General features: G+C 73.7%; 125 protein-coding genes and 1 tRNA gene (1 of these 126 cut by a window edge). 53 read left to right on the top strand and 73 right to left on the bottom strand.

Annotated elements, in window-relative coordinates:
- The 3 genes from WHI96_RS19000 to dapE all read right to left on the bottom strand — a co-directional run.
- A protein-coding gene (locus WHI96_RS19000; protein WP_345640907.1) for an LOG family protein crosses the window boundary here: on the bottom strand, positions 1-270 show its start. Its footprint begins 327 nt before the window's first position; the window shows 270 of its 597 coding nt (coding positions 1-270); it begins with the start codon at positions 268-270; the stop codon falls past the left edge of the window.
- Positions 270-1,052, bottom strand: a complete 783-nt coding sequence (locus WHI96_RS19005) for an LOG family protein (RefSeq protein ID WP_100880847.1) — start codon at positions 1,050-1,052, stop codon at positions 270-272. The genes WHI96_RS19000 and WHI96_RS19005 overlap by 1 nt, the downstream gene beginning before the upstream one ends.
- A gap of 103 nt (positions 1,053-1,155) precedes the next feature.
- Positions 1,156-2,229 (bottom strand): succinyl-diaminopimelate desuccinylase, encoded by a 1,074-nt coding sequence (gene dapE, locus WHI96_RS19010; protein WP_345641011.1) that lies wholly within the window; start codon positions 2,227-2,229, stop codon positions 1,156-1,158.
- Between the two features lie 448 nt (positions 2,230-2,677).
- Between dapE and WHI96_RS19015 the strand changes: the two genes are divergently transcribed.
- The 3 genes from WHI96_RS19015 (at position 2,678) to WHI96_RS19025 (ending at position 5,361) form a co-directional block, all read left to right on the top strand.
- Positions 2,678-3,382, top strand: a complete 705-nt coding sequence (locus WHI96_RS19015) for a helix-turn-helix domain-containing protein (protein ID WP_345640905.1) — start codon at positions 2,678-2,680, stop codon at positions 3,380-3,382.
- Positions 3,383-3,393: 11 nt separating this feature from the next.
- A complete protein-coding gene (gene dapD / locus WHI96_RS19020; protein WP_345640904.1) occupies positions 3,394-4,329 on the top strand; it encodes a 2,3,4,5-tetrahydropyridine-2,6-dicarboxylate N-succinyltransferase in 936 nt (311 codons plus the stop codon).
- A 63-nt stretch (positions 4,330-4,392) separates the two neighbouring features.
- Complete coding sequence (locus tag WHI96_RS19025; RefSeq protein ID WP_345640903.1) at positions 4,393-5,361, top strand: CHAD domain-containing protein; 969 nt, start codon at positions 4,393-4,395, stop codon at positions 5,359-5,361.
- 10 nt (positions 5,362-5,371) lie between these two features.
- Here WHI96_RS19025 and WHI96_RS19030 read toward each other — a convergent pair whose 3' ends face one another.
- The 3 genes from WHI96_RS19030 to fdxA form a co-directional block, all read right to left on the bottom strand.
- On the bottom strand, positions 5,372-6,640 hold the full coding sequence (locus WHI96_RS19030; protein WP_345640901.1) for an MFS transporter: 1,269 nt from the start codon (positions 6,638-6,640) through the stop codon (positions 5,372-5,374).
- A gap of 106 nt (positions 6,641-6,746) precedes the next feature.
- Positions 6,747-7,850, bottom strand: coding sequence for a succinyldiaminopimelate transaminase (gene dapC, locus WHI96_RS19035; protein ID WP_345640899.1), 1,104 nt, complete (start codon positions 7,848-7,850; stop codon positions 6,747-6,749).
- Positions 7,847-8,173 (bottom strand): ferredoxin, encoded by a 327-nt coding sequence (fdxA, locus tag WHI96_RS19040; protein ID WP_020626080.1) that lies wholly within the window; start codon positions 8,171-8,173, stop codon positions 7,847-7,849. The genes dapC and fdxA overlap by 4 nt, the downstream gene beginning before the upstream one ends.
- 116 nt (positions 8,174-8,289) lie before the next feature.
- Between fdxA and WHI96_RS19045 the strand changes: the two genes are divergently transcribed.
- A complete protein-coding gene (locus WHI96_RS19045) occupies positions 8,290-9,288 on the top strand; it encodes a GNAT family N-acetyltransferase (RefSeq protein WP_345640897.1) in 999 nt (332 codons plus the stop codon).
- Positions 9,289-9,303: 15 nt separating this feature from the next.
- On the opposite strand, the gene WHI96_RS19050 is transcribed toward WHI96_RS19045, so the two are convergent.
- From WHI96_RS19050 to typA, 10 genes are all read right to left on the bottom strand, one after another.
- Positions 9,304-10,083 (bottom strand): hypothetical protein, encoded by a 780-nt coding sequence (locus WHI96_RS19050; protein ID WP_345640894.1) that lies wholly within the window; start codon positions 10,081-10,083, stop codon positions 9,304-9,306.
- The gene (locus WHI96_RS19055; protein WP_345640892.1) at positions 10,080-10,469 is read right to left on the bottom strand and encodes a hypothetical protein; all 390 of its coding nucleotides are present in this window, start codon (positions 10,467-10,469) and stop codon (positions 10,080-10,082) included. Before WHI96_RS19055 ends, WHI96_RS19050 begins: the two co-directional genes overlap by 4 nt.
- Positions 10,466-11,353: an N-acetyl-1-D-myo-inositol-2-amino-2-deoxy-alpha-D-glucopyranoside deacetylase gene (mshB, locus tag WHI96_RS19060; RefSeq protein ID WP_345640890.1), complete on the bottom strand. Its 888-nt coding sequence runs from the start codon at positions 11,351-11,353 to the stop codon at positions 10,466-10,468. The genes WHI96_RS19055 and mshB overlap by 4 nt, the downstream gene beginning before the upstream one ends.
- A 9-nt stretch (positions 11,354-11,362) precedes the next feature.
- Positions 11,363-12,478, bottom strand: a complete 1,116-nt coding sequence (tsaD, locus tag WHI96_RS19065; RefSeq protein ID WP_345640888.1) for a tRNA (adenosine(37)-N6)-threonylcarbamoyltransferase complex transferase subunit TsaD — start codon at positions 12,476-12,478, stop codon at positions 11,363-11,365.
- Between the two features lie 67 nt (positions 12,479-12,545).
- Entirely contained in the window at positions 12,546-14,624 is a 2,079-nt protein-coding gene (locus WHI96_RS19070; protein WP_345640886.1) for an ABC transporter ATP-binding protein, read from the bottom strand.
- A 3-nt stretch (positions 14,625-14,627) separates the two neighbouring features.
- Positions 14,628-15,602 (bottom strand): ABC transporter permease, encoded by a 975-nt coding sequence (locus WHI96_RS19075; protein WP_345640883.1) that lies wholly within the window; start codon positions 15,600-15,602, stop codon positions 14,628-14,630.
- A 21-nt stretch (positions 15,603-15,623) separates the two neighbouring features.
- Complete coding sequence (locus WHI96_RS19080; protein ID WP_345640880.1) at positions 15,624-16,556, bottom strand: ABC transporter permease; 933 nt, start codon at positions 16,554-16,556, stop codon at positions 15,624-15,626.
- 86 nt (positions 16,557-16,642) lie between these two features.
- Entirely contained in the window at positions 16,643-18,346 is a 1,704-nt protein-coding gene (locus WHI96_RS19085; RefSeq protein WP_345640877.1) for a peptide ABC transporter substrate-binding protein, read from the bottom strand.
- A gap of 318 nt (positions 18,347-18,664) precedes the next feature.
- Positions 18,665-20,524 (bottom strand): ABC transporter substrate-binding protein, encoded by a 1,860-nt coding sequence (locus WHI96_RS19090; RefSeq protein WP_345640873.1) that lies wholly within the window; start codon positions 20,522-20,524, stop codon positions 18,665-18,667.
- 152 nt (positions 20,525-20,676) lie between these two features.
- The gene (typA, locus tag WHI96_RS19095; protein WP_345641009.1) at positions 20,677-22,572 is read right to left on the bottom strand and encodes a translational GTPase TypA; all 1,896 of its coding nucleotides are present in this window, start codon (positions 22,570-22,572) and stop codon (positions 20,677-20,679) included.
- A 124-nt stretch (positions 22,573-22,696) separates the two neighbouring features.
- Here typA and WHI96_RS19100 point away from each other — a divergent pair, with 124 nt between their 5' ends.
- Positions 22,697-22,846, top strand: coding sequence for a hypothetical protein (locus tag WHI96_RS19100; RefSeq protein WP_020626377.1), 150 nt, complete (start codon positions 22,697-22,699; stop codon positions 22,844-22,846).
- 254 nt (positions 22,847-23,100) lie between these two features.
- On the opposite strand, the gene WHI96_RS19105 is transcribed toward WHI96_RS19100, so the two are convergent.
- Together WHI96_RS19105 and WHI96_RS19110 are read right to left on the bottom strand one after the other, a co-directional pair.
- Positions 23,101-24,093, bottom strand: coding sequence for a type IV toxin-antitoxin system AbiEi family antitoxin (locus tag WHI96_RS19105; RefSeq protein ID WP_345640870.1), 993 nt, complete (start codon positions 24,091-24,093; stop codon positions 23,101-23,103).
- Between the two features lie 78 nt (positions 24,094-24,171).
- The gene (locus tag WHI96_RS19110; RefSeq protein WP_345640867.1) at positions 24,172-24,999 is read right to left on the bottom strand and encodes an NUDIX domain-containing protein; all 828 of its coding nucleotides are present in this window, start codon (positions 24,997-24,999) and stop codon (positions 24,172-24,174) included.
- Between the two features lie 95 nt (positions 25,000-25,094).
- On the opposite strand from WHI96_RS19110, the gene WHI96_RS19115 reads away from it, so the two are divergent.
- The 3 genes from WHI96_RS19115 (at position 25,095) to WHI96_RS19125 (ending at position 27,640) form a co-directional block, all read left to right on the top strand.
- Positions 25,095-26,090 (top strand): ABC transporter ATP-binding protein, encoded by a 996-nt coding sequence (locus tag WHI96_RS19115; protein WP_425571512.1) that lies wholly within the window; start codon positions 25,095-25,097, stop codon positions 26,088-26,090.
- The gene (locus tag WHI96_RS19120; RefSeq protein ID WP_345640864.1) at positions 26,087-27,160 is read left to right on the top strand and encodes an ABC transporter permease; all 1,074 of its coding nucleotides are present in this window, start codon (positions 26,087-26,089) and stop codon (positions 27,158-27,160) included. Before WHI96_RS19115 ends, WHI96_RS19120 begins: the two co-directional genes overlap by 4 nt.
- 180 nt (positions 27,161-27,340) lie before the next feature.
- Positions 27,341-27,640, top strand: coding sequence for a 4a-hydroxytetrahydrobiopterin dehydratase (locus WHI96_RS19125; RefSeq protein WP_345640861.1), 300 nt, complete (start codon positions 27,341-27,343; stop codon positions 27,638-27,640).
- A 114-nt stretch (positions 27,641-27,754) separates the two neighbouring features.
- Here the strand turns inward: WHI96_RS19125 and WHI96_RS19130 are convergent, their stop codons facing one another.
- Positions 27,755-28,552, bottom strand: coding sequence for a carbon-nitrogen hydrolase family protein (locus WHI96_RS19130; protein ID WP_345640858.1), 798 nt, complete (start codon positions 28,550-28,552; stop codon positions 27,755-27,757).
- Between the two features lie 200 nt (positions 28,553-28,752).
- On the opposite strand from WHI96_RS19130, the gene WHI96_RS19135 reads away from it, so the two are divergent.
- Complete coding sequence (locus tag WHI96_RS19135) at positions 28,753-29,823, top strand: 3-deoxy-7-phosphoheptulonate synthase (RefSeq protein WP_226367189.1); 1,071 nt, start codon at positions 28,753-28,755, stop codon at positions 29,821-29,823.
- An 11-nt stretch (positions 29,824-29,834) separates the two neighbouring features.
- On the opposite strand, the gene WHI96_RS19140 is transcribed toward WHI96_RS19135, so the two are convergent.
- The 3 genes from WHI96_RS19140 to WHI96_RS19150 are packed head-to-tail and all read right to left on the bottom strand — an operon-like array spanning position 29,835 to position 31,275.
- Entirely contained in the window at positions 29,835-30,254 is a 420-nt protein-coding gene (locus WHI96_RS19140) for a YunG family protein (protein ID WP_226355285.1), read from the bottom strand.
- A 47-nt stretch (positions 30,255-30,301) separates the two neighbouring features.
- On the bottom strand, positions 30,302-30,790 hold the full coding sequence (locus WHI96_RS19145) for a GNAT family N-acetyltransferase (RefSeq protein ID WP_345640848.1): 489 nt from the start codon (positions 30,788-30,790) through the stop codon (positions 30,302-30,304).
- Positions 30,784-31,275, bottom strand: a complete 492-nt coding sequence (locus tag WHI96_RS19150) for a GNAT family N-acetyltransferase (RefSeq protein WP_226367191.1) — start codon at positions 31,273-31,275, stop codon at positions 30,784-30,786. The genes WHI96_RS19145 and WHI96_RS19150 overlap by 7 nt, the downstream gene beginning before the upstream one ends.
- Before the next feature lie 141 nt (positions 31,276-31,416).
- Here WHI96_RS19150 and WHI96_RS19155 point away from each other — a divergent pair, with 141 nt between their 5' ends.
- The 3 genes from WHI96_RS19155 to WHI96_RS19165 all read left to right on the top strand — a co-directional run bounded on the left by WHI96_RS19155 (position 31,417) and on the right by WHI96_RS19165 (position 32,836).
- On the top strand, positions 31,417-31,569 hold the full coding sequence (locus WHI96_RS19155) for a hypothetical protein (RefSeq protein ID WP_345640839.1): 153 nt from the start codon (positions 31,417-31,419) through the stop codon (positions 31,567-31,569).
- Between the two features lie 48 nt (positions 31,570-31,617).
- On the top strand, positions 31,618-32,217 hold the full coding sequence (locus tag WHI96_RS19160; RefSeq protein WP_345640837.1) for a thermonuclease family protein: 600 nt from the start codon (positions 31,618-31,620) through the stop codon (positions 32,215-32,217).
- Positions 32,218-32,278: 61 nt separating this feature from the next.
- Positions 32,279-32,836, top strand: a complete 558-nt coding sequence (locus WHI96_RS19165; RefSeq protein WP_345640834.1) for a TetR/AcrR family transcriptional regulator — start codon at positions 32,279-32,281, stop codon at positions 32,834-32,836.
- Between the two features lie 88 nt (positions 32,837-32,924).
- On the opposite strand, the gene WHI96_RS19170 is transcribed toward WHI96_RS19165, so the two are convergent.
- A complete protein-coding gene (locus WHI96_RS19170; RefSeq protein WP_345640831.1) occupies positions 32,925-33,554 on the bottom strand; it encodes a hypothetical protein in 630 nt (209 codons plus the stop codon).
- 655 nt (positions 33,555-34,209) lie between these two features.
- Here WHI96_RS19170 and WHI96_RS19175 point away from each other — a divergent pair.
- The 4 genes from WHI96_RS19175 to WHI96_RS19190 all read left to right on the top strand — a co-directional run bounded on the left by WHI96_RS19175 (position 34,210) and on the right by WHI96_RS19190 (position 37,007).
- Positions 34,210-34,668, top strand: coding sequence for a GNAT family N-acetyltransferase (locus tag WHI96_RS19175; protein ID WP_345640828.1), 459 nt, complete (start codon positions 34,210-34,212; stop codon positions 34,666-34,668).
- A gap of 23 nt (positions 34,669-34,691) precedes the next feature.
- The gene (locus tag WHI96_RS19180; protein WP_345640826.1) at positions 34,692-35,621 is read left to right on the top strand and encodes an RCC1 domain-containing protein; all 930 of its coding nucleotides are present in this window, start codon (positions 34,692-34,694) and stop codon (positions 35,619-35,621) included.
- A 145-nt stretch (positions 35,622-35,766) separates the two neighbouring features.
- Positions 35,767-36,600, top strand: a complete 834-nt coding sequence (locus tag WHI96_RS19185; protein ID WP_345640824.1) for an SCO6745 family protein — start codon at positions 35,767-35,769, stop codon at positions 36,598-36,600.
- Positions 36,597-37,007, top strand: coding sequence for a DUF1348 family protein (locus WHI96_RS19190; RefSeq protein ID WP_345640822.1), 411 nt, complete (start codon positions 36,597-36,599; stop codon positions 37,005-37,007). Before WHI96_RS19185 ends, WHI96_RS19190 begins: the two co-directional genes overlap by 4 nt.
- 6 nt (positions 37,008-37,013) lie before the next feature.
- Here the strand turns inward: WHI96_RS19190 and WHI96_RS19195 are convergent, their stop codons facing one another.
- The 6 genes from WHI96_RS19195 to WHI96_RS19220 form a co-directional block, all read right to left on the bottom strand.
- Positions 37,014-37,451 carry a BLUF domain-containing protein gene (locus WHI96_RS19195; protein ID WP_345640819.1) on the bottom strand — a complete coding sequence of 146 codons (438 nt, stop codon included), beginning with the start codon at positions 37,449-37,451 and terminating at the stop codon, positions 37,014-37,016.
- 155 nt (positions 37,452-37,606) lie between these two features.
- Positions 37,607-37,936 carry a hypothetical protein gene (locus WHI96_RS19200; protein WP_345640816.1) on the bottom strand — a complete coding sequence of 110 codons (330 nt, stop codon included), beginning with the start codon at positions 37,934-37,936 and terminating at the stop codon, positions 37,607-37,609.
- Positions 37,937-37,986: 50 nt separating this feature from the next.
- A complete protein-coding gene (locus tag WHI96_RS19205) occupies positions 37,987-38,448 on the bottom strand; it encodes a hypothetical protein (protein ID WP_345640813.1) in 462 nt (153 codons plus the stop codon).
- Between the two features lie 262 nt (positions 38,449-38,710).
- Entirely contained in the window at positions 38,711-38,962 is a 252-nt protein-coding gene (locus WHI96_RS19210) for a GNAT family N-acetyltransferase (RefSeq protein ID WP_349302427.1), read from the bottom strand.
- Between the two features lie 488 nt (positions 38,963-39,450).
- Entirely contained in the window at positions 39,451-39,897 is a 447-nt protein-coding gene (locus tag WHI96_RS19215) for a PIN-like domain-containing protein (protein ID WP_345640810.1), read from the bottom strand.
- Between the two features lie 4 nt (positions 39,898-39,901).
- Positions 39,902-40,606 carry a DUF433 domain-containing protein gene (locus tag WHI96_RS19220; RefSeq protein ID WP_345640807.1) on the bottom strand — a complete coding sequence of 235 codons (705 nt, stop codon included), beginning with the start codon at positions 40,604-40,606 and terminating at the stop codon, positions 39,902-39,904.
- A 123-nt stretch (positions 40,607-40,729) separates the two neighbouring features.
- Here WHI96_RS19220 and WHI96_RS19225 point away from each other — a divergent pair, with 123 nt between their 5' ends.
- On the top strand, positions 40,730-41,185 hold the full coding sequence (locus WHI96_RS19225) for a hypothetical protein (RefSeq protein WP_345640804.1): 456 nt from the start codon (positions 40,730-40,732) through the stop codon (positions 41,183-41,185).
- Between the two features lie 297 nt (positions 41,186-41,482).
- Here the strand turns inward: WHI96_RS19225 and WHI96_RS19230 are convergent, their stop codons facing one another.
- Positions 41,483-41,860, bottom strand: coding sequence for a hypothetical protein (locus WHI96_RS19230; RefSeq protein WP_349302423.1), 378 nt, complete (start codon positions 41,858-41,860; stop codon positions 41,483-41,485).
- A gap of 43 nt (positions 41,861-41,903) precedes the next feature.
- Here WHI96_RS19230 and WHI96_RS27905 point away from each other — a divergent pair, with 43 nt between their 5' ends.
- Positions 41,904-42,107: a hypothetical protein gene (locus tag WHI96_RS27905; protein WP_432422462.1), complete on the top strand. Its 204-nt coding sequence runs from the start codon at positions 41,904-41,906 to the stop codon at positions 42,105-42,107.
- A gap of 19 nt (positions 42,108-42,126) precedes the next feature.
- Here WHI96_RS27905 and ychF read toward each other — a convergent pair whose 3' ends face one another.
- The 3 genes from ychF to WHI96_RS19245 are packed head-to-tail and all read right to left on the bottom strand — an operon-like array spanning position 42,127 to position 45,378.
- Positions 42,127-43,200, bottom strand: coding sequence for a redox-regulated ATPase YchF (gene ychF / locus WHI96_RS19235; RefSeq protein WP_345640798.1), 1,074 nt, complete (start codon positions 43,198-43,200; stop codon positions 42,127-42,129).
- 25 nt (positions 43,201-43,225) lie between these two features.
- Entirely contained in the window at positions 43,226-43,897 is a 672-nt protein-coding gene (locus WHI96_RS19240) for a response regulator transcription factor (RefSeq protein WP_345640794.1), read from the bottom strand.
- A complete protein-coding gene (locus WHI96_RS19245) occupies positions 43,894-45,378 on the bottom strand; it encodes a sensor histidine kinase (protein ID WP_349302424.1) in 1,485 nt (494 codons plus the stop codon). Before WHI96_RS19245 ends, WHI96_RS19240 begins: the two co-directional genes overlap by 4 nt.
- Before the next feature lie 210 nt (positions 45,379-45,588).
- Here WHI96_RS19245 and WHI96_RS19250 point away from each other — a divergent pair, with 210 nt between their 5' ends.
- The 3 genes from WHI96_RS19250 to WHI96_RS19260 all read left to right on the top strand — a co-directional run bounded on the left by WHI96_RS19250 (position 45,589) and on the right by WHI96_RS19260 (position 48,089).
- Entirely contained in the window at positions 45,589-46,032 is a 444-nt protein-coding gene (locus WHI96_RS19250; protein ID WP_345640789.1) for a hypothetical protein, read from the top strand.
- A 69-nt stretch (positions 46,033-46,101) separates the two neighbouring features.
- Complete coding sequence (locus WHI96_RS19255; RefSeq protein ID WP_345640787.1) at positions 46,102-47,595, top strand: DNA-3-methyladenine glycosylase 2 family protein; 1,494 nt, start codon at positions 46,102-46,104, stop codon at positions 47,593-47,595.
- Positions 47,592-48,089, top strand: a complete 498-nt coding sequence (locus tag WHI96_RS19260; protein ID WP_345640785.1) for a methylated-DNA--[protein]-cysteine S-methyltransferase — start codon at positions 47,592-47,594, stop codon at positions 48,087-48,089. Before WHI96_RS19255 ends, WHI96_RS19260 begins: the two co-directional genes overlap by 4 nt.
- A 71-nt stretch (positions 48,090-48,160) precedes the next feature.
- On the opposite strand, the gene WHI96_RS19265 is transcribed toward WHI96_RS19260, so the two are convergent.
- Entirely contained in the window at positions 48,161-48,697 is a 537-nt protein-coding gene (locus WHI96_RS19265; protein ID WP_345640783.1) for a hypothetical protein, read from the bottom strand.
- Positions 48,698-48,949: 252 nt separating this feature from the next.
- Between WHI96_RS19265 and WHI96_RS19270 the strand changes: the two genes are divergently transcribed.
- The 3 genes from WHI96_RS19270 (at position 48,950) to WHI96_RS19280 (ending at position 52,189) form a co-directional block, all read left to right on the top strand.
- The gene (locus tag WHI96_RS19270) at positions 48,950-50,545 is read left to right on the top strand and encodes a DNA recombination protein RmuC (RefSeq protein WP_345640779.1); all 1,596 of its coding nucleotides are present in this window, start codon (positions 48,950-48,952) and stop codon (positions 50,543-50,545) included.
- A gap of 76 nt (positions 50,546-50,621) precedes the next feature.
- Positions 50,622-51,446 (top strand): DUF6542 domain-containing protein, encoded by an 825-nt coding sequence (locus tag WHI96_RS19275; protein ID WP_345640776.1) that lies wholly within the window; start codon positions 50,622-50,624, stop codon positions 51,444-51,446.
- 194 nt (positions 51,447-51,640) lie between these two features.
- Complete coding sequence (locus tag WHI96_RS19280) at positions 51,641-52,189, top strand: L,D-transpeptidase (protein ID WP_345640773.1); 549 nt, start codon at positions 51,641-51,643, stop codon at positions 52,187-52,189.
- 72 nt (positions 52,190-52,261) lie between these two features.
- Here WHI96_RS19280 and WHI96_RS19285 read toward each other — a convergent pair whose 3' ends face one another.
- Positions 52,262-53,239: a 4-hydroxy-3-methylbut-2-enyl diphosphate reductase gene (locus WHI96_RS19285; protein ID WP_345640770.1), complete on the bottom strand. Its 978-nt coding sequence runs from the start codon at positions 53,237-53,239 to the stop codon at positions 52,262-52,264.
- 113 nt (positions 53,240-53,352) lie between these two features.
- On the opposite strand from WHI96_RS19285, the gene WHI96_RS19290 reads away from it, so the two are divergent.
- Genes WHI96_RS19290 through WHI96_RS19300 form a run of 3 tightly spaced genes read left to right on the top strand, consistent with a single transcriptional unit; the run spans position 53,353 to position 55,426 of the window.
- Positions 53,353-53,967 (top strand): lipid droplet-associated protein, encoded by a 615-nt coding sequence (locus WHI96_RS19290; protein ID WP_345640763.1) that lies wholly within the window; start codon positions 53,353-53,355, stop codon positions 53,965-53,967.
- Complete coding sequence (xseA, locus tag WHI96_RS19295) at positions 53,964-55,202, top strand: exodeoxyribonuclease VII large subunit (protein WP_345640761.1); 1,239 nt, start codon at positions 53,964-53,966, stop codon at positions 55,200-55,202. Before WHI96_RS19290 ends, xseA begins: the two co-directional genes overlap by 4 nt.
- Positions 55,202-55,426: an exodeoxyribonuclease VII small subunit gene (locus WHI96_RS19300; RefSeq protein ID WP_345640759.1), complete on the top strand. Its 225-nt coding sequence runs from the start codon at positions 55,202-55,204 to the stop codon at positions 55,424-55,426. The genes xseA and WHI96_RS19300 overlap by 1 nt, the downstream gene beginning before the upstream one ends.
- A gap of 72 nt (positions 55,427-55,498) precedes the next feature.
- Here the strand turns inward: WHI96_RS19300 and WHI96_RS19305 are convergent, their stop codons facing one another.
- Positions 55,499-56,449 carry a type IV toxin-antitoxin system AbiEi family antitoxin domain-containing protein gene (locus WHI96_RS19305; protein WP_345640756.1) on the bottom strand — a complete coding sequence of 317 codons (951 nt, stop codon included), beginning with the start codon at positions 56,447-56,449 and terminating at the stop codon, positions 55,499-55,501.
- A 158-nt stretch (positions 56,450-56,607) separates the two neighbouring features.
- Positions 56,608-57,552 (bottom strand): DUF4245 family protein, encoded by a 945-nt coding sequence (locus WHI96_RS19310; RefSeq protein WP_345640754.1) that lies wholly within the window; start codon positions 57,550-57,552, stop codon positions 56,608-56,610.
- A 217-nt stretch (positions 57,553-57,769) separates the two neighbouring features.
- On the opposite strand from WHI96_RS19310, the gene glpX reads away from it, so the two are divergent.
- From glpX to WHI96_RS19330, 4 genes are all read left to right on the top strand, one after another.
- Entirely contained in the window at positions 57,770-58,756 is a 987-nt protein-coding gene (gene glpX, locus WHI96_RS19315; RefSeq protein WP_345641002.1) for a class II fructose-bisphosphatase, read from the top strand.
- Between the two features lie 54 nt (positions 58,757-58,810).
- Positions 58,811-60,211, top strand: a complete 1,401-nt coding sequence (locus WHI96_RS19320) for a class II fumarate hydratase (protein ID WP_345640751.1) — start codon at positions 58,811-58,813, stop codon at positions 60,209-60,211.
- A 137-nt stretch (positions 60,212-60,348) separates the two neighbouring features.
- On the top strand, positions 60,349-61,578 hold the full coding sequence (locus tag WHI96_RS19325) for an EAL domain-containing protein (RefSeq protein ID WP_345640748.1): 1,230 nt from the start codon (positions 60,349-60,351) through the stop codon (positions 61,576-61,578).
- A 45-nt stretch (positions 61,579-61,623) separates the two neighbouring features.
- Complete coding sequence (locus WHI96_RS19330; RefSeq protein ID WP_345640746.1) at positions 61,624-63,153, top strand: ATP-dependent DNA ligase; 1,530 nt, start codon at positions 61,624-61,626, stop codon at positions 63,151-63,153.
- Here WHI96_RS19330 and WHI96_RS19335 read toward each other — a convergent pair.
- The 5 genes from WHI96_RS19335 to WHI96_RS19355 form a co-directional block, all read right to left on the bottom strand.
- Entirely contained in the window at positions 63,084-63,860 is a 777-nt protein-coding gene (locus WHI96_RS19335; RefSeq protein WP_345640744.1) for a UTRA domain-containing protein, read from the bottom strand. The two genes, WHI96_RS19330 and WHI96_RS19335, sit on opposite strands and share 70 nt — an antisense overlap.
- 63 nt (positions 63,861-63,923) lie before the next feature.
- Entirely contained in the window at positions 63,924-67,067 is a 3,144-nt protein-coding gene (locus WHI96_RS19340) for a helicase HerA domain-containing protein (RefSeq protein WP_345640741.1), read from the bottom strand.
- On the bottom strand, positions 67,064-67,660 hold the full coding sequence (locus WHI96_RS19345) for a hypothetical protein (protein ID WP_345640738.1): 597 nt from the start codon (positions 67,658-67,660) through the stop codon (positions 67,064-67,066). The genes WHI96_RS19340 and WHI96_RS19345 overlap by 4 nt, the downstream gene beginning before the upstream one ends.
- 25 nt (positions 67,661-67,685) lie before the next feature.
- Positions 67,686-68,750, bottom strand: coding sequence for a hypothetical protein (locus WHI96_RS19350; protein WP_345640735.1), 1,065 nt, complete (start codon positions 68,748-68,750; stop codon positions 67,686-67,688).
- Positions 68,747-69,253 carry a DUF4365 domain-containing protein gene (locus WHI96_RS19355; RefSeq protein ID WP_349302425.1) on the bottom strand — a complete coding sequence of 169 codons (507 nt, stop codon included), beginning with the start codon at positions 69,251-69,253 and terminating at the stop codon, positions 68,747-68,749. Before WHI96_RS19355 ends, WHI96_RS19350 begins: the two co-directional genes overlap by 4 nt.
- 112 nt (positions 69,254-69,365) lie before the next feature.
- On the opposite strand from WHI96_RS19355, the gene WHI96_RS19360 reads away from it, so the two are divergent.
- Both WHI96_RS19360 and WHI96_RS19365 read left to right on the top strand, forming a co-directional pair.
- On the top strand, positions 69,366-70,811 hold the full coding sequence (locus WHI96_RS19360) for a GuaB1 family IMP dehydrogenase-related protein (protein WP_345640729.1): 1,446 nt from the start codon (positions 69,366-69,368) through the stop codon (positions 70,809-70,811).
- A gap of 43 nt (positions 70,812-70,854) precedes the next feature.
- Positions 70,855-71,676, top strand: coding sequence for a class II aldolase/adducin family protein (locus WHI96_RS19365; RefSeq protein ID WP_345640726.1), 822 nt, complete (start codon positions 70,855-70,857; stop codon positions 71,674-71,676).
- Between the two features lie 12 nt (positions 71,677-71,688).
- Here the strand turns inward: WHI96_RS19365 and WHI96_RS19370 are convergent, their stop codons facing one another.
- The 3 genes from WHI96_RS19370 to WHI96_RS19380 all read right to left on the bottom strand — a co-directional run bounded on the left by WHI96_RS19370 (position 71,689) and on the right by WHI96_RS19380 (position 75,195).
- Positions 71,689-72,093, bottom strand: a complete 405-nt coding sequence (locus WHI96_RS19370; RefSeq protein WP_345640723.1) for a nuclear transport factor 2 family protein — start codon at positions 72,091-72,093, stop codon at positions 71,689-71,691.
- A gap of 113 nt (positions 72,094-72,206) precedes the next feature.
- A complete protein-coding gene (gene phoH2 / locus WHI96_RS19375) occupies positions 72,207-73,487 on the bottom strand; it encodes an RNA 5'-3' helicase PhoH2 (protein WP_345641000.1) in 1,281 nt (426 codons plus the stop codon).
- Positions 73,488-73,941: 454 nt separating this feature from the next.
- Complete coding sequence (locus tag WHI96_RS19380) at positions 73,942-75,195, bottom strand: amino acid adenylation domain-containing protein (RefSeq protein ID WP_345640721.1); 1,254 nt, start codon at positions 75,193-75,195, stop codon at positions 73,942-73,944.
- Between the two features lie 310 nt (positions 75,196-75,505).
- Between WHI96_RS19380 and WHI96_RS19385 the strand changes: the two genes are divergently transcribed.
- Both WHI96_RS19385 and WHI96_RS19390 read left to right on the top strand, forming a co-directional pair.
- Positions 75,506-75,895 carry a hypothetical protein gene (locus tag WHI96_RS19385; protein WP_208818823.1) on the top strand — a complete coding sequence of 130 codons (390 nt, stop codon included), beginning with the start codon at positions 75,506-75,508 and terminating at the stop codon, positions 75,893-75,895.
- A gap of 1,026 nt (positions 75,896-76,921) precedes the next feature.
- Complete coding sequence (locus WHI96_RS19390) at positions 76,922-77,353, top strand: hypothetical protein (RefSeq protein ID WP_345640716.1); 432 nt, start codon at positions 76,922-76,924, stop codon at positions 77,351-77,353.
- Positions 77,354-77,486: 133 nt separating this feature from the next.
- On the opposite strand, the gene WHI96_RS19395 is transcribed toward WHI96_RS19390, so the two are convergent.
- A complete protein-coding gene (locus WHI96_RS19395) occupies positions 77,487-78,257 on the bottom strand; it encodes an isoprenyl transferase (RefSeq protein ID WP_208818822.1) in 771 nt (256 codons plus the stop codon).
- A gap of 116 nt (positions 78,258-78,373) precedes the next feature.
- On the opposite strand from WHI96_RS19395, the gene trhA reads away from it, so the two are divergent.
- Positions 78,374-79,000: a PAQR family membrane homeostasis protein TrhA gene (trhA, locus tag WHI96_RS19400; RefSeq protein WP_345640997.1), complete on the top strand. Its 627-nt coding sequence runs from the start codon at positions 78,374-78,376 to the stop codon at positions 78,998-79,000.
- Positions 79,001-79,025: 25 nt separating this feature from the next.
- Here the strand turns inward: trhA and WHI96_RS19405 are convergent, their stop codons facing one another.
- Positions 79,026-79,337 (bottom strand): hypothetical protein, encoded by a 312-nt coding sequence (locus tag WHI96_RS19405; RefSeq protein WP_345640712.1) that lies wholly within the window; start codon positions 79,335-79,337, stop codon positions 79,026-79,028.
- A 92-nt stretch (positions 79,338-79,429) separates the two neighbouring features.
- A complete protein-coding gene (gene mca / locus WHI96_RS19410; RefSeq protein WP_425571506.1) occupies positions 79,430-80,380 on the bottom strand; it encodes a mycothiol conjugate amidase Mca in 951 nt (316 codons plus the stop codon).
- Between the two features lie 471 nt (positions 80,381-80,851).
- Between mca and greA the strand changes: the two genes are divergently transcribed.
- Positions 80,852-81,340 (top strand): transcription elongation factor GreA, encoded by a 489-nt coding sequence (gene greA, locus WHI96_RS19415; RefSeq protein WP_174525543.1) that lies wholly within the window; start codon positions 80,852-80,854, stop codon positions 81,338-81,340.
- Positions 81,341-81,451: 111 nt separating this feature from the next.
- Here the strand turns inward: greA and ilvA are convergent, their stop codons facing one another.
- Positions 81,452-82,675 carry a threonine ammonia-lyase gene (gene ilvA / locus WHI96_RS19420; RefSeq protein WP_345640707.1) on the bottom strand — a complete coding sequence of 408 codons (1,224 nt, stop codon included), beginning with the start codon at positions 82,673-82,675 and terminating at the stop codon, positions 81,452-81,454.
- A 91-nt stretch (positions 82,676-82,766) separates the two neighbouring features.
- Here ilvA and WHI96_RS19425 point away from each other — a divergent pair, with 91 nt between their 5' ends.
- Complete coding sequence (locus WHI96_RS19425; RefSeq protein WP_073577681.1) at positions 82,767-82,994, top strand: hypothetical protein; 228 nt, start codon at positions 82,767-82,769, stop codon at positions 82,992-82,994.
- A 15-nt stretch (positions 82,995-83,009) separates the two neighbouring features.
- On the opposite strand, the gene WHI96_RS19430 is transcribed toward WHI96_RS19425, so the two are convergent.
- The 3 genes from WHI96_RS19430 to WHI96_RS19440 are packed head-to-tail and all read right to left on the bottom strand — an operon-like array spanning position 83,010 to position 86,045.
- A complete protein-coding gene (locus WHI96_RS19430) occupies positions 83,010-84,155 on the bottom strand; it encodes a cystathionine gamma-synthase (RefSeq protein WP_345640703.1) in 1,146 nt (381 codons plus the stop codon).
- A 38-nt stretch (positions 84,156-84,193) separates the two neighbouring features.
- On the bottom strand, positions 84,194-85,564 hold the full coding sequence (locus WHI96_RS19435; RefSeq protein WP_345640700.1) for a cystathionine beta-synthase: 1,371 nt from the start codon (positions 85,562-85,564) through the stop codon (positions 84,194-84,196).
- 19 nt (positions 85,565-85,583) lie between these two features.
- Positions 85,584-86,045, bottom strand: a complete 462-nt coding sequence (locus WHI96_RS19440; protein WP_345640697.1) for a pyridoxamine 5'-phosphate oxidase family protein — start codon at positions 86,043-86,045, stop codon at positions 85,584-85,586.
- 112 nt (positions 86,046-86,157) lie between these two features.
- Here WHI96_RS19440 and WHI96_RS19445 point away from each other — a divergent pair, with 112 nt between their 5' ends.
- The gene (locus tag WHI96_RS19445; RefSeq protein ID WP_345640695.1) at positions 86,158-87,378 is read left to right on the top strand and encodes an acetyl-CoA C-acetyltransferase; all 1,221 of its coding nucleotides are present in this window, start codon (positions 86,158-86,160) and stop codon (positions 87,376-87,378) included.
- A gap of 63 nt (positions 87,379-87,441) precedes the next feature.
- Here WHI96_RS19445 and WHI96_RS19450 read toward each other — a convergent pair whose 3' ends face one another.
- From WHI96_RS19450 to WHI96_RS19460, 3 genes are all read right to left on the bottom strand, one after another.
- Entirely contained in the window at positions 87,442-87,885 is a 444-nt protein-coding gene (locus tag WHI96_RS19450; RefSeq protein WP_345640692.1) for a hypothetical protein, read from the bottom strand.
- Positions 87,886-88,031: 146 nt separating this feature from the next.
- Positions 88,032-88,847, bottom strand: a complete 816-nt coding sequence (locus tag WHI96_RS19455) for a Bax inhibitor-1/YccA family protein (RefSeq protein ID WP_345640689.1) — start codon at positions 88,845-88,847, stop codon at positions 88,032-88,034.
- A gap of 156 nt (positions 88,848-89,003) precedes the next feature.
- Positions 89,004-89,306, bottom strand: a complete 303-nt coding sequence (locus WHI96_RS19460; protein WP_345640686.1) for a hypothetical protein — start codon at positions 89,304-89,306, stop codon at positions 89,004-89,006.
- A gap of 191 nt (positions 89,307-89,497) precedes the next feature.
- On the opposite strand from WHI96_RS19460, the gene WHI96_RS19465 reads away from it, so the two are divergent.
- The gene (locus tag WHI96_RS19465) at positions 89,498-89,722 is read left to right on the top strand and encodes a hypothetical protein (RefSeq protein WP_345640683.1); all 225 of its coding nucleotides are present in this window, start codon (positions 89,498-89,500) and stop codon (positions 89,720-89,722) included.
- Positions 89,723-89,743: 21 nt separating this feature from the next.
- Here the strand turns inward: WHI96_RS19465 and WHI96_RS19470 are convergent, their stop codons facing one another.
- Positions 89,744-89,959, bottom strand: coding sequence for a hypothetical protein (locus WHI96_RS19470; protein WP_345640680.1), 216 nt, complete (start codon positions 89,957-89,959; stop codon positions 89,744-89,746).
- Positions 89,960-90,215: 256 nt separating this feature from the next.
- Here WHI96_RS19470 and WHI96_RS19475 point away from each other — a divergent pair, with 256 nt between their 5' ends.
- On the top strand, positions 90,216-90,461 hold the full coding sequence (locus WHI96_RS19475) for a DUF397 domain-containing protein (RefSeq protein WP_345640677.1): 246 nt from the start codon (positions 90,216-90,218) through the stop codon (positions 90,459-90,461).
- Between the two features lie 7 nt (positions 90,462-90,468).
- Here WHI96_RS19475 and WHI96_RS19480 read toward each other — a convergent pair whose 3' ends face one another.
- Positions 90,469-91,518 (bottom strand): NAD(P)H-dependent flavin oxidoreductase, encoded by a 1,050-nt coding sequence (locus tag WHI96_RS19480; protein ID WP_345640674.1) that lies wholly within the window; start codon positions 91,516-91,518, stop codon positions 90,469-90,471.
- A gap of 102 nt (positions 91,519-91,620) precedes the next feature.
- On the opposite strand from WHI96_RS19480, the gene prcB reads away from it, so the two are divergent.
- A complete protein-coding gene (gene prcB, locus WHI96_RS19485; protein ID WP_345640671.1) occupies positions 91,621-92,412 on the top strand; it encodes a proteasome subunit beta in 792 nt (263 codons plus the stop codon).
- A 109-nt stretch (positions 92,413-92,521) separates the two neighbouring features.
- Complete coding sequence (locus tag WHI96_RS19490; protein WP_345640668.1) at positions 92,522-92,875, top strand: bleomycin resistance protein; 354 nt, start codon at positions 92,522-92,524, stop codon at positions 92,873-92,875.
- Positions 92,876-92,880: 5 nt separating this feature from the next.
- Here WHI96_RS19490 and WHI96_RS19495 read toward each other — a convergent pair whose 3' ends face one another.
- Complete coding sequence (locus tag WHI96_RS19495; RefSeq protein ID WP_345640666.1) at positions 92,881-93,087, bottom strand: hypothetical protein; 207 nt, start codon at positions 93,085-93,087, stop codon at positions 92,881-92,883.
- An 85-nt stretch (positions 93,088-93,172) separates the two neighbouring features.
- Here WHI96_RS19495 and WHI96_RS19500 point away from each other — a divergent pair, with 85 nt between their 5' ends.
- Both WHI96_RS19500 and WHI96_RS19505 read left to right on the top strand, forming a co-directional pair.
- Positions 93,173-93,772 carry a TetR/AcrR family transcriptional regulator gene (locus WHI96_RS19500; protein ID WP_345640663.1) on the top strand — a complete coding sequence of 200 codons (600 nt, stop codon included), beginning with the start codon at positions 93,173-93,175 and terminating at the stop codon, positions 93,770-93,772.
- Between the two features lie 8 nt (positions 93,773-93,780).
- The gene (locus WHI96_RS19505) at positions 93,781-94,275 is read left to right on the top strand and encodes a hypothetical protein (protein ID WP_345640660.1); all 495 of its coding nucleotides are present in this window, start codon (positions 93,781-93,783) and stop codon (positions 94,273-94,275) included.
- A gap of 10 nt (positions 94,276-94,285) precedes the next feature.
- On the opposite strand, the gene WHI96_RS19510 is transcribed toward WHI96_RS19505, so the two are convergent.
- Positions 94,286-94,903 (bottom strand): GyrI-like domain-containing protein, encoded by a 618-nt coding sequence (locus tag WHI96_RS19510; protein ID WP_345640657.1) that lies wholly within the window; start codon positions 94,901-94,903, stop codon positions 94,286-94,288.
- Positions 94,904-94,948: 45 nt separating this feature from the next.
- On the opposite strand from WHI96_RS19510, the gene WHI96_RS19515 reads away from it, so the two are divergent.
- Together WHI96_RS19515 and WHI96_RS19520 are read left to right on the top strand one after the other, a co-directional pair.
- The gene (locus WHI96_RS19515) at positions 94,949-95,482 is read left to right on the top strand and encodes a putative immunity protein (RefSeq protein WP_345640654.1); all 534 of its coding nucleotides are present in this window, start codon (positions 94,949-94,951) and stop codon (positions 95,480-95,482) included.
- A gap of 29 nt (positions 95,483-95,511) precedes the next feature.
- The gene (locus WHI96_RS19520) at positions 95,512-95,796 is read left to right on the top strand and encodes a putative quinol monooxygenase (protein ID WP_345640651.1); all 285 of its coding nucleotides are present in this window, start codon (positions 95,512-95,514) and stop codon (positions 95,794-95,796) included.
- Here the strand turns inward: WHI96_RS19520 and WHI96_RS19525 are convergent.
- A complete protein-coding gene (locus tag WHI96_RS19525) occupies positions 95,766-96,035 on the bottom strand; it encodes an alpha/beta fold hydrolase (RefSeq protein WP_345640649.1) in 270 nt (89 codons plus the stop codon). The genes WHI96_RS19520 and WHI96_RS19525 overlap by 31 nt on opposite strands.
- A 147-nt stretch (positions 96,036-96,182) precedes the next feature.
- Here WHI96_RS19525 and WHI96_RS19530 point away from each other — a divergent pair, with 147 nt between their 5' ends.
- The gene (locus tag WHI96_RS19530) at positions 96,183-96,638 is read left to right on the top strand and encodes a GNAT family N-acetyltransferase (protein WP_345640647.1); all 456 of its coding nucleotides are present in this window, start codon (positions 96,183-96,185) and stop codon (positions 96,636-96,638) included.
- 15 nt (positions 96,639-96,653) lie between these two features.
- Here the strand turns inward: WHI96_RS19530 and WHI96_RS19535 are convergent, their stop codons facing one another.
- From WHI96_RS19535 to WHI96_RS19545, 3 genes are all read right to left on the bottom strand, one after another.
- Positions 96,654-97,208: a dihydrofolate reductase family protein gene (locus WHI96_RS19535; RefSeq protein ID WP_345640644.1), complete on the bottom strand. Its 555-nt coding sequence runs from the start codon at positions 97,206-97,208 to the stop codon at positions 96,654-96,656.
- A gap of 5 nt (positions 97,209-97,213) precedes the next feature.
- Entirely contained in the window at positions 97,214-97,852 is a 639-nt protein-coding gene (locus tag WHI96_RS19540) for a dihydrofolate reductase family protein (protein WP_345640642.1), read from the bottom strand.
- Between the two features lie 219 nt (positions 97,853-98,071).
- Positions 98,072-98,449, bottom strand: a complete 378-nt coding sequence (locus tag WHI96_RS19545) for a cupin domain-containing protein (protein ID WP_345640640.1) — start codon at positions 98,447-98,449, stop codon at positions 98,072-98,074.
- A 76-nt stretch (positions 98,450-98,525) separates the two neighbouring features.
- Between WHI96_RS19545 and WHI96_RS19550 the strand changes: the two genes are divergently transcribed.
- A complete protein-coding gene (locus WHI96_RS19550; RefSeq protein WP_345640638.1) occupies positions 98,526-98,981 on the top strand; it encodes a MarR family winged helix-turn-helix transcriptional regulator in 456 nt (151 codons plus the stop codon).
- Between the two features lie 25 nt (positions 98,982-99,006).
- Here the strand turns inward: WHI96_RS19550 and WHI96_RS19555 are convergent, their stop codons facing one another.
- The 8 genes from WHI96_RS19555 to WHI96_RS19590 all read right to left on the bottom strand — a co-directional run bounded on the left by WHI96_RS19555 (position 99,007) and on the right by WHI96_RS19590 (position 104,157).
- Entirely contained in the window at positions 99,007-99,807 is an 801-nt protein-coding gene (locus WHI96_RS19555) for a methylenetetrahydrofolate reductase (protein ID WP_345640636.1), read from the bottom strand.
- A gap of 106 nt (positions 99,808-99,913) precedes the next feature.
- Positions 99,914-100,303 (bottom strand): pyridoxamine 5'-phosphate oxidase family protein, encoded by a 390-nt coding sequence (locus WHI96_RS19560; RefSeq protein ID WP_345640634.1) that lies wholly within the window; start codon positions 100,301-100,303, stop codon positions 99,914-99,916.
- Between the two features lie 62 nt (positions 100,304-100,365).
- The gene (locus tag WHI96_RS19565; RefSeq protein WP_345640632.1) at positions 100,366-100,749 is read right to left on the bottom strand and encodes a DUF1761 domain-containing protein; all 384 of its coding nucleotides are present in this window, start codon (positions 100,747-100,749) and stop codon (positions 100,366-100,368) included.
- A complete protein-coding gene (locus tag WHI96_RS19570; RefSeq protein WP_345640630.1) occupies positions 100,746-101,045 on the bottom strand; it encodes a DUF1905 domain-containing protein in 300 nt (99 codons plus the stop codon). The genes WHI96_RS19565 and WHI96_RS19570 overlap by 4 nt, the downstream gene beginning before the upstream one ends.
- 213 nt (positions 101,046-101,258) lie before the next feature.
- The gene (locus tag WHI96_RS19575) at positions 101,259-101,783 is read right to left on the bottom strand and encodes a hypothetical protein (RefSeq protein WP_345640627.1); all 525 of its coding nucleotides are present in this window, start codon (positions 101,781-101,783) and stop codon (positions 101,259-101,261) included.
- Positions 101,784-102,330: 547 nt separating this feature from the next.
- The gene (locus WHI96_RS19580; protein ID WP_345640624.1) at positions 102,331-102,852 is read right to left on the bottom strand and encodes an OsmC family protein; all 522 of its coding nucleotides are present in this window, start codon (positions 102,850-102,852) and stop codon (positions 102,331-102,333) included.
- A gap of 772 nt (positions 102,853-103,624) precedes the next feature.
- A tRNA-Leu gene (locus WHI96_RS19585) sits at positions 103,625-103,696 on the bottom strand.
- Positions 103,697-103,788: 92 nt separating this feature from the next.
- The gene (locus WHI96_RS19590) at positions 103,789-104,157 is read right to left on the bottom strand and encodes a hypothetical protein (protein WP_130288647.1); all 369 of its coding nucleotides are present in this window, start codon (positions 104,155-104,157) and stop codon (positions 103,789-103,791) included.
- Positions 104,158-104,485: 328 nt separating this feature from the next.
- On the opposite strand from WHI96_RS19590, the gene WHI96_RS19595 reads away from it, so the two are divergent.
- The 4 genes from WHI96_RS19595 to WHI96_RS19610 all read left to right on the top strand — a co-directional run bounded on the left by WHI96_RS19595 (position 104,486) and on the right by WHI96_RS19610 (position 107,149).
- Positions 104,486-104,971 (top strand): VOC family protein, encoded by a 486-nt coding sequence (locus WHI96_RS19595; RefSeq protein ID WP_130288646.1) that lies wholly within the window; start codon positions 104,486-104,488, stop codon positions 104,969-104,971.
- A 50-nt stretch (positions 104,972-105,021) separates the two neighbouring features.
- The gene (locus tag WHI96_RS19600) at positions 105,022-105,327 is read left to right on the top strand and encodes a hypothetical protein (protein WP_130288645.1); all 306 of its coding nucleotides are present in this window, start codon (positions 105,022-105,024) and stop codon (positions 105,325-105,327) included.
- A gap of 275 nt (positions 105,328-105,602) precedes the next feature.
- A complete protein-coding gene (locus WHI96_RS19605; RefSeq protein ID WP_345640620.1) occupies positions 105,603-106,163 on the top strand; it encodes a DUF6932 family protein in 561 nt (186 codons plus the stop codon).
- A 59-nt stretch (positions 106,164-106,222) separates the two neighbouring features.
- Entirely contained in the window at positions 106,223-107,149 is a 927-nt protein-coding gene (locus WHI96_RS19610) for a hypothetical protein (protein WP_130288643.1), read from the top strand.
- Between the two features lie 79 nt (positions 107,150-107,228).
- Here WHI96_RS19610 and cutA read toward each other — a convergent pair whose 3' ends face one another.
- Complete coding sequence (gene cutA, locus WHI96_RS27910) at positions 107,229-107,567, bottom strand: divalent-cation tolerance protein CutA (RefSeq protein WP_130288642.1); 339 nt, start codon at positions 107,565-107,567, stop codon at positions 107,229-107,231.
- A complete protein-coding gene (locus WHI96_RS19615) occupies positions 107,564-108,169 on the bottom strand; it encodes a helix-turn-helix transcriptional regulator (protein WP_161152565.1) in 606 nt (201 codons plus the stop codon). The genes cutA and WHI96_RS19615 overlap by 4 nt, the downstream gene beginning before the upstream one ends.
- Between the last annotated feature and the right edge of the window lie 18 nt (positions 108,170-108,187).

Raw genomic sequence — 108,187 nt, forward strand, 5'->3', positions numbered from 1 at the left:
GACGACGAGCAGCTCGTCGCTGTCGTGGTCGGCCCACTCGCGTTCGACCATGGACCGCGGGATGACCCCGACGGTGCGGCCGCCGGAAGCCCGGGCGCCGGACGCGACCGCACCCATCATCGACTTGCGGCCCCCGCCGGACACGAGCGTCCAGCCGCGGCCGGCGACGGCGCGGCCGACCTCCCGGGCGAGGTCGAGGTAGTGCGGGGCGACGCCGTCGGAGCTGGCGCAGTAGACGCAGACGGCGAACCCGGGCTCCGGACCTGCCATCAGTGCGTCTCCTCCCAGGCGTGGTAGGCCTCGTTGACCACGTCCACGGCGTCGTCGATGTCGTCGGTGACGTGCAGCAGGTCGAGGTCCTTCTCGCCGATCTTGCCGTCGGCGAGGACGGTCTTGGCGATCCAGTCGTAGAGGCCGCCCCAGTAGTCGCTGCCGAGCAGGACGACCGGGAACTTGGTGACCTTCTTGGTCTGCACGAGGACGAGCGCCTCGAACAGCTCGTCGAGCGTGCCGAACCCGCCGGGCAGGCAGACGAACGCCTGCGAGTACTTCACGAACATCGTCTTGCGGGCGAAGAAGTAGCGGAAGTTGATCCCGAGGTCGACCCACGGGTTCAGGCCCTGCTCGAACGGCAGCTCGATGCCGAGCCCGACCGAGAGCCCGCCCGCCTCGGAGGCACCGCGGTTCGCGGCCTCCATCGCGCCCGGGCCGCCCCCGGTGATCACGGCGAACCCGGCTCCGGCGAGCCGCGCCCCGAGCTCGCGGCCCAGCTCGTACTCCGGGGAGCCGGCCTGCGTGCGGGCCGAGCCGAACACCGTCGCCGCGCGCGGGAGCTCGGCGAGCATCCCGAACCCCTCGACGAACTCGGCCTGGATCCGCAGCACCCGCCACGGGTCGGTGTGCACCCAGTCGGCCGGACCCCGCGAGTCGAGCAGCCGCTGGTCGGTGGTGGTCGGCTCGATGCTGCGTTCGCCGCGCAGCACCACCGGGCCACGCTGCTTCTCGGGCTGCTTCTCGTGCAGCGTCCGGGGATCGGCGTTCTCGTCGGCCATGGCGATCACGGTATTCGGGCCGCGGCGACCCGGCCCCGCCGGTGGGGTCGTCAGGGGAGTCGTCGGCGCTGTCGTCGGCGCTGTCCCGGCCGGCCGGATCCGGTCAGGCGGGGCGGCCCGTGAGGTAGCGGCGCAGCACCGCGGTGCAGGCGGTGATCGCGTCCTCGGCGACGTGCTCCTCGCGCGTGTGGGCGAGGTTCGGGTCGCCGGGCCCGTAGTTGACCGCCGGGATGCCCAGCGCGGCGAAGCGGGAGACGTCGGTCCAGCCGTACTTCGCCCGCGGCACGGCCCCGGTCGCGGCGACGAACTCCGCGGCCGCCGGCGCGGACAGGCCCGGCAGCGCACCCGGCGAGAGGTCGGTGACGACGAGCGGGAACCCGTCGAACACCTCCCGGACGTGCTCGACGGCCTGCTCGGCGGACCGGTCCGGGGCGAACCGGAAGTTGACGGTGACGACGCACTCGTCGGGGACGACGTTGCCCGCGACCCCGCCGCCGATCCGCACGGCCTGCAGACCCTCGCGGTACTCGCAGCCGTCGATGTCGACCCACCGCGGCTCGTAGGCCGCGAGCCGCGCGAGGATCTCCCCGGCCCGGTGGATCGCGTTGTCCCCGAGCCAGGAGCGGGCCGAGTGCGAGCGCCGCCCCGCGGTCCGCAGCTCGACGCGCAGCGTCCCCTGGCAGCCGGCCTCGAGGGTGCCGTCGGTGGGCTCGCCGAGGATCGCGAGGTCGGCGTCGAGCCAGTCGCGGTGCTCGCGCTCGATCCGGCCGAGCCCGTTGCGCTCCGCCTCGACCTCCTCGCAGTCGTAGAAGACCAGGGTGAGGTCGTGCCGCGGCTCGGCCAGCGTGGCCGCGAGGTGCGCGAAGACGGCGTCACCGGACTTCATGTCCGAGGTGCCGCAGCCGTGCACGATCCCGTCGGCGCGGCGCGACGGGACGTTGTCCGCGATCGGCACGGTGTCGATGTGCCCGGCCAGCAGGACGCGGTGCGGACGCCCCAGATCGGTGCGCGCGAGCACCGCGTCACCGGACCGCAGCACCTCCAGGTGCGGTGCCTGGGTCCGCAGCGCGGCCTCGAGCGCGTCGGCGAGGCGCCACTCGTCCCCGGACACACTGGCGATGTCGACCATCGCGGCGGTCAGGGTCACCGGGTCGGACGTGAGGTCCAGCGCGGGCAGCGTCGTCGTCACCGGCCCGACGCTACCGACCCGAACCGGCCACGCGGCGCCGGATCGGCCACGCGGCGCCGGATCGGCGTCCCGGCCCGGCGCCGCGTCGCCGGGGAGGGCTCCCTGGTGGTCGCTTTGCTCTGCTCACCGATACGCAGCACGGGCCGACGGGCGCCGCTCCCGCACCGTCCGTCGGCCCCGGATCCGGCACCGACTCGGGGTGGGAACGGTCTCCGGTCGTCTCCCGGGGCGTCCCCGGGCCTGCCCGCTGCGTATCGGTGAGCAGAGCAAAGCGACGCGCGGGCAGCCACCTCCCGGGACGGCCGCTCGGGCCGCGGGCCCACCGTGTCGGTCATCGCCGGCACCGGCTGGAGGCCCGGTTGTCCACAAGTGCGCGAGTTGTCCACAGTTCGCAGGTCGCCGGTGCATCCCGGGCGCACAGGCGCAGGGTCGGTGCATGGACATCATCGAGGGCGACCGGTTGCCCGCGGAGCCGCCGCCGGCGCCGGTCGACGTCGTCGTCCCGGATCTGTCCGGCCTGGTCCGGCGGGTGCGGCGCAGCGCGGACCTGTCGCAGCGGGAGCTCGCGGAGCGGACGGGGCTGGCGCCGTCGACGATCGCCCGGATCGAGAGCCGGTCGCTCGCGCCGGCGCTGGACACGCTGGCCGCGATCCTGTCGGTCGCGGGGCTGCGGCTGGTCGTCGTCGACGCGGAGAACCGGCGGGTGCCGCCGATGGAGGACCCGCCGGATGACCTGCGGGACGGGGCGGGGCGGAGGTTCCCGTCGCACCTGGACGTGATCCTCGATCCGCTGCCCGGCGAGTGGTGGGGCGACCGGTACGGCTGCGCCCGACCGCCGGAGACGTTCCACCGGGATCGGCCGCTGCGCGACGCGATGCGGCGGCGCAGCGTGTGGGAGGTGCGGGTCGCGCAGTTCCGCACCGTACCGCCACCGCCGACCATCGAGCACTGGATGCTGATGCAGGCCCGGTGCCGGGCGTGCGGTCGGCTGCCCGACCCGCCGCCGCCGCCGTTCGCGCCGACCGCGGTGCTCCGCTATCTGCAGGCTGCGGCCGTGCTGCTCGCGGTACGGGCAGCCGATCATGAGGACGTGTCCCGGCGCACCCACCGCGGCGCGCCGTGGGCGACGGCGGGACGGTAGGTTCGGGGCCCGTGAGCACCGAGTACCGCCGCGAAGGCGCTTCCGGAACCGGCCTGGCCACGGTCACGACCGACGGCACCGTCCTCGACGTCTGGTACCCGGCGCCGACGCTGGCCGGGGGTGCGTCCGACGACGCCGTCGACCTGCAGTCCCTCGTCAGGGCCGACGAGCTGCGTGGGGTCCGCACCGAGGTCGTGCGCACCCAGATCGCCTCGCTGGCCGACGCGCCCGCCGACGCCCCCGACGTCTACCTGCGGCTGCACCTGCTCAGCCACCGCCTCGTCCAGCCGCACCAGGTGAACCTCGAGGGCCAGTTCGGGCTGCTCACGAACGTCGTCTGGACCAACCACGGCCCGTGCCCGGTGCCCGGGTTCGAGGTCACCCGGGCGAAGCTGCGCGGCCGCGGCCCGGTGACCGTCACCCACGTCGACAAGTTCCCGCGGATGGTCGACTACGTGATCCCCGCCGGCGTCCGCGTCGGTGACGCCGACCGCGTCCGGCTCGGCGCGCACCTCGCCGAGGGCACGACCGTCATGCACGAGGGCTTCGTCAACTTCAACGCCGGCACCCTCGGCGCGTCGATGGTCGAGGGCCGGATCTCCGCCGGGGTCGTCGTCGGGGACGGCTCGGACGTCGGCGGCGGTGCCTCGATCATGGGGACGCTGTCCGGTGGCGGCAAGGAGGTCATCTCGATCGGCCGCCGCTGCCTGCTCGGCGCGAACGCGGGCCTGGGCATCTCCCTCGGCGACGACTGTGTGGTCGAGGCCGGTCTCTACCTCACCGCGGGCACCAAGGTCACGCTGCCCGACGGCCGCACCACCGCGGCGCGCGAGCTGTCCGGCCAGAACGGGCTGCTCCTGCGTCGCAACTCGGTGTCCGGCGCGGTCGAGGCGCTGGCCCGCACCGGCGACGGCATCGCTCTCAACGCCGCGCTGCACGCCAACTGACGGCCCAGCAGCGGTTCGCGGCGGAACGACCCACAGAAGCAGGACGGCAGGGACATGGTGGGCATGGACAGGGCTGCGCAGCCTCCGGGGAACCTCTACGGCGCCGCGGACCTCGGTGAGCCGCCGACCGCGGGACCGCAGGACCCGGCGGTGGCGCACGTCCGCGCGCTGCTGGACAAGCGGCTGCGCGCGATGCTGCGGCACGAGCCCGGTGTGCGCGACGGGTCCGACATCGAGGACCTGCACCAGATGCGGGTCTCCGTGCGGCGGATGCGGGCGGCGCTCAAGGCCGCCCGCCCCCTGCTCGACCACACCTGGGCGGACCTGCTGCGGGCCGAGCTCGGCCGGCTCGGCCGGGCGCTCGGCCCGGTGCGCGACCTCGACGTGATGATCGACCGCCTCCGCGGTGAGGTCGCCACGCTGCCGTCGGCCGAGCTCGCCGCCGGTGAGCGGCTGGTCGCGGTGCTGGAGGCCGAGCGGGTCGGTGCGCGGGCCGAGATGCTCGACGAGCTCGACTCGGACCGACACGCGGCACTGCGTCGCTCGCTGGTCGAGGCCGTCTCCGCGCCGCTGCCGGAGCCGCCGGAGGAGGTTGCGGGTCCCGAGCTGATCGAGCTGGTCCGGGCCGAGACCCGCAAGCTCGTCAGGGCGGTGCGCCGGGCCGGGCCGAACCCGCCGGACATGACCCTGCACGACCTGCGGATCCGCACCAAGCGGCTGCGCTACACCGGTGAGCTCGTCGAGCCGGCGATGCGCGACGAGGACGGGTCCCGCACCGACGACGCACGCCTGGTCCGCCGGATGCTGAAGGCCGCCGCCGGCCTGCAGGAGGTCCTGGGCGACCACCAGGACGCCTGCGTCGCCGAGCACCGCATCCGCGCCCTGCTCGACGAGCTGGGCCCCGGCCCGGACGCCCACGAGGTCTTCGTCGGCGGCCGGCTGGTCGAGCGCGAGCGGGCACGCGCCGAGGCGCTGCGCGAACAGTGGTGGGCCGCGTGGGAGCACCTGGCCGAGCAGGCCGAGGCGCTCTGAGACGACGCGCTCAGCGCGGACGGTCCCCGATCCGGGCGACGGCGACGCCCTGCAGGACGGCGCCGAGCAGGAGCAGCGCGATCGCGGGCGGGAACCCGGCGGCGTCGATGACCACGCCCATCACCAGCGGTCCGACCCCGGCGGCGAAGTAGCCGATCCCGAGCCCGAAACCGCTGACGGCGGCACTGCGGGCGGGGGTCGGCGTCCGCCAGGCGATCACCGTCAGCCCCAGCGGGAACCCGGCGCCGACGCCGATGCCGATCAGGACCGCCCACAGCCACGGAAGCGGCGTCCCCGGTGCGGGGGCCAGCAGCACCCCGAGCGTCCCGGCGGCCGAGCTGACCACGGTGAGCGCCGCCCAGAACCGCCACCGGCGTCGTCGCTCGGCCGCGGCCGGGAACAGCAGGGCCGCCGGGATCTGGGCGATGCTCCACGCCGCGAGGAGCAGCCCGGCCGCCTGCGGTGACCAGCCCTGCGACTCGTAGAACGGGGACAGCCAGGTCAGCCAGCCGTAGAAGATCGTCGACGAGCCCGCCAGGTAGCAGGCGATGCGGCGGGCGAACGGGTCGTGGCGGACCCGGACCTCCTCGGCGACCGACGGGCCGTCGTCGGCCGTTCCCGGTGCGTCCGTGGGCTCCCGACGGGCAGAACCGATACGGCTCGCGACGGGCGCCCACACCGCGACGGCGAGCACCGCGGGCACGGCCCACACCGCGAGCGAGAAGGACCATCTGCCCAGGGCGACGGCCAGGGGCACCGCGACGGCGGAGGCGACCGTCGCGCCGATCATCATCGAGACGACGTAGGCGCCCGTCACCGCGCCCGCCCGCTCGGCCAGGTGCTCCTTCACGACCCCGGTGAGCAGCACCCCGGACACCCCGATGCCGAGCCCGACCAGCACCGAGCCGCCGACGAGCGTGGGCAGCGCCACGACCGACCGCAGCAGGCTACCCACCCCGATCGTCGCCACGGCGACACCGAGCAGCCGCTCACGACCGACCCGGGCGGCGACGGCGGCGGCGCCGAACGAGCCCGCCGACATCATCAGCACCGCACCGGCCTGCACCAGCCCGGCCGCGCCCGCCCCGATCCCGAGGTCGGCCCGCGCGGTCTCCAGCAGCGGCGGGTACCCGGCGAGTCCGGCCCGCAGGTTGACCGCGAGCGCGAGCACCCCGAGCAGGACCAGCGCGGGCCGGACGACCGGCCGGGACCGGGCCACGGGGGCCTCGGGTCCGGCGCCACCGGGCGAACCCGGGCCGCCGGGACGCGGTGCCTGCATTCGACGGCTCCTTCGCCTGCCGGGTCCACCGGATCGCTGCGCCGGCGTCGTCGCTACCGGGCCGATCCTCTCCCGGGGTCCTTGCTCATCGCAACGACCGTGGGGTTCAGGCCGCGCCGAGCCGCTCGACCGCGGCGTCGATCCGCTCGTCCGGCGCGGTCAGCCCGACCCGGACGTGCCGGGCGCCCGCGGGACCGTAGAACTCGCCGGGAGCGACGAGGATCCCCAGGCCGGCGAGCCGGTCCACGGTCTGGCGGCACGGCTCGTCCGCGCTCGCCCACAGGTAGAGCCCGGCCTGCGAGTGCTCGATCCTCAGCCCGGCCTTCTCCAGCCCGGCCCGCAGGCGGGTACGACGGGCGTCGTAGCGGGCGGCCTGCTCGGCGACGTGCGCGTCGTCGGAGACGGCCGCCTCCAGCGCGGCCTGCACCGGACGCGGCACGATCATGCCCGCGTGCTTGCGGACCTCCAGCAGGCCCGACACCAGCGCCGGGTCCCCCGCGACGAACCCGGCGCGGTACCCGGCCAGGTTCGACACCTTCGACAGCGAGTGGACCGCCAGCAGCCCGGTGGTGTCGCCGTCGCAGACATCGGGGTGCAGCACCGACCGCGGCGCCGGGTCGGCGTCGCCGGGCAGCCCGAGGTAGCACTCGTCGGACGCGACGACCGCGCCCCGCTCCCGTGCCCAGGTCACGACCTTGCGCAGGTGCTCGACCGGTAGGACCCGGCCGGTCGGGTTCGACGGCGAGTTCAGCCACACCAGCCGGACCCGGGCCGGACCCGCGGCGGTGAGGCCGTCGGACCGGACGTGCCCGGCCCCCGCCAGCCGCGCCCCGACCTCGTAGGTCGGGTACGCCAGCTCCGGGATGACGACGGTGTCGTCCGCACCGAGGCCCAGCAGCGTCGGCAGCCACGCGACCAGCTCCTTGGAGCCGATCGTGGGCACCACCGCGGCCGGGTCGACCCCGGACACGCCGAAGCGCCGCTGCAGCGAGGCGACGACCGCCTCGCGCAGCGACGCCGGGCCGTGCGTCGTCGGGTAGCCGGGCTCCGCGGCGGCCGGCCCGGCCAACGCGTCGCGCAGCACCCCGGGGACCGGGTCCACCGGGGTGCCGACCGACAGGTCGACGATGCCGTCCGGGTGCGCCGCCGCGCGCTCACGTGCGCCGGTCAGCGAGTCCCAGGGGAAATCGGGGAGGTCGAGCCTGCTCACTCGTCGTGTTCCTGCGGGGGCAGGCTCTTCGCCGGCTCCACGTCACGGTCGACCTTGCCGAGCTTCGAGGCGCCGCCGGGCGAGCCCAGCTCGTCGAAGAAGTCCACATTGGCCTTGGTGTAGGCGGCCCACTGGTCGGGGACGTCGTCCTCGTAGTAGATGGCCTCGACCGGACAGACCGGCTCGCACGCACCGCAGTCGACGCACTCGTCGGGGTGGATGTAGAGCATCCGTCCACCCTCGTAGATGCAGTCCACCGGGCACTCCTCGATACACGCCTTGTCGAGCAGGTCGACGCAGGGTTCGGCGATCACGTAGGTCACTTCGGTGGTCCTCCACTCGGAGCAGCGGGCACCCGGAGATCGTGTGGTGGCGGGGTGCCCGGTCAAACTGGGACGCCCGCAGGTTAACCCGCGCCCCCCGGCGGGGCAGGAGTGAGGTGGTCGGCTTCATGCTCGACGAGCTGGCAGGACGGCGGGTGGCCCTGCGCCACCGCATCGCGCCGGAGGGCGGACCGGGCCCCGGACTGACCGACGCGGTCGGTGAGCTGGAGCCCGACGGGCCCGACGCCGTCGTCGTCCACACCCGGTCGGGGCCGGTCCGGGTACGGCGCGACGCCGTCGTCGCCGTCCGGGAGGTGCCGCCCGCCCCGGCCCGGCGGGCGTCCCGCGCGGCGGTGGACCGGCTGGAACGCGTGCGGGCGGCGGCCTGGCCGGCACCGGTCGTCGAGGAGCTGGGCGGCTGGCTGCTGCGCGCGGCCGGCGGCTGGACGCGGCGCGCGAACTCCGCGCTCGCGCTCGGGGACCCGGGGACGCCGGTCGAGCACGCCCTGGAGCGGGTGCGGGAGTTCGCCGGGCGGCACGGCATCGCCCCGGCGGTGCAGGCCCCGGTGGACGCGCCCTGGTCGAACCGGGTGGCCGAGGCGGGCTGGGTGCGGGCCGAGGGCACCGGGACCTGCACCGTGCTCGTCACCCGCGCCGCGTCCGACGGCCCGGCGCCGTGGTGGCCCGCGACGCCCGGAGCGGACTGGTGGGCCGCTCAGGGCGAGCCGGAACCCGGGCCCGGCGCGCCCGCGTGGGCGGTGCTGACCGGGGTGCTGCGTCCCGGTGAGCAGAGCACAGCGACGAGCAAGGACCCCGTCGAGGTCGGGTTCGGCACGCTCCGGGACACCGACGGGACGCCGGTCGCGGCGGTGCGCGCCGCCGTCGTCGACGCCCACGTCTACGTGTCACGGCTGTGGGTCGTCCCGGCCGCGCGGCGCGGCGGGCTCGCGGCCCGCCTCACCCGGCAGGCGCTGGCCTGGGGCGCGGCGCACGGGGCGCGGCACGGGATGCTCGACGTCGCCGACGACAACACCGCCGCGCTCGCCCTCTACCGCGGCACCGGCTGGACCGACCACCACCGCTACCACTACCTGGTCCCCCGGGATCCGGCCTGACCGGACGGTCAGGGCTCAGGCGAACCCGCGGTGGAGCAGCCACGCGCGGGCCTGCTTGGCGGCGCGCTTGAGCCCCGACCACTCCCCCAGGTACTTCCCGACGACGCCGACGACCGGCAGCAGCCCGAGCCACTGGTGGTAGAAGCGGCCGTGCGGACGCTTGTCGAGCTCGTCCTCGACGCTCCACAGGGCCCGTCCGAGACGCCACACGGCGCTGCCGACGCGCTTGAGCGTGGCCCGCTTGCCGTCGCCGGCCAGGTCACCGGTGAGCTCGTCGGCGCGGGCGTCGGCGTCGGCGTCCTCGGCCGCGGTGAGCTCCCGGGCGGCGAGGTCGAGCTCGCGGCGGAACAGCACCGACGCCAGCAGCTCGACGAGCCGGTCCTCCGAACGGACGCCGTGCTCGCCCGCGATCGCGACGAGCAGCAGCCCCTCGCCCGCCGCGCCGACGGCGTCGGACACCGGCAGGGTCCGGGCCAGCGCCCCGCCCAGGCCCGGGATCGCGGCGATCAGCGTGGTGAACCGGCCGACCCGGTAGACCCACCAGTCCGTGCGGGCGGGGACGCCCATCGCCGCCCAGGCCGAGGTGCCGGGGACCTTCACCGACGCCAGCGTGTCGAGGATCTTGTCGGCCAGCGAGCGTTCCTCGTCGGTCGCGTCCTCCGGAAGGTCCGGGCCGGGCGTCACCCGGGCCCGCAGCCCGAACGGGTCGGACTCGCGCAGCCCGTCGAGCACCGGGCGGGTGGCCCGCACGAACGGTCGCAGGACCCGCACCAGGTCGTCGTCGGAGATCGTCATCGGGTCACCCTTCGGTCGCGGCCGTCCGCCAGCCGGTCGAGCGCCCTGCGGAACGACACGACGCCGGTCACGGCGCCGGCGACGAGCAGCAGCAGCGACTCCCAGTTCACCGGGAGCAGGAGGTCCCCGCCCGGTCCGAAGAAGCCGAGCACCAGCACCGCGGCGAACCACACGACGAGCGGGGCGGCCGCGCCCGCGGGGGTCGGGAGGATCTCGGTGGCCGTGGTGTGGATCAGCCACGGCAGCGAGACGATCACGATCACCGTGCCCAGCGGCACCGGGACCGGCCCGATGTAGAGCATCTGGAACATCAGCTCGAAGGCCACCAGCAGCAGCGAGATCAGCACCAGCACCAGCGCGAGCGGCAGCCTCGTCACGTCGCTCACCCGTCGACCCCCTCGAACAGATCCGACTCCGCCGTGCCGGGCGGCGCGCCGGCGAGCACGTACTCCTCGACCCCCAGCAGAGGCTGCACGATGCCGTTGCTCATCGCGAACGCGACCCAGCCGTCGCCGCCGCGGACGTCGATCTGGGTGGCGTGCGCCCGCATCGCGGCGACGCGCTCGTCGTCGTGGGCGTCGACGTCGACCCGGGTGGTGACGGCGGCGACGTCGTGGCCGGGGTGCTCGTCGGGCTCCGGCCAGCGCAGCCCGGTGCGGTCCGGGTCCCCGCCGAGCGCGGAGAGCAGCTCGGTGAGCCCGTCGTCGAGCAGCGCGCTCGACCGCACCGCGAAGTACAGCTTGGCGACGACGTCCGGGCGCGCACCCGCCGCGGCGACGACGAGCTCGTGCGCGCGGACGTGGTCGGGGTGGCCGTAGCTGCCGTCGGAGGCGTAGGAGACCAGGACCTGCGGGCGGACCTCGTCGATGACCTCCAGGAGCTGGGCGAGCTGGGTGCCGAACGGCTCCGGGGCGGCGAACGCCCGCGGGTGCAGCTCCGGCGGGAGCGCGGCGCGGGTGCCGTGCCCGGCCAGCACCATGCCGGAGTCGCGCCAGCGCCCGGGGCCGCCGAGCCAGCGGTGCCGGGGCCCGCCGAGGGCGGCCAGCGCGGCGTCGAGCTCACGGATGCGGTAGCCGCCGAGCTGGTCACCGCGGTCCGGGGCGAGCTCGGCCAGCTCCTGACCGATGACCTCGCCCTCCTCACCGAGGGTGCAGGTCACCACGGTGACCTCGCAGTCGGGGTCGGCGGTGTAGCGGGCGATGGTCCCGCCGGTGGTCAGGGTCTCGTCGTCCGGGTGGGCGTGGACGAGCAGGAGGCGACTAGCAGGCACCGGGGGAGCCTACGGGGCGATGATCGACCCCGCCGCGGTGTGGGGGACGACCGGCAGCGGGAACTCCGCCGCCTCCCCCACAGCGGGGGGGAACGCGATCGTCGCGCCGGTCAGCGGGACGGTCGGGACCGCGGTCCCGGCCAGCCCCGCGGGCTCGGCGCCGTCGCGGACCAGCAGGTCGCCCAGGGCCGCGATCATCGCGCCGTTGTCGGTGCACAGCCGGGGCGCGGGCACCCGCAGGGTGATCCCGGCGCCCGCGCAGGCGCGCTCCATCTCGGTGCGCAGCACCCGGTTCGCCGCGACCCCGCCGACCATGAGCAGGGTGTCCGCGCCGCGCTCGGCGCACGCCCGCAGCGCCTTGCGGACCAGCACGTCGACGACGGCCATCTGGAACGACGCGGCGACGTCCGGGACCGGGACGGCGCGGCCCGCGTCCTGGGCGGCCTCGACGTGCCGGGCGACGGCGGTCTTGAGCCCGGAGAAGGAGAACCCGAACGCGGCGTCGCGCGGGCCGGTCATCGGGCGCGGGAACGCGATCGCGGCCGGGTCGCCGTCGAGTGCGGCCCTCGAGACCGACGGACCGCCCGGGTAGGGCAGGCCCAGCAGCCGGGCGACCTTGTCGAAGGCCTCCCCCGCCGCGTCGTCGACGGTGTCGCCGAGGTGCTCGACGGGGTCGCGGGCCAGGTCGCCCAGCGCCAGCAGCGAGGTGTGCCCGCCGGAGACGATCAGGCAGACGCAGCGGTCGGGCAGCGGCCCGTGCTCCAGGACGTCGACGGCGGCGTGCCCGGCCAGGTGGTGCACCCCGTAGAGCGGCACGTCCAGCGCCGCCGCGTACGCCTTGGCCGCCGCGACGCCCACGTGCAGCGCGGGCGACAGTCCCGGCCCCGCGGTGACGGCGACGGCGTCGACGTCGGACAGCGACACCCCGGCCGCCTCGACGGCCGCGCGCACCATCGGCGTCACCGCGCTCACGTGGGCGCGGGCCGCGACCTCCGGGACGACACCGCCGAAACGGGCGTGCTCGTCCGCCGACGACGCCAGCCCCTCGCCGAGCAGCACCCCGTCCCGGACGAGACCGGCACCGGTCTCGTCGCACGACGTCTCGATCCCCAGAACCAGCGGCACGCCACCCAGTTTCGCACCGGGTGGCGTGCCGTGGCCGTGGGGTCCTGCTCGGACGGGTCGTGCTCGGTCAGGTCCGCATCAGCGCGCGCTCCTCGGCGAAGTGGCAGGCCACCCGGTGCCCCGGGCCGGACGCGATCTCCAGGACCGGCTTCTCGTCGATGCAGCGCGCCTTGTCGGCGTCGGACAGCTCCAGGTGCTTCCAGCACCGGGTGCGGAACCGGCAGCCCGACGGCGGGTCGGCCGGGTTGGGCACGTCCCCGGTCAGCACGATCCGCTCCCGCACCCGCTCGACCTCCGGGTCCGGGACGGGCACCGCCGAGATCAGCGCCTGGGTGTAGGGGTGCTGCGGCCGGTCGAACAGGTCGTCGCGGTCGGCGACCTCGACGACGTTGCCCAGGTACATCACCGCGACGCGGTCGGAGATGTGGCGCACGACCGACAGGTCGTGGGCGATGAACAGGTAGGTCAGCCCGAAGTCGCGCTGCAGCTGCTCGAGCAGGTTGAGCACCTGGGCCTGGATGGACACGTCCAGGGCCGAGACGGGCTCGTCGAGCACCACGAACTTCGGGTTGAGCGCGATCGCCCTGGCGATGCCGACGCGCTGGCGCTGCCCGCCGGAGAACTCGTGCGGGTAGCGCTCGGCGTACTCGGCCGAGAGCCCCACGGTCTCGAGCAGCTCCGGGATCGTGGAGTCGGTGAGCTCGCCGCCGAGCAGCTCGTACTTCTCCGACAGGATCGACCGGACCGTCATGCGCGGGTTCAGCGACGCGTACGGGTCCTGGAAGACGATCTGCATGTCCTCCCGGGCCGAGCGCAGCTCGGACTGCCCGAGCGCGGTCACGTCGCGGCCGTTGATGTGCACGCTGCCGGCGGTGGGCTCGTGCAGCCGCAGGATCGCCCGGGCCGCGGTCGACTTGCCGCAGCCGGACTCGCCGACCAGCGACAGCGTCCGCCCCTCGGGGATCTCCAGGTCGATGCCGTCGACGGCCTGCACCACGCCGACGGTGCGCTGGAACAGCACCCCGGAGCGGATCGGGAACGACTTGGTCAGCCCCGCGGTGCGCAGCATCGGCTCGCCGGTCGCCGACTCGGCGACGTGCGCCTCGGACCCCGGCACGACCGGCTCGCGCGGCGTGGCGGCGGCCTCGCCGACCTCGTCGGAGTGCAGGCAGGCGTGCAGGTGCCCGGGCCGGTCGGTGAGCTGGACCAGCTCGGGGGTCCGCTCCGCGCAGGACGACGTGGCGAACCGGCAGCGCGGGTGGAACGCGCAACCCGACGGGACGTGCGCGAGGTTCGGCGGCTGCCCGGGGATCGGCTCCAGCTTCTCCGGCCGGGCCTGGTCCATCCGCGCCAGCGACGACAGCAGCCCGTAGGTGTAGGCGTGCCGCGGCTCGGCGAAGATCTCGTCGTTCGTCCCGGTCTCGACGACCCTGCCCGCGTACATCACCATGATCCGGTCGGCGTGCGCCGCGACCAGGCCCAGGTCGTGGGTGATCAGGACGATCGCCGTCTCGCGCTGCTCCTGGAGCTTCTCGAGCAGGTTCATGATCTGGGCCTGCACGGTGACGTCGAGCGCGGTGGTCGGCTCGTCGGCCAGCAGGACCTTCGGGTCGTTCGCGAGCGCCATCGCGATCATCGCGCGCTGGCGCATCCCGCCGGAGAACTCGTGCGGGTACTGCGACGCCCGCGCGGCCGGGTTCGGGATGCCGACCTCGCCGAGCAGGTCGACGGCGCGCCGGCGCGCGGTGACCTTGCCGGCCTGCCGGTCGTGCGCCCGGATCATCTCGGCGATCTGGTCGCCCACCTTGTAGACCGGGTTCAGTGCGGTCAGCGGGTCCTGGAAGATCATCGCGATGTCCTTGCCGCGCAGCTTGCGCTGCTCGGACTCCGACATCGTCAGCAGCGAGCGGCCCTCCAGCAGCACCTCGCCGCTGGGGAAGGTCGCGGGCGGGGTCGGGACGAGGCCCATCAGGCTCATCGCCGACACCGACTTGCCGGAGCCGGACTCGCCGACGATCGCCAGCGTCTCGCCCCGGTCGACGTGCCAGCTCACGCCGTCGACGGCCTTGACCACGCCGGCGTCGGTGGAGAAGTGCACCCGCAGGTCGCGGACCTCGAGCATGTGCTCGCTTCGGTTCTCGGTCACGGGTCAGTTCCTCCCGCGCAGCTTGGGGTCGAGGGCGTCGCGCAGGCCGTCGGCCACGAACGCGAAGCCCAGCGTGGTGATCGCGATGGCGGCGGACGGGAAGATCCACAGGAAGCTCTTGCCCGGCACCGACAGGTACTGGGACGCCTGCGAGATCAACCGGCCCCACTCGGGGACGTCCGGCGGGACGCCGACACCGAGGTAGGACAGGGTCGCCATCGCGACGACGACCACGCCGATCGAGGTGAACGAGTACACGAGCACCGGCGCCACGGCGTTGGGCAGGATGTGCCGGGTCAGGATGCGCCGGGTGCCCGCCCCGATCGAGCGGGCCGCCTCGACGTACTCGGCCTCCCGCAGGGCCAGCACCTGGCCGCGCATCAGCCGGGCGGTCGTCATCCAGCCCAGTGCGACGAGTGCGATGACGACCGGCAGCGTCCCGCCGCCGACCGCACGGACGATCACCAGCGCGCCCACCAGCGGCGGGAACGCGAGGAAGATGTCGATGATCCGGGCGATGACCGCGTCCCAGGCGCCGCCCTTGAATCCGGCGAGCGCACCGAGCGTCAGCCCGAGGACGAGGGAGAAGAACACCACGGACAGACCGACGATCATCGCCAGCCGGACGCCGTAGATGATCCCGGAGTACAGGTCGCGGCCGAGGACGTCGGTGCCGAAGAAGTGCGCCGACGACGGCGGCTGCAACGTGTTGAGCAGGTTCTGCTCGAACGGATCGTAGGGCGTCGAGAACGGCGAGATGATCGCCATGACGATCTCGAACGCGACGATGACCAACCCGGCCATCGCGAGCCTGTTGCGGCGGTAGCGCCGCCAGATCTCGGCGAACTGGCCGTTGGACCGCGCGCGACGGGGACCGTCGGGCGCCGGTGTGACGGCCTCGGCGGGGTCGCCGCCCGGCAGGCCGAGCGCGGCGGCCGGATCGGTGGCCGGCGCGCCGGGGGTGGGTGGTGGGTTCATGCGAGGGATCGCCTCACTCAGTCAGCTCAGGCGGATGCGCGGGTCGAGGTAGGCGTAGAGGATGTCGACGAGCATGGAGAGCAGCACGTAGGCCACCACGCTGTAGACGACCACCGCCATGATGACCGGCGCGTTGTTGTTCGTGATCGCGCGGGCCAGCAGGAATCCGGCGCCGTTGTACTGGAACACCGTCTCGGTGACGATCGCGCCACCGATGTAGGTGCCCAGGGTGAGCCCGACGAACGTGACGACGGGCAGCAGCGACGTCCGCATGGCGTGCCGGCCGACGACCGTCCGCTCGGACAGCCCCTTGGCGCGCGCGGTGCGGATGTAGTCGGCCTGCAGGACCTCCAGCATCGACCCCCGCATCAGCCGGGCGACGAACGCCGACTCGATGATGGCGAGGGTGAACGCGGGCAGGATCACGTCCCAGTACCAGGGCACCTCCTCGAGGAAGCTGCGCGGTACCGGCGGGAACGGCCCGACCCCGGAGACGTTCGCGACGAGGAAGATCGCGACGACGAACACCGGGACACCGATGCCGATGGTGGAGACGACGGTGACGAACACGTCCCAGAACGAGTAGCGGCGCACGGCGGCGATCACGCCGGCCGTCACCCCGAACAGGACGAGGAACAGCAGCGCGACGACGGCGAGCAGGATCGTGTTCGGGACGGTCTCGGCGAGGAGCTGGGAGACCGGGCGCCGCTGGTCGAAGTCGAGACCGAAGTCGCCGGTGACCATGTTGCCGAGGTAGTTCACGAACTGGACCGGCAGCGGCTGGTCCAGGCCGAACTTGGCGCGGTTGATCGCGGCGACCTCGGGCGGGACGACCTTCTCCCCGGTGGAGGCGAAGGGGTCCCCGAGCGAGAACGTCGCGATGAAGATCAGGAAAGCGGTGACGACGACGACCAGGATCCCCTGGAGCAGCCGCCGAAGGATGAATCTGCCCATGGAAGCACGGACTTTCGTGTGGTGGGAACGCCGCACCACGGCCCGCGTCCCGGGGTCTCCGGGACGCGGGCCGCGTCAGCGGGACGTCACTTGAGGGTGATCGTGTCGAACGTCGGGTCCTCGGAGAAGTCCATGTTCACGTTGCCGAACTTCTCGGTGTTGACCAGGCGGGACTGCTGGCGGAACCAGAGCGGGACCAGTGCGAGGTCGTCGCCGATGGCAATCTTCTCGGCCCGCTTGTAGAGGTCGTTTCGGGCCGCCTCGTCCTGGGTCTGCGCCGCCTGCGCGAGCAGCTTGTCGAACTCCGGGTTGGAGTAGCGGCCGCGGTTGTCGCCCTGGGCAGGCTCGCTCGGCGAGGTGGCACCGATCGACTGGGTGGCCAGCAGCGGGAACAGGTAGTTGCCCGGGGTCGGGTAGTCCGCGCTCCACGCCGCGCGCCAGAGGCCGGAGGCCTCGGGCTGCTGCTCGTTGTCGAGCAGGTCGCGGAACGGAACACCGGTGTAGGTGACCTTCAGCCCGAGGTTCTGCTCGAGCTGCTGCTTGACCGCCGCGGTCCACTCCTCGTGGCCGGCACCGGTGTTGTACTGCAGCTTCACCTCGGTGCCGGGGGCGAGACCGGCCTGCTGCGCGAGCCGCTTCGCCTCGTCGGGGTTGTAGGTGCACGCGGTGCAGACCCCCGGTGTGTAGACGTCCGGGAAGTTCGGCGGGATGAGCGCATCGGCCGGCGAGGTCGAGTTCTGCAGCACGCCCTGCACGATCGCGTTGCGGTCGATCGCCATCGAGACGGCCTTGCGGGCGTCCGCGCTGTTCAGCGGCGCGGTGGTGACCGAGACCAGCAGGTAGTTGTTGCCGTTGGTCTTCTTGTTCAGCCACTTGCCCTGGGGCTCGTAGGTCGACTTGGCCTGGTTCAGGACCGGGGTCGGCATGCGCGCCCAGTCGAACTGGCCGTTCTGGAAGCCGTTGTACTCGGCGGTGACGCCGCCGCCCTCGCCGGACGGGACGATGGTGATCTCGACGGAGTCGAGGTTCGCCTTGGTCCCCGCGGTGTAGGCGTCGTTGCGGACCAGCCGGATGCCGCGGTCGTGCTGCCAGGGGCCGTCCATCTTGAACGGGCCGTTGCCGATCGGCAGGTCGTTGTAGGTCTTGTTGTCGGCCGCGCCCGCGGTGGAGGGGACCGGGCTCAGCGCCGGGTGGTAGGTCCGCAGCTCGAACTCGCAGTCGGGCTTGGACAGCGTGACCTTGAGCTGGTTCGGGTTCGTCGCGTCCACGCCGGACAGCGCGTCGGCGGTCCCGGCCTGGATCTGGTCGTAGCCCTGCACCTCGTCGAGGTGGTACGAGACCTCCGACGCCGAGGCCTTGGCCGCGGTGCGCTCCCAGCCCCGCTTGAACGAGGTGGAGTTCAGCGCCTCGCCGTCGGAGAACTTCTGGTCCGGCTTGAGGTCGAACACCCACTGCGTGCAGTTCTGGTTCGGCGTCCACTTCGAGGCCACGCCGTCGTAGACGTCGCCGTTGGGCTCGACCCGGATCAGGCCCGTGAAGAGCGCCCGGTTCACGAGGGTGCCCTCGGACTCCTGGGTGTTGTACGGGTCGATCGCGGTCGGCTCGGTGATGGCCAGCCGGAACGTGCCGCCCGGCTTGCCGGGCACCTCCGGCTGGTCAGGGGTCTCCTCGAACCCGGCGGCGGTGTTGCCGCCGCCCCCCGTGTTGCTCTGCTGGCTGCAGCCGGTGAGGACGAGCCCCACGACCGCGGTCAGGGCGATGGCCGAGGCGGCCGCCCTTCTTCCCCTCATCTGCCGTGCCTCTCGAGATGTCGTGGGTGCACGCCGTCATCGCACCCGTCCGGGACGCGACGGAACGCCGGATGTGTGCCGGGCCCGTCGGGAGGCACGCTAGGAATCGCGGCCCTCCAGCAGCGAGGTCCGACGCCGATCGTGGCGAAACGGTGACCATTGAACGGCGTAACGGGCTCGCAGCCGAACCGGACAGTAACAACGGGACCGTTGCGTCGCACAGCCCTCGATGCACGCCGAAACACAGTTGGTACTTACGTACCACTCGCCGTCACCGTGCAGCAGCGGAGTGCGTCCGAACGGACGCGTCCGACGGTGTCAGTTCGGGTCGTCGTCGCCGGTCGGGCGCTCGCCCGAGCCCTCCGGCTCGGCCCAGGTCCGGGCGCCCGACATCGGGCCGGTCGCGATCGGGCCGGGCGTGACCCGGGTGGCCGCGTCGGTCTGCGGGTTGCTGACGACCAGACCCTGCGCCTGGTACAGGGGCAGCGCGGGCAGCTGGCGCCACAGCACCCGCTCGGCCTCGGCGACGACGGCCGGATCCGGGCTGTCGGCGACCAGCAGCTCGTCGAGCAGCGGCTGCAGCGCGGGGAAGCAGGCCACCCCCGGCAGCTCGCCGGGCACCGCGTCCGCGGGGCAGCCGTAGTCGGAGTCCAGTCGCGGCCCGATCGCGCCGTAGGCGGCACGGGGGGCGACGAGCACGTCGACGGCGACCGGGGTCCCGGAGTCGGGGGAACCGGACGTCGTCGGGGCGGCCGACGTCGTGGTCGGGGCCGCCGGGGGCGTGGTGACCGGTGCGGCGCTGCCGCCGGGGACCGGGCCCGCGCCCGGGGCGGGGGTGGTGGTCGGGGTCGGCGTCGTCGGGGCGACGCTCGGGTCGGTCAGCAGGTCCGGTGCCGACGGGGCGACGATCGTGGCGCCGATGCCGCCGGCCTTGAGCTGCTCGGCCACGACGCGGGCGACGTTCACGTCCTCGGTCCGCTCGGCCCCGGCGCCGATGACCACGCCGAGCGGGCGCCCGCCGAGGGTCCACCGGCCGTCCTGACCACGGACGTAGCCCGCCTCGGTGAACGCGGCCGCGGCCGCCGCCGCATCGGGCCGGCCGGGGGCACCGGCGGGGGCGGTCGGCGCGTAGCCGGGGTCCGACGGGGCGGCGCCGAAGGCGTTCACGGCCACGGCGTCGGGGTTGACGCGCTCGCGGATCGCGTCGCGGTCCAGCAGCGCCGCGATGCCCTCGCGGACCCGGGGGTCGGCCAGCGGGCCGTCGGTGGTGCGGAACTCCAGCTGTTCGACGGCCGGGCGCGGCCCGCGCTGCACCGTCGGCGGCTTGGGGCCCCGGGCCAGGACGTCGAGGGCCTGGGTGATCTCCGGCCGGGCGTCGGGCAGGGCGAGGTCGACGCCCTGGCTCTCCAGCGCCGTCGGCAGGGAGTTCGCCGGGATGCGGCGCAGGATGATCTCGTCGACGACCGCGGCGGTCGCCCAGTACGGGTCGTTGCGGGCGAGCAGGACCTCGCCGCGGAGGCGGTCGACCTGCATCAGCCGGAACGGGCCGCCCGAGGCGGGCACCCCGCCCGCGAACGGGGCGGTCCAGCCGCCCGGCGCGTCCTTGAGCAGGTGCGCGGGCAGCAGGTTGCCGAACAGCTCCCGCCAGTGCGGGTAGGGCTCGCGGAACACGACGTCGACGGCCTTGCCCGCGGCACGCGAGCGCACGTCGGTGACCTCGCGGTAGCCCGCGGCGCCGATCGTGTTGGGCCGGCTGCGCATCTGCTGCCAGAGGTAGACGAAGTCCTCGGCGGCGATCGGGGCGCCGGTGGACCACCCGGCGTCGCGGTTGAGCTCGTAGCTGACGGTGAACGGGCTCTGGGAGGTGACCGTCGCGGACGTCGCGACGGTCGTGTCGAGCTGCGGCACGCCGCGGTCGTCGGGCCGGAACACCGACGGCAGCGTCATCGACGCGATCGCGGTGGTGACCGTCGACTGGTCCGACCGCAGGTGCGGGTTGAACCCGGGCCCGAGGTCGTCGACGCCCACCACCACCCGGGTGGGGGCGGTGACCGGCTCGGTCGGTCGGTTCGTCTCCGGCGGGGGTGCCGGCTGCGGGTCCGCCGCGCAGCCCGTCAGCGCCAGCAGGGCGACCAGCAGGAGCGCCGGGAGCGCCCGGAAGCGTCGACGTGCTCTCACGTCCGCAGTATCCCCACCGGGGCGGGCACGCCCGCCGGACGGGGTCCGGCGGGCGCCTCCGCTCTGCTCACCGATACGCAGCGGGGCCGTGTGTCGGTGAGGCTTTGCTCTGCTCACCGATACGCAACACCGCAGCGCACGGGCCGTACGGGTCACTTCGTGGCGTTGGCCGCGGCCTTCGCGCGGGACCGGGCACGGGCCCGCAGGTTCGGGTCCAGCTCGATCTTGCGGATCCGGACGTTCTCCGGGGTGATCTCGACGCACTCGTCGGTCGCACAGAACTCCAGCGACTGCTCCAGGCTCAGGATCGTCGGCGGGATCAGCTTGACCAGCACGTCGGAGGTCGACGAGCGGATGTTGGTCAGCTTCTTCTCGCGGGTGATGTTGACCTCGAGGTCCTCGTTGCGGGTGTACTCCCCGACGACCATCCCGCCGTAGACCAGCGTGGTCGGCCCGACGAACAGCGTGCCGCGGTCGGCGAGCTGGTCGATCGCGTACGGGGTGACGGGCCCGGACCGGTCCGAGATCAGCGAGCCCTTGTTCCGGGTGCGGATCTCGCCGACCCACGGGCCGTAGCCGTCGAAGACGTGGCTGGCGATTCCCGCGCCGCGAGTGATCGTCAGAAACTCGGTGCGGAAGCCGATCAGGCCGCGGGACGGGACGCGGAACTCCATCCGGACCCGGCCGTCGCCGTGCACCATGTCGCCCATCTCGCCCTTGCGGGCGGCGAGCAGCTGGGTGACGGCGCCGAGGCTGTCCTCGGGCACGTCCACCGAGAGCTGCTCGAACGGCTCGTGGAGACGCCCGTCGACGGTCCTGGTGACCACCTGCGGGCGGCCGACGGTCAGCTCGAAGCCCTCGCGGCGCATGGTCTCGACCAGGATCGCCAGCGCGAGCTCACCACGGCCCTGGACCTCCCAGGCGTCGGGGCGCTCGGTCGGCAGCACGCGGATGGACACGTTGCCGACCAGCTCGGCGTCGAGCCGGCCCTTCACCAGGCGGGCGGTCAGCTTCTTGCCCGGGTGCGGGTCGCGGCCGGCCAGCGGCGAGGTGTTGGTGCCGATCGTCATCGAGATGGCGGGCTCGTCGACGTGGATGCGCGGCAGCGCGACCGGGGACTCCGGGTCGGCGAGGGTGTCGCCGATGGTGACCTCGGCGATGCCCGCGACGGCGACCAGGTCACCGGCGCGCGCCTCGTCGGCGGGGACGCGGGTCAGCGCCTCGGTGCGCAGCAGCTCGGTGATCTTGACGCGCGGGGTGGTGCCGTCCTCGCGGCACCACGCGACCTGCTGGCCGCGGCGCAGCACGCCGGCGCGGACGCGGCAGAGCGCGATACGGCCGAGGAAGCTGGAGGCGTCGAGGTTGGTGACGTGCGCCTGCAGCGGGGCGTCGACGTCGTCGGCGGGCGGCGGGACGACGTCGAGCAGGGTCTCGATGAGCGGCTCGAGGTCGTCGGAGTCCGGCAGCTCACCGTCGGCGGGCCGGATCCGGGAGGCCTTGCCCGCACGCCCGGAGGCGTAGACGACCGGGAGGTCGAGCAGGTGCGTGGTGACCGACTCGTCGAGCTCCAGCTCGTCGGCCAGCTCGAGCAGCAGCTCGAGGGACTCATCGACGACCTCGGCGATCCGGGCGTCGCCGCGGTCGGTCTTGTTGACCACGAGCATGACGGGCAGGCCGGCGGTCAGGGTCTTGCGGAGCACGAAGCGGGTCTGCGGCAGCGGCCCCTCGGAGGCGTCGACGAGCAGCACCACGCCGTCGACCATGGACAGGCCGCGCTCGACCTCACCGCCGAAGTCGGCGTGGCCGGGGGTGTCGACGACGTTGATCGTCGTGCCGTGCCAGTTCACCGCCGTGTGCTTGGCGAGGATGGTGATGCCCTTCTCGCGCTCCAGGTCGTTGGAGTCCATGACCCGGTCGACGAGTTCGGCGCGCTCGGCGAAGGCGCCGGACTGGCGGAGCATCGCGTCCACGAGCGTGGTCTTGCCGTGGTCGACGTGCGCGACGATCGCGACGTTGCGCAGCTCGGGTCGGCCGGCCCGATCGGGCACGGCGTCGCTCTCGAGCGAGGAACGAGCGTCGAGGGCCGAGGCGGAACGAGGGATGGTCACACCTCAACGGTATCCGCTGCAAGTCCTTCACCCTGCCCCGGGCGCAGGTTAGCCTGACCTCATCATGGGCAAGGTCAAGAAGAAGTGCTGCCGGTCCAAGCCGAAGCGGTGCAAGAGCTGTCCGGTCGTCGCACTGCGGCTGCGCAAGGCGGGTGCGGACGATCTGAGCGGCAAGGCACTCACCCGCGCGATCAAGATCGCGCGTATCTACTGAACGGACGTATCACCCGCTGACCTGCGACGACGTCGCGCTTCGGGTTGCGTGTGCACCGCCGGTCCGGTAGAGCGGCGCAGGCCGGCCGACGTCGTCCGGCAGGTCCGGGACTTCGCGCGCCCGGATCCCGGACCGACCTCCGTGATCACCCCGTGGACCACGAGGACGCGTCCGGGGCACGGTGCCGGCATGGCCGGAATCACAGTCGTCCGAGGGGTCCGGTGACACCGCGTGTGGTGGCGTTCGCCGGTCGTTCACCCCGCGGCCCGCCCCGCGGCACCGCCGGGCCCCGCCGGGTGCCCGGTCACGGCCTCGCGGAGGCGGTCCAGGAGCTCGTCGGGGCGCCGGAGCTCCGTCGGTCCGACCACGAGCGTCCGCCACCCGTGCCGGCGCAGCACGGCCCGCCGCCACGCGGGGCCGCAGCCGTCGGCGCCGGTCCCGGCGTCGACCGGGTCGTGCACCTCGACGGCCAGCCGGGCCGCGGGGAACGCGAGGTCGAGCAGCACCCCGGCCACGGTGACGTCGGTGCGCCAGGCCCGCACGCCCCTGTGGGCGAGCAGCGCCCGCAGCCCGTGCCGGGCCCGGACGGCGACCCGGCGCGACGCCCCGGCCAGCATCCGGCCGACCGGGCCCGACCCGTGCGCCCCGAGGTTGCGGGCGTGCGCCTCGACCAGCTCGGCCGCGTCGACGGACCCCGTGGTGAGCACGTGGTCCAGCAGCGCCTCTCCGGGCACCGACGGGTCGGCCGCGGCCTCCAGCACCGCGGCCGCGGGCCGGGCGACGACCGCCCCGTCGTGGGTGACGACGTCGCGCGGGTCCAGGTCACGGCGCCGGACGAGGACCCTCGCCCGCGACCGCGGAGCCCGCCGGCGCGGCACGGTGACCGTGACGACCGCGGGTGCGGACGGGAGCAGCCCCCACCACCAGGCCGCGGCGGCCCCGGTCAGCACGGCGTCCTCCCCCGCCCAGAGTGCGGCGGCGCGGACCCGGGACCGCTCGCTCGGCGGGTGGGCGGCGTGCCGGTACACGCGGGGGTGCACGGGGATCCAGCGCCGGGCGGCGAGCCTACGGTCGACCTGGTCGGTGGACAGGCCGTGGGCCAGCGCCTGGGCCCGGGTGACCAGGCCGTCCTGCGCGGCGACGAGCCGGGCGAGCGGGTCGGGGCCGCGCGACGTGCGGCGGCGGGCCGCCCCGTGCGCGGCGGTCGGGAGAACGGACGGGACGGAGGCGGTGGCGTTCCGGGTCATGCGGCTTGGACGACGCCCGGCCCGGATCGGTTCCACCGATCCTGCGGTGATCGTCGTTCCGGCACCGGGGACCGCGCGTCAGGTCCGCAGCAGGTCGACCAGCTCGGCGACGACGGCCCGGTCGGCGTCGAGCCAGCCCAGGGCCGCCACCTCGTGCGACCCCACCCAGCGCAGCGCCCGGTGCTCGCGGGCCTCCGGCTCCGGGGAGCCGGCCGCCGCCCGGGCGGTGTGGATCCGCAGTACACGTCGCCCGATCGGCAGGTCGGTGCCCAGCCGCTCCCCGACCACCACCCGGGCGCCCAGCTCCTCGGCACACTCCCGGACCAGCGCCTGCTGCTCGCTCTCGCCGTCCTCGACGCCGCCGCCGGGTAGCTCCCAGCGTCCGGCCAGCTCGGACGGGTAGGAGCGCTGGGCGACGAGCACCCTGCCGTCGCGGACGATCGCCGCCCCCACGACCACCCCGGCCCGGCCCAGCTCCGCGACCCGCTCGGCGAGCACGTCGCGCCGGGCCCGGAGCAGCCGCGCCCCGTAGTGGCGCAGCACCGGGTCGGAGAGGCGGCCGAGCACGCCGAGGGGCGGCTCCCAGGTGAGCTCGTCGTGGACGTGGCTGCCGCCGCCGTCCGCCGGCGTGACCCGGGTCGAGTGCCGCAGCACCGCCGCGGATCCCACCGCCAGCTCCGACCACAACCCGTCGGCCCCGGCGCGGGTGATCCGGGTCCGGCAGGCCGGGAACCCGCCGGGCAGCGCGACCCGGATCTCGTCCCCGGCCACGAGCAGCGCCGACGGTGCGGTGAACCGGGCTCCCACCCGCGCGACCGCGCGGGCCGAGGAGACGGATTCGCGCAGCACCCCCGCGACGAGTCGGGGCGGTCCGTCCACACGATGGTCCAGGCTCAGCACCGGCACACCGCTGATCCTCGCAGCCGGACCCGCACCCGGCCGGGCCGACCGATCTCGCCGAAACGGCCCGCTCGCGGCGCCGCACGGTCACGCTGGGTGCCGTGTACCGGACGTCCGCCCCCGCCGACTCTCCCGAGCCGCCCGCCGCGCCCCGCCCACCGGCCGTGCGCGCGATCGGCCTGTCCCGCGGATTCGGCGCGGTACGCGCGGTCGACGGGGTGGACCTCGACGTGCCGATGGGCGCGGTCCTCGGGCTGCTCGGCCCCAACGGCGCGGGCAAGACGACGCTGATGCGGATGCTGCTCGGGCTGCTCGCCCCCACCGACGGCGAGGTCGAGCTGCTCGGACGGCGGCTGCCGTATCGCGCGTCGGAGGTGCTGCCGCACGTCGGAGCCCTGGTCGACGCGCCCGCGCTGCACCCGCACCGCACCGGTCGGCAGAACCTCCTGCGGGCCGCGGCCGCCGAACCGCTGCTGGACTCGGCGCGGATCCCGGCCGCCGTCGACGCCGTGCTGCGCCGGGTCGGGCTCGCCGAGGCGGCCGACCGCCGCGCCGGCGGGTACTCCTCGGGGATGCGGCGGCGCCTCGGTCTGGCCGTGCCGCTGCTGACCCGGCGACGGCTGGTCGTGCTCGACGAGCCGACCGACGGGCTGGACCCGGCGGGCACCCGCGAGGTCCGCCGGTTGATCGCGGAGATGAACGCCGCGGGCGCGACCGTGATCGTCAGCTCGCACCTGCTCGGCGAGATCGAGGCGACCTGCAGCCACGTCGCGGTGCTCCGGGCCGGGCGCCTGCTGTGCGCCGGCCCGCTCGACGAGCTCGTCGATTCCGGTCCGTCGGCGCTGGTGGTGACGACGCCGGACGGCGAGCGCGCCGTCGCCGCCCTGCTGGCCCGGGGCATCGACGCCGAGCCGGGAGCCCGGGACCGGGTGTTCGTCCCGGCCGGGCCCGCCGCGCCGGACGTCGTCGCGACGCTGGTGCACGCGGGTGTCGCCGTGCACGGGGTGACGCGGCCCGCCGCCCGGCTGGAGGAGTTCTTCGCCCGGCTCACCGAGGAACCGGCCCCGGTGGGTGCCGGGTACGGAGCGGGACGGTGAGCGCGGGCGTGCGTCCCGAGCACACCTGGGGCACCGCGGCTCCCCGGCCCGACGACGACTGGGCCGCCGCGTCCCTCCCCCCGACCGCCCGGTGGGACGACGCCGTCGCGCCGCGGTCCGCCGGTGACCGGGCGGACCGGGCCCACGGCTCCTCGCACGCCGTTCCCGGGGGCCCGACGGTCGCTCCCGCACCGGCTGCCGGGTCCCGGGACACCGTCGGCGGCCGGGCGGTCCCCTCGGAGGCACCGGGCCGGGCGCGGTCCGCGGGTTCCCTCCGTCCACGCTCCGGGCCGACGACCGGCCGGGCGCGCCGCCCCACCGCGGCTCCCTTCGGCCGGCTGCTCCGCTCGGAGCTGGAGCTGGCCCTGCGGCGTCCGCGCACCGCGGTCGTCCTCGCGGCGGCCGCGCTGGTGCCGCTGCTGGCGACGATCGCGCTCGCCACCGACGCCGGCCGCCTGTCCTTCGCACTCGGGACCCTGACGGTCGCACTGTCCGAACCCGCGGCGTTCGCGCTCGGGATGCCCGTCGTACTCGTGGCCGCCGACGGGTTCGCCGCGGAACGGGCCCGCGGCACCCTCGACGCGTTGCGGCTGTCCCCCGTCGGCCCGGGACGGCTGCTCGGGCTCAAGGCCGCCGCGGTCGCGGCGACCTCCCTGCTCGCCGCGGCGACGACGGTCGTCACCGCCCTGGTCTGCGGCGGGCTCGCCCTGGGTGCCGGCCCGTTCGGGGCGGGCGCCACCGTGGCCCGGGCCCTGGTGCTCACCGGCTGGGCCGCGGTGCAGCTGTGCGGGCTCGGGATGCTGCTGCTGGCGATGTCGGCGCTGGTCCGGCGACCCGCCGGGGTGGTCGCGACCGGTCTGGCCGCGCTGACCGTCGCGCCGCTGGCGACCGTGCTGTGGGAGCCGATCGCGCCGGTCCTGCCGTCCGGGCACTGGCACGAGGTCCTGGCCGGGATCCTCGCGGTGCCCGCCGACCCGTCTGCCCTGTGGGCGACCACGGCGCGGGCGGCCGGCTTCGCCGTCGCCGGGGCGGGTGTCGTGGTCTTCGCCCTGACCCGCCGCGACGGCTGAGCGCCCCGGCCCGACCGGCGGACCGCGTCCGCGCAACGCCCGGGCACCACCCGGTGCCACGGCCGGGCGTCCACCGGTGCGACGAACGGCCGCCGTGCCACCGGGAGCGGGCTGCTCCACCGGGTGGATTCGGACACCCTCCACCGCGACGGGGTGCGCCGTCTGCGCCACGATGGGGCGATGCCCACCCCGACGCTGACCGACGCCGAGATCGCCGACGCCCTGCAGAAGCTGCCCGGTTGGGACCGCGACGGCGACTCCATCGTCTGCACCGCCACCCTGCCCGACTTCGAGGCCGCGATCGCGGTGGTGGACCGGGTCGCCGAGGACGCCGAGGACGCCGACCACCACCCGGACATCGACATCCGCTACGCCACGCTGACCTTCCGGCTGTCCACGCACTCCGAGGGCGGACTGACCGCGAAGGACGTCGACCTCGCCGCGCAGATCTCCGACCGCCTCAGCACCGCGGGCGGCTGAGCCGCCGCGAGCGGCCGTCCCACCGCGGACGGCCGAGACCCCGCGGCCAGGCGATCCACCGCGGACGGCGGAGCCGCCCCGGGCGGCCGCCGCACCGGGAACGGCCGGCGCGGCTCAGAACCGGCGGTTGGCCAGCACCGGGATCTGCTCGCGCACGGTCGTGGCCGCCACCGGGTCCACGTCGACCACGAGCAGCCCGGGCCCGGCGCCGAGTGCGTCGACGACCTCGCCGCGCGGGCCGGCGACCAGGCTGTACCCGATCCCGGTCGGGGCGCTGCCGTGCTCGCGACCGACCGTCGTCGGGTCGGCCTGGTCGCACGCGACGACGAACGAGCCGGTGTCCAGCGCACGCGCCCGCACCAGCAGCTCCCACTGCTCGCGCTTGCCCGGGCCCGCGCCCCAGGAGGCGGGGACCAGCAGCACGGTGGCGCCGTCGTCCGCGAGGCGCTGGTACAGGCCGGGGAAGCGCACGTCGTAGCAGGTGGACAGGCCGACCGTGACCGGCTCGTCGCCGCCCACCCCGACCACGACCGGCTCGGTGCCGGGCTCGACGGTGTCGGACTCGGCGAAGCCGAACGCGTCGAACATGTGGATCTTGTCGTAGTGGGTGTCGACACCGCCGCCGGTGGCGAGCAGCGTGTTGCGGACCCGGCCGTCCCCGGACGGGGTGAACATCCCCGCGACGACGGTGGTCCCGGCGGCCTCGGCGAGCTCGCGGACCCGCGTCGCCCACGGTCCGTCCAGCGGCTGCGCGACCGGGCCGAGCGCGACCCCGAAGCAGCACATGGTGGCCTCGGGGAACAGCACGAGCTGCGCACCGGCGTCGGCGGCGGTGCGGGTGCGGCGCTCCACCTCGGCGAGGTTCTCCTCGGGATCCGGGGTGGACACGATCTGGGCGAGGGCGATCCGCATGTGCCGGTGGTACCACGCCTGCCGCGGGCGTGGGGTACGGTCGCTGCGTGCTGAACGCGTACTACTGGTTTCGCCGGCCGGCCCGGGATGGGCTGGCAGGTGCCGTAGCGCGCTGACCTCCATCCCCTCGAGCCGGCATTCCGGACCGGCTCGGTCGAGGTGATCCGGGGCGGTCCGCCGGGTAAGGACCACCGTCTCCGATGAGCGCGAGCACCACCCCCCTGCAGGTCGCCCCGACCGACGACCGCCGCATCGAGCGGATCAGCCCGCTGATCTCGCCCGCGCTGCTGCGGCACGACCTGCCCTGCGACCCCCGGGTCGCCGAGACCGTCACCCGCGGCCGCGCCGCGGTCACCGACGTCCTCGACGGCGACGACGACCGGCTGCTCGTCGTCGTCGGGCCGTGCTCGGTGCACGACCCGGACGCCGCCCTGGACTACGCCCACCGCCTCGCCGCCCGGGCCGAGGAGCTGTCCGGCGAGCTGTGCGTGGTCATGCGCACCTACTTCGAGAAGCCGCGCACGACCGTCGGCTGGAAGGGCCTGATCAACGACCCGGGCCTGGACGGCACCTTCGACGTGAACCGCGGGCTGCGCACCGCGCGCAAGCTGCTGCTCGACATCTCCGCGCTCGGGCTGCCGGTCGGCTGCGAGTTCCTCGACCCGATCACCCCGCAGTACATCGCCGACGTGGTCACCTGGGGCTCGATCGGCGCCCGCACCGCGGAGAGCCAGGTGCACCGCCAGCTGGTCAGCGGCCTGTCGATGCCGGTCGGGATCAAGAACGCCACCGACGGCGACATCCGCGCCGCGATCGACGGGATGCGTGCGGCCGCGGCGTCGCACGTGTTCATGGGGGTGAACGCCGACGGGCTCGCCGGCCTGGTCACCACCACCGGCAACCCGGACACCCACGTCATCCTGCGCGGCGGGGCCACCCCGAACTACTCGGCCGCCGACATCACCGCGACCGTCGACGGGCTGCGTGCGGCGGGCCTGCCGGAGCGGGTCGTCGTCGACGCCAGCCATGGCAACAGCGGCAAGGACCACGTGCGGCAGGCCGGCGTCGTCGCGGAGCTGGCCGAGCGGATCGCGGGCGGCGAGCGCGCCGTCACCGGACTGATGATGGAGAGCTTCCTGGAGGCGGGACGCCAGGAGCTGGGCCCGGACATGGTCCGCGGCCGCTCGGTGACCGACGCCTGCATGTCCTGGGGCACCACCGACGAGCTGCTGGGCACGCTCGCCGACGCCGTGCGCCGCGGCCGCCGCTGAGCCCGGACCGCTCACCCCGGGCCGTCCAGCCGGTCGAGGACCCGGCGGCGCAGCAGCTCGTACTGCGCGCGGCAGCGCCGCGGCGGGCCCTCCGGGCGCACGACCACCCGGGGCGGGTGGACCGTCTCCCCCGGGCCGAACTGGTCCCGGGTGAGGTCCACCTCGGCGCCGCCGGGCAGCCGGTTCCACCAGTGGTAGCCCTGCAGCCGGCCGTCGGCGTGCCACACCTCGGCCAGCAGCAGGTCACCGCCGAACAGGTCGTGCAGGACCAGTGCCGTCGCCCCGCACTGGCCCCGCGACGGACGGTCCGGGGTCCAGTCGGTGACGTCCGCGACGTCGCACGTGTCGCGGCTCCAGGAGGCGCGCAGCGCGGCCGCCACCCGGGCCGGGACGGGTGGCGAGGCCGGGGGCGACGGCGGGGCGGTGGTCATGGATGCGACGCTACGACCGACCCCCGACAGTTCCGCGTCGCCGCAGGTCAGCCGCCCGGCGGAGCGAGGTGCCTGGCCATCAGGACGTCGTCGACGGCGACCCCGTCGACCACGAACTCGGCGCGCAGCACGCCCTCCTCGACGAAGCCGCAGCGGCGGTACAGCTCGCGGGCCCGGGTGTTCGGGCCGAGGACCCGCAGCGTGACCTTGCTGCCGCCGCTGTCGCGGGCCCGGGCCACCGCGGCGTCGACCAGCGCGCGGCCGACGCCGCGGCCGGTGTGCCCGGGGTGCACCGCCAGACCCCCGATGTAGCGGACGTGGTCGTGCGCCGGGACCGCGGGCGGAGCGGCCCCGACGATCACGTACCCGGCCACGGCGCCGTCGTCGTCGGCGACGAGCACGTCCCCGACCGGGGTCCGGTCGAGGAACGGCTCGGGCCGCGGCGGGGCCGGGCTGACCTCCGCGGTCCAGGTCAGGGCGTCGATCCGGGTCAGCCCGGGGTCGTCGGAGGGTGCCGCGGGCCGGACGGTCAGCACCGCGGGGCCGGACGGCCGACGGGCCGGTCCATCCGGGTCTCGCTGATGCCGTCGGGCCGCTCGACGACACCCCGGTCGACGAACCCGAGCCGCCGGTAGAACGCCGCGGCGCGGTCGTTGCCGATCACCACGTGCAGTGCCAGCGTCCGCGCGCCCCACCCGGCGGCGCGGTCGAGGACCGCGTCGACGAGCGCGGTCGCGGCGTCGCCCCCGCGCGCGTGCGGGGCGACCCACAGGGCGATGAGGTCGGCGACGCCGTCGCCGTCCGGCGGGACGGCCACGACCTGCCCGGCGGGGCGGCCGCCGACCTCGACCACCAGGTACCGGCCGGGCGCGGCCAGCCGGTCGCGCCACTCCTGCTCCCCCGCGCCGAGCCAGTCGGTGAGCCGGCTGTGGAACGCGTCGGGCGCCTCGGCCAGCGCGGCGAGGCGCAGGTCGCGCCAGGTCTCCCAGTCGTCGGGACCCAGCTCCCGGACGGTGATCACGCGTGGCCTCCCGGACGGACGGAGGCGCCGAACCTAGCAGCGGACCCGGAGCGGTCCGGCCGCGTGTCCGGCGATCGACAATCCTGATGACGTTGGTCCGGACGGCGCAACATCGGCCCGCTGTCCGGCGAGAGGACCGGCATGACCGCGCCGCGCCGCCGCACCCGTCCCACCGGACCCCGCCTGCTGCTGGCCGGCGCCGTCCTCGCCCTCGCCCTGTTCGGGACCGTCGCCGGGCCCGCCGCCGCGGGCACCGGCTGTTCCACGGCCTGGACCGCGGCCGGATGTCCCTGATCCCGCCCGACGGGCAACCGGACGCCCGATTCGGTACGAACTCCAGTCATGCTGCCCGAACCGCGCCACCGCGCCCGGACGCGCCTGTCCGCCTGGTCCTCCGGCCGACGCCGCACGATCGCGACGCTGACCGTGCTGGTGCTGGTCGTCCTCGGGGTCGTCGGGGGGCTGACGATCGGCCGGACGACCGACGAACCGGCCGTGGCCGGCGAGCCGGGGGCGACCGCGCTCGGCCCGCTCACCGGCCCGCCGACGCTGTACGGACGGGTGCAGCGGGTGGTGGACCCGGCGACGGTGGTGGTGGACGTCGGGGGCCGTCCGGTGACGGTGTCGGTGGTCGGCGTGGACACCGCGGCGACGCCGGCGTGTGCGCGGGCCGACGCGCAGCGGTTCGCCGAGGGGTTCCTCGACGGCCAGGAGGTCACGCTGGTGCCGGACCCGACGCTGCCCGTTCCGGCGGCGGACGCCCCGACCTGGCCCGCGTACCTCGTGGTCGGGACGCAGCAGTCCTACACCGACGCGGCGCTCGTCGCGGGCTGGGTGGACCCGGGGCAGGGCCGCTACCGGCCGGGTTTCGAGGCCGGGCAGCGCATCGCGCAGGACCGGCGGGCCGGCATGTGGGGGCCGCCGTGCAACCGGACGTCCTGACCGGGCGGCGATGCGGTGGGTCGCCGCAACCGGGCGTCACCCGTTCGGCAGAATGGTGAGCGTGGATCCCCGGGCGGTGCGCACGCGACGACGTCTCCAGGACGCGCTGCTCGCGCTGGCCAGGGAGCGCACCCTCGAGTCGATCACGATCGCCGACGTCGCGGAGCACGCGTCGGTGAACCGCAGCAGCTTCTACCAGCACTACACCGACAAGGAGATGCTGCTGGCCGACGCGCTCGCCGACCGGGCGGCGGACGCCGGGGCGGATCTGTCGGACCTGTCGATGGACGACATCGGGCCCCAGCCGCCCGCGGCGCTGCTGCGCTGGTTCATCCATCTGGCCGAGCACGCCCCGTTGTACCGGCAGGCGCTCGGCGGTGCCGCGGCGCCGGACGCCGCGGCCGGGATGCGCCGGCGGATGCAGTCGGTCGTCGCCGACACGACGGTGCGGCTGGGTGTCTCCGAGGACGCGTTCGGCATGCCGCTGGACGTGTTCGCCGCCGGCCTGACCTGGACACTGCTCGGGGTCGCGGCCAGCTGGCTGGAACGCGACCCGCTGCCCCCACCCGACGTCGCGGCCGGGTGGGCGTGGCGGATGCTGGTCCGCCGGGACTTCTGAGCTCCGCTCGGAGGGACCGGTCGGCCGTACCGCCCGGGCCGGGTCAAGCGGCCCGGGCGGTACGCGCCTCGCGGGTGTCCCGCGGAGCTCAGCCCTGGACGATGCCGGAGTTGCCCTGGTCGACCGTGGTGGTGGACTGCGACACCGGGCCGCTGGACAGCAGGCCGCCGATGTTGATCGACGGGTTGACGGTGGCCGCGACGTCGACCAGGCCGCCGCGCTGCGAGGCGTGCCCGCCGCCGCCGTGCGTGCCGCCGGACTGCAGGATCCCGCTGTTGGAGTCGTCGACGGCGGTGGTCGACTGCTGCACCGGGCCGGAGTTCAGGATGCCGCCGACGTTGGCCGACGGGCTGACGTCCAGGCCCAGCCCGACCAGGTCGTCGACCTGCACGGCGTCGCCCGCGCCGCAGCCGCTCTGCACGATGCCGGAGTTGGACCGGTCGAGCTTGGTGGCGTGCTGGGAGACCGCACCCTGGTTCAGGATGCCGCCGATGTTGAGCTGCGGGTCGACGGCGGCGTCGAGGCCGAGCAGGCCACCCTTCTGGGAGGCGGAGGACGGCGCGCAGTCGCGGCCCTTGTCGTGGTGCTTGCCGCCGTCGCCGTGGTCACCGGCGAAGGCCATTCCGGCCGAGCCCAGGACCAGCGGGACGGACAGGACACCGGCGGTGGCGATCCGCCGGGCGTTACGACGGGCGGGGGTCGTCTCGGGGGCGTTCATGGCACTCCTTCTGTGGCGATGTGATCCGGCCGTCGCACTGACACTCCGTCACTGGCCGGTGCCGCAGAACGTACGGACGCCGATCACTCAAACGAGAGGACCCCCTCGTTCGAACGGCGTTATGCCGGTTCAGGTCCAGCCGGACCGACCGTTCGCCGCGGGTCAACTACACAGAGTGCTATCCACCAGGTGTCGTTTAGCTACTCTCCGTAGACAGATGACAGCCTGCCGATCGTTACAGAAAGACCCCGGCAAGTGGGATGGATCACAGCTGCGCAACGACAGCGGGGGTCGGGCGTCTCTAGCTCCCGGAGTCACCGCCGGATCCACCCGGGAGCCACCGATACCCGGGATCACCTGCGGGAATGGGCCGTACGGCACGACGGGACTCGACCGTTCGTCGCGCGGGGTACGGCCGTCGGGTGTGTATCTATCGCCGAACGGCGGCACGGAACAGGACTGGACAGCACTTCACACCAGGCTGTCGCACGCTGGTGCGGCCTCTCACGATGAACAACGACGTGGTCCGTCCGGAGTAACGCTGTCGACCCGGATCACTCCTCTGCCGGGTCATCCCGCCGCCGCCCGGACCACGACGGTGCCCGCCGGGCGGAAACCGGTGACGCACCGGCCGGGTGACCGCGATCCTGGACGGGTGCACATCGGACTGCGACACCTCGACGAGCCTCTGCTCGCGGCGCTGTGCGACGCGGCAGCCGCCGGGGCGGACCCGCTGGAGGTCATGCCGCCGGTGCCCGGTCCTCCCGGGTGGACGACGCGGCGGCGCGCGGCGTTCGTCGCGTTCCACCGGGAGCGGTCGGTCGCGGCGCGGGTGCCGGTGGAGCGGACCTGGGCCGTCGTGGTCGACGGGGAGGTGGCCGGGGCGGCGCGGCTGGAACCGGTCGAGGGCGGCGAGGAGGCCGGGATCTGGCTGGCCCGGCCGTGGCGGGGCCGCGGGGTCGGCGGTGCGGTGCTGCGGATGCTCGTGGCACGCGCCGACGGCCCGGTCGTCGCGGAGACGACCCCGGGCAACTCCGCGGCGGTCGCGGTGCTGCGCGGGCTGGGGGCGGACGTGACCGTCGACGACGACGCCGTGCACGGCCGGCTGGGCTGAGCCGGCCGTGCATCATGGCGGGCATGGGCGTCCTCGCCGCGGGCCGGCGGCACTCGGCCGGGCTGCGGGCCGACGGGACCGTCGTCGCGGTCGGGGACGGCCGCGCCGGTGAGTGCGCCGTCGACGGCTGGACCGGGGTCGTCGCCGTCGCGGTGGGGAACGTCCACACCGCCCGCAACACCGGACGCGCGCACACCGTCGGGCTGCGCGCCGACGGCACGGTCCTGGCCACCGGCCGCGACGACGACGGCGAGCGCGCCGTCGCCGGCTGGCGCGGCGTCGTCGCGGTCGCCGCGGGGTGGCGCCGCACGCTGGGTCTGCGCGCCGACGGCACCGTGCTCGCCGCGGGGCGCGCCGCCGAGGGCGCGTGCGCGGTCGACGGGTGGCGCGGGATCCGGGCCCTGGGCTGCGGCGACTGGCACTCCGTCGGGCTGTGCGACGGCGGCACCGCGGTCGCGACCGGCAACGACCGGTACGGCCAGTGCGCGGTCGACGGATGGCACGACCTGGTCGCGGTGTCCGCCGGGTACCTGCACACCGTGGGGCTGCGGGCCGACGGCACGGTCGTGACCACCGGGCGGGGCGGCGGCGACGTCGCGGGATGGCACGACATCGTCGCGGTGTCGGCGGGCAGCGGTCACACGGTGGGGCTGCGCGCGGACGGGACGGTCCTCGCCGCCGGGGACGACGACCTCGGACAGTGCGCCGTCGGGACCTGGCGGGACGTGGTGGCCGTCGCCGCCGGGTCGGCGCACACGCTCGGGCTGCGGGCCGACGGGACCGTCGTCGCCGCGGGCGAGGGCACCGGCGGCCGCTGCGACGTCGACGGCTGGACCCTCGCCGTCACCCCACCGGGTGGATCGGCAGGTGCGGGCCCCCTGCCCGCCAGGCCCGCAGCGTCGCGGCGCCCCGTCAGGTGTGGCCCTCGTCCTCGGCGACGGCGTCCGGGGTGAACAGCGCGGTGTCGGGCGTCGAGGTCGGGGGCGGCGGCCCGGTCGCCGTCGAGACCGTCGGTGGGCCGGGTGCCCAGCGCGTCGGTGGACCGGCCCTCGCCCGGGTGACCGATCAGTTCCCGACGCCCGCCCGGTCGTACCGGTCATGTCCTCCGCGCACACCGCACGCCGCATGTTCGGGCTGACCGAGCCGATCTGCCTGGCCACCTACCTCGCCGACGAGCCGAACGAGGAGCTGGCCGCGCTCGGCCACCGCACCTACTGGGACGGCTACTTCGCGAGCCGGGCCGCGCCGCTGGGCCGGGTCCCGGCCGAGGTCGTGCACGCGGCGTTCTACAGCTTCGCCGACGGCGAGGCCGCCCGGCACATCCCGAGCGCCTGGGCGACGGTCCCGCCGGAGGAGTCCTTCGCCGCGTGGCGACGGGGCAGCGTCGCCGCGCTGCGCCGCATCCTCGGCGCCGAGCTGTCCGGCTCGCCCGGCGTGGCCCGTGCCGCCGACCTGCTCACCACCGCCGCGACGAGCGCCCCCACCGAGGGCCGGGTGATGTACGCGGGGATGCGCACCCTGGAGGTCCCCGGCGACCCGCTGACCCGGCTGTGGCAGTCCGCGACGACGCTGCGCGAGCACCGCGGCGACGGGCACGTCACCGCCCTGCTCACCGAGCGGGTCGGCGGCACCGAGGCCCACCTGCTGTCCGCGCTGGACATGGGCATCCACCCGCCGGAGACGTTCGGGCGGGTGCACCACCTGCCGGCGGCCCGGCTGGCCGAGGTCATGGCCGGGCTGCGGCGACGCGGCCTGGTCGACGACGACGGGTGGCTCACCGACGCGGGCCGGGAGGTCAAGGCGCGCGTGGAGGCGCTGACCGACGAGCTCGCCGCGCCGCCGTACGCGGCCCTGTCCGACGCGGAGCTCGACGAGCTGGTCACGGAGCTGGAGCCGCTGTCCGCGGTGATGACGGCGGCCTGGTCGCAGTGACCGCCGGTCAGGGCGGCAGCGCCGCCACCGCCGCCCGCGCGGAGCGCGTCGCGGCCGCGTACACACCGGACTCGGTGTGGCGCAACCGCGACACCTTCGCCACGGGCCGGCAGGAGATCGTCGAGCTGCTGACGGCGAAGTGGCAGCGCGAGCAGGACTACGCGCTGCGCAAGAGCCTCTGGTCGTTCGACGGCGACCGCATCGCCGTCCGCTTCCAGTACGAGTCCCGCGACGCCGACGGCCGGTGGTGGCGCAGCTACGGCAACGAGCTGCGGGAGTTCGACGAGCGGGGGCTCATGCGGCGGCGCGAGGCCGGCATCGACGAGGTCCCGACCACCGAGGCGGAGCGGCGGATCCACGGTCCGCGCCCCGGGTCCGAGCGGGGTGTCGACATCCCGCTGCGGTGAGCCGGGTCAGACCGAGTCCGCGCCGATGGTGTTCCGCATCCGCGTGAGCAGGTCCTGCTGCTCCCGCCCGGGCCGGTCCGGCGCGGCGGGCCGGATGCGGCCGTCGACGTCGTGCAGCGGGATGTCCGAGCGCCCGATCGGGGAGATGCGGGCCATCGACCAGCGGGGGAACACCCGGGACTCCGCCGTCGTCAACTCGACGACCGACACCTCGGTGTGCCGGTCGTCCTCCCTGATCTTCTCGAACAGTCCGGTGACCACCGCCTCGTCGCCCTCCAGGGTCTGGACGAACCAGTTGTCGGAGATCAGCAGCGCCCCGGTGACCCCGGCCTTCTTGTTCTTCGACCGGGCCACGTCGAAGATCTCGGCGAGGACCTCGTCGCGGCGTTCGCGGGGCACGGTGCTGTGGCTGCGGTAGATCAGCCGGTGGACCTGCTCGGCCATGTGGTTCCCCCGTGTCGGTCGGGCCGCGTCACCGGGTCGGGCGCGGAGCCGTCACGAGCCCGGGCCCCGGGTGATCGTCACGGACGATCCGACGGTAGTGGCGTGGGACACACTCCGGCGTCGCGATATGAGACAGCCTGTCGGAAGATCCACCGCTAACGGACCGGGTCGAACCGGACGTCCACCCGGACCTGTCGTCCGTCCCGCACCGCCACGCCGTGGCCCGGCCGTTCCGCGCCGTCGACCCGGACCCGCAGCGGTGCACCCTCGCCGGTGAAGTTGCGCCACCAGTTCTTGCGGTCCGGCAGCTCGACGCGGATGACGCCGCCGTCGCCCTCCGGCCGGAAGGCCACGGGGAGCCGGAACTCGGTGCCGGAGCGACGGCCGGCGTAGCTGATCTCCGTCATCGCGCCGAGGCGGCCGGAGCGCGCGAGCGGGGTGACGAGGGTGTTGACGACCCGGGCCGTGCGCTGGAGGAGGTTCACGCTCCGCCAGGGTAGCGGCGGACGACCGGTGCCGTCCGTGCCGCGACGGGTCAGCAGTCGCTCCGGGGCACCAGGCCCCGCTCGCACAGGTACTGCATCTGGGTCTCACCGCTGGTCGGCGCCCGGCCCGCGGACGTGCCCGGGTCGAGGTACCCCTGGTAGGCGGAGCACGACGGGTCGAACCGGCCGGCCGCCATCGCCCGCGCCGCGCAGTCGTCGCCGGACGCGCTCGCCCGGCTCTCCTCCGCCGCCCGCGCCTCGGCGGCCCGTGCCTCGGCCCGGTCGACCGCCCGGCGGGCCGCGACGATCGCGCCGTCCACCGCCGCACCCGGCACGGGCGAGCCCGCCTCTGCCCGGGGCAGCACACCGGTGGCGGGTGCGAACGAGGCGGACACCGAGGCGGCCGCGGGCTCCGGGGTGGTGGCCCGCTCGGCGCCGGACGCGGCGGCGCACGCACTGGTGGCGAACACCGCGGCGACGACGGCCGCCACGGCGAAGCGGCCCCTGCCCATCGTCGTTCCCCCAGCCGGTCACGCCGGCCCCGCCTCCCGGGGCCCGGCCCCAGTGTCGTGGGTGGCGCGACGACGGTGAGCGCGTACGCCGGATCGTCACCCCTTCTGATGAGCGACGACGCACCGCGGGACCGTCGCAGGTCGGACGTCCGACCGGAACCGGACCGTGTCTTGTCACCGGCCGCCGTCACGGGCCCCGCCCGGCACCTCGTCGAGCGACAGCAGATCAGGCCACCCACTCGCGTCGCAGCAGGCCGGACGCTCACGAGTCGGACACGTCGCCGTTGACGACGCAGTCCTCCCGCAGCGTCCCTTCGCGCACGAATCCGAGCTTCTCCAGCACCCGGGCGGAGGCGACGTTGCGGGTATCGGGCTCTGCCTGGACCCGGTTGAGGTCGAACGTACCGAAGGCCCACCGGAGAAACTCGCGCCGCCTCCGTCGCGTGTCTGCGGCCCCCACGCCCGCCTCGGTGAGGCAGTAGCCCAGGGAGGCGCTCGCCAGTCGGGATTCCAGCTATTGCCCGAGCACCAACCGATGAGGGCGCCGTCCGACGTGCGTTCGAGTGCCACCCGCGCGCCACATCCTTCCTCCGCCATCGTCCGACAACGGCTGATGAAGCGTGCGACGGAACCCTTGTCGGTCCAGGGCGGGGAGTCCCAGTAGCGCAGCACGTGGGCATCGCCCTGCAACCGAGTCCGGCACTGAACAGCGAGACAAGATCATGCGGTTTGCCCGCGGGTTCTACCACCGGTGCCATATCGAAGCGACGATCCGTCCGGCGAGTGGCCCGGATGGAGACCTCTTGCGCGTGCGGGTCACCGATGCTGGCGGGGCTACCTGCGCGAGCACCAGGCCCCCTGCGAGACCTCGTGATCCTGCTCATGGCCGAGTACCGGAACGCAGAACCGGGAGATGGACGGTCGCCGACTGAACTGGTCAGCTGACGACTGCGCTGCGTACCGACCAAGGAAACAGGCAGGTCGGGGGCCTGATCCGGAGTCTCAACCGCTCGGCGAGGAGTCGCTGACCGAAACGTCGTACTTCGGGCGGTCGAAGATCCGCACTCCGCTTTTGATCACCCGAGCGATCCACGGCCCGGGCTCGTCCTCCAGCGTCGCCTCCATCTCGTCCCACCAACGCATCCAGAGCTGCAGCTGACCGAACAGGTTCAGCTCGCCGCCAGCGGTCTGAAAGAACGCCCGCACGCCGTTGTCCAGCAACGCCTGCCGTTCGACCGGGTTGCGCTGGATGCGCTTGTCCCGGCTGAGGACCACCAGACCGGCCTTGCCGACGAGCGGAAGCCACTCGTGGTCCTTGGCGCCCTTCGCTACGAGCTCGCCGGGGCCACCGGGCCAAGTGATATCACCACGCACGTGCTGCAACGCCTTGGCCACGCCCATGGCGTTCTCGTCGAAGAACCAGCGGGCAGATTGGACGTCGGCCGGCACTGGATCAGGCAGCCTCGGCGGAGACCTTCATCGCGCCCTGCTCGAAGCGCACGGCCTGCTCGACGTCCGTCACCGGCAGCTCGTAAAGCTCGGCGACCCTGCGCGGATCCTCCCCCGCCTCCACCAGCTCGGCAAGGATGTCGGTGCGGACACCGTCAGGGACCGTGGGCTCTCCGAAGCTCCGCTCCGGATCGAGAACGATCGGCACCTGCTTGCCATAGGGGAACAGTCGCCCGGCGATGCCGGCCTCGTCGGTGAACTCGACCTTGTCGACGAACGCGCTGGCCTGGTCGGCCAGCTTCAAGGTGCCGTCGCGCCCGAGAACGACGATGCTCAGATCGGGATCCAGGCCGACGAACTGCTGGACCTCCATCGCTAGGTCCTTGCCCGAGGTGTAGGGCTTCAACGTCGCGAGCGGGTACTGGACATCGAAGCGCTCCCGCAGCAGTCCGATGACTGGACGCAGGTACTGTAGAGGGACCTGCTTCGCCCGGTACTCGCGCAGGTATCCGGCCTCGATGAACTCGCCCCAGGTGATCGAGTCGTTCCCGGTGGAGGTCTCGCGAATGACGGGGGCGTAGGTCTTCCCGGCGCGTGAGTATCCGTCGATCCAACGCCGCAGCCCGTCGGCGCGCAGGTTGAGCAGCCGCGCGGCCTGGCTCATCCCGTAGACCGGGCGGTGAAGCAACTCGATGCCGGCCTCGTCCACCTGCGCAGTGTGCACTACTCGACACCCTCCCTGCTCAACCCACTTTCGACTGTTCGTTCGACGCGCCCGATTTGTTACCTCCCGGGCCGTAACGCAAGATCGACATTTACCTACTAACCGGGCATGCGCACGCTCCCCCACCTCGCCGCAGCCGCGGCGCTCCTGCTCGCCCTCGCCGGATGCTCCTCCTCCATGCCCGCCCCGACCGCGGACCAGGTGGTCGCCGACCTCACCTCGAAGATCTCCTCCGTGCAGCCGGGCGAAGTCGTTACCGCTGAGAACGACCCGAACAAGCTGCTGGGCAGGCCGAACGGCTACACCTCGGCGATGGCCTTCACCGACTCCCGGGTGCCGACCGACCCGTTCCCGCCCGCACCCGGCTCGATCGAGGCCGGCGGCAAGGTCGAGGTCTTCGAGTCCGAGGACACCGCCCAGGCCCGGGTCGAGTACATCCAGCAAGTCACCAAGGGCGCCCCGATGCTGGGCGAGTACATCTACCGGTCCGGCCCGGTGGTGGTCCGGGTCGCGAGCGGGCTCACCCCGGACCAGGCGGCCGATTTCGAGAGCGCGCTGGGCTGACTCTGGCCGCTGGCGGGCCCGGTACCGCGACCTCGTAGCCGAGAGCACGCGCGACACTTCGCACGGAAGGTCGACGGCCAACGCTCGCTCGACGAGGTCATCGCCAGCCCTGCCCACCGGCCGGGACGTCGACTCTTGCGCCGGCAGGGTCACGCCCGGATCGTCCTACGCCGAGTGGTCTGCGGGCGGTGCTGAGTGCTGCGGTGCGGGATCGTGTCGTCGCGACCGACCCTCCGCGGGACTGGTCCTCCCCCGCCGCCGCAAGGCTGATCGGGCCATGACCATCCCGACCGCCGCTCAGGTCCACGCGCTGCTCGACGTCGCCAACCGTCCTTCGCGGCGGGCGTCGCACTCGGGGCGGTCACCGGGCTGCGGATCGGGGAAGTCTGCGGAGTCCAGGTCGGCCACGTCACGTTCCTGCAGCGCACGCTCGATGTCCGTCGGCAGGTGCAGCGCGCCGGCGGCACTGCTATCGAGGTGCGGCCGCCGAAGTACGGCAGCGAGCGCACCGTCGCCCTGCCCGACGACCCGGTGACCCTGATAGGTCAGCACGTCGGCGAGCTCGCGGGCGACGACCCGGCTCGCTGGCTGTTCCCGGGCGCTGACGGGGTGCGTCTCTGCACCGGGACAGCACCGGCTGCCACTGGCGCACCGCTCGCGCGGCCGCGAGAGCACCGGAGCTGCGGTTCACGACCTGCGGCACTTCTACGCATCGGGCCTGATCGCCGCCGGCTGCGACGTCGTGACGGTGCAGCGCGCCCTCGGGCACGGCTCTACCACGGTCACGCCGAACACCTACGCGCACCTCTGGCCGTCGGCCGAGGACCGCACCCGCGGCGTCGCCACCGACCTGATGGCGACGGCGCTCGCGCGACCTCTTGCGGACCGCGCACGGACCGCTGAGGGAGCGGCCCCCCGATGACCTGGGCAGATGCCGTCTACTACACGTTGAAGCGGAACTCGACCACGTCGCCGTCGTGCATGACGTAGTCCTTCCCCTCCATCCGCACCTTCCCCGCGGACTTCGCGGCGTTCATCGACCCCGCGGCGACCAGGTCGTCGAAGGAGACGATCTCGGCCTTGATGAAGCCCCGCTCGAAGTCGGTGTGGATGACCCCGGCGGCCTGCGGCGCGGTGGCGCCCTGCGGGATCGTCCAGGCCCGCGACTCCTTGGGCCCGGCGGTCAGGTAGGTCTGCAGCCCGAGGGTGGAGAACCCGGCGCGGGCGAGCTGGGCCAGGCCCGGCTCGTCCTGCCCGATGGACTCCAGGAGCTCGGCGGCGGAGGAGTCGTCGAGCTCCAGCAGCTCGGCCTCGACCTTGGCGTCGAGGAAGACCGCCTGGGCGGGGGCGACGAGCTCGGTGAGCTCCTTGCGCCGGGCGTCGTCGGTGAGGACGGCCTCGTCGGCGTTGAAGACGTAGAGGAACGGCTTCGTGGTGAGCAGGGTCAGCTCGCGCAGCAGCTCGGTGTCGGCCTTCGCCTGGAACAGCGTCCGGCCGTCGTTGAGGATCGCGACGGCGGCGTGCGCGGCGTCCAGGACCGGCTTGCGGTCCTTCTGGGTGCGGGCTTCCTTCTCCAGGCGCGGGATCGCCTTCTCCAGCGTCTGCAGGTCGGCCAGGACCAGCTCGGTCGCGATCGTCTCGATGTCGCTCGCGGCGTCGATGCGGCCGTCGACGTGCACCACGTCCGGGTCGTCGAAGACGCGCACGACCTGGCAGATCGCGTCGGACTCACGGATGTTCGCGAGGAACTTGTTGCCCAGGCCTGCGCCCTCGGACGCGCCCTTGACGATGCCGGCGATGTCGACGAAGGACACCGACGCCGGGATGATCTTCTCCGACGAGAAGATCTCGGCCAGCGTCCCCAGGCGCGCGTCGGGGAGCGGGACGACGCCGACGTTGGGCTCGATCGTCGCGAACGGGTAGTTCGCGGCGAGCACGTCGTTGCGGGTCAGCGCGTTGAACAGGGTCGACTTGCCGACGTTGGGCAGGCCGACGATGCCGAGGGTGAGGGACACGGACGACCAGGGTAGTCGGGTCCGTTCAGCCCGGTTCGAGCCGGTAGCCCGCGCCGCGCACGGTCGCGATCCAGCCGGCGCCGAGCTTGCGGCGCAGGTAGCGGACGTAGACGTCCACGACGTTGGACGACGCCCCCGACTCGGCGGGCCCCCACACCAGCCGGAGCAGCTGGTCGCGGGACAGCACCTGGCCCGGGTGGCGCAGGAACGTCTCGGCCAGCGCGCACTCGCGCGTCGACAGCTCGACGGTGCGGCCGTGCACGCTCACGTGCCGGGTGCGGGGGTCGAGCTCGAGCCCGTGGAAGGTCAGCACGTCCGGGTCCGGGACGGGGCGGGCGCGCTCCAGCCGCAGCCGGATCCGGGCCACCAGCTCCTCGAACCGGAACGGCTTGGCCATGTAGTCGTCGGCGCCGCCGGTCAGCCCGGCGACGGTGTCGTGCACGCTGTCGCGCGCGGTCAGGATGATCACCGGGACGGCGCTGCCGGCCGCCCGCAGCCGGCGCAGGACCTCGAACCCGTCCATCCCGGGCAGCCCGATGTCGAGCACCAGCAGGTCGAACCCCCCGGTCACGGCGTGGTCGTGCACACCGGCCCCGTCGGCGACGACCGTGACCTCGAACCCTGCTCCGACCAGGCCCTTCTTCACGAACGACGCGATGCGCGGCTCGTCCTCGGCCACCAGGATCCGGCTGCTCACGTCGCGCTCCTCGGCAGGTCCAGCGTGAAGGTCGCCCCGTGCCCGGGTGTGCTCTCGAGCAGCACGCGGCCGCCGTGTGTCGTCGCGATGGCCTCGACGATGGACAGCCCGAGCCCGGCGCCGTCGGAGCGGGGCGCGTCGTCGCCGCGCGCGAAGCGCCGGAACACGCGGTGCCGGTCCTCCGGTGCGACGCCCGGTCCGGAGTCGGCCACCCAGATCCGCACCCGCCCGTCGACCGCCTCCGAGCCGAGCGCGATCCGGTCGCCGTCGCCGGTGAACCGGGTCGCGTTGTCGGCCAGCGCGACGACGGCCTGGGTGATCCGCTGCGGGTCCATCCGGCACCGCACCGCGGCCACCGACTCCAGCCGCCAGTCCCGGTCGGCGAGGCCGGTCAGCTTCTCGAACAGCTCCCGGGTCAGCACGCCGACGTCGACGGTCTCGGTCCGCAGCAGCGACGGCTGCTCGGCCCGGGTCAGCGCGAGCATCTCCGACACCAGCCGGTTCATGCGCTCCAGCTCGTCGTCGACCAGGGCGACGGTCTCGGCGACGTCGTCGGGATCGCGCGGGTCGAGCACCCCGAGGTGCCCCCGGACGATGGTGATCGGGGTGCGCAGCTCGTGCCCGGCGTCGTCGACGAACCGCCGCTGGGACACCATCCCGCTCTGCACCCGGTCGAGCATCGCGTTCAGCGTGGTCGCCAGCTCGGCGATCTCGTCGCGGGCCCGGGCGCGCTGCGGCACCCGGCGCGACAGGTCCCGCCCGGTGATGGTGCGGGCGGTCGCGGCGACGTCGCGCAGCGGCCGCAGGATGCGCCCGGCCACCAGCCACGCCCCGACCGCGGACAGCAGCGCCGTGCCGAAGCCGACCAGCCCCATCAGCCGCGCGGCCTCGTGGGCGAAGTCGTGCTCGCGCTCGGTGAAGTAGCCGATCACGATGACGCCGCGCTGCGGGTCGCCGGCGAGCCCGACCGGCAGCGCCGACCAGCGCACCTCGCCCGCCGAGCTGAGGTAGGAGCCGCGGGTGGGACGGCGGACGTCGGCGACCAGCGCGGCGAACGCCGGGTCCTCGCGCAGCAGCACCCGCGGGCTGGTCCGCCGGGACTCCCAGCGGAAGCGCCCGTCGAGGTAGCCGAGGAACTTCTCGTTCGGCCGCGCCACGTTGGCGGCGATCACCGACCGCAGGATCTCGTCGACCGAGGAGTACGGCTGGCCGGTCGTCGGGTTGACGCCGGTCTCGGTGACGCGGGCGAACTCGGCGATCTCGGAGTTCAGCGCGCCGTCGATCCGGCGGTCGGTCTCGTCGATCAGCAGCATCCAGGTCAGCAGCGTGACGACGCCCAGCGAGGCCAGCACGAGCAGCAGGACCCACCCGACGATGCGGGTGCGGGCCGCGGTCGCCCGCCCGGCGCGACGGGGCCCGGGGCCGGACTCGACGGCCTCGGTCGCGATGATCGCCTCCAGTTCGTCCGTGCCGACGACCATGATCCCGTACCCCCGCCGGGGCCAGGACACGACACCCACCGCGGGTGATCACCGTCAGTCGCCGTCATTGCTCCGTTGGGCGTAAGGCATACTCCGTCGCACGACGCACAGGTGACGCACAGCCATCGTCGAACCGCTCCCATCACCCGGACGGCCGTGCACCACATCCGTCCGGGCCGAGCTTCGACGACCGAGACCGAGGGGGACGTCGTGCGCCTGCCCGGAATGCACGCCCTGCTGACCGCGGGGGTCGCGGTCCTGACCACCGCCGGGACCGTGTCCGCGGTGTCGCTGACCGCTGCCGGCCGGGAGGAGCCCGCGCCGGACCCGGCCCCGGCACCGCCGGCCGCGCCCGCCCCGCCGGCACCCGCTCCCCCACCGCTCGTCCCGGCCCCGGCCCCGGCTCCGTCGGGCGGGCGCGCACCCGTCGTGCGCGACGACACCGGCGGCGTCACCCGGGAGCGGGAGACGACGGCCCCCGAGCCGGTCGAGCCCGCCCCCGTCGCGACCCCGGCACCGGCCGACCCGCCGCGCGCCACCCCGGAGCGGACCCGCGAACGCCCGTCGGGGGTCCCCGGCCGGGACGCCTCGCGCGAGGAGGAGGTCCGCTTCGCCTGCGAGCAGGGATGGGTGTCGGGCGCGCTCTGCCCGTAGACCGGACCGCGGACACCGGTGACCGATTCCCGCCAGTGACGGCGGCCGCGGAGTGGCATCGTCGGTGCCGTGCTGCTCGACCACGACTCCTGTTACCGCGCCGTCGCCGCCAAGGACGCGCGGTTCGACGGCCAGTTCGTCACGGCCGTGCGCACCACCGGCATCTACTGCCGCCCGTCGTGCCCGGTACCGCCTCCGCGCTCGCGCAACGTCGAGTTCCTGCGGACCGCGGCCGCCGCGCAGACCGCGGGCTACCGGGCCTGCCGGCGGTGCCTGCCCGACGCCGTCCCCGGCTCGCCGGAGTGGAACCTGCGCGCCGACGCCGCCGGGCGGGCCATGCGCCTGATCGCCGACGGCGTCGTCGAGCGCGACGGGGTGCCCGGGCTCGCGTCGCGGCTGGGCTACTCGCCCCGCCAGCTCGGCCGGATCCTCACCTCCGAGGTGGGCGCCGGGCCGCTGGCCCTGGCCCGCGCGCAGCGCGCGCACACCGCCCGCATCCTGGTCGAGACCACCCCGCTCGGACTGGCCGACGTCGCGTTCGCCGCCGGGTTCGGCAGCGTCCGCCAGTTCAACGACACCGTCCGCGCCGTCTACGGCGTCCCGCCCTCGCAGCTGCGCGCCGAGGCCGCCCGCCGGTCTCGGACCCGTGAGCCCGGCCCGCCGGGGGCGCTGGTCCTGCGGCTGCCCTACCGGTCCCCGTTCGACCCGCACGGCCTGCTCGACCACCTCGCGGCCCGCGCCGTCGACGGCGTCGAGGCCGTCACCGGCGGCACCTACCGGCGCACGCTGCGGCTGCCGCACGGACCGGCCGTCGTCGCGCTGGACCTGACCGCGCGGGCCGGGGCCGTGGTGGCGACGCTGCGGACGTCCGACCCGCGGGACGTCGGTCCGGCGGTGTCCCGGCTGCGCCGGCTGCTCGACCTCGACGCCGACCCGCTCGCCGTCGACGCCGTGCTGGGCGCCGACGACGCACTCGCCCCGCTGGTCGCCGCGACGCCCGGGATCCGGCTGGCGGGCACCGTCGACCCGGCCGAGACGGCGGTGCGCACGGTGCTGGGCCAGCAGGTGTCGGTGGCCGCCGCCCGCACCGCCGCGGCCCGTCTCGCGGCCGTGCACGGGACGCCGCTGCCCGCCGAGCTGCGCGACGACGACGGGCCGCACCTGGTGTTCCCGGGGCCGGGGACCCTCGCCGACGCCGACATCGCGGGGCCGGCGCGACGGGCGTCGTCGCTGCGGGGACTGTGTGCCGCGCTCGCCGACGGCACCCTCGCCCTCGACCCCGGGCGTGACCCGGACGGGCTGCGCGCCGAGCTGTGCGCGCTGCCCGGGATCGGTCCGTGGAGCGCCGGCTACCTGGCCATGCGCGTCCTGGGCGACCCCGACGAGCTGCTCGCCTCCGACCTCGCGGTGCGCCGCGGGGCCGAGGCGCTCGGACTGCCCGGCGACGAGGCGGCGCTCACCGCGCGCGCCCACGCCTGGGCCCCCTGGCGGTCCTACGCCGCCACCCATCTCTGGCGGGCCGCGACGTCCGCCGCCACCACCACTCCGCGGAGGAACGCATGAGCACGGCAACGTGGTCCACACGGGACACCCCGGCCGGACCGTTCACGGCCGTCGTCGACGACGACGGCCACGTCCTCGCCTCCGGCTGGACCGCCTCGGTCGACGAGCTGCTCGCCCTGGTGCACCGCTCGCTGGCCCCGGCGACCGTGGTCGAGGGCGACCTCGGCGCGGTCGGCGAGGCGGTCGACCGCTACCACGGCGGCGACCTGTCGGTGATCGACGACGTGCCCGTCCGCCAGCGGTCCGGCCCCTACCGGGAGCTGGCGTGGGACGTCCTGCGGACCGTCCCCGCGGGGGCGCCGGTCACCTACACCGGCTACGCCGAGAAGACCGGCCGCCCCGCGGCGGTGCGGGCCGCGGCGGGCGCCTGCGCGTCCAACGCGGCGGCGCTGTTCGTCCCGTGCCACCGGGTGCTGCGCAGCGACGGGAGCCTGGGCGGTTTCCGCTACGGCCTGGCCGTGAAGCGGTGGCTGCTGGCGCACGAGGCGGTCTGAGACCGCCGCGGCGGCCGCGGATCGCGCACCGCGGCCGCCGCGTGATCGGTGGTCCGGGGCGGCGCCCCGGGTCAGCGCTCGGTGACCGGGCCGACCTGGATGCCGGCGTCGACGCCGATCGGTCCCCGCGCCAGGAAGCCGCCCGGAACGTCACCGCCGGGACCGTGCAGCGAGAACTCCAGCTCGTTCGCCGGGGCGGGCCCGGCGGAGTCGCGGACCTGCACGTCGAACTGCACGGGCTCGCCCGGCCCGAACTCGACGGCGCGGGTCTGGTCGCCGTAGGGCACCGCGACCTCGGAGGCGCGCGGCGAGCCGTTCAGGCTGAACACCAGGTCCGACGGCGATCCGGACAGCAGGCACGGCGACGTGCCCGGGGCTGCGCTGAGCACGACCGTGTAGTGGCGGTGCCCGGCGCTGCCCGGGGCCGGGTGGATGGTCGCCTGCTGGTTCGCCGGGCGGCAGGCGCTGGGCGCCGGGTCCCCCGCCGGCGTCGCGGGTGCGGCCGAGGCGACCCCGGCTGGGACGAGCACGGCCGCGGCGGCGACCGCCAGGGCGGCGGTGGTCGTGGCGGTCGTACGGCCGATGGTGCGGGCGAGTCGGGTGGTCATCACAGGTACCTCTCTCACTCTCGCGGTGCGCCCGGGCCCCCCGGCCCGGACCGTCGGCCCCCCGAAGGTCCGACACCGGAAAAGACGTGTGCATCGCGAACCGGTTCGCCCGGCGTGGCATCCGCCTCTCCGGGGCAACCCGGCAGGCCGCCGGCCGTCCCCCGTGCGTGCCCGTGCGAGACACCCGGCTCCGGACACGCCGCTGAGCTGCGGCGACGCGGAACTGTCAGGGGTGCGGTGCACGCTGCGGGGGTGGACGTCCTCAGCCTGCTCCTCGGATCGCTGCTCGGTGCGGCGGTCGCCGCCGCCGTGGTCCGGTCGGTGGCCGCCGCCCGGTTCCGGGCCGAGGCGGCCGAGGCGGCCCGGGCCGCCGCGAACACCGCCGCCACCACCCGGGCCGACACGGCGGGCCTGCGCGCCGAGCGCGCCGCGCTGCTCGAACGGATCGAGGAGCTGCACGAGTCCCTCGACGACGCGACGATCCGCGCCCGGCGGGCCGAGTCCGACGCCGCGGGAGCCACCGCCGCGCTGCGCGCCGAGCGGGAGGCCCGGGCCGGTGCCGAGGCCGCGACGGTGCGCCGCGAGGCCGAGCTGAAGGACTCCTTCGCCGCGCTGTCGCAGGACGCGCTGGCCCGCAACAACGAGGCGTTCGTGGCGCTGGCGGAGAGCAGGCTCAAGGAGGCGACCGCCGCGCTCGCGGCGAAGGCCGACGGCGACCAGGCCGCCCGCGCGAAGGCCGTCGAGCAGCTGCTGGACCCGGTCTCGGCGGCGCTGGGCCGGGTCGAGGGACAGCTGCGGACGGTGGAGAAGGAGCGCGAGTCCGCCTACGCCGGGCTCCGCGAGCAGGTCAGGGCGATGGCGGCGAGCTCGGACAAGCTCGGCACCGAGACGAAGGCGCTGGTCAACGCGCTGCGGGCGCCGCAGGTGCGGGGCCGGTGGGGCGAGATGCAGCTGCAGCGGGTCGCCGAGATGGCCGGGATGCTCGAGCACTGCGACTTCTCCACGCAGGTGTCCGCCGCCGGGGAGGACGGCGGGGTCCGCCCGGACATGCTGGTCCGGCTCGCGGGCGGCAAGCAGGTCGTCGTCGACGCGAAGGTGCCGTTCGCGGCCTACCTGCAGGCGGTCGAGGCCTCGGACCCGGACGTGCACACCGAACGGCTCGCGGCGCACGCCCGGCAGCTGCGCACGCACGTGGACCAGCTCTCGGCCAAGGCCTACTGGGAGTCGTTCGAGCCGACACCGGAGTTCGTGGTGCTGTTCGTGCCGGGCGACCCGTTCCTGGAGGCGGCGCTGCGCTCGGACCCGGGACTGCTGGAGTACGCCTTCGGCCGCAACGTCGTGCTCTCGACGCCGACCACCCTCGTCGCGCTGCTGCGCACCGTCGCCTACGGCTGGAAGCAGGAGGCCCTGGCCCGCAACGCCGCCCAGGTGCACCGGCTCGGGCGCGAGCTGCACGGGCGCCTCGCGACGATGGGCACGCACGTCGCGAAGCTCGGCCGCAGCCTGGACGCGGTGGTGGACAGCTACAACCGGACCGTCTCCTCGCTGGAGGCGCGGGTACTGGTGAGCGCCCGGAAGTTCACCGAGCTGCAGGTGTCCGACACCGAGCTGGGGACGCCCGCGACGGTGGACCGGACCCCGCGCGGCGTCTCCGCGCCCGAGCTGGTCGCCTCCGCCGGCGACTCGCTGGTGTCCCTGGAGGACCTCGGGCGGGCCGACCACCACCGGTCGGACGGCACCCGATCCGGCGGTGGCCGACCCGACGGCGCACATCCGAGCACGTTCGGCGACGGCGAGACCGCACGCGACGAGGCGGCCGGGACACCGTGGCGGGAGGGGTTAGGCTGACCGGGTGACCACGGCCCGATCCAGCTCGGCCCGCCGGCCCGGCCGGAGGCCCGCCCCCGCGCGCGGTGGCTGGCCGGTGCGTGAGCGGTCCCTGCTCCCCCCGGTCCTCGGTGTCCCGCCCCTCGCGGCCACCGGTCTGGCCGTCGGCACCACCGCACTCGGGGTCCTGGCGGACCTGCTGCGGATCGGCACCGTCGGCCGGGTGTTCGAGGTCTGCTACCTGCTCGGCTGCGTGCTCGCGGTGTCCTGGGTCCGCCGGCGTGGGCTGTTCCTGCCGGCCGTGCAGCCGCCGCTGCTGCTCGCCGTCGTCGTGCCGCTGGTCGCGGTGCTGATCGGCGCCCCGTCCGGCGGCGGCACGGCGCAGGGCCTGCTCATGGCGGGCGCCCCGCTGATCAACGCGTTCCCGGCGATGGCGATGACCACGCTGGTCGTGCTGCTCGTCGCCGGTCTGCGCGTGCTGCGCCAGCGCCTCGGCCCGGACGACGCCGTCGGCCGGCTGCGGCAGCGCCTGGGCCGCGACCCGGGCGGGTACGACCCCGACGGTCCCGGCGGACGGACCCGGGCACCGCGCGGCGCGGGCACCGCGACGACGACCGCGGCCCGGTCCCGCACGACCGGCACCGCCCGTACCGGCTCGACGACCGGTGCCGCGCGCACCGGCTCGGTCCGCACCGGCAGCGCCGGTCGCACCGGGTCCACCGGCCGTACGGGCGCCACGAGCAGCGGGGTCTCCCGCACCGGCTCGGCGGCCCGCTCCACCGGGTCCGCCGCGCGGTCCACCGGGTCCGCCCGCTCCGGATCGTCCCGCACCGAGTCCTCCCGCACCGACCCGTCCCGCTCCGAGCCCTCCCGTGGGTCGACACGCGGCGCCACCGGCCGGACACGCCGCGACACCCGCTGACGGCCGTTCCGGCGCGGTCACGGTCGTCCGGACGCATCCGCCCAGGTGGGCGGCCGGAACGTACCCCGCAGACCGCCCGGGTGACGACGGATCCGACAATGGGAGCAACCCACTGCCCTCCCGAGCGTCTTTCCATCCGGGGGCACGGCGCGACCCCGCCGCTCCCCGACGCACGCCGGAACCACTGGAGAGCCATGCCGACCACCCGCAGCCCCCGCAGGACGCGACCCGCGATCGTCGTCGCGCTGGTCACCGCGGCCGTCGCGCTGATCGGCGTCGGCACCGCGATCGCCGGGACCCCGGCCGCGCAGGCCTTCCGGGACCAGCCGCTCGTCGAGGGCACCCCGTGCACCGTCACGGCCCGCGCCTGCGTCGACCTCGACACCCAGCGCTCCTGGCTGATCACCGACGGGAAGATCACCCACGGGCCCGTCCCGGTCGCCATCGGCGGCCCGGGGAAGGAGACCCCGGTCGGCCACTCCCTGCGGGTCTACCGCAAGGAGCAGCTGCACCGCAGCGGCGAGTACACGATGACCAACGGCGAGCCCGCCCCGATGCCGTGGGCGGTGTTCTTCCAGGACGGCGGCATCGCCTTCCACGAGGGTCGCACCGACACCCCGTCGGCGGGCTGCGTCCGGCTCACCCCGGAGAACGCGAAGCTCTGGTTCGACACCCTGCAGATCGGCGACCAGGTGCAGGTCGTGTCGGCGAAGCAGGTCCAGGCGGACCGGGCTGCGGGCTGACCGCCCCGCCCCGTACACGACGGAGGCCCCGGACCGAGTCGGTCCGGGGCCTCCGTCGTGTGCAGGCGCGGGTCAGTTCACCGGGGTCAGGCCCAGCGAGCGGCCGCGCGGCGGGCGCAGCTCGCGGGGCAGCGAGAAGGTCAGCGTCTCCTCGGCGGTGTCGACCTCCTCGACCGAGCCGAAGCCGCGCTCGGCGAGGTACTCGACGACACCCTGCACCAGGATCTCCGGGACCGACGCGCCGCTGGTGATACCGACCGTCGTGACGCCGTCGAGCCAGGATTCGTCGATCTCGCGGGCGTAGTCGATCAGGTACGAGGCACCGGCCCCGGCGCCCAGTGCGACCTCGACCAGGCGCACCGAGTTCGACGAGTTCCGCGACCCGACGACCAGCACGAGGTCGCAGCGCGGCGCCATCGTCTTCACCGCGACCTGGCGGTTCTGCGTGGCGTAGCAGATGTCGTCCGACGGCGGGTTCTGCAGCTTCGGGAACCGCTCGCGCAGCGCACGGACGGTGTCCATCGTCTCGTCGACGCTCAGCGTGGTCTGCGACAGCCACACGACCCGCTCCGGGTCGCGGACGGTCACGGAGTCGACGTCGGCGGCGGACTCGACGAGCTGGATGTGCTCGGGCGCCTCGCCGGAGGTCCCCTCGACCTCCTCGTGCCCGGCGTGCCCGACGAGCAGGATGTCGTAGTCCTCGCGGGCGAACCGCTTCGCCTCCTGGTGGACCTTCGTCACCAGCGGGCAGGTCGCGTCGATGGTCTGCAGGTTCCGGCCCGTGGCCTCGTCGCGGACCGCGGGCGAGACGCCGTGCGCGGAGAACACGACGTGCGCGCCCTCCGGGACCTCCGACGCCTCGTCGACGAAGATCGCGCCGCGCTCGCGCAGCGTCTCCACCACGTGCTTGTTGTGCACGATCTCCTTGCGGACGTACACGGGGGCGCCGTACTGGTCGAGCGCCTGCTCCACCGCCTCGACGGCACGGTCGACGCCCGCGCAGTAGCCGCGGGGCTTGGCGAGCAGGACCTGCTTGGCAGAACCGGACATGGCCCCCAGGGTACGGACCGGTCCGGGAGCGGGCAGCCGTACGTGACCGGCCCGACCGGGTCCCGGCGCGCCCGGCGCGACAGGCGGCCGCGGATCAGGCGACAATGGCGTGCATGTCTCCGCTGCCGTTCCCCGTGCGGATCGCCGCCGGCCTCGTCGTGACCGCCGTCGAGCAGGTCCGAGAACTGCCGCGGCACGCCGTCGAGCTGCCGGTGACCGCGGTCAGCCAGGCGCTGCAGGTGTCCATGCGACTCCAGCAGCGGATCACCGAGCTGGCGATCAAGGGCGACCGCGCGCTGGGCACCCTGCGCCCCGCCGACGACATCCCCAGCTGGGCGACCTTCGACGACGACCTGGCCGACGGCGCCGACCTCTCGCTGCCCGACCCGGAGCCGATCGCCCCGCCGCTGCCGCCCGCCGCTCCCCCGGCCGGGCGCAACGGCACCGTGTCGTCACTGCGGCCCGCCCGCACCGGCATCCCGATCGACCGGACTCCCGCGTCGCCCCGCCCGGCGTCGGCGTCGAACCGGGTCGAGGCGGGTGCGACCGCGCCCGCCGTGCTGCCCGAGTACCCGACGATGACCGTCCCCCAGCTGCGCGGCAAGCTCCGCACCCTGAGCCTCGACGACCTCGCGGACCTCCTCGCCTGGGAGACCGCGCACGAGAACCGGCCGCCGTACGTCACGATGCTGACGAACCGGATCGCGACGGTGTCCGAGAACCGTTGAGCGCCACGACCTCCGAGGAGGACCCGTGGCCGGTCCGCACGGTCGCCCGCAAGATCGCCGAGTGGGTCGACCGGCTCGGCGCGGTATGGGTCGAGGGCCAGCTCGCCCAGGTCAACGCCCGCTCCGGGACCGCATTCCTGACCCTGCGTGACCCGGCCGCCGACGTCTCCCTGCAGCTGACGGCGCCGTCGTCGCTGGTGCGCGACGCCGGCGGCGCCGTGACCGAGGGCAGCCGGGTGGTCGTGCACGGCAAGCCGTCGTTCTACCTGGGGCGCGGCACGCTGTCGCTGCGCGTCGACCGGATCCGTGCGGTCGGGCTCGGCGAGCTGCTGGCCCGCATCGAGCGGCTGCGCAGGCTGCTCGCCGCCGAGGGGCTGTTCGACCCGGCCCTCAAGCGGCGCCCGCCGCTGCTCCCGCACACCATCGGTCTGGTCACCGGGCGCGACTCGGCGGCCGAGCACGACGTCGTCTCGGGCGCGACCTCGCGCTGGCCCGCGGTGCGGTTCCGGATCGAGAACGTCGCCGTGCAGGGCGGGCTCGCCGTCGAGCAGGTCGTGGGCGCGCTGCGGGCCCTCGACCGGGACCCGGACGTCGAGGTCATCGTCCTCGCCCGCGGTGGCGGCAGCGTCGAGGACCTGCTGCCCTTCTCCGACGAGACGCTGTGCCGCGCCGTCGCCGCCTGCCGGACCCCGGTCGTGTCGGCCATCGGGCACGAGCCGGACACCCCGCTGGTCGACCACGTCGCCGACCTGCGCTGCTCCACCCCCACCGAGGCCGGACGCAGCCTGGTGCCCGACCTCGCGGAGGAGACCGCGCGGATCTCCGGGCTGCGCGACCGGGCCCGCCGCGCGCTGCACGGCTGGGTCGACCGCGAGCAGCACCGCCTCGACGACCTGCGACGACGGCCGGTGCTGGCCGACCCGCTGCGTATGGTCACCTCCCGGGAGAGCGAGATCGCCGACGCACGCGCCGCCGCCCACCGCGCGGTGCTGCGCCGGCTGGACCGGTCGTCGTCGGAGCTGGAGCACCTGGGTGCCCGGCTCGCCGCGCTCGGCCCGACCGCGACCCTGGCCCGCGGCTACGCGATCGTGCAGCTCGCCGACCGCACCGGCGACGACGTGCCCCCGCTGCTGCGGTCGGTCGCCGACGCGCCCGCCGGCACCGGCCTGCGGATCCGGGTCGCCGACGGCGCCGTCGCCGCCACCGTGACCACCACCCCCGACCCGGAGACCTGATGAGCGACCGACCGGCAGTGGAGACCCTGGGCTACGAGAAGGCCCGCGACGAGCTCGTGGAGGTCGTGCGCGCGCTGGAGGTCGGCGGCCTCGGTCTGGACGAGTCCGTCGCGCTGTGGGAGCGCGGCGAGGCCCTGGCCAAGCGCTGCGACGCCCAGCTCGCCGGCGCCCGCACCCGCATCGAGGAGAAGCTGGCCGACGCCGAGTCCGACGACGACGCCTGAGCCTCCCGCACGGGATCCGGCGTCCCACACGGGTCCCGATCCGGTGTGGGACGCCGGATCCGGTGTGGGAGGTCATCGGGTCGGCAGCCTGGTCCGGAGGCGGGTCAGGAGGGCGGCGGGGTCGGTCAGGTCACGCCAGGTCCACCGGACGACGTGCAGTCCCAGGTCGCGGAGCCGGTCCTCGCGGACCTTCTCCTCGGTGATCACCTGGCCCGCTGTCCTCCCCGGTGGGAGCAGACGCCCGTACTTGATCTCTCCGTCGAACTCCCCGACGACGGGTGGACGGCCGTCCCACCAGAAGTCGACCGTCGCGAGCCACCGGCCGGAGCCGTCACGCACCTCGCGCTGCAGGTCGGGGGCGGGGATCCCGGCGGTGTGGAACAGGACCCGGCTGCGTGACTCGCCGGGGCTCGCGGCGCGCCCGTCGGCGAACCGGGCGACGCGCACCGCGGCCGCCGTCCCCCGTCGACGACGGTCCGGGCGGGCCGCGCCCAGGAGCTCCGCGGTCCCGAGCCCGTGTCGCCGGGCGAGAGCGTCCGCGACGACGACCGCCTGCCCGAACGGCACCGTCCTGGCGACGTCGACGACGGTGCGGGCGGGGCTGGTGACCGGGAGCCCGCGCACCCGGATCGTCTCCGCGGGGTCGAGAGGCAGCGCATGGAGGACGAGATCGTGCCCCCGGCGGGCGCCGGTCGGCACCGACCGCGTGACGTGCACGCGGTCCAGCGGCACGTCCCAGGTCTCGGCGCCGTGCACGACCGCGGCGGAGACGTGGCTGACGACGGCGGGCGAGTCGAGCCGACGCAGCACACCGCGCACGGCGCGCTCGTGCGCGGCGACGAGCTCCTCCCAGCGCCCGCCGGGTCCCGTCACCGCCCCGGGCGGTACGGCACCGCGGTACATCCCGCGGCAGACCCGCACGATCGCCCCCGCGCCCAGGGCCTGCCGGATCTCGGCCTCGCTCATCCCCGCGGCGATCAGCTCCGAGCGCCGCACGGGCGTCGTACCGGGCAGGAGGTCCATGCCCCCGACCCTGCCCCGCCACACCCCGTCCGCCGGCCCCACACGGGCCCCTGTGGACAACTCCCCGCGATGTGGACGACCACGTCCCACACGGGTTCCGGCGTCCCACACGGGATCGGAGCCCGTGCGGGACGCCGGAACCCCTGTGGGACCGGTCCTCAGGAGCCGGGCGGGTAGACGCGGGCGGTCGTCAGGGCGGTGGCCAGGGTGGTGAACTGCTCGTCCGACGCGGAGCCCGTCACCAGGACGCGGACCTCAGGCCGGCCGGGCAGCGTCGCGATCCGGAAGGGTTCGCCCCCCTCGGCACCGTAGACCTCCCAGGTCAGGCCGCCCGCCCGCACCGTGCCGCGCATCGTCGGCGGGCCGTCGCCGCGGCCCGCGGAGCCGGACTCGGTGGCGAGGACCCCCTCGACCGAGCCGTCGGTCTGGACCAGGCTCAGGAAATCCGCGTCGGGGGTGACGAAGCCGATGCGCACGGCGGTGCCACCGCCCTCCACCGGGCCGCGGTCGGTGGAGTTGACCCGGAACGGGACGTCCGGCAGCCGCAGCGGGAAGGTCGAGCCGCGGGCGTACTCGGCGATCCGGGCCGGGGCGTCGACGGTGGGGGCCGACGCGGCGTCCTCGGCCGGGGTGCCGGGCGAGAACGAGCAGGACCCGCCGACCGAGAAGATCAGCAGTGCGACCGGGACGAGGATCAGGCAGGCCCAGATCAGGTCGCGCACGGACGCGTCGCCGCGGGCGGGCTTGTGCATCGCCTGCGGGCCCGCCTCGGGGATCCGGCGGGTCACCGGCGGCGGCTGCGGCCTCCCGGACCGGGCCGCACCCGCGGGAGCCGCGGCGACGGCCGGGGTCTCGGCCGGGTCCGGGCCCGCGTCGGGGTGAGCGCCCGGGGCCGGGGCCGACACCGGGTCCGACGCCGGAACCGGGCCCGGGACCGGGTCGTCGGCCGCCGCCCGACCGGCGGAGGCCGCCCCACCGGGGGACGCGTCCCGGTCGGCGGCCCCGGCGGTACCGGAGGTCTCGGCCGGGTCCGGGACAGCCGGGGGCCCGGCGGGCTCCGAGGAGTCCGGCGACGGCGTTCCCGGGTCAGGTCGTGCGCTCACGCGTCCATCGTCCCAGGCATGGCGTCGGTCGCTCATCACTGCTCCCCCGGCGTCCCACGTGCGAGGATCGCCGGGCGCCTCCCCGTACGCCCGTGGGAACCCGGACGAGGGGACGTCGCCGACGAGCACGCCGCCCGCGAATGGAGACGTATCCGTGAGCCAGCCCGCCAGCCCCGCCAGCCCCCGCCGTCGTGAGGCGCCCGACCGCAACCTGGCGATGGAGCTGGTCCGGGTCACCGAGGCCGCCGCGATGGCCGCGGGACGCTGGGTCGGCAAGGGCGACAAGAACGGCGGTGACGGTGCCGCCGTCGACGCCATGCGCCAGCTCATCTCCTCGGTGTCGATGCGCGGCGTCGTCGTCATCGGCGAGGGCGAGAAGGACGAGGCCCCCATGCTGTTCAACGGCGAGGAGGTCGGCAACGGCGAGGGCCCGTTCTGCGACGTCGCCGTCGACCCCATCGACGGCACCACGCTGATGGCCAAGGGCATGCCGAACGCGCTGGCCGTGCTCGCCGTCGCCGAGCGGGACGCCATGTTCGACCCGTCCGCCGTCTTCTACATGGAGAAGATCGCGGTCGGGCCGGAGGCCGCGGACGTCATCGACATCACCGCACCGGTCGCGGAGAACATCCGCCGGGTCGCGCGGGCCAAGGAGATCGACGTCGCCGACGTCACCGTCTGTGTGCTCGACCGCCCCCGCCACGAGCAGATCGTCACCGAGATCCGCGAGGCCGGTGCCCGCATCGCCTTCATCTCCGACGGCGACGTCGCCGGTGCCATCGCCGCCGCGCGCCCGACCTCGGGCGTGGACATGCTCTACGGCGTCGGCGGCACCCCGGAGGGGATCATCACCGCGGCCGCGCTGAAGTGCATGGGCGGCGAGATCCAGGGCCGGCTGTGGCCCAAGGACGACGCCGAGCGCGAGAAGGCGCTCGCCGCGGGCCACGACCTCGACACGGTCCTGACCACCGCCGAGCTCGTGCGCGGCGAGAACGTCTTCTTCTGCGCCACCGGCATCACCGACGGCCCGCTGCTGCGCGGCGTCCACTACCGGGGTGGCGGCGCGACCACCCAGTCGATCGTGATGCGGTCCAAGTCCGGCACCGTCCGGCTGATCGACGGCTACCACCGTCTCACCAAACTGCGCGAATTCTCCTCCGTCGACTTCGACGGCGCCGAGGGCGAGGCCCCGCCGCTGCCGTGAGGTTAGGCTCACTTAACACTGCGGGACGGGTCGTGGTGGAGTAGACCTTCGCCCATGAGCGAGGACTTCCGCATCGAGCACGACACCATGGGCGAGGTCCGGGTCCCCGCCGACGCGCTGTGGCGGGCCCAGACCCAGCGCGCGGTGGAGAACTTCCCGATCTCCGGCCGCGGCCTGGAGCGCGCCCAGATCCGCGCGCTCGGCCTGGTCAAGGCGGCCGCGGCCCGGGTGAACGGCGAGCTGGGCGTACTGGACGACGACCGGGCCCGCGCGATCGCCGCGGCCGCCGACGAGGTGGCCGCGGGCGGGCACGACGACCACTTCCCGGTCGACGTCTTCCAGACGGGCTCGGGCACGTCGTCGAACATGAACGCCAACGAGGTCATCGCCTCGCTGGCCGCCCGGGCCGGGACCGACGTCCACCCGAACGACCACGTCAACGCCTCGCAGTCGTCGAACGACGTCTTCCCGACGACCATCCACCTCGCCGCCACCGAGGCGCTGGCTACCGAGGTCGTCCCGGCACTGCAGCACCTCGAGGCCGCGCTGCGCCGCCGCGCGGCGGACTGGTCGGAGGTCGTGAAGGCCGGCCGCACCCACCTCATGGACGCCGTCCCGATCACCCTCGGCCAGGAGGCGGGCGGCTGGGCCAGCCAGACCGGCTACGGCGCCGACCGCGTCCGCGACGCGCTCCCCCGCCTCGCCGTCCTGCCGATCGGCGGGACCGCGGTCGGCACCGGGCTGAACGCTCCGGACGGGTTCGGCGCCGCCGTCGTCGCGAAGCTGCGCGGGGCGACCGGCCTGGAGCAGCTCGCCGAGGCCACCGACCACATCGAGGCCCAGGGCTCCCGCGACGGCCTGGTCGAGGCCTCCGGCGCGCTGCGCACCGTCGCGGTGTCGCTCTACAAGATCGCCAACGACCTGCGCTGGCTGTCGTCCGGACCGCGCACCGGGCTGGCCGAGATCCACCTGCCGGACCTGCAGCCGGGCAGCTCGATCATGCCGGGGAAGGTCAACCCGGTGATCTGCGAGGCCACGATGATGGTCTGCGCGCAGGTCATGGGCAACGACGCGTGCGTCGGCTTCTCCGGCAGCCAGGGCAACCTGGAGCTGAACGTGATGATGCCGGTGATGGCGCGCAACGTGCTGGAGTCCGCCCGCCTGATCACGAACGCGGCGCGGCTGCTCGCCGACAAGGTCGTCGACGGGATGGAGGCCGACCTCGAGCGCACCCGCGAGTACGCCGAGTCCTCGCCGTCGATCGTCACCCCGCTCAACTCGAAGATCGGCTACGAGGAGGCGGCGGCCGTCGCGAAGCAGGCGCTGAAGGAGCGCCGGACGATCCGCGAGGTCGTGATCGAGCGCGGGCACGTGGCGAACGGGACGCTCACCGAGGCCGAGCTGGACCGCGCCCTGGACGTGCTGGCGATGACCCGCGGCGAGAAGCGCTCCTGACCCCGGCTGCGCCCGGTCACCGGCCGGGCGCACCGGGTCAGTCCATCCGCTGTTCACCTCCGCGTCCCCGTTCGGTCCACATCGACGTGACACCGTGTGTGCGTCAGTCGATCACTGTCACCCGAACGGACTCACCCATGCCCGACCAGCGCTTCGCGTACGTGCCCGTGCACGATCTGCGCACCGGCCGCGTCGCCGGGGTCGAGGTCGTGCCGCGCCGGCAGCACGACGCCGTGGCCGTGGTGGCCCGCGACCGCGGCTGGGACGCCCGCCGGATCGCCGAGCTCGACGCCGGGACCGCGGTCTCCGCGGTCGCGTCGGCCCGCGCGTACGGCGGGTCGGTCCCGATCCAGGTCGACGTCGCCGCGGACACCGTCCTGCACGCACGCGGCCGGCTGCGCGGCATGCTCGGCGACGCCGCCGACCCGGTCACCCCGCTGCTGGAGGTGGGTCCGCCGATCGCCGCCGCCGCGCCGGCCGAGCACCTCGTCCCGGCGCTGGCCGAGCTGCGGCGGTGGGGCTTCCGGATCGGGCTCGACGGGGCCGGGCGCGCGTTCGGTCCCGAGGTGGTGGCCGCCGTCCGGCCGGACGTGGTGAAGCTGGAGCCCGACCTCTGCGGCGGGGTGCTCGACGCGGGCACCGGTGCCGCCGTCCGCGCGGTGATCGAGGTGTCCCGCACGGCCGGGGCGCCGGTCGCCGCGACGGGTGTCCACGACGCGGGCAGGCTGGCCGCGCTGTTCACGATCGGCGTCGCCTTCGCCCAGGGCCCGCTGCTGGGCGGGACGCGCGCCGTCCCCGAGGCCGACCCCGCCACCCGCGCGGAGCTGCTCGGCCTGCTGAGCGCGGCGCCGCAGCCGTTCACGACCGGGTCCGCGACGCCCGCCCCCGAGCGCCCCGCGGCGCCCCGGCCGGCCGGTCCCCCGGTGCGCGGGCTCGCCGTGCCGGCCGTGACCCTGCCCGACGACGCCGTCGGCGACACCGCCCGCGAGGCGCTGCGCGCCCGCCCCGACTCGGCCGGGATCGTCCTGGTGGACCGGGCGCACCGGCCGGTCGGCTACCTGGACCGCAGCCGCGTCCTGCTCCAGCTGGCCGGCAGGTTCGGCCACGCGCTGTGGGCCGAGAAGCCGGCGGCGGAGCTGGCGGACCCGCCGCGGACCGTCGACGAGCGGACCCCGCTGCACCGCGCGATGGAGATCGGTCTGTCCGGCGACCCGGCCCGCGGCTACGACGACCTGGTCGTCGTCGCACCGGACGGCACCTGCCGCGGGGTCGTCCCGGTCGCCGAGCTGTGGCGCCGCGCGATCCTGCCGCGCGCCGCGTCCGGCCCACGCCCCGTCCCGTCACCGCAGGCCGCGCGCACCGCCTGATCCGACGACGCGCGCGATGTCGGGGGTCGCTGCTTCACTGGCCCGGTGCTGTTCACCGACGTCGTCACCACCTCGGCCGCGGTCGGGGCGACCCGTGCGCGCAAGGAGAAGACCGCCGCGCTCGCCGGGCTGCTGCGCACCGCTGCGCCGGCCGAGGTCGTGCCGGTCGTCGCCTGGCTGTCCGGGGTGCCCCGGCAGGGCCGGATCGGGACCGGCTGGCGGACCCTGTCGGGCGTCGACGTGCCGGCCGCGGCGGAGCCGTCGCTGACGGTGGAGCGGGTCGACGCACTGCTCGACGAGCTGGCCGGCACCGCGGGGGCGGGCTCGGCGGCCCGGCGCCGCGAGCTGCTCACCGAGCTGTACGGCACCGCGACCACCGACGAGCAGCGCTTCCTGCACCGCCTGCTCACCGGCGAGCTGCGCCAGGGCGCCCTGGAGGGGCTGATGGTGGACGCCGTCGCGTCCGCCTCCGAGGCACCCGCGCCCGCGGTGCGCCGCGCGTTCATGCTGTCCGGCCGGCTGCCGGAGACCGCGGCCACCGCGCTGACCGGCGGACAGGACGCGCTCGCCGCGGTCGGGCTGGAGGTGGGCAGGCCGGTCCGGCCGATGCTCGCCTCCCCCGGCGACTCGCTCGACGCCGCGCTGGCCGGGCTCGGCACCGACGTCACCGTCGAGCACAAGCTCGACGGCGCCCGCATCCAGGTGCACCGCCGCGGTGACGAGGTGCGGGTGTGGACGCGCACGCTGCGCGAGATCACCGACGGGGTGCCCGAGCTGGTGGAGCTGGTGCGCGGGCTGCCGTGCGACACCGCGGTGCTCGACGGCGAGACCCTCGCCCTCGACGACGACGGCCGCCCCCGCCCGTTCCAGGACACGATGAGCCGGTTCGGCACCGAGGAGCGGGTACCGGACGTCCTGCTGTCGCCGTTCTTCTTCGACCTGCTCCACCTCGACGGCCGGGACCTGGTCGACGAGCCCGCCGAGGTCCGGCTCGACGCGCTCGCCGGGCTGCTCGCCGCGGACACCCACGCCGCGCTGCGGATGCCGGGGGTGCGGCGGCCGTCGCCGGAACAGGCGGCCGCGGTCCTCTCCGAGGCACTGTCGGCGGGGCACGAGGGCGTCGTCGTGAAGGACCTGGCCGCGCCGTACGCGGCCGGGCGCCGCGGCAGGGCCTGGCAGAAGGTGAAGCCGGTGCACACCCTGGACCTGGTGGTGCTGGGCGCCGAGTGGGGCTACGGGCGGCGGACCGGGTCGCTGTCGAACATCCACCTCGGCGCCCGCGACCCGGACGGCGGGGAGCCGGTGATGGTCGGCAAGACGTTCAAGGGGATGACCGACGAGCTGCTGGCCTGGCAGACCGCGACCTTCCCGGAGTACGAGACGGCGCGCGAGCCGGGCGTGGTGCACCTGCGGCCCGAGCTCGTCGTCGAGATCGCGCTCGACGGCGCGCAACGCAGCACCCGCTACCCGGGCGGGGTCGCGCTGCGCTTCGCCCGGGTGCTGCGCTACCGCCCGGACAAGACCCCGGCCGAGGCCGACTCGCTGGAGGCGGTGCGGGCGCTGCTGTCGGGCTGAGCGGCCGCGTCGCCGTCACGGGCGACCGGGACCGTGCCTGCCGGGTCGGCGCGCAGCACGCTGACGGCGAGGACCCGGCCGTCGTCGCCGGTCAGGGTGCGTTCGGCCCCCAGCAGCGGGGCACCGGCGGCGACGCCGAGCAGCGCCGCCGAGTCGGGGTCGGCGGGCACCGGGCCGGACCGGGTCCCGGCCCGCGCGGGACGCAGCCCGGCGTCGGCGAGCTGCCGGTCGAACGGGCCGGTCCCGGGCACCGCGAGCAGCAGCGCCGCGGCCTCGGTCGCCAGGTAGTGGGTCTCCAGCACCGCGCCGCCACCGGCCGTCGCCGAGACGCACTCCGTGCGCAGGCACGGCGTGCCGACGGGGACACCGAGCCAGTCGGCGAGCACGTCGGGCGCGGCGATCCCGGTGCGTTCGAGCCAGCGCGGGACCCGGGTGCCCGTGCCCGTGACGGCGGTCCGGCCGGGGTAGTGCGGGCGGGCGACGATCCGGTGCGCGGTCGGCCCGGGCCGCAGCAGCCCCTCCTCGCGGAGCAGCCCCAGCGCGGCGCGCACGGCGCTGCGCGACACGCCGTGGCCGACCATCAGCGCGTCCTCGCCGGGGAGCAGGTCCCCGGTCCGCGCGCGCCCGGCGACCGCGATGCGCAGCAGGTCCCGTACCCGGCGCGCGTCGGACGCCCGCACGTGGTGGGACGGCGACGGCACCGGCATGTACCCGACGGTAGAACAGCCGCGTTTCCCGACCGTTGATGCCAGGTCACACGCTGATGACAGCTAGTCCTCTCGGTCCGACCGTCCCTCGGCGGCCCGGCGCACGACCTCGTCCTCCTCTGGCGGGCTGGGAGGGTGATGGCTCAGACACTGCGGTGATCGCATCAGGTCGAAGGGCCGCCCCTCGGTGGCGAGGTAGAACTGCCCGGTACCCAGCCGCGAGATCTCGTCGACCGCGCCTCCCTTGTCGCGGGCCAGGCTCTTGGCGGCGGAGATCTGCGCGGCAGCGTTGAGAAAGCCGTAGAACTGGGTGGCCGCATTGCCCGAGACCTGATTGTGCAGGCCCTTGGGTGCCTGAGTCGCGAAGACGAGCCCCAGGCCGTACTTGCGGGCCTGGGAGGCGAGAGCGATGGTGCTCGCGGTGCAGGCCGTGTGAGCACCTGAGGAGGCGTAGTTCTGGGCCTCGTCCATGACGAGCAATCCGCCGAGGGGACGCTCTCCCGCCGGGTTCGCTTTGATCCAGGAGAACAGGGCCATCTGTAGCTGGTTGACGAACGCCTGGCGCTGCTCCTGCACCGGCAGACCGACGAAGCTGAGCACCGAGATCCGAGCCCGGCGCCCTGGCGACGGGGTCAGCAGGACACCGGGATCCAGCGGCTCGCCGATGTCGCGGAGCAACGGGTCGTTGATCCGGGCTGCACGCAGGGCCTGCGACATCTCCTCGGCCAGCTTGACGCCCGTGCGCAATGTGGTCAGGTCCTCCGGCAGCTCCTCCAACAGCTCGACGAGCCCGCCGAGAGAGGACCCTCCCTGGTTCACGTAGTAGGTCAACACCTCGCGCAGAACGGCTTTGCCCTGTACGAGCTTGCGACCGCTCAGTCCGGTGTTCGGTTCGAGACTGGCCACAGCCGAGTCGACGGCCATACGGAACTCGTCCTCGTCGTCGGTCACCGCCGCGAAGTCGGGAAGCGGACGAAGCGTGAGCGGGCGTCCGCGGCTCCGCCCCGGAGTCCAGACGACGACCTCGGTCCCGTTCAGGTATCGCTCCGACCGTTCATGGTCGCCGGGCAGCCAGTGAACCGGCGGCTGGGGCCACGGGTCGCCCAGCCGACACAGGTCGTTGTTGATGTCCAGGACGATCGCCGAGACGCCGTGCAGCGCGCACTCCTCGACCAGGCGCCGTAGCAGCACGGTCTTGCCGGATCCTGAACCCGCGAAGACAGCGGTGTGCTTACGCAGGGCCTCGACGAGGACCTCCACCGGCTGCCCGTCCGGGGCGGTCCCGATGAGCACACGTGGCCGCGGGTCGGCCTCGTCGCCCTCGGGTTCCGGGGTGTGTGGGGCGGGGACTGCGTCAGACCCGACCGATGCCTCCTGCACCTCGCCGGGCCCCACGGCGGAAGCACCGGGCCCGGGCAGGAATCGGCGGAAGAGCTCGACGGACCCCGCCGGTCGCCGGGTCAGCAGCCAGTCCCGCCACCCGGGCGCGGCACGACGGCGCATCACCTCGAGCGCGGTGAGGGTCCGGATGTCGGCCTCGCCGAGCGGGACCGCGACACCGCCCTGGGCCTCCAACTGCTCGACGGTCTCCGCGGTGATCCGACCGCGCGGCCAGTCGCGGTTCCGGAGCAGCACCAGCGCCCGTCGCTGCGCGCCGGCTGCGATTCCGGCCTCCGTACGGGCTGCCGTCAGCCGGCTCTGCACGGCACGCGCGTTGGAGTGCGCGATGGCTCGGAACGTGTAGTGCACCTCGTTCTCGGTGCTGTCGTTGAGGGTGTGCCGAAGCCGGGCGTGCACCGGAGGACGGCGGGCACGGACCGGGTCGACGCTGAAGGCGTTGCCGCCGTCACCCATCTCGATGACGTAGGCCTGGAGCCCGGCCGCGAGCAGGCGCGGCATCAGCTCGTCCTCCTGCTCGGGGTCGAACGGCGCCGACAGATCGGCATCCTCCCGCAGCTGCTCGAAATCCGCGTCGAGTCCGTTCAGACGTTCGGGATCGGCGGCGACCGCGGGCAACGCGGTGCGGGAGACGCCTTGCAGGTCGGACAGCTCGCTGACGCGGCCGGCCTCGAGGCAGGCCCGCACGTGTTCCTCCACCGTCCGCAGCAGTCGCCGCGGCGTGTAGGCACCGATGCCCTCGAACGCCTCGGGACGCACCGGCCAGGTCGGGTACGGCGGAACGTGGCCGGCCTCGGCGTAGAGTCCTCCGAGATGCTCGGCGACGATCGCACGGGCCACCTCGGCATCGGGCATGACGCCCTGCAGGGTCAGGACCCGGAAGCGATCCTTGGCCGACTCGACCGCACCGGCGGTGAGCAGCGTCCAGGAGGTCGGCAGGCAGGCGACGACCGTCAGGGTGCACCGGGTGAGTTCGCGCAGCTCCATCAGACCGTCCGCAACGTTGCTCACCGTCTGCGCAGCCGTGGTCTGCGGGGCCTGCGCACCGTCGAACGCGGTGGACGCCGAGTGGCTGATCAGCGGATCGATCTGGTCGACGGCGAACACCGACGGGCCGGTCAGAGCGAGCAACCGGGACAGGTCGCGCAGGACCAGCCTCCGTGATCTCGGCGGAGCGGGCCGGAAGCCCCACTCCTCACGTGCGGCGTCCTCGACGTCGCCGTCGTTGCTCAGGTAACCGTTGCCGACCTCGTGCACCTCGGGTCGGTCGGCGCGGAAGAGGACGAGTGCACGCAACGTGTCCTGGCAGTCGTTCCAGACCTGGGCGTCGAGCCGGCGCAGACCGGCGATCAGGAAGTCGAGATCTGTACGCGCCACGGGAATCGTTCCCGCGATCCGGGATACCTCGACGGGCTGTAGTCCGCACGATGTCGCGAGCCGCCGTAGGAGCGGTGAGAGCTGGTCCACCGATCCCGCTTGGAACCCGTCCAGGATGCCGTGGACCGCGTTGCGCCAGAAGTCGTCCCCCTCCATCAGACGGAGCAGGAAGAAGTAGCCGTCGATCTCCTGGACCCGCTGACGCAGCCAACGCAGGAGGTGGGTCTTCCCAACACCGCGTTCGCCCTGGAGGACGACGCCCACTGGGCTGGCGCGTCGAGTGGTGCTCTTGGGGACCGCGGCCCACAGCGCGCGAGCCGCGGATGCGTGCAGGCCCTCGACGTGTTGCTCGACGGGACTCCAGATGTCCTCCGCCGTCATGGCGGAGCTGAACTGCACTGCCTCGAGAGCGGCAAGGTCCTCGTCGATCATCCGTTCTCAATCATGATCATGTGGCGGGACTCCCCTGCGACGACGACGGCGGCCTCGTGGTCCGACTCGGTCAGGGCCTTCGTGTTGGGTTCCGACTGCAGGTGGACCCCGGGGGCGACGGCCAGAGCGGCGAGCGCGGCGTCGATGTCGCCCCGGGCCAGGTCGGAGATCTCCTTGCGCAGCCGGGACAAGCCGACCCAGCCGCCGGGTTCGGTCAGCCGGGCCACGGCGTCACGGATCCGCACCTCCGGATCGGGCCGGTACGGGAACAGCTCCGACAGCGGGATGCCCGTCCGCTCGAGACCGTGCAGGATCGCGTAGAGCGCGCCCCCGAGGTATCCCGCACGATCGGGACGCGAGGCGCCGAGTTCCTCCGTGCACCACGCGGTGCCGGCGTCGCTGATCTCGTGGACGAACCCGCGGCCGACCTTTCTCGAGTCGACGAGACCGTGCTCGTTGAGGCGACGACGAGGTTCACCGTCGAGCCTCACACCACCGGCTTCCTGAAGCTGGGCGTTGGTCAGCTCCCGCCCCTCTGCGAGCAGCGTGAGGAGCACCGCTCGCTCCCGCTGGTTCAGATCCACCCTGCTCACGTGCATCCTCCGATTCCACGAGGCGTCACGACGCGCCCCCACTGTTGTCGACCATCAGCTCGATCCGGCCGTCTCTACTCGTCAGCTCACCGCGAACCCGTACCGGTCGAGACCGGTCGTAGCGGCGCACGACACGCTCGTAGGTGGCCTGGTCCGGGAACCGGACCCAGATCGTCCGGCCCCGCCGGGCACCGTGCGCCGGCGCGACCTCTCCCGACAGCCGCGCCCGCCACCGGTCGTCCGATCCCGGCTCGTCGTGCAGGCCGTCCACCATGCCCGCGGCCCTCGCCGGACCGCTGACTCCTGACCGGGACAGCCGTCTCATCCCTGTTCTGAGCCCCTCGCCCGATCCGGCTGCGAAGCCGATCTTCTCGACTCGCCCGTCCGCAACGGGCCGGTCCAGCCCCGGTACCCGCATCGCCCACCGGAAGCTGAACTCGAACGCCTCGTCGTCCTCGCCCGCCAACCTCGCGAGGGCCGAGCAACACTCCAGGGAGACGCCCTGGAGGGCCACGTCCTCGAACGAGGCGCCGCCGTTCCCGACCGTCTCGGCCAGCGCGCGGGCCGCGTCCCGTACCTGCAGCGACACGGCCCTATGGCTGGGTCGGCCGAGATGTCCCCGGACATCGAGGAGCAAGGAGAAGCCGGGTAGGTCCTGTGGTCCGGGGCCGAGATCGACCGCATCGAGGAGATCACGGACCGGTCGGGGCTCACCCTTCGGGAATCGCAGGTGCGGGCCCTCGGAAACGGCCCGCGCCGACTCCCGGATGAAGCTGCGCAGCCCCTGGAGCGCGGATGCGCCCTCGGAGATCGTCAGTGTGCTGTCCCTGCGCACGGTGATCTCGTCGACGGCGGGATGGCGCAGTGCGCGTCGCACCTCGTCGGCGGGGCGTCCCTCAGCCCGTGACACCGTCCGGAGCAACTCCGACACCCGCTGTGGGAAGTCCTCGACCCCGGAGGACCCCGGCAGCAGCACTTCCAGACTGTCGAGGGCCCAGATACCAGCTCCCCGCCACATCAGCCCGGTGTCGATCCATCCGGTTCCACGCAGGTAGTCGGCAAGCTGGTCGACGCTCGGTTCCTCGGTCACCGGGCGACCACCGGGTCGAGCTCCACGAGACGACGCAACGAGTCTGGCGTCAGGACGTTGGCCATCGGCATCCGGACCGTCGTTCCGGCCCGGCCCCGCTCGTCGGTGAAAGGGGTCCGGTCCCGGAGGGACGTCACGTACCCGATCGTCCGGAGCAGCAGACCGGAGGTGAACATGTCCGAGAATCGGTCCGTGTCACGAGGAACGACGACCACGACGAGGTAGCGTGCGACCTGGAAGCGGTCCCCGGCCAACCGGTTGAAGCCCTTGCGGTCAAGACCTCCGAAGTTCAGACACCCACCCGCCCAGGACGGAGACGCCGTCGTCTTGATCTGCATCTCCACCGCTCGGGCGAATCCCGGGCCGGGGGCCGGCATCCGCACCCCGAGGTCGATGCCGTCCCGATCGAGTTCCTCCTTGTAGACGGTGAGCCCGGCGGCGGCGGCGAGCACGCGTACGTACGCCTCACCGAAGGAGCCACGGTGATTGTTCGGGTCGAGCATCCGGGCCTTTCGAACGCCGATCACTCGCCGGCGCGGGGCGAACCCTATGAGTGATCGAACGGCAATCGCGAGAGCCGGTCGGGTGTATCGACAGGCGTAGAGTCTCGATACCGTGCGCTTCCTCGACGACCGCCGGCCCGAGCACGACCTGACCTACGACGACGTCTTCCTCGTCCCGCGCCGTTCCACGGTGACGTCGCGGTTCGACGTGGACCTCACCGCCCCGGACCGCTCCGGGGCCACGGTGCCGGTCGTCGCGGCGAACATGACCGCCGTCGCCGGCCGCCGGATGGCCGAGACCCTCGCCCGCCGCGGCGCGCTGACGGTGCTGCCGCAGGACGTGGCGACCGACGCCGTCGCCGAGATCGTGTCCTGGATCAAGTCCCGGCACCCGGTGTGGGACACCCCGCTGGTGCTGCGCACCTCCGACGCGGTGGCCGACGCGCTGAACCTGCTGCCCAAGCGGGCCCACGACGCCGTCGTGGTCGTCGACGACGGCGGCCGCCCGGTCGGGACCGTGTCCGAGGCGCACTGCGCGGGGGTGGACCGCTTCACCCGGCTCGCCGACGTCGGAGACCCGGACCCGCTCACGCTGCCGCTGGGCACCGAGCCGCGGGAGGTGTTCGAGCAGCTCAACGCCGGTCGCAAGGCGGTGGCGCTCGGACTCGACGGCGACGGCCGCCTCGCGGGCCTGCTCACCCCGCTCGGCGCGATCCGCGCCGGGATCTACTCCCCCGCCCTCGACGGCGCGGGCCGGCTGCGCACCGCGGCCGCGATCGGCATCAACGGCGACGTCGCGGTGAAGGCGAAGGCCCTGCTCGACGCCGGTGCCGACGTACTCGTCGTCGACACCGCGCACGGCCACCAGGAGAAGATGCTCGACGCGCTCGGCGCGGTCCGGCGGGTCGTGGACGACGCCGGCGTCGCGGTCCCGGTCGCGGCGGGCAACGTCGTCACCGCCGACGGCGTCGCCGACCTCGTCGAGGCGGGCGCCGACATCGTCAAGGTCGGCGTCGGCCCCGGCGCCATGTGCACGACCCGGATGATGACCGGCGTCGGGCGCCCGCAGTTCTCCGCGGTCGCCGAGTGCGCCGCCGCGGCCCGCGAGCGCGGCGCCGTCGTCTGGGCCGACGGCGGGGTGCGCCACCCGCGCGACGTCGCCCTCGCCCTCGCCGCGGGCGCGGCCTCGGTGATGATCGGCTCCTGGCTGGCGGGCACCTACGAGTCCCCCGGCGACCTGCTGCGCGACGAGCACGGCCGCGCGTACAAGGAGTCGTTCGGGATGGCGTCCAAGCGCGCGGTCAGCGCCCGCACCCGCGGGGACAACGCGTTCGACCGGGCCCGCAAGTCGCTGTTCGAGGAGGGCATCTCGTCCTCGCGCCAGCGGCTGGATCCGGACCGGCCGGGCGTGGAGGACGTGCTCGACGAGATCTGCTCGGGCGTCCGCTCCGCGTGCACCTACGCGGGCGCACGCTCGGTCGACGAGCTGCACGAGCGTTCCGTCGTCGGGGTGCAGACCACCGCCGGGTTCACCGAGGGCACCCCGCACGGCCTGTGAGCCACCGCTTGACCCGGGACGTGATCCGGCGCACGGTCGGCTCATGGCCGCCCCCACGCAGGACACCACCACCAGCAGTTCCGGTACCGCCGCCCTCGGCGGCGGTACCGGCGGTCTGCCCAGGCCACCGACGTTCGCCACCTCCGCCGAGGAGCGGCTGCACCGCAAGCAGCAGCTCGCCGGTGCGTTCCGGATCTTCGGCCGGTTCGGCTTCGGCGAGGGCATCGCCGGGCACGTCACCGTGCGCGACCCGGAGGACCCGGAGATGTTCTGGGTCAACCCGTTCGGCATGAGCTTCCGGCACATCCGCGTCTCGGACCTGATCATGGTCGACCACCACGGCACGGTCCGGCACGGGAACCGCCCGGTGAACCAGGCCGGGTTCGTCATCCACTCGGCCGTGCACGCCGAGCACCCGCACGTCGTCGCGGCCGCCCACGCCCACTCGGTGTACGGCAAGGCGTGGTCGTCGCTGGGCCGCCCGCTGGACCCCATCACCCAGGACGCCTGCGCCCTCTACGAGAACCACGGCGTCGTCCACGAGGGCGCGGGCGCGGTCGTGCTCGACCCGGAGGCGGGCCGGGCGCTGGCCCGTGGCCTGACCGACCGGAAGATGGTGTTCCACCAGAACCACGGGATCTTCTCCGTCGGCGAGACGGTCGCCGAGGCCGCCTGGTGGTTCATCTCGACCGAGCGCAACTGCCAGGCGCAGCTGCTGGCCGAGGCCGCGGGGACGCCGACGCTCGTCGACCACGCCAACGCCCGGTTCACCGCCGAGCAGACCGGTACCCCCTACGCCGGCTGGTTCTCCTACCAGCCGCTGTGGGACGAGGTCGTCCGTACCGACCCGGACCTGTTCGACTGACCGCGCCGCGGCTCACACCCCGGCGGCGACGCGCAGGACGTGGGTGTCGAGGAAGCCCTCGAACGCGGTGAAGCGCTCGCCGTCGGACTCCCAGACGTGCACGCCGCGGACCGCGGCCGAGCGCCCGGTCCCGGCGTGCGTCACCTCGTAGCGGACGTTCACCACGACGGTGCTTCCCGACGGCAGGAACCGCTCGGGGGTCACGACGAACGCGGTCCACTCGGTCGCGAGCCGGCTGAAGAGGCCGTCGACGACCTCCTGCGGGCCGGTGAACGGGCCGGGGTAGACCGAGCCCACGGGTTCGGTCCACCGGATGTCGGGGCTCATGGCCCCGAAGACGGCGGGCAGGTCGCCGCGGGCGAAGCCGTCGTAGGCCTCGCGCAGCAGGGTCACGGGGGCGGTGAGGGAGGTCGTCATGGCGGACGAGGGTCCGCCGCCGGCGTCACCGGGGCATCGTCAGGACTGACGACTCCGTACGACGACGGCCCCCGCACGGTGGGTGCGGGGGCCGTCGCCGGGAGCGGTGGGTCCTAGGCGTTGGGCCCCTCGAGCATCTCGGTGACCAGCGCGGCGATCGGCGAGCGCTCGCTGCGGGTCAGCGTCACGTGCGCGAACAGCGGGTGGCCCTTGAGCTTCTCGATGACGGCGTTGACGCCGTCGTGCCGGCCCACGCGCAGGTTGTCGCGCTGCGCGACGTCGTGGGTGAGCACGACCCGCGACGCGGTCCCGAGCCGGGACAGCACCGTGAGCAGCACGTTGCGCTCCAGCGACTGCGCCTCGTCGACGATCACGAAGGTGTCGTGCAGCGACCGGCCGCGGATGTGGGTCAGCGGCAGGACCTCCAGCAGGCCGCGGGCGATGACCTCGTCGATGACGTCCTGGCTGACCATCGCGCCCAGGGTGTCGAAGACGGCCTGCGCCCAGGGCTGCATCTTCTCGACCTCGCTGCCGGGCAGGTAGCCGAGGTCCTGCCCGCCGACGGCGTAGAGCGGCCGGAAGACGACGATCTTGCGGTGCTGGCGTCGTTCCAGCACCGCCTCCAGGCCGGCGCACAGCGCGAGCGCCGACTTGCCCGTCCCGGCCCGGCCGCCGAGGGAGACGATCCCGACCTCGTTGTCCAGCAGGAGGTCCAGCGCGATCCGCTGCTCGGCGGAACGGCCGTGCAGCCCGAACGCCTCCCGGTCCCCGCGCACCAGCTTGACCCGCTTGTCCGCGGTGACCCGCCCGAGCGCGTTCGACGCCCCCACGAGCCGCAACCCCGTGTTGCAGGGCAGGTCGCGGGCCTCGTCGTGGTCGATGACGCCGTCGCGGAACAACGCGTCGACGTCCTCGGGGGTCACCTCCAGGTCGGTCATGCCGGTCCAGCCCGAGAACAGCACGTCCTGGCCGTGGTACTCGTCGGCGTCCAGACCGACCGCGGCGGCCTTGACCCGCAACGGCATGTCCTTGGTGACCAGCGTGACGTCCGCCGGCGCTGCCGGGTCCGCCTTGAGGTTCAGCGCACAGGCCAGGATCCGCGAGTCGTTCGAGTCGGTGCGGAACCCGGCCGGCAGGACCGTGGGGTCGGAGTGGTTCAGCTCGACGTGCAACGTGCCGCCGGACTCGCCGATCGGCACGGGGGCGTCGAGACGGCCGTGCTTGACGCGCAGCTCGTCGAGCTGGCGCAGCGCGGTCCGGGCGAACCAGCCCAGCTCGGGGTGGTGACGCTTGGCCTCCAGCTCACTGATGACGACGAGCGGCAGGACGACCTGGTGCTCGTCGAAGCGCTGCAGCGACCAGGGGTCGGACAGCAGCACGGACGTGTCGAGCACATAGCAGCGGGTGGTACCTGCCGGTGCGTCCCCGACGGACCCCTGGGGTGCGGAGGTCGGGTCGGTGAGGGCGGGACGACGATCGGTCACGGGTGCTCCCTCGCAGGCGCGGCACCGCGCCTGCTCTGCGTCGGGCCGGCCGGCCCCGGTGCGGGCCGCGACGACGCGGAGGGACCATGGCGGTCCTCCGGCCGGCACGCCCGCAAGGGCCGGGTGCCGGCCCTCTCGGGTGCGTGTGACACCACTCCAGGGCCTCCCGAACGGGCCGCATCGGGTACAGCCCGTCGTCATGGACGCTACTAGTGGTCACCCTCGTGCGGTCAATAGCAACTCTCCGTCGGATCCCTACGTTGACCCCTGATGGAACAGTCGTAACGTGCCGTTCATCGTGTGATCGGTACCGTCCGACGTCGGATCGGGTATCGACACCTCGTTCGGTGGCGAGCCGTTCGGCTCAGCCGAAGTGCGGCGGACGGAGTACTCCGACCGCGGCGGCGGCCGGTCCACCGCGTTCCGGACCGTGCGCGGCGCCACCGTCGGTGACCAGATCCGACGGCAGGACCGGGGTGTCGAGCAGCGTCGCCAGCGCGGCGGCGGGGCCCTCCGGGGCGCTGACGAGCCGGGCGCGCACGAGCGGGCCGCCCTCGGCGTAGGTGACCGGGTAGGTGCGCCACTGGGGATGGTCGAGGAAGTCGAGCATGCGCCGCGCCCGGTCGTCGTCGACCAGCAGCCAGCGTGCGAGGTGGGCGAGCACCGCGTCGGGGCCGGCGCCGTCGACGTGCCGCATGAGGGCGGCGTCGAGCCGGACCCGGCCCAGCAGGTCCAGCTCCCGTTCGATCCGCTCGGCCGCCGGGCCGTCGAGGCGCACGCCCGCGCCCGCGAGGACGCGTTCGGCGACCGCGCCCCAGCCGGGGCCGGGCACCACGGCGACGGCGGCCTCCGCCGCCCCCTCCGCGACCAGCCCCTGCGGGCTGTGGACCAGCCGCAGTGCCAGCTCCGGGTACCGCGCCGACGCGACCTCGGCCCGGCAGTACTGCAGGTGGTGACCGGGATAGACCTCGTGGGCGAGCAGCGGCAGCAGCGAGCCGGCCCGCACCCGACCGGTCGTCGCGACCGAGATCCGGCTGCGCAGGCCGCCGCGGTAGCGGGTGAACGCCGTCCAGGGGCGGGCGCCGACGAGGTCGACGTCGGCGTGCTCGCCGTCCGGGAGCCCCAGCGTGTCGTGGGTGCGGCGGCGCAGTTCGGCGACGACGGCGGTGACCGCAGCGGCCAGCCGTTCCGCCGGGACGACGTCGGCGGCCCGGTGGTCCCGCATCCGGGCGGCCAGCGGACCGCGCCCGGGCAGCACCGCCGCCAGCCTGCGGTGCGCCTCGTGCAGCTCGTCCGGCTCGCTGCGGCGCGGGAGCACTCCGAACAGGTCGCGGACCTGCTCGACGTAGCCGACGTCGTCGCCGGCGAGCAGCCGGGCCCGGCAGCGCAGCGCGACCAGGAGCGCGTCCAGGTACCGGCGACGACCGTCCGGGAGTCCCGCCGCCGCGACCTGCGCACGCAGCCGCCCGGCCGTGACGACCAGCGCCGCCGGGTCCCCGACCGGCTCCGCGGCCACCCGCCGGGCGATCGACGGGTACGGCGGCGGCCCGTCCAGCACACCCGGCCGCAGCCGGTCCACCCGCGACGCGAGCTCCGCCGTCGCGTGCAGCAGGTCCATCCCCGGAGCGTAGGCGGGCCCGGAGCGGAACGACGGCGAGGGCCGCCGGTGACGCATCCGTTCGGACGTACCCGGCCACGCAGAGTGCACGGTTCGGGTCGGCGACGGCTCGGTCGCACGGGACCGGAACAACCTATTTGGGGAGTATCGGAACCGTCAGTGAAAGTGTACCTCGATAGGGTCACGAGATTTGTTTCGCAGGAATAACAGCGGTAGCTTTTCTAGCAGTCGGTACGGGCTCCCCCTCGTCAGCGTGCCGGCACGCGTGAGACCGGCTTCGGGCGGACTCGAGACTCAACAGGAGAAAACTGTGCTGAAGAAGGCTGGAATCGTGGTTGCGGCCTCCGCCGCGTCCCTGCTCGCCCTGTCCCCGCTCGCCTTCGCCGGCGACAAGGACGGCGACCACGGCCACAAGGGCGGCCACCACCACGGTGCCGAGAACGTCATCGACAAGGACGCCAAGGGCCTCATCGCCGGCCTGAACGGCAACAACGTCAACGTGCCGATCCAGGCCTGCAACAACAACGTCCCGGTCAACGTGCTGGGCGTGCAGGTCCCGGTCGAGGACGCCTCCGCCCTCAACGGTGTCACCGGCGCCCTGGGCATCCTGGGCAAGGCCCAGGCCAAGTCGGGCGACTCGACGACCGACCAGTCGGACAACTGCGGCCAGGAGGCCGGCGCCGGCGACTCGATCGGCTGATCTCCTCGCAGATCCGAAAATGCCCCGGGGTATCCACTCCGGGGCATTTTCGCGTTCCGCTCCAGGCCCACTCCAGGGTGACCGGGGATCCCGCCGGGTCACTGTTTACCGCACCCTCGCGGACGTGATCACTCCGTCGTGTCGACGCCTCCGGGCGCTACTCCGGTACCTCGGCCACGTGACCACGCTCCGTGCACGAATCACGCTTCCCCTCTTGTCGGCCGTCCTCGCGCCCGGCCGCCGCACTGCCCGGAGGCCCTCGCGCCCGGCCGCCCTCCTGCCGCCCGACCACCCTCACGCCCGGCTGCCCTCCGGCCGCCCGACTTCCCGGCGATCCCACGCACGCGACTGCCGCTCGGCCACCTCGGTCGCGACTGCTCCGGCGGCCACGACCTCACGCGAGGTCCTGAACGCCGCCATGATCACCGGCTGTGGAGCGGAACGTCCGCGTCGCGGACGCCTGACTCCACAACCGGTGATCATGTGAGCCCACCCGCCGGACCGGACCGGGCTGCCGCGCCGGTTCGGCACCAGCGGCACCCCCGGATTCGGTCGACGGCCCCCCACCGCACCGATGCACTGGGCCGCCGCTGACCGGCCGCACCCTCACGGCCCCGGTGCCCCGGTGCCCCGGAGCCCCGGCGCCGCGGGCCGACTCCGTCGGCTCGGACGGGTCAGCGGGCGGCGTCCGTCCGCCACCGCGGTGGCGCACACGGCTGGATCCCGGTGCCGTCGACACCGGCCGCACAGGCCCCCCGAACGGTCCTCACCTCACTGCCCCGACCGCCGCAGCGTCGACACGCCCGCACGCCGCGCCGACCGCGCTGCGATTGCGGCGACGAATCCCCAGGTACACGAATGGTTCGCCGACTCCGTCGCAGAATCACGCAGGGTCAGATTGTCGAGCGCGAAAGCGTCCGTTAGATTGACACGCAGTCGATGCGGGCTCCCCGGTTCGAGCGTCGACAGGTACTGAGAGTCGCGCACCTTGGTCGGGCGCGCTCTCCGACTAACAGGAGACGGACTGTGCTGAAGAAGGCTGGAATCGTTGCCGCGGCCGGCGCCGCGTCGCTCGTCGCGCTGAGCCCGCTCGCGTTCGCGGGTGAGCACGGTGGCGACACCCACATCAAGGACAGCGGTAACACCAAGTCCCACGAGAGCTACTTCAGCGGCAACAAGGCCAAGGCCTCGACCGTCGAGGACTCCGAGGGTGTCGCGCAGAAGAACAGCGCCGGCCTGGTGAACCTGTCCAACAACAACATCAACGTCTCGCCGCAGGCCTGCGGGACCGCCCTCAACGGCAACAGCCTGGTCCAGGGTGCCCTGGGCGGCCTGTTCTCCGAGGCGTACAACAAGTCGGGTGTCACGTCGGACAACAGCGTCGACTGCACCAACGCCGCCGACAACGGCGACAAGGTCGACATCGACGGTGGCAAGCACCACGGCGGTGGCAAGTAGGACCTCGCGTCACCGACGCGCGGAAGGCCCCGGGAGTCCGCTCCCGGGGCCTTTCCCGTTCCGGGAGATCGCGGTCCCCCTTTCCGGGCACATACAACGAGCGAGTCGGCCGGAGGTTACGGTCGATCTGAATTCATCCGCCGAAACGTCGGTGCCGTGCGCCGAAGTCGCGCAGTGCCCGCAGGAAATCGACGCGACGGAACTCGGGCCAGTAGGCCTCGCAGAACCAGAACTCCGAATGGGCCGACTGCCACAGCAGGAACCCCGACAGTCGTTGCTCACCGCTGGTCCGGATGACGAGGTCCGGGTCGGGCTGTCCGGAGGTGTAGAGGTGCTCCGCGATGTGGTCGACGTCGAGCGACTCCGCGAGCTCCTCGATCGTCCGTCCCGCCTCCGCCTGGGTCAGCAGCATCTTGCGGACGGCGTCGGCGATCTCCTGGCGGCCGCCGTAGCCGACGGCGACGTTCAGCTGGATGCCCCCGCGGTCGCTGGTACGGGCGACCGCCGCGGTCAGCCGGTCGGCCAGGCTGCTCGGCAGCAACTCCATCGCGCCGACGACTCGCAGCCGCCACGGGGTGTCCGGGCCGGAGAGGTCGTCGACGACCCCGGCGATGATCTCCAGGAGGTCCTTGAGCTCCTCCGGGGAGCGGGTGTCCAGGTTGTCGGTGGACAGCAGGAACACCGTGACGACCTCGACGCCGGCCTCGGAGCACCAGCCGAGCATCTCGGCGATCTTCGCGGCGCCGGCACGGTGCCCCTCCGCGGGGTCGGCCAGACCCGCCTCCCGCGCCCAGCGGCGGTTGCCGTCGAGGATGAGCGCCACGTGCCTGGGCTGCTCGGCCCCCGCGATCTGACGCAGGATCCTGCGCTCGTACACCGTGTAGAGCAGGTCTCGGAGGGCCACGTACAGGGAGCCTAGTCCCGGGTGTGGCGTTCGTCCGCCGGACGGGACCCGCGCCGTCGCGACCCGTAACGTCGGGGTGCGTGAGTATCGCCCCGTCCGCCCCGCTCAAGCCCCGTATGCGGGGCTGGCTGCACCTGTGGAGCCTCGTCGGTTCCGTCTTCGCGTGCGCCGCGCTCATCGCCGTCGCGGGGGCGCTCGTCGGGGCCTCCGCGGCCGCGGCCACGGCCGTCTACACGCTGACCACCTTCGGCCTGTTCGGGATCAGCGCGCTGTACCACCGGCACACCTGGGTCGACCCGGCGCGGCGACGGCTGATGAAGCGCCTCGACCACTCGATGATCTTCCTGTTCATCGCGGGCACCTACACGCCGGTCTCGGTGCTGGCGCTCCCCGCGGTGACCGCCACCTGGGTGCTCGCCGTCGTCTGGGGCGGGGCGCTCGCCGGGGTCGCGCTCAAGCTCGCCTGGCCGACGGCGCCGGCCTGGGTCGGGGTGCCCGTCTACGTCGCGCTCGGCTGGGTCGCGGTGTTCGTGCTGCCCGGGCTGCTGGCCGGCGGTGGCGTGGCCGCGCTCGTGCTGCTGCTCGCCGGCGGGGCCCTCTACACCGTCGGCGCGGTCATGTACGCGCTCCGACGGCCCGACCCGTGGCCCGCGACGTTCGGCTACCACGAGTTCTTCCACGCCGCGACGGTGCTGGCCTGGGCCTGCCACCACGTCGCGATCTGGCTGGTCCTGCTGCGCTGACCCGGCGCCTCCGCGGATCGGCGGTTCAGGAGCGGGCCGGTCCCGGCTCGCCGCGGTCGGCAGCGGTCCCGGATGCGGTGCCCGCCGGGTCGGATCCGCCCTCCGCGGTGTCCGCACCGTCGAAGGACTCCGGGAGCCGGGTGATCCGCTTGCTCATGTTGCGGATGAGGAAGACCGTCGCGAGCAGCAGGAGCAGCACGATCGCCAGCCCGGCGGGGGCCGCGTTGCCGAACTCGGGCAGCTGCCCGGGGGGCGGGGGCCGGTCCTGCATCGGGACGAGCAGGCCCGTCACGACCTGGTTCACCACAGCCGTCACGTTCTCGACCTGCACCGCCACGCGCCTCCGTACTCCGGTTCCCGGATCACCGGCACCACCCCGCAGCTGCGGGAGGGCCCGGTGACCAGGCTACCCGCGGAGCCCGCGCGCCCTCATCCGGCGCGACGGCGTTCCCCGCCGACCTCGACGGGGATGCCGGCGAACAGGTCGTCCTCCGGGACCTCGGTGTCGACCAGGGACTGGACCAGCTCGTAGTCCTCGGTGGGCCACACCCGGGCCTGCACCTCGAGCGGGGTGAAGAAGAACCTGCTGTCCGGGTCGATCTGGGTGGCGTGCGCGCGCAGCGCGTCGTCACGCCGGCCGAACCAGTCCGAGCACGGGACCTTGGTGGTCACCCGGGTGCCGGGGTCGGGCCGGTCGCTCTTCCAGTTCTCCAGCCACTCCGCGTACGGCGACTCCTGGCCGGACTCGACGATCGCGTTGTGGAAGGCCTCCAGCCGGGCCTTGGAGAAGCCGTGGCCGTAGTAGAGCTTCATCGGCTGCCACGGAGCCCCGGCCTCGACCCAGCGTGCCGGGTCGCCCGCGGCCTCCCAGGCCGCCATCGAGATGACGTGGGTGCGGATGTGGTCCGGGTGCGGGTAGCCGCCGTTCTCGTCGTAGGTGACGATCACGTGCGGGCGGAACGCGCGGATGACCTTCACCAGCGCCGCGGTCTGCTCCTCGACGTCGCCCAGGGCGAAGCAGCCCTCGGGCAGCGGCGGCTTCGGGTCGCCCTCGGGCAGGCCGGAGTCGACGAAGCCGAGCCAGACGTGCTGCACGCCGAGGATCCCGGCGGCGCGGGCCATCTCGGCGTTGCGGACCGCGGTCATGTTCTCCAGGACGTCCGGCCGGTCCATCGCGGGGTTCAGGATGCTGCCCCGCTCACCGCCGGTGCAGGTCACGACCATGACCTCGTGCCCCTCGTCGACGTACCGGGCGGTGGTCGCCGCGCCCTTCGACGACTCGTCGTCGGGGTGGGCGTGCACCGTCATCAACCGGAGACGCTCGCCGGGCGCCGGCGGCTGGACCGGGCGCGGGGCGGACGGGGTGTACTGCGTAGCCATCGGGGTGGGTTCCTCCACGGTCACCGGACTCGGGTCCCGCACCGGTGGTCTGCCGGCGGCGGGCGGCGAGGTCGTGCTCAGGACGATCCTGGCAGAGGGGACCGACAGGAACCGCGCCGAGCACGGGCTCCGGCATCGGCAACGCCGTCACCCGCACCATCTGTTCCCGCCGGGCACCTGTCTGCGACGGACGGTTGCCGCCGGTGCGAGCGGGGCCGCGGCGTAGCCGTCGACAACCCCGTTACCTGCGAATATTCCTCGACAGGGAACTATCCGGTACGCGCGCCCGTTCACCGAAAGGCTGCGATGAGCGGCACGCTCCGTGGTAAGGTGAGCCCCACACGACCCGCCAGCGGGTCGTGTTTTTCCTTACTCGGGGCGTGCTGCTCGGAGCCGCCACCCCCGTGTGCCCGCCGGGCGCCAGGCGTCCCGGCGGCGACACGTCCTGTTTTCCTGGAGGAGTTGATGACGGTGACGGACACCCAGGCCACCTGGCTGACCCAGGACGCCTACGACCGGCTGAAGGCCGAGCTGGACGGGTTGATCGAGAACCGGCCCGTCATCGCCGCGGAGATCAACGCCCGCCGCGAGGAGGGCGACCTGAAGGAGAACGGCGGCTACCACGCGGCCCGCGAGGAGCAGGGCCAGCAGGAGGCCCGGATCCGTCAGCTGCAGGAGCTGCTGCGCACCGCCCAGGTCGGCACCGCGCCGTCCAGCTCCGACGAGGCCTCCCCCGGCACCGTCCTCGAGATCCGCTACGAGGACGACGACGAGACCGAGAAGGTCCTGCTCGGCTCCCGCGAGGAGGGCAGCCACGGCGACCTGCAGGTCATCTCCCCGAACTCCCCGCTCGGCGCGGCGCTGCTCGGCGCGAAGCCGGGTGACACCCGCGAGTACCAGCTGCCCGACGGCGGAACCATGAAGGTGACGCTGGTGTCGGTGGAGGCCTTCACCGGCTGACCCACGACCACCCGCGGAACGGGCCCGGCCGGTCGGCCGGGCCCGTTCGCGTGTCGGAGCGTGTCGGAGCCGGTCAGGTCGGTCGGAGCCGGTCTGGCTCGTCGGGGCGGGTCAGGGCGTGGCCACGGCGTGCCCGGCCTCGCGCAGGTCGGCGACGATGGCGTCGCGGTGCTCGGGCCCCCGCGTCTCCACACTGAGCTCGACGTCGACCTCCCCCACCGCGAGCGCGCCGCTGATCCGCGAGTGCGCGACGTCGGTGACGTTGGCCCCGAGCCGCCCGACCCGGGCCAGGAGTTCGGCGAGCGCGCCGGGGCGGTCGGGCATCCGCATGTGCAGCGTGAGGTAGCGGGACGACGCGACCAGCCCGTGCCGGATGACCTGCAACAGCACGAGCGGGTCGACGTTGCCGCCGGACAGCACGCACACGACCGGCCCCGGCCAGCGGTCGGGCTGCTCCATCAGCGCGGCGACGGACGCGGCACCGGCCGGCTCGACGAGCATCTTCGCCCGCTCCAGGCAGTGCAGCAGCGCCGCGGACAGCGCGTCCTCCGACACCGTGACCATCTCGTCGATCAGGGCGCTGACCTGGGCGAACGTGACGTCACCCGGCCGGCCGACGGCGATCCCGTCGGCCATCGTGCGCATTCCGCCGACCGGCATCGGCTCGCCTGCCGCCAGCGACGACGGCCAGGCCGCGGCACCCGCGGCCTGCACCCCGACGATCCGGATGTCCGGCCGGGCGGCCCGCAGGACCGCGGCCGTCCCGCCGAGCAGCCCACCGCCGCCCGCGGAGATCAGCACCGTGCCGGCGTCGGGGACCTGGTCGAGGATCTCGCAGCCGACGGTGCCCTGCCCCGCGATGATGTCGGGGTGGTCGAAGGGGTGCACGAACACCGCACCCGACCGTTCGGCGGCCGCGGTGGCGGCCGTGACGGCCTCGTCGACGGTGCGGCCGGTGAGCACGACCTCGGCGCCGTAGCCGCGGGTCGCGTCGACCTTCGGCAGCGCCGCCCGCTCGGGCATGTACACGGTGGCGCGCACGCCGAGCAGCCGTGCGGCGAGCGCGACGCCCTGGGCGTGGTTGCCCGCCGACGCCGCGACGACGCCGCCTGCGCGCTCGTCGTCGGAGAGGCGGGCGATGCGGGTGTAGGCACCGCGGATCTTGAACGAGCCGGTGCGCTGCAGGTTCTCGCACTTCAGCCCGACCCGGGAGCCGGTCAGGTCGGACAGGGCGCGGGCGCCGGCGACGGGCGTGGTGCGCACGACCCCGGAGAGCAGTTCGCGGGCGGAGAGCACGTCGTCGGCGGTGACCGGGGGGATGACGGGGGCGGCCATCCCGGCAGTCTCGCACCGCCCCGGGTAGCCTCGCCGGTGTCTCACCGGGCGTGACGTCCCCTGCGCGCCCGGTGTCGGGAGGGACTCGCGAATGACGCGTCTGCGCACGACAGCACCGCTGCTGCTGGCCGCCGGACTGGCCGCGCTCGCGGTGGCGACCGTGCACGACGCGGGCTGCGCCGACCCGGGCCGCTACGAGGCCCGCGGCGACGGCACGTGGTCGCTGGTCGGCGGCTGCGTGGACCCGGGTGACCTGGTCATCCCGCCGCCGCCGGTGGTCCAGCCCCCCGCGCCGTCGCCGGAGCAGTCGCGCAGCTGAGCCCGCCCACCGGCGCTACCGGACGGCGTCGAGCGCGGCCCGCAGGTCGTCGAGCAGGTCGTCGCCGTCCTCGATGCCGACCGACAGCCGCACCAGCGAGTCCGGCACCTCGAGCATCGAGCCCGCGGTCGAGGCGTGGGTCATCTCCCCCGGGTGCTCGATCAGCGACTCGACCCCACCGAGCGACTCGGCGAGGGTGAACAGCCGGGTACCCGCGCAGATCCGCAGCGCCGCGTCGCGCCCACCCGCGGCGAGGAACGACACCATCCCGCCGAACCGGCGCATCTGCTTGACCGCGACCTCGTGGCCGGGGTGCCCGGGCAGGCCCGGGTAGAGCACCGAGGCCACCGCGGGGTGCGCGGAGAGCATCTCGGCGACGCGCTCGGCGTTGTCGCAGTGGCGCTCCATGCGCACCGCGAGGGTCTTCGCGCCGCGCAGGGTCAGCCACGCGTCGAACGGGCCGGGCACCGAGCCGGTGGAGTTCTGGACGAACGCGATCTGCTCGGACAGCGCGTCGTCGTCGGTGACCAGCGCGCCGCCGACGACGTCGGAGTGGCCGCCGACGTACTTGGTCGTGGAGTGCACGACGACGTCGGCGCCCAGCGCCAGCGGCGTCTGCAGGTACGGCGAGGCGAAGGTGTTGTCGACGACGAGCAGCGCGCCCGCGGAGTGCGCCACCCCGGCCAGCGCCGCGATGTCGGCGATGCCGAGCAGCGGGTTGGTCGGGGTCTCGCACCACACGACCTTGGTCGTCGGCCGCAACGCCGCGCGCAGGGCGTCGTGGTCGGCGAGGTCGACCGGGGTGTGCTCGACGCCGAACCCGGACAGCACCTTGTCCACCAGCCGGAACGTGCCGCCGTAGGCGTCGTGCGGGATGACCAGGTGGTCACCGGGCCCCAGCAGGATCCGCAGCAGCGTGTCCGTCGCCCCCATCCCGGAGCCGAACGCGTGCGCGTGCCGGCCGCCCTCCAGGGCCGCGAGCTGGTCCTGCAGCACGGTCCGGGTCGGGTTGGCGCTGCGGGAGTACTCGTACCCCCCGCGGGTCCCGCCGACACCGTCCTGGGCGTAGGTCGAGCTGGTGTGGATCGACGTCGTGACCGCGCCGGTCGTCGGGTCCGGGACCTGGCCGGCGTGGATCGCGCGCGTGGAGAAGCCCTGCATGGGCGCCGAGGCTACTCCCGGCGCCCGTGCGGGTCGGATCAGGCGTTGCCGCCGAGGAACGCGATCACGTCGGACCGGGTGACGACGCCCGCGGGCTTGCCGTCCTCCAGCACCAGCGCGGCGTCGGCCTTGGCGAAGGCCTGCATCGCGTCCTGCACCGACTCGCCGGCGCCGAGGGTCGGCAGCGGGTCGGACATGTGGTCCTCGAGCCGGTCCGAGAGCTTGGCCCGCCCGGTGAACAGCGCGTCGAGCAGGTCGCGCTCGCTGACCGACCCGGCGACCTCGGCCGCCATGACCGGCGGCTCCGCCTTGACCACCGGCATCTGGGAGACGCCGAACTCGCGCAGGTAGAGCGCGGCGTCGGCGACGGTCTCGTTGGGGTGTGCGTGCACCAGCGCGGGCAGCGCGCCGTCCTTGCGCCGCAGCACGTCGCCGATGGTCGCGCCCTGCGACGGCGGGAGGAAGCCGTAGCTGGCCATCCAGCGGTCGTTGAAGACCTTGCCGAGGTAGCCGCGGCCACCGTCGGGCAGCAGCACGACGACCACCGCGTCCGCGGGCAGCGTCGCGGCCACCCGCAGGGCGGCGACGGTCGCCATCCCGCAGGAACCGCCGACGAGCAGCGCCTCCTCGCGGGCGAGGCGGCGGGTCATCTCGAAGGAGTCGGCGTCGGAGACGGCGACGATCTCGTCGCAGATGTCGCGGTCGTAGGTGGTCGGCCAGAAGTCCTCGCCGACGCCCTCGACCAGGTACGGGCGCCCGGTACCGCCGGAGTAGACCGAGCCCTCCGGGTCGGCGCCGATGATCCGCACGGCGCCGTCGGAGCGCTCCTTGAGGTACCGCCCGATGCCCGAGATGGTGCCGCCGGTACCGATCCCCGCCACGAAGTGGGTGATCCGGCCCTCGGTCTGCTCCCAGATCTCCGGGCCGGTCGAGTGGTAGTGCGACTCGGGGTTGGCCGGGTTCGCGTACTGGTTGGGCTTCCAGGCGCCCTCGATCTCGCGGACCAGCCGGTCGGAGGTCTGGTAGTAGGAGTCGGGGTGCTCCGGGTCGACCGCCGTCGGGCACACCACGACCTCGGCGCCGTAGGCCTTGAGGACGTTGCGCTTGTCCTCCCCGACCTTGTCCGGGCACACGAACACGCACTGGTACCCCTTGCGCTGGGCGACCATCGCCAGCCCGACCCCGGTGTTGCCCGAGGTCGGCTCGACGATCGTGCCGCCCGGGCGCAGCTCCCCGGAGGCCTCGGCGGCCTCGACCATCCGCAGGGCGATGCGGTCCTTCACCGATCCACCGGGGTTCAGGTACTCGACCTTGGCCAGGACCGGCGGGGCGATGCCCTCGGCCGTCGCCCCCAGCCGGACGAGGGGTGTGTTCCCGACCAGGTCGACGACGTGCTCGACGTAGCGCATGCACGCATCCTCGCACCGCTCACTCGCGTGAGACCTCGTGCATCCCGCCACCGGGGGTCCACCAGCGCACCACGAGACGGTTCCGCTCGTCGTTCAGGCCGGTCCAGACGACCTCGGTCAGGTCGACGCGGAACGCGTCCCCGGTGACCGGCCCGGACAGCGGACCCTGCAGCACCGCCCGGCCCGACACCTTCAGGTCGCCGTCCCCGAGGTCCCCGCCGGACTGGTCGGCCGGTGCGGCGTGCAGCGCGAACCGCGGGTCCCGCCGCAGGTCGGCGCCCTTCCGGGCGCCCGGCATCGACCCGAAGGAGAGCTCGGTGCCACCGCCGGCGTCGTCCAGCACCACCTCGATCCCGGAGACGCGCGGCGACCCGTCGGCGCGCAGCGTCGCGATCACGAGCGCGATCCCCCGCCGCAGGATCCGCTCGGACAGGTCGGCGAACGCGGGCTCGGCCCGCCGGAAGTCTCCCCACGACGTCATGACCCAGAGCATGCCGCGGACCCCTGACGGTTTCGTCACGCCGTCTCCCGCTCATCGGTTACCGACGAGTAGGGTCTGGTCGAGAGGTACCTGCGATGGAGGAGGACGTCCCATGCCCGAAGCCGTGATCGTCGCCGCGGCCCGGTCCCCGATCGGCCGCGCCCACAAGGGCTCCCTGGCCGGGATGCGCCCGGACGACCTGACCGTGCAGATGGTCCGCGCCGCCCTGGGCCAGGTCCCGCAGCTGGACCCGGCCGAGATCGACGACCTGATGCTCGGCTGCGGCCTGCCCGGTGGGGAGCAGGGCAACAACCTGGCCCGGATCGTCGCGATCCAGCTCGGCTACGACTCGCTGCCCGGCACCACCATCACCCGGTACTGCTCGTCGTCGCTGCAGACGACCCGGATGGCGCTGCACGCGATCAAGGCCGGTGAGGGCGACGTGTTCGTCTCCGCCGGTGTCGAGACCGTCTCCCGCTTCTCCCGCGGCACGTCGGACTCCTGGCCGGACACGCACAACCCGTTGTTCGCCGACGCCGAGGCCCGCACCGCCGAGACCGCCGAGAAGGGCGCCGAGACCTGGACCGACCCGCGGGACCAGAGCCTCCTGCCGGACGCCTACATCTCCATGGGGCAGACCGCGGAGAACCTGGCGCGGTACAAGAACGTGTCCCGGGAGGACATGGACCGGTTCGCGGTGCAGTCGCAGAACCGCGCGGAGAAGGCCATCGCCGACGGCTTCTTCGCGGGCGAGATCACCCCGGTGACGCTGCCCGACGGCACGGTCGTCGACACCGACGACGGCCCCCGCCCCGGCACCACCTACGACAAGATCTCGCAGCTCAAGCCGGTCTTCCGCCCGGACGGCCGGATCACCGCCGGCAACGCGTGCCCGCTCAACGACGGCGCCGCCGCCCTGGTGGTCATGTCCGACACGAAGGCCGAGCAGCTCGGCCTCACGCCGCTGGCCCGGGTCGTCTCGACCGGTGTCACCGGGCTCTCGCCGGAGATCATGGGCTACGGCCCGGTCGAGGCCTCCCGGCAGGCGCTGCACCGCGCCGGGCTCACGATCGACGACATCGACCTGGTCGAGATCAACGAGGCCTTCGCCGCGCAGGTGCTGCCCAGCGCCCGCGACCTGGGCGTCGACGAGGCCAAGCTGAACGTGCACGGCGGCGCGATCGCGCTGGGCCACCCGTTCGGCATGACCGGCGCCCGCATCACGACGACGCTGATGAACGGCCTGCGCAGCACGGGCGGCCGCTACGGGCTCGAGACGATGTGCGTCGGCGGCGGCCAGGGCATGGCGCTGGTGATCGAGAACCTCGCCTGACCCCACGGCGTCCACGGACGGGCCGGTCCGCCTCGCGCGGGCCGGCCCGTCGGCGTCACGGGGTCAGGCCGCGTGGCCGGGCGGGTCGATCCGTACGCCGGTGGCCTCGATCTCGGCCTCGGTCCGCAGCCGGGCGAACTCCCGGTCGGCGTCGAGCGCGCCCTGGGTCCCGCCCGCCTCGACGTGGGCGCGCAGCGGCGGGTCCTCGACGCCGACGGCCCGGCAGACGTCGAGCAGCACGTCGTCGTAGGCGGCCAGCAGCGCCAGGCGCCGGACCCGGGTGGCCGGCTGCGGCCCGCGACGCAGCCGGTCGAGGCGCCGCAGGTCGGCCACGAGCCGTTCCAGCGGCGGCCCGATCGGGCGCGCCGGCGCCGGGCGGCGGTGCCGCGCGGCGACCCAGCGCACCAGGCGGGGCAGGCGTACCAGCAGCCCCACCAGCACCGCGGGCCCGAACGCGATCCCCAGGACGATGGCGATCCCGGTGACGACCGGGTCGTTCCCGGGCACGACACCGACGCTACGACTCCCGGCCCCGCCGGACCACCCCCGGACACGACGACGCCGCGGACACCGGAGGTGTCCGCGGCGCGCGCGACCGGAGGGGGCGATTCCGGCCGCACCCGGCCCTCACGGGCCGGGTCGTGGGTGACCGGTCAGTCCTGGCGCAGGTAGCTCAGCAGGCGCAGGATCTCGATGTAGAGCCAGACCAGCGTGGTCATGAGACCGAACGCGATGTACCAGGAGTACTTCGCCGGGACGCCGGCCTTGACCGCGTTGTCCGCCGCGTCGAAGTCGAGCAGCAGGCTGAACGCCGCCACACCGATCACGACGACCGAGAACAGGATGGCCAGCGGGCCGCCGTCACGGAGGCCGAGGCCGCCGTCGGTGAAGAAGCTCGCCACCAGGTTCGCCAGCATGAGGACGACGACGCCGATCAGCGCGCCCATCATCCACTTGGTGAACCGCGGGGTGACCCGGACGGCACCGGTCTTGTAGACGACCAGCATCCCGAAGAACACACCGGCGGTGCCGATGAGCGCCTGGAAGGCGATGCCCGGGTACAGGGTGTTGATCGGCCCGGTGATACCACCGAGCGCGACACCCATCGCGATCGAGTAGGTCAGCGTCAGCGGGGCGCTGGGCTTCTGCTTGAAGATGACGATCAGGGAGACGACGAGCCCGACGATGAACGCGGGCAGCGCCAGGATGTAGAGCCCCGACATCGCGGTCAGGAAGCCCGCGACGAGCGCGAGTCCGCCGCTGATGGCGGTCTTCTGGACGACGTCGTCGACCGTGATCGGCCGGCCCGTGTCCTGGGTGGCCTGGGTCGGGTCGACGTAGGACGACCGGGAGCCGGCCATCGCGGCGCCCCCGCCCATCATGCCGCCACCCGAGCGGTCGAACGTGGCGTAGCCGCCCTGCTTCTGTGTGGGCAGGTTGCGGAACGCCGGGTTGCTCGTGGAGCGCACCTGGATCCTCCTCGACGGACGTGTGCGGGGCCCACCTCTGGCAGGCCCTCACACGTGTGCAACGCCGAGGGAGCGCCGGGGGTTCCCGCTGGTAAAAGAAAATTTACCGCGTCCGGGGCGTCCGGCGTCAGTCCCGTCTCCCACAACGGGCGACGATCACCGTCCCGGGCGTCTCACCTGCGGGAACGTCGACGTCGGCGGCAGCGGTTCGGCACGCACCGCGGGCATCTCGGGCGTGGTGTCGAAGCGACGGTCGTCGGCGGTGTCGGTACGCCCGTCGGACAGCGGCGCGTCACCGCGCATCTCGGCGCGGATCAGCGCGGGCCAGCGTCCGACCGAGCCGAGCGCGGCCACCGCGGCACGGCGACCCGCGGGGCTGACCAGGACGGCGACGACGACGAGCAGCGCGACGGCGACGACCACCACCACCGCCACGCTGCCGGAACCCGGAGCGAACACGGGCGTACCTCCTCGCAGAAGCGGGCGCCCGGCCGGGGGCAGCCGGACCCACCCTCGCGCCGTACAACGATCTCGTGGCAGCTCGGTCACGGGCCGTCACCTCGCAGCGCGCGGGTCCGGGCGGGCCGCACTACTGTCGTCGCGTTCGGCGACGGCACCTCCGTCGCCTCCAGCGAAAGGACGGTCCGGACATGTGGGCCCTGCTCTCCCGGCACCTGCGCGTGTGGCTGCTGCTCGCGGTCGGTGCACCGCTGCTGGCCTGGCTCCTGGGCAGGATCGGTGACGCCGTCGAGCGCCGCCGCGGCCCCAACACCTTCAGCACGCTGACCCACACGGGTCGCCGCTGGCTGGAGCGCCGCACCCGGGGACCGCTGCGCCGCCGGGAGCAGACCGACCCGGAACGGCTCGCCCGCTGACGGGTCGCGTGCGGGGCCGGCTCAGGCCGGCAGTACCCGGCGCAGGCCCCAGCCGCGCCGGCGGGCGGGGCGCCGCGACGCATCCTCCGCCGGTGACGTCGGGTCGAGCTCCACGCAGCGGCCGCACGGAACCCCGGCGACGTCGATCAGCGGAGCCGGGGACACGAGATGGCCGCACAGCGCCGCGTACCGGCCGGTCCGCATCGAGTGCGGTGCACAGAGTTCCGAGTCGGTCACCTTGTGTGCACGACCGTCGAGAACGGACGTCACCGTGAGGACATCGGGTCCGCCGGCGTCGTTCGTCCGTCCGGCGGTCACGACGACATCCACCCGACGGCAGATCGGTGCGTCGACCGGCGCATTCACGGGCCCCCTCAGCGTGTCGGTCGTTCCATCGTCACGGATGACACGTGCGGATGCAAGATCGCCTGCACAGTCTTTCGACACTCTCCGCAGTCACACGGACGCAGCGGACACATCCGGAGGTCCTCCCATGTCCCACCCGAACGGCACGCGCGCAGCAGATCTCGGCCCCGTGACGTGGCGCCGCCCGGCCGGCGGGACCGAGGCCGGGCAGAACGTGGAGTTCGCCGTCCTGGACGACGGCCAGGTCGCCGTCCGCAACGCCCGCGACCCCGAGGGCCCGGTACTCGTCTACACCCCGGCCGAGATCTCCGCGTTCGTCGACGGCGCCAGGAAGGGCGAGTTCGACGACATGGTCGACCCCTTCCGCGACTGAGCCGGGCTCACGGCAGCAGCGGGTCCGCCTCGCGCCACAGCCGGGCGACGACCTCGGACGCCGGGTCGGTCGTCGCACGTCCGGCGGCCTGCCCGGCCCAGTGGTTGACCCGGTCGACCGCGCCGGGCTCGCCCGCGCGGTAGCGGGCCACCAGCCGTCGCTGGTGGGGGTAGGGGGCCGGGGCCGGGGCGCCCGGCACGGTCCAGGCGCGGACGTAGTCGGTGGCGATGCCGCGGGCCAGCCGGCCGGTGTAGGCGCGGGTGGTCGTCGTGCCGGTGGGGTCCAGGCCGTCGAGCCGGGCGGACCAGCCGCCGTCGATCCCGGCCTCGGGGCTGCGCAGCAGCGCCGTCCCCACCTGCACCGCGCTCGCGCCGAGGGTGAGCGCGGCGGCCAGGGCCCGGCCGTCGCCGATCGCGCCGGCGGCGACCACCGGGACGCCGACGGCGTCGGCCACCCACGGGACGAGCGCGAGCAGCCCGACCGAGACGGCCTCGGCGTCGGCGGGGTCGGTGGTGCCGCGGTGCCCGCCCGCCTCCATGCCCTGCACGACGACGGCGTCGGCCCCCGCCCGCTCCGCCGCGAGGGCCTCGGCGCGGGTCGTGACCGTCGCGAACCAGGCGCAGCCCGCACCGTGCACCGCGGCGACCTGCTCGGCCGTGAACAGCCCCATGATCGTCGATACGGCCGCGGGCCGGGCCGCCAGGACGGCGGCGAGCTGGTCGGAGAACGACGGTCCGGGGCCGCCGGGCGGTGCGGGTGTGCCGCCCAGGGTGTCGAGGTAGGCGGTCTGCAGGCCCACGTCGTCGTCGGCGGGCGGGTCGGGGATCCACAGGTTGAGCTGGAACGGCGCGGTCCCGGCGAGCGCGCGGAAGCGGGCGGCCCAGTCGGCGATCGCCTCCGGGGTGTCGTTGACGACGCCCGCCGCACCCATGCCGCCCGCCGCGGCCACCGCGGCCGCCAGCTCCGGCGGGCAGGCCCCGGCCATCGGGGCCTCCAGGACGGGCACCCGCAGCCCGTGGCGTGTACAGAAGGACTCGGCCCGGCTCCGTGCGCTCACCGTTGCGAGTGTGCCATTCCACCGCGGGTGGACCGGGGCGCCGCGGACGGGAAGGATCGGCCCCGTCCCCGCCCCGCAGTGCGAAGGAGCCCGCTCCCCCTCATGACCGGACCCTCGTTCCTCGAGCAGCTGCGCGCGCACGCCCCCGAGCTGCTGCCCTCGCACCTCCCGCGCGACCCCGCCCAGCGGGTCACCGCCGACCTCGACGTCCCGCACGGCACCACGATCATCGCCCTGACCTGGGCCGACGGCGTACTGCTCGCCGGTGACCGGCGCGCCACCTCCGGCAACCTGATCGCACAGAAGGATCTGGTGAAGGTCGTCGGCATCGACGACACCTCCGCCGCCGGGTTCGCCGGGTCGGTCGGGCACGCGTTGCAGATGCTGAAGATGTTCGCGGCCGAGGTGGAGCAGTACGAGAAGGTCGAGGGCGCGCCGATCAGCCAGGACGGCAAGGTCCGCAGGCTGTCGAGCATCGTGCGGGAGAACCTGGGCGCGGCGATGCAGGGCTTCGTCGCACTGCCGCTGTTCGTCGGCTACGACCCGACCGACCCCGACCCGGTCCGCATCGTCACCTACGACCCGACCGGCAGCATCAAGCGCGCCCGGTCCGGCTACGTCGGCATCGGGTCCGGCTCGCAGTTCGCCGAGGCGTCGCTGAAGAAGCGGCACGACCCGGGCGTCGACCGGGCCGGCGCGATCGCGCTCGCGGTCAACGCGCTGTGGGACGCCGCGGACGACGACACCGCCACCGCGGGCCCCGACCTCACCCGGGCGATCTTCCCGAACCTGATCACGGTGACCGCCGACGGCGTCGAGGAGATCGGTGTCGACGAGGTCCGGGCCGCGACCGAGCGGATGCTCGCCGAGCGGGCGGAGCGTCCCGGGGGCTGAGCCGGCTCCGCGAGCTCGACGACGACCGGGCGCATCCCGTGCACGAGTGCCCGGTCCAGCTCGTCGTGGCGACTGGTCACGGCGGCGAGCATGCGGGCAGACTGCCTCGGTGTCCACGCTGCGCTCGGTCGCCCCGGTCTTCGCCACCACCGATCTCGACCGGTGGCTGGACCACTACCGGGCGCTCGGGTTCACCGTCGAGCGCTACGACGACGGCTACGGCTTCGCCGTCCTCGGCGGCGTGGAGCTGCACGTCTCGGTGCTGCCCGACCACGACCCGGCCCGCACCGCGGGCTGCGCCTACCTGCACGTCGACGACGCCGACGTGCTCCACGCCCGCTGGTCCGCCGTGGCCGGCGGCCGCGAGGTGGCGCCGGTCGACACCCCCTACGGCCTGCGTGAGGGCGCGCACCACGACCCGGACAACAACCTGCTGCGCTACGGCTCGCCGCGACAGGACTGACCGGATCAGCCCGCCTTCTCCCGCCGGTCGGCCACCACGACGACGACCGCGGTGACCACGAGCAGGACCGTGGGGTAGGCCCACGGCAGCGCCGGCGCGTCGCCGACCACGAAGGACCACAGGCCGATCCGGCCGGTGACCAGGTACTGCAGCAGCGGGATCACGCCGAGGACCACCCCGAGGAACCCGGCGACGTTCTGTGCCGTCTTCACATGCCCTCCCTGGGTTGCGATGCACTCGCATTGCAACAGCCCCCGGCCCGGCTTGTCAATGCGGCCGCATTGCTACGGTGGCGTCGTGCCCCGTTCCGTCGACCACGACACCCGACGCTCCGAGATCGCCGACGCCGTGCTCGCGCTCGTCGCGCGGTCGGGCACCGAGGCGGTCTCGCTGCGCTCGGTCGCGGCCGAGGCCGGCATCTCGATGGGCCGCGTACAGCACTACTTCGCCAGCAAGGACGCGCTGCTGCTGCACGCCCTGGACCGGTCGCACCGGCAGATGGAGGAGCGGATCGAGGCCAGGGCCCGGGCCGTGGGCGGCGGCGACCGGACCGTCCTCGCGACGATCCTCGACGAGCTGCTCGGCGCGCACCCGCGGACCCGCGACGCACTGCGCATCCACGCCGCCTTCGCCACCCGTGAGGTCGACGAGCGGGCGCGGGCGATCCTCACCGACGGCGACGACGAGATCCGCGCGCTCGCCGTCCGGGTCGTCGCCGACGCAGGGTCGGCCGACCCGGACACCGACGCGCACGCGCTGCTCGCCCTGACCTCCGGGCTCAGCACGGAGGTCGCGCTGCACGGCGCCCCCGTCGACCGCGCCCGGCGCACCCTGACCGCGATACTCGACCGGCTCGCCCCCGCCACGGCGCGCGGGCCGGCCGGCGACCGGGAATGATCCGGGCGGTGCGCCCCTGGTTCCCGCTCCTCGCCGGTTCGGTGTTCTACGCGTTCGCGCTGGTGTGGGCGGCCGGTGAACTGCCCGAGGACGGGGTGCCGCTGCACTTCGACCCCACGGGAGTGCCGACCGCGTTCGGCAGCCGCGCCTGGTTCCTGACGCTCGGCACGCTGTTCGGGCTGCTCGTCGCCGGGATCGGCGCCGGGCTCTACCTCCTGGTCACGACCGGTTCGTTGGCGCGGGTGTCGGTGCCGCACCGCGACTACTGGATGCGACCGCAGCGGGTCGGGCGACTGCGGCACATGCTCGCCGAGGACATGGGACGGACCTTCGGCGCGACGCTGCTGCTGCTCACCGCGGTCCCGGTGACGGCGGTGTACGCCACCCGCACCGATCCGCCGCGGCTGCCGGTGGGGCCGGTCTGGGTGGTGCTGGCGCTGCTGGTCGCCGGGATCGTCGGGTACTGCGTCCATCTGGCGCGCTACCGGTACCGCCCGGCCTGAGCGCCGGTGATCACGCGTCGGCGACGGGCTGGCGCAGGATGGTGCGCAGCTTCTCCGGGGCGGTCCGGCGGGGGTCGCCGAGGTAGATCTCGTGATGGCGCCCGGTCATGCGGAGCCCGTGCTCCGGGATGAACTCCGTGTGGATGCGGTGCAGGAGCGGGGCCTCGTCGTCGTAGGGGCCGACGTGCAGGGCCTGCACGCAGCGGCCCTCCGACAGCGGCGCGAACCGGACGTCGTCGATCCGCTCCGGCGCCTTCTTCCGCCGGACGGTGGCGACGGCGTCGTCGACCATCGCCGCGGGAACCCAGTCCGGGATCATGATCATCATCGTCCACGACCAGCTGGCCTTGTCGCGGGACAGGGTGAAGGAGTCCATGTCCTCGGCCCACCAGAGCCCCTCCAGGGGCATCACGACGTGGTCGCGCCCGAGCTCGCGCCTGCTGGCGAACTTGCAGGTGTAGGCGACCGGGTACAGCGCCTCGACCGCCGCGGTGTAGACGGGGGTGTTCGGGTCGCCGTGGCCGTCGATCATGAGGAACCGCAGGTCGGGGACGTCGACCAGCTCGGGGGTGTCGCGGCGCGCGGCGTAGCAGGGCAGCTCGCGCTTGAGGTCCACCGTCGTCGGCACGGACCCATCCTGGCGGAGGTGCGCGCGGTGCGGGAAGGTGCTGCGATGGCACGGATCGGACCGGGGGACGTCACCCTCACCATGGCCGACCTGCGGGTCGTGACCCGGTTCGCCGCGGAGTGCGCCGCCGAGACCCTCCCCCTGTTCGACGCGCCCGGCGACGTCCGCCCCCGCGCGGCGCTCGACGCGGCGTGGGCCTTCGCCGACGGCGCCGAGCGGTCGCGGCTGCAGCGGGTGACCGCCGTCGACGCAGTGCGGGCGGCGAAGGACGCCCGCACCCCGGCCGGCAGGCACGCCGCGCTGGCCGCCGCCGACGCCGCCGCGTCCGCCTACCTGCACCCACTGGCGAAGGCCACCCAGGTCGGGCACATCCTGCGCGCGGCCGCGCACGCCGCCCACGCCGTCGAGCTGGCCGAGGGCGACGCGCCCCGCAGCGGCGACGCGCAGCTCGACCGTGCCCGGCGGCGCGCGACACCGGAGCTGGTCGACGTCCTGTGCCGCTACCCGCGCGCGGCGGCCGGCAGCAGCCGCGTGGCCGCGCTGACCACCGCGCTGGACGACGCGCTGCGCGACCGATGAGTCCGGGGCCGCGCGGCGGTCCCTCCTGCATGCTGATCGTCGCGGGCCACCTGCTCACCGACCCCGCCGACCGGGACGCCCTCGTCGCCGAGGGGACGCGGGCGGTCGCGCTCGCGCGCTCGGCCCCGGGCTGTCTGGACTTCGCCCTGACCGCGGACACCCTGGACCCGGCGCGGGTGAACGTCTTCGAGCGCTGGGCGTCGGAGGAGGAGCTGCTCGCGTTCCGCGGCTCCGGGCCGGACGGGGGCACCGCGGCCCGGATCCTGGACGCGGACGTGCGGCGCTACGTCATCTCCTCCGTCGGCGACGCCTGACGCTCACGCGCCGCGGGCGACCGGGCGAGCACGGCCGCCGCGAACACCTCCGGCTGCTCGCCGTGCCCGAGATGCCCGGCGCCGTCGACGGTCTCGGCGTGCAACCCGGGGACGACGACGGCGAGGTCGTGCACCGTCCCGCCCCAGGACGACGCCTGCGCCCCCGTCCCGTGCGCGAGCGGCGTGCCGCTGCCGTACCCGTCGCAGGCCGGGGTCGTGCCGCGCACCGGGATCCGCATCGTCGCGCCCTCCGTCGTCCGTCCGCTGCGGACGGGCGGTCCGCCCCGGCCGCCCGCGGGCCGGACTCGTCGTCGGGGTCGTGGTGCTCGCGCCACGCCGCCCCGGCGGCGCGCGGGCCGAGCACGGGGCGTCGCTAGTCTGCGCCGATGGTGACCATCCGACCGGCCGGTCAGGACGACGTCGACATCGCGGCCGGGCTCGCCCGGCAGGCGTACGGGCACTACACCGCCCGGATCGGCCGTCCGCCCGCACCGGTCGGCGCGGACTACGCGGCCGCGGTGCGCGGGGCGACCATGTGGGTCGCCGAGGACCACGGCCGGGTCGTCGGCCTCCTCGTCCTGCTCGACGGCGACGGCCGGCTCCTGCTCGACAACGTGGCGGTCGACCCGTCGGCGCAGGGGCGGGGCGTGGGCGCACGGCTGCTCGCCTTCGCCGAGGACGAGGCGCGCCGCCGCGGCCACGACCGGATCGAGCTCTACACCAACGAGGCGATGACGGAGAACCTCGACTACTACCCGCACCAGGGCTACGTCGAGACCCACCGCGCCGAGCAGGACGGCTACCGCAGGGTCTTCTTCACCAAGCGCCTCTCCCCCGCCTGAGGCGTCCGGCCCGGGTCAGCGGACGCGCCGGTAGCGCAGGTGCACGGTCCCGCCGTCGAACACGCGCTGCTCGACCAGCCGCAACCGCAGGTCCGCACCGGGCGGCAGGAACCGCTTCCCGCCGCCGAGGACGACCGGCACCACCCGCGGACGGAACTCGTCGATCAGGTCCAGCAGCGACGCGGCCAGCCCGGGCCCGCCCACGGCCAGCTCGCCGTCGGTCTCCTCCTTCAGCCGGGCCACCTCCTCCAGCGCGTCGGCGCGTCGGACGAGACGGCACCCCGGCGCGACCGAGGTCAGCGAGTCGGAGAACACGACCCGCGGGATCGCGGTGTAGAGCTGCGCGAACTCCGCCTCCACCGGGTGACCGTCGGCCCGCTCGGGGGCGGTCCAGAAGTCCTCCATGATGTCGTAGAGGTGGCGGCCGAACAGGAACACCGACGTCGCACGGGTCTGGTCGTTGGACAGGCGGTGCACCTCCTCGTCGGGGTCGCCGAAGGCGATGCTGCCGGTGGGGTCCTCGACGAAGCCGTCGAGGGACATGCTCATGGAGTAGGTGACGAAGCCCATGGGTGTCAGGCCTTCCGGTTCCAGAACTGGTGGATGCGCCCACTCGGCGAGGCGACCGACTCGACCGTGAACCGGTCCTCGATGCCGGCCGACCCCTCCCACGGGGACACCCCACGCCCCAGCACGATCGGCAGGACCACCACGTGCATGACGTCGACCAGGTCGGCGTCGAGGAACTGCCGGATCGTCGAGGGTCCCCCGCCGAGCCGGACGTCCAGGTCCCCGGCGGCCTCCTGCGCGACCGTCAGCACCTCCCGCGCCGACCCGTCGACGAAGTGGAAGCTCGTCCCGTTCGCGAACTCGATCGGCGGCCGCGGGTGGTGGGTCATGACGAACACCGGGGTGCCGAACGGGGGCTCGTCGTCCCACCAGCCCTGCCAGCCGTCGTCGGTCCAGGGGCCGGTCTGCGGGCCGAACTTGCGCCGCCCCATGATCTCGGCGCCGATCCCCTGGGCCCACGTGCTGGTCAGCGCGTGGTCCAGGGTGACGGGGGCGTCCACCCCGCCGATCCCGTGGATGAACCGCCCGTCGAACCCGGCGAAGAGCCCCCCGGCGGCGCCGATCGGGGCGTCGAGACTCACGTGGTCGCCGGCGGCGTAGCCGTCGAGCGAGATGAACAGGTTGTGCACCCGGGTGCGGGGCATGGGGCCTCCTCGGTGAACGCGCGGACCGCGTCGCGACGGTGGACCGGCGGGGGCGACGGAACTCATCGGTCGACGCGGGCCCGGCCCGGTGGGCCGCGTGGTGCCCGCGTGCCTCGTCGTCGAGGTCCGCGCCGTGGCCGGGACGCTCCGGCGCCGCGCGCCTCCGCGTCGACGCCGGGCCGACGCTCCCGTGTCACGCAGCGCCCGGGCTCGACCGGCCTACTGGGCCCACGGCGGTGTGATCCGGTCGCCGCTGCCGTTCATGCGTGCGGACATCCCGAGTGTCGTGGTGACCCAGGCCTGAGCGGTCTCGTCGCCGTCGTTGCTGATGCGGAACGCCGCCCCGGCCGGAACGAGGACGGCGTCCCCCGGCCTCGCCGTGAAGCGCTCGTCGTCGATCTCGACGGCGAGCGCGCCGTCCACGATGTAGAGGATCTCCTCGCGATCCATGGTGTGGGTGTGCCCGGGGGTCCCGGGTGCGAAGTCGGCGCGCCAGGCGGCCAGCGACCTCGACCCGCTGGCGCCGGCCGCGAACGAGGTGAAGGTGACGCCGTGCATCGCGAACGTGCGGGCGGTCCCGGCGGTCAGGTGTGTCATGACATCCTCCTAGATGGACAACCCGATTGACGATATACCGACAACCGGGTTGTCGGAAAGCCCCTAGACTGGGCCGATGGAGTCTGCGGACGACGTCATGACCCCCTTCCTGCTCATGCGGGCCTTCCGAGGACTGATCGACTCGGTCCATCGGCACCTCGCCGAGGAGGGCTATCCGGACGTCAGGGCCCACCACGGCTTCGCCCTGCAGGCCATCGCCGACGGATGCACCAGCGTGGAGCTCGGTGCGCGACTGAACGTCACGAAGCAGGCGGCCACCAAGACCGCACGCGGCCTGGAGGCGATGGGGCTGGTCCGCCGCGAGCAGAACGAGTCGGACCGTCGCGAGCGCACCCTGATCGTGACACCCCACGGACGGCGGCTCCTGGCCCTGTCGGCCACCGCGTTCCGCCGGGAGGTCGCCGGATGGCGCGCCCTCGTGGGAGACCCGGCCGTCGACGCGACGCTCCGGACGCTCGCTGCGGTCGGCACCGGCGGCCGGGGGGACACCGACCTGTCCGACTGGGGCTAGTGTCGCCGGCCGGAGCAGGACGCGGTCACGTGGAAGCCGGGCCGCTCCGGAGCTCGCGTTCGAGCGACGCCGCCACCTCGCGGAACCGGCTGACGGGGACGAGGTGCACCCCGGCGAACGCTCCCGTGTCACGCAGCGCCCGGATCTGCTCGCACGCCGCGTCGACCCCTGCGGACGGGCTGTGCACGACGCGGTCGACGAGCTCGTCCGGGATCTCGATGTCGGGGATGGACGCCCGCAGCCTCGTCGCCATCCCGGCACTCGCCAGGACCATGACACCGGCGTAGACGGGCAGGTCGGTCGGATTGGCCTCGCGCCACCGCAGGAACGCCTCGACGGAGTAGCCGACCTGGACGAACACGACGTCGGCCGCCTGCTTCCAGGACGCCATCCGGCGACGATGACCGGCGGTCACCCCGATGCGGAAGGGCGCGATCCCGGCGAACGGCTCCTGGTCGGTGGCCGCACGTGCTTCCTCGATCATGGCCCGCACGGTCAGCTCCCCGGTGCGGTCTCCGACCGACGGCTTGTCCCCCTGCACGAACAGGAACTGGTCCACGCCGTAGGCGGCGGCGGTCAGGAGATCCCGGCGGAAACCGAGCAGGTTGCGGTCGCGGGAGTTCACGCAGGCGATGCTGGTCCCGCCCATGGCCCGGACCTCGTTGGCCACCGCGATGCTCGACACCGTGGCGCGACCGATGTGGTTGTCGGGGATCAGGAACGCATCCGACACCGGGGTCATGACGCCGATCTGGTGGCGGGCGTGCGTCAGCTCGGGCCTGGTCGGCGGCTCGATCTCACAGATGATGCGGAATCCGTCGGTCACGGTCCGACGATAGGACCCGGGCCACCGGGAACCGGAGGGAGCGTCGCCGCCGGGGCGCCGCCGCACCCGGCCGTCGTCGACGCCGTGGCGCAGCTGCACCGCACCTCTACCAGGCCGTCCCCCGGAGCAGCCACCGGGTGGTGGCCACCTCGATGAGGGCACGCGGTCCCGAGCCGTCGTCGGCCTCGACGTCCCACCCGTACTTCCGGTCGAACAGTGCGACGACACCGGCCGGGAAGCCGCACGTCAGGACGGTGGCGACGCCCTCCGCCACCACGGGTGCCCGACCACCGTCGAGGGCCAGGGCGACCGCCGGGTGCGTGCGGCAGTTCCCGACCTTCACCGACGCCACGTTGCAGCCGACCCACCACGTCGAACGATCGACGACGAACCACACGGGGGTGACGTGCGGGGTTCCGTCGGGACGCACTGTCGTCAGCCATGCGATCTCGTCGTCCTGCAGGCGACGTCGGACCGTCGCGTCCAGCTCGTCCACCCCCGGAGTATCGCGGGTGCAGGCCATGACGAGTCCCGCAGAGTCCGTGACCCTGCCGTCGCTCAGTAGCCGACCGCGACGATCTGGGTGACGACGACGAGCTTCACGAGCCAGTCCCCGGCGTGGATCGCGGCCAGTGCGATCGGGACGCGCTCGTGGAAGACGGACCCGGTCAGGAGCACGACGGGGAACGCGAGCCACAGGCCGAGCGCGAGGACGACCACCCCGCCGACGCCGAGGTCCGGGCGGGCGACGAGCACGCCGAGGACGACGGCGAGAACGAGGTTGCGGACGAGCTCCACGCCGACGGTCGCGACCGCCGAGCGACGGGGTCCGGCGTAGGCCGGGGACAGGGCTGCCAGCCGGGATGCGAGTACGGCGTAGTAGGCGCTGCTGAGCACGAACGCCGCGAGCACGGCTCCGACGGTGGCGAGTACGGCGGTCACCGGCGGTCCAGACGCTCGTCGAGGTGGACGGTGACGGTGTCCCCGGCCTGCTTGCCGATCGTCGTCCGCACCGCTGCGGTCACGGGCAGCTTGTGCGTCCCGTCGCCGAGCGCCATGAAGGAACTCCGGAACGGGTGGCCGTCGATCGTGCCCCGGACCTTGACCAGGCCGCGGGTGGCGAAGAACTCGGCCGACCAGTCGGTGCGCAGGTAGACCCACCCGCCCGGGGCGTCGCTCTTCTCGAGCGTGGCGGTGAACGTGTGGTCGAGGGCGTGGGAGGCGACGGGATCGCTCATCGGGGTCTCCTTGTCGGGATGGCTGTCCGCGGGTCTGCCCGACCTGGACAACGGAGGAGACCGGCACCGGGCCGAGGACTCATCGACGACCCGGCCGTGGCGACACCGCAGGTACCCGTGCGGCCGGCACCGCGGCGTACCTCGTCCGAGGGATGCGGCGTCCGCACGGAGGACGGAACCCGGCCGAGCATGCACCTACCGCTCCCGCAATCGCTAACAACCCGCGGTAACGGACTGATTTGTCCCCGTATTCAAGTTGACGTCCGGAATGTATCCGGTCTCCGTGCGATACCAGAGCGTACTTCCCACGTTCTGAGAGTTCACGACGTACTCCCCCTGCACGCTGCAGAAGAGGTTGATCAATACTCCCGAGTTGGCTTGCCCCACGGTCGGCGCGGTCGACAGCGGATTCGAATAGATGAGAGCACCTTGCCCGGCCGGAACAAGAACGCTCGCGACGAACGGAGCGGGCGCGGCCGATACGCCTGGATCCGAAGGAGACCCTGGATCGCTCGTCTGCGCCTGTGCTTGTGGAATCTTCGAACCGATGTCGGCCAGACCGAAGAAGAGCGCCAGAAGGAGCAGCACCGAGCCGACGGCGAAACAGGCCACTCGTGGAGCGCGCCCTACCGTCGGCATCACGGAGCCCGAGAACGTGAAACCGCCACCTATCAACCCGACCAGCAGGAGAACGACACCCGCTCCCCCCATCACGACCGAAAGCGTCCCGGTCATCATTCCTCCCTGTTCGGACCCGCCACCGAGTTCTCAGCGCCGCCCGGTCGGCGCGCCTGACGCACATTCCTCACTCTTCGTCGTGCAGCGTCGGCCGCCGGTTCGGTGGTACGTCCGACCGGGGGTCGCGACGATGCTCGTCTGCGTTACAGGGAAGAGCGGTGGAGCGGCACCTCACCTCGGCCGGCCACACTCTCGCCCGCCCCCTGGTCCTGGCCGCGTGTTGCCCGAGCGGTGGGGACGAGGCACGGGAGCGGGGTCGCGGCGGCGCTCGGGACGGCTCCGGTGTCCGGGTCCTCAGCGCCGTTCGGCTCCGGGCCGGGGCACACGCCCGCTCCGAGCGGTCGTCGCGCGTGGTGTCGGCACGTGTTCGGCACGGCGTGAAGCGGCGCGGTTCCGCTGCGGCCCGGAGCAAGCCGGTCGACGGGCGGCTGCCGAGCAGAAGGCCCCACCCGGCCGATCTGGCGGGGCGGGGCCTGTGGCGTTCGTGCTGTGCGTCGATCCCGTCTCGGGAGGCGTGTCCGGTGGACGGACGCGCGTGACCCGTCGGTCAGGCCGGTGCGCCGGTGGTGACGGGAGTCGGGTTCCGGAACAGGTCCAGAACGGGGCAGTGCTCGTCCACCGTGTCCCGCAGACGCTGGTACTCCTCCGGCGAGGCCGGTCCCTTGAGGTCGACGACCAGCCGGACGGCGCCGAAGCCGGGACGGACGTTGTCGTCGAGGCCGAAGAAGCCGCGCACGTCCAGGTCGCCTTCGACCTCGACGTGCACGTCGTCGACCGGGATGCCGAGCTTGGCGGCGTAGAACCGGTAGGTCACCACCTGGCAGGACAGGAGGCTGGCCAGGGCGAACTCGACCGGGTTGGGGGCGGCGTTGTTCCCACCGAGCGCGGACGGCTCGTCGGACAGGACCTCGTGGTCACCGATCCGGATGTGCGAGGTGACGCCGTCGCCGCCGTCGCCGGTCGCGCTGAAGAGGGCCCGGGCGTTGCCGGCGTCACGGGACACCGCGTCGGTCGTGGCGTCGACGATGCCGACCAGAGCGGCGTCGCGGGGGGTCTGGGTGCTGGTCATGTGTGATCTCCGAAGAAGTGTGGAAGCGACAGGCCGGCGGTCAGCGACAACAGATGGCGCTGGCCGTGAGCAGGAAGTCGACGTGGAGACGTCGCACGCCCAGGAACATCCGCCACCCCTTCACGAGATCCAGATCGACGGTAGTCAGATCCCCGTGGGACGTCGATGACACGACCACCCGCTGAAACGATCATCGAGCCGGTCCGGACAACTGCTGCGGCTCGACGACGGACCTCATCGGCATCGCGCTGCTCGACGCGGTGCGCCAGGTCCAGCCGTCCGGTCCACGGCTCGTCGCGTTCTTCGGCGCCGTGTACGTCGGCGCTCTGCGTCCCGGTGAGGCCGTCACACTGCGCCGCACCGACCTGGCCCTGCCGTCGGAGGGCTGGGGCGAGCTTCTGCTCGGACGCTCGACGCCGGAGGCCGGCGCCGCCCGGACCGACACCGGGCGCCGTCGTGAGGAGCGCGGGTTGGTGCGCCGGGCGGTCGGCGAGACCCGCAACGTCCCGTCGACGCAGGTCGCCCGATGGGCCGGGCACGGCGTCGCCGTCCTCCCGCAGACCTGCGCCACGTGCATCTCCGGCCGGAGGACGCGGCCGGCAGCGCATCGCCGGGGCCCTCGGGGAGCCCGGACGCGGCCGAAACCTCGACACGTGGTTCGACACGGCCACCCGGTGGGCACCGGTTCCCGCCGGTCACAGCCGGACAGCCGCCTCGTGGCCTCGACGGGCGAACACGCTGGTCAGGGGCGTAAGGTCGCGGCCGGAACGGGTGCCCCCGGTGGGAGTCGAACCCACACCGGTGACCCTTTTAAGGGGAGGCCCTGCGCACCCTGTTCGATGGCCCTGACCTGCAATAGTTCCGTCGCCCGGTCGGTCCGGTCACAAACTTCAGCACGTATTCGGCACGGGGATCGACGAACGGTGCGGGTGACGGCTACGCCGTGTCGGCGAGTTGTTTTGCCTTGGCGAGGCGCTCGGACACAGTGGTATCGCCTCGACCAGGTGGACACGCTCGGAGGTATCGCTCGAGAATCGCGACCTCTGCGAGGTGGTCGCGTTGGCGCCGGTAGATGACGGCGGCTCGCTTCGTGTACCCAGGCGGAGGGTCCATGGTCTTAATCGCGGCGGCCCGTTCAGCGGCAGCGATGATCTCCAGCAGCAGAGTCAGTGACTCGTCGTCTCGTCGCTGCTTCCGCAGCTCGTCAAGGTGTGGGACCCACTCGGTGAAGTGTCGTCCACGAACCTGTCCCGCGGCTTCGACAGCAGCATTGATCTTCTTAAAGTCGGGCAGATCTGGTGCCATCGACGCCAAGCTAGCGGGTGGTCGCGCGGGGTTCGCTACCCCACTCCCCTGCCTGGTGGTGATCTCCTCGCGGCGCGGGCTTGCCCCTGCCGGGCCGAGGGGCGGGGTGCAAGGTACTCAGTCCCGCCTTGTGCCCCGCCCCTCGGGCTGGCTGCCGTCTCGGCGCGCCGTGAGGAGATCACCACCCACGCCACACTCCCCCTGATCTCCGAAGCGGTGTCGGGTGTGGGCAGCGCCCACCATCTCTTCGAGGGCGACAATCTTGTGAGGCCGTGCCGGATATGCCCGTCTGCCCGCTACGCTCGGCGGACTCGTGAAGGGGGCCGACATGACCAACGTGTCGCAGGAGACCACGGTGACGTGCGGGTGTTGCGGCGCTCCGAAGCCTCCGGACGAGGTGGCGCGGCTGAGCCATCACCCCGAGATCGCGGTGTGTGGCGGCTGTGTGCACGGCATGGCCGGTCGGCTGGCGAACCGCCCATCGATCACGCCGATCTTCCCGGTGCACGACATGCCGGCAGCCCGGGAGTTCTGGACCCGTGCGGGCCTACAGGTCGAGGAGTACAGCCCGGAGTACGCGTTCGTCATGTTCGGCGACGCGGAGGTGCTGCATCTGGATCTGCGGGCCGAGCTCGACCCGGAGCACAACGCCGCGGCGGTCTACATCCACATTCCCGATCCCCACGACTGGCACGCCCGCCTGAAGGCGCAGGGCCTGCCGGTTAGCGACGTCGTGGTCGAACCGTGGGGAATGATCGAGTTCAGTGTGAAGGACCCGAGCGGGAACCTGATCCGGATGGGCCGCAACGATTGAACCGCTGCTGGCCCGGGAGTGTCGCTACCCGCGCCGGGCACCATGTAGAGATGCGCGTTGAGCTTCTGGTCGTGACGGACTGCCCGAACGAGCGCCCGACCTTCGAGCGTCTGCGCCAGGCCCTCGACGACGCCGGACATGAGGACACTCCGATCGCGGTCCGCATCGTCACCGAGGACACGGTGGGCTCGATCCCGGCGTTCGCGGGTTCCCCGACGGTCGTGATCGATGGCGCCGATCCGTTCGCCGAGCAGGTCTCGCCCGGAGCGGGTCTGTCGTGCCGGGTCTACCGATCCGCAGCTGGGATGGCTGGAGCACCGTCGCTGGACGACCTGAGCCGTGCTGTGGCTCGCTGAATGCCTCCGGGATAGGCGTTCGTCCCGTGGCAGTGGGGCCGGGTAGCCGGACCCGACGCCGCGAACGGGCCGGAGGTGTAGTGAGCGAAGCGGCGGGGCCGGCGTGGCCGGCCCCGCGCCGCCGGAGGCGGCGCCTTGATCCCCTAGAGGCGGATTCGGCACGTCCGGTGAGGTGCGTCACTACTGGGCACGGAGAACCCGATCGCTGCCCGTGGCTAACAAGACACCGCTCGTGCACGACTCCATATCCGTGGACGTGTTGGAAAGGCGCGGGCGTGCTGCCTGAGCTGGTCGTGAGCGAAGACGACGAGCAGCAGTTCGTCCTGCCGTGGTCCGAGGAGCCGTGGCCAGCGACCTGGCAGGAAGTCGAACGCACGTTCAGGACGACAGATCATCGACGGTCGCTACTGAGTCTCGCCTCGTCTCGCCTGTTTGAGCTCCAGGCAGCAGGCATACCGATCTACGCGGCGTGGATCAACGGCTCCTTCGTGACCGCCCGGGAGCACCCGAACGACATCGACGTCGTTGTCCTGATCGACGGTGATCGTTCCGCCGCCAGCCGCGAGGCCACCGGCCTGAGCCCAGCAGCGTGGCTGGACGCAACCCACGTTCTTCGGAATGCCCGATACGAACGTGGCGGGACGGCTGCCGACCATCGCTCGGACTTCCGGTTTGTGACGTTCTATGCAGAAGAGGCCCGCTGGACAGCAACAGCCCAGGACGAACTGGATCACTGGTTTACGGTTTGGTCTCGTCTCGAGGTTGGACCACGGGATCGATCGGGGCGGGGCAAGATGGTGGAGGACGCGAAGGGCTTCGTAGAGGTGAGGTGGTGAGCGTGTCGGGTGTCGACCGGCCCACCTTTCGGCGCGCTGGGCCGCGGAGGCGGGGCGAGGTGGCCAGCCCGCAAGCGGATCTTGCCGCCTACGACGAGCTCCTGCGGCGCGTCCCATCTGACTACCCGGGGCTGCCGCTCATGCTCCAACGACGCGAAGAGCTTTCGCAAGCTGTCGTTGGTCCGCCTGCGACACTAGAACTACATCTCGATGGCGGCGACGTTATCGGCCACTCAACCTCAGCTAGACCACTTTCGAACTTCGTTCGCTATTTAGACGAAGCAGTCAAGGAGCTGGCAAAAAGCATCGCGGGGATTGGAAAACTCTCGGGATCCCTTCGGGTTACACCCGGATTCGGGAGCGTTCTACTCACAATATCAGCCCCACAGATTTCCGCTGATAGCGGAGCCGCACTCGACATGGCCGCGGAACGTATCGAGGTAGACGGCCTACGGAAGCTAGTTGCCCTAATGGCTATTGCGGCAGCCGACGACGACCCCACGTCCTCAGAGCTGAGCGCAGCCATGTTTGACTTAAATCCCGCATCTCGTAGATCAGTCGCGCAATTCGCGAAAGCCACAGCTGATGCAGAGTACGAAGTTTCCGGCAGCTGGAGCGACTCGCGGAACGGAACGGTACAGGTAAATATGGGGCTCGCGGCAGCCAAACGTCTGCGTCGCACTGCAAGCGAAACCGTTGATCAAGTCGAGTATACGACGATCACAGGCACTGTCGATGGCTGGGAATGGTCGACGTCGCGCCTCTCGTTCGCTCCCCGTACCGGAAAGACGTTTAGAGCATCCGTGCCGGAGCGCCTGTCACGTACCGTGGCATCACTTATTTCTGATCGCGAGCTGACAGTTGCAGCGCGTTTTGCGGTACACGAGAAGGTCGCACGAGGAAGTTCAATGGCGACAAAACGGGCTTACACTCTCGAGGAGATCGAGGTCAAGGGAGAGCAAGGCGACCTGCGGGATGAGGAGTAGCTCGCAACCGGTCGGAGTCAAGCAAGAGCTGCAAGAACGTCTCTCCGCCGACTCCGTTTTAGAGGAGAGAAGGATCTGATCAGCCCTGCCGGGTCTCCGCCGCAATCCACTCAAGATAACGCGGGTTACCGTCATAAATGGGACGAGCACTCACGCTCGGCACCATATAAGGGTGATCTTTCTCGGCGCGCTCTACTATCCTCGCAACAAGCGACCGTCTCGTATGCAGCGCCACACGCCCCTCGGTGCGTTCGCGCAATTCACCGTCCCACCGGTACGCAGATCGCACTGGCTCAAAATTGTGTGCATTAGATGCCAGTCGATCAGCCACGAGAGATCTGGCGAATTCGTACAGCCATTCCGGGTCAGGCGCGGTGACAACGACTTCGCACAACTCAATCTGCCCGCCGGTGATCATGCGATGCCGCCTCGCACTGCCACAAGCTCAGACATCGCCCGCTCAGAATCTTTAGCAGTCTTACCCATGGTTGCCCAACCGGTCATAATATTGTCGTCGTAGCCGAGCCCCACCCATCGACCGGTAAACTCGATTCCGTGAGGGTGCATGGCCAGAAACATCGTGCCCTTCGACCGAACAGCCCCGTCAGCCGCCGCGTACCAGCCGGTGAGAATCTGGTTGTCCCAGAGGCGCAGCTCGCCTGACCACAAATAGCCACCCTCTGCCTGACTGAGTCCACGCTGAGTTGCGGCAATGTGCACGAGGTCGCCCTCCTGACGCATGCGCACAGGCTGCGTGGCGACCTTCTCGACGCCGTCGCGGGTCGTCTGCCATGACGCCCACCAGTCTCCACTCAGCGAGACGCGCCCGGGCGCGCGGCCGGCCAGCTCGCTCACCGACACCCCGAGGGCGTCGGCGATGGTCAACGCGACCGACAGCAGCGGCTGCTGCTCCCCCGCCTCGTAGCGACGAATCTGCCGGGTGTCGATGCCGGCCACCCGCGCCAGGTCGGCCTGCGACATGCCGAGATCCGCTCGACGCCTCCGGATCACTTCGCCCATTTCCACGCACCCCATCGT

The organism is Pseudonocardia tropica (assembly GCF_040105315.1).
Classification (GTDB): Bacteria; Actinomycetota; Actinomycetes; order Mycobacteriales; family Pseudonocardiaceae; genus Pseudonocardia; species Pseudonocardia alni.

What these genes read in the sequence shown, in the direction of transcription:
- WHI96_RS19005 (WP_100880847.1), bottom strand. Translation starts at nt 1,052, where the DNA reads ATGGCCGACGAGAACGCCGATCCCCGGACGCTGCACGAGAAGCAGCCC.
- WHI96_RS19015 (WP_345640905.1), top strand. Translation starts at nt 2,678, where the DNA reads ATGGACATCATCGAGGGCGACCGGTTGCCCGCGGAGCCGCCGCCGGCG.
- WHI96_RS19025 (WP_345640903.1), top strand. Translation starts at nt 4,393, where the DNA reads ATGGACAGGGCTGCGCAGCCTCCGGGGAACCTCTACGGCGCCGCGGAC.
- WHI96_RS19030 (WP_345640901.1), bottom strand. Translation starts at nt 6,640, where the DNA reads ATGCAGGCACCGCGTCCCGGCGGCCCGGGTTCGCCCGGTGGCGCCGGA.
- WHI96_RS19050 (WP_345640894.1), bottom strand. Translation starts at nt 10,083, where the DNA reads ATGACGATCTCCGACGACGACCTGGTGCGGGTCCTGCGACCGTTCGTG.
- WHI96_RS19075 (WP_345640883.1), bottom strand. Translation starts at nt 15,602, where the DNA reads ATGAACCCACCACCCACCCCCGGCGCGCCGGCCACCGATCCGGCCGCC.
- WHI96_RS19080 (WP_345640880.1), bottom strand. Translation starts at nt 16,556, where the DNA reads ATGGGCAGATTCATCCTTCGGCGGCTGCTCCAGGGGATCCTGGTCGTC.
- WHI96_RS19085 (WP_345640877.1), bottom strand. Translation starts at nt 18,346, where the DNA reads ATGAGGGGAAGAAGGGCGGCCGCCTCGGCCATCGCCCTGACCGCGGTC.
- WHI96_RS19100 (WP_020626377.1), top strand. Translation starts at nt 22,697, where the DNA reads ATGGGCAAGGTCAAGAAGAAGTGCTGCCGGTCCAAGCCGAAGCGGTGC.
- WHI96_RS19105 (WP_345640870.1), bottom strand. Translation starts at nt 24,093, where the DNA reads ATGACCCGGAACGCCACCGCCTCCGTCCCGTCCGTTCTCCCGACCGCC.
- WHI96_RS19125 (WP_345640861.1), top strand. Translation starts at nt 27,341, where the DNA reads ATGCCCACCCCGACGCTGACCGACGCCGAGATCGCCGACGCCCTGCAG.
- WHI96_RS19130 (WP_345640858.1), bottom strand. Translation starts at nt 28,552, where the DNA reads ATGCGGATCGCCCTCGCCCAGATCGTGTCCACCCCGGATCCCGAGGAG.
- WHI96_RS19135 (WP_226367189.1), top strand. Translation starts at nt 28,753, where the DNA reads ATGAGCGCGAGCACCACCCCCCTGCAGGTCGCCCCGACCGACGACCGC.
- WHI96_RS19140 (WP_226355285.1), bottom strand. Translation starts at nt 30,254, where the DNA reads ATGACCACCGCCCCGCCGTCGCCCCCGGCCTCGCCACCCGTCCCGGCC.
- WHI96_RS19155 (WP_345640839.1), top strand. Translation starts at nt 31,417, where the DNA reads ATGACCGCGCCGCGCCGCCGCACCCGTCCCACCGGACCCCGCCTGCTG.
- WHI96_RS19160 (WP_345640837.1), top strand. Translation starts at nt 31,618, where the DNA reads ATGCTGCCCGAACCGCGCCACCGCGCCCGGACGCGCCTGTCCGCCTGG.
- WHI96_RS19170 (WP_345640831.1), bottom strand. Translation starts at nt 33,554, where the DNA reads ATGAACGCCCCCGAGACGACCCCCGCCCGTCGTAACGCCCGGCGGATC.
- WHI96_RS19180 (WP_345640826.1), top strand. Translation starts at nt 34,692, where the DNA reads ATGGGCGTCCTCGCCGCGGGCCGGCGGCACTCGGCCGGGCTGCGGGCC.
- WHI96_RS19185 (WP_345640824.1), top strand. Translation starts at nt 35,767, where the DNA reads ATGTCCTCCGCGCACACCGCACGCCGCATGTTCGGGCTGACCGAGCCG.
- WHI96_RS19195 (WP_345640819.1), bottom strand. Translation starts at nt 37,451, where the DNA reads ATGGCCGAGCAGGTCCACCGGCTGATCTACCGCAGCCACAGCACCGTG.
- WHI96_RS19205 (WP_345640813.1), bottom strand. Translation starts at nt 38,448, where the DNA reads ATGGGCAGGGGCCGCTTCGCCGTGGCGGCCGTCGTCGCCGCGGTGTTC.
- WHI96_RS19225 (WP_345640804.1), top strand. Translation starts at nt 40,730, where the DNA reads ATGCGCACGCTCCCCCACCTCGCCGCAGCCGCGGCGCTCCTGCTCGCC.
- WHI96_RS19245 (WP_349302424.1), bottom strand. Translation starts at nt 45,378, where the DNA reads ATGGTCGTCGGCACGGACGAACTGGAGGCGATCATCGCGACCGAGGCC.
- WHI96_RS19260 (WP_345640785.1), top strand. Translation starts at nt 47,592, where the DNA reads ATGAGCACGGCAACGTGGTCCACACGGGACACCCCGGCCGGACCGTTC.
- WHI96_RS19265 (WP_345640783.1), bottom strand. Translation starts at nt 48,697, where the DNA reads ATGACCACCCGACTCGCCCGCACCATCGGCCGTACGACCGCCACGACC.
- WHI96_RS19280 (WP_345640773.1), top strand. Translation starts at nt 51,641, where the DNA reads ATGCCGACCACCCGCAGCCCCCGCAGGACGCGACCCGCGATCGTCGTC.
- WHI96_RS19285 (WP_345640770.1), bottom strand. Translation starts at nt 53,239, where the DNA reads ATGTCCGGTTCTGCCAAGCAGGTCCTGCTCGCCAAGCCCCGCGGCTAC.
- WHI96_RS19290 (WP_345640763.1), top strand. Translation starts at nt 53,353, where the DNA reads ATGTCTCCGCTGCCGTTCCCCGTGCGGATCGCCGCCGGCCTCGTCGTG.
- WHI96_RS19300 (WP_345640759.1), top strand. Translation starts at nt 55,202, where the DNA reads ATGAGCGACCGACCGGCAGTGGAGACCCTGGGCTACGAGAAGGCCCGC.
- WHI96_RS19305 (WP_345640756.1), bottom strand. Translation starts at nt 56,449, where the DNA reads ATGGACCTCCTGCCCGGTACGACGCCCGTGCGGCGCTCGGAGCTGATC.
- glpX (WP_345641002.1), top strand. Translation starts at nt 57,770, where the DNA reads ATGGAGCTGGTCCGGGTCACCGAGGCCGCCGCGATGGCCGCGGGACGC.
- WHI96_RS19320 (WP_345640751.1), top strand. Translation starts at nt 58,811, where the DNA reads ATGAGCGAGGACTTCCGCATCGAGCACGACACCATGGGCGAGGTCCGG.
- WHI96_RS19325 (WP_345640748.1), top strand. Translation starts at nt 60,349, where the DNA reads ATGCCCGACCAGCGCTTCGCGTACGTGCCCGTGCACGATCTGCGCACC.
- WHI96_RS19335 (WP_345640744.1), bottom strand. Translation starts at nt 63,860, where the DNA reads ATGCCGGTGCCGTCGCCGTCCCACCACGTGCGGGCGTCCGACGCGCGC.
- WHI96_RS19340 (WP_345640741.1), bottom strand. Translation starts at nt 67,067, where the DNA reads ATGATCGACGAGGACCTTGCCGCTCTCGAGGCAGTGCAGTTCAGCTCC.
- WHI96_RS19355 (WP_349302425.1), bottom strand. Translation starts at nt 69,253, where the DNA reads ATGCTCGACCCGAACAATCACCGTGGCTCCTTCGGTGAGGCGTACGTA.
- WHI96_RS19365 (WP_345640726.1), top strand. Translation starts at nt 70,855, where the DNA reads ATGGCCGCCCCCACGCAGGACACCACCACCAGCAGTTCCGGTACCGCC.
- WHI96_RS19370 (WP_345640723.1), bottom strand. Translation starts at nt 72,093, where the DNA reads ATGACGACCTCCCTCACCGCCCCCGTGACCCTGCTGCGCGAGGCCTAC.
- WHI96_RS19380 (WP_345640721.1), bottom strand. Translation starts at nt 75,195, where the DNA reads ATGGACCTGCTGCACGCGACGGCGGAGCTCGCGTCGCGGGTGGACCGG.
- trhA (WP_345640997.1), top strand. Translation starts at nt 78,374, where the DNA reads ATGCGGGGCTGGCTGCACCTGTGGAGCCTCGTCGGTTCCGTCTTCGCG.
- mca (WP_425571506.1), bottom strand. Translation starts at nt 80,380, where the DNA reads ATGGCTACGCAGTACACCCCGTCCGCCCCGCGCCCGGTCCAGCCGCCG.
- ilvA (WP_345640707.1), bottom strand. Translation starts at nt 82,675, where the DNA reads ATGGCCGCCCCCGTCATCCCCCCGGTCACCGCCGACGACGTGCTCTCC.
- WHI96_RS19425 (WP_073577681.1), top strand. Translation starts at nt 82,767, where the DNA reads ATGACGCGTCTGCGCACGACAGCACCGCTGCTGCTGGCCGCCGGACTG.
- WHI96_RS19430 (WP_345640703.1), bottom strand. Translation starts at nt 84,155, where the DNA reads ATGCAGGGCTTCTCCACGCGCGCGATCCACGCCGGCCAGGTCCCGGAC.
- WHI96_RS19435 (WP_345640700.1), bottom strand. Translation starts at nt 85,564, where the DNA reads ATGCGCTACGTCGAGCACGTCGTCGACCTGGTCGGGAACACACCCCTC.
- WHI96_RS19440 (WP_345640697.1), bottom strand. Translation starts at nt 86,045, where the DNA reads ATGACGTCGTGGGGAGACTTCCGGCGGGCCGAGCCCGCGTTCGCCGAC.
- WHI96_RS19445 (WP_345640695.1), top strand. Translation starts at nt 86,158, where the DNA reads ATGCCCGAAGCCGTGATCGTCGCCGCGGCCCGGTCCCCGATCGGCCGC.
- WHI96_RS19465 (WP_345640683.1), top strand. Translation starts at nt 89,498, where the DNA reads ATGTGGGCCCTGCTCTCCCGGCACCTGCGCGTGTGGCTGCTGCTCGCG.
- WHI96_RS19475 (WP_345640677.1), top strand. Translation starts at nt 90,216, where the DNA reads ATGTCCCACCCGAACGGCACGCGCGCAGCAGATCTCGGCCCCGTGACG.
- prcB (WP_345640671.1), top strand. Translation starts at nt 91,621, where the DNA reads ATGACCGGACCCTCGTTCCTCGAGCAGCTGCGCGCGCACGCCCCCGAG.
- WHI96_RS19515 (WP_345640654.1), top strand. Translation starts at nt 94,949, where the DNA reads ATGGCACGGATCGGACCGGGGGACGTCACCCTCACCATGGCCGACCTG.
- WHI96_RS19520 (WP_345640651.1), top strand. Translation starts at nt 95,512, where the DNA reads ATGCTGATCGTCGCGGGCCACCTGCTCACCGACCCCGCCGACCGGGAC.
- WHI96_RS19525 (WP_345640649.1), bottom strand. Translation starts at nt 96,035, where the DNA reads ATGCGGATCCCGGTGCGCGGCACGACCCCGGCCTGCGACGGGTACGGC.
- WHI96_RS19530 (WP_345640647.1), top strand. Translation starts at nt 96,183, where the DNA reads ATGGTGACCATCCGACCGGCCGGTCAGGACGACGTCGACATCGCGGCC.
- WHI96_RS19535 (WP_345640644.1), bottom strand. Translation starts at nt 97,208, where the DNA reads ATGGGCTTCGTCACCTACTCCATGAGCATGTCCCTCGACGGCTTCGTC.
- WHI96_RS19540 (WP_345640642.1), bottom strand. Translation starts at nt 97,852, where the DNA reads ATGCCCCGCACCCGGGTGCACAACCTGTTCATCTCGCTCGACGGCTAC.
- WHI96_RS19545 (WP_345640640.1), bottom strand. Translation starts at nt 98,449, where the DNA reads ATGACACACCTGACCGCCGGGACCGCCCGCACGTTCGCGATGCACGGC.
- WHI96_RS19550 (WP_345640638.1), top strand. Translation starts at nt 98,526, where the DNA reads ATGGAGTCTGCGGACGACGTCATGACCCCCTTCCTGCTCATGCGGGCC.
- WHI96_RS19570 (WP_345640630.1), bottom strand. Translation starts at nt 101,045, where the DNA reads ATGAGCGATCCCGTCGCCTCCCACGCCCTCGACCACACGTTCACCGCC.
- WHI96_RS19575 (WP_345640627.1), bottom strand. Translation starts at nt 101,783, where the DNA reads ATGATGACCGGGACGCTTTCGGTCGTGATGGGGGGAGCGGGTGTCGTT.
- WHI96_RS19580 (WP_345640624.1), bottom strand. Translation starts at nt 102,852, where the DNA reads ATGACCAGCACCCAGACCCCCCGCGACGCCGCTCTGGTCGGCATCGTC.
- WHI96_RS19590 (WP_130288647.1), bottom strand. Translation starts at nt 104,157, where the DNA reads ATGGCACCAGATCTGCCCGACTTTAAGAAGATCAATGCTGCTGTCGAA.
- WHI96_RS19595 (WP_130288646.1), top strand. Translation starts at nt 104,486, where the DNA reads ATGACCAACGTGTCGCAGGAGACCACGGTGACGTGCGGGTGTTGCGGC.
- WHI96_RS19600 (WP_130288645.1), top strand. Translation starts at nt 105,022, where the DNA reads ATGCGCGTTGAGCTTCTGGTCGTGACGGACTGCCCGAACGAGCGCCCG.
- cutA (WP_130288642.1), bottom strand. Translation starts at nt 107,567, where the DNA reads ATGATCACCGGCGGGCAGATTGAGTTGTGCGAAGTCGTTGTCACCGCG.
- WHI96_RS19615 (WP_161152565.1), bottom strand. Translation starts at nt 108,169, where the DNA reads ATGGGCGAAGTGATCCGGAGGCGTCGAGCGGATCTCGGCATGTCGCAG.